This window comes from Treponema socranskii subsp. buccale (assembly GCF_024181585.1).
Classification (GTDB): Bacteria; Spirochaetota; Spirochaetia; order Treponematales; family Treponemataceae; genus Treponema_D; species Treponema_D buccale.
The window spans coordinates 1,671,926-1,787,268 of sequence record NZ_CP054258.1 but is presented as its reverse complement, the minus strand read 5'-3'; the positions used below and the strand labels follow the sequence as shown (position 1 = coordinate 1,787,268).

General features: G+C 47.5%; 110 protein-coding genes, 1 tRNA gene, 2 pseudogenes and 1 CRISPR repeat array (2 of these 114 running past the window's edge). Of the genes and pseudogenes, 87 read left to right on the top strand and 26 right to left on the bottom strand.

Annotated features, from left to right (window positions below):
- From HRI97_RS08130 to HRI97_RS08105, 6 genes are all read left to right on the top strand, one after another.
- On the top strand, positions 1 to 181 hold the end of the coding sequence (locus HRI97_RS08130) for a sugar ABC transporter ATP-binding protein (protein WP_253724988.1). Its footprint begins 1,316 nt before the window's first position; the window shows 181 of its 1,497 coding nt (coding positions 1,317-1,497); its start codon lies off the left edge, out of view; its stop codon occupies positions 179 to 181.
- Positions 182 to 1,186 carry an ABC transporter permease gene (locus HRI97_RS08125; RefSeq protein ID WP_253724987.1) on the top strand — a complete coding sequence of 335 codons (1,005 nt, stop codon included), beginning with the start codon at positions 182 to 184 and terminating at the stop codon, positions 1,184 to 1,186.
- 5 nt (positions 1,187 to 1,191) lie between these two features.
- Entirely contained in the window at positions 1,192 to 2,193 is a 1,002-nt protein-coding gene (locus HRI97_RS08120) for an ABC transporter permease (protein WP_253724986.1), read from the top strand.
- A 76-nt stretch (positions 2,194 to 2,269) separates the two neighbouring features.
- Positions 2,270 to 3,346, top strand: coding sequence for a substrate-binding domain-containing protein (locus tag HRI97_RS08115; RefSeq protein WP_180486556.1), 1,077 nt, complete (start codon positions 2,270 to 2,272; stop codon positions 3,344 to 3,346).
- 149 nt (positions 3,347 to 3,495) lie between these two features.
- Entirely contained in the window at positions 3,496 to 4,380 is an 885-nt protein-coding gene (lsrF, locus tag HRI97_RS08110) for a 3-hydroxy-5-phosphonooxypentane-2,4-dione thiolase (RefSeq protein WP_253724985.1), read from the top strand.
- Positions 4,381 to 4,577: 197 nt separating this feature from the next.
- Complete coding sequence (locus HRI97_RS08105; RefSeq protein ID WP_253724984.1) at positions 4,578 to 5,513, top strand: AEC family transporter; 936 nt, start codon at positions 4,578 to 4,580, stop codon at positions 5,511 to 5,513.
- A 163-nt stretch (positions 5,514 to 5,676) separates the two neighbouring features.
- Here HRI97_RS08105 and rpsD read toward each other — a convergent pair whose 3' ends face one another.
- Positions 5,677 to 6,291, bottom strand: coding sequence for a 30S ribosomal protein S4 (rpsD, locus tag HRI97_RS08100; RefSeq protein ID WP_180486553.1), 615 nt, complete (start codon positions 6,289 to 6,291; stop codon positions 5,677 to 5,679).
- Between the two features lie 515 nt (positions 6,292 to 6,806).
- On the opposite strand from rpsD, the gene HRI97_RS08095 reads away from it, so the two are divergent.
- The 4 genes from HRI97_RS08095 to HRI97_RS08080 are packed head-to-tail and all read left to right on the top strand — an operon-like array spanning position 6,807 to position 12,258.
- Positions 6,807 to 7,493 (top strand): LolA family protein, encoded by a 687-nt coding sequence (locus HRI97_RS08095; protein WP_180486552.1) that lies wholly within the window; start codon positions 6,807 to 6,809, stop codon positions 7,491 to 7,493.
- A gap of 13 nt (positions 7,494 to 7,506) precedes the next feature.
- Positions 7,507 to 8,598, top strand: coding sequence for a helix-turn-helix domain-containing protein (locus HRI97_RS08090; protein WP_253724983.1), 1,092 nt, complete (start codon positions 7,507 to 7,509; stop codon positions 8,596 to 8,598).
- The gene (gene rimO / locus HRI97_RS08085) at positions 8,585 to 10,105 is read left to right on the top strand and encodes a 30S ribosomal protein S12 methylthiotransferase RimO (RefSeq protein ID WP_253724982.1); all 1,521 of its coding nucleotides are present in this window, start codon (positions 8,585 to 8,587) and stop codon (positions 10,103 to 10,105) included. Before HRI97_RS08090 ends, rimO begins: the two co-directional genes overlap by 14 nt.
- Positions 10,102 to 12,258 (top strand): ATP-dependent helicase, encoded by a 2,157-nt coding sequence (locus HRI97_RS08080; RefSeq protein ID WP_253724981.1) that lies wholly within the window; start codon positions 10,102 to 10,104, stop codon positions 12,256 to 12,258. Before rimO ends, HRI97_RS08080 begins: the two co-directional genes overlap by 4 nt.
- A 44-nt stretch (positions 12,259 to 12,302) precedes the next feature.
- Here HRI97_RS08080 and HRI97_RS08075 read toward each other — a convergent pair whose 3' ends face one another.
- Genes HRI97_RS08075 through HRI97_RS08055 form a run of 5 tightly spaced genes read right to left on the bottom strand, consistent with a single transcriptional unit; the run spans position 12,303 to position 19,105 of the window.
- Positions 12,303 to 13,595, bottom strand: a complete 1,293-nt coding sequence (locus HRI97_RS08075; RefSeq protein ID WP_253724980.1) for a nucleotidyl cyclase domain-containing protein — start codon at positions 13,593 to 13,595, stop codon at positions 12,303 to 12,305.
- Complete coding sequence (locus HRI97_RS08070) at positions 13,585 to 15,183, bottom strand: 6-hydroxymethylpterin diphosphokinase MptE-like protein (protein WP_253724979.1); 1,599 nt, start codon at positions 15,181 to 15,183, stop codon at positions 13,585 to 13,587. The genes HRI97_RS08075 and HRI97_RS08070 overlap by 11 nt, the downstream gene beginning before the upstream one ends.
- Positions 15,180 to 16,700, bottom strand: coding sequence for a 6-hydroxymethylpterin diphosphokinase MptE-like protein (locus tag HRI97_RS08065; protein ID WP_253724978.1), 1,521 nt, complete (start codon positions 16,698 to 16,700; stop codon positions 15,180 to 15,182). Before HRI97_RS08065 ends, HRI97_RS08070 begins: the two co-directional genes overlap by 4 nt.
- The gene (locus HRI97_RS08060; protein ID WP_253724977.1) at positions 16,663 to 17,550 is read right to left on the bottom strand and encodes a hypothetical protein; all 888 of its coding nucleotides are present in this window, start codon (positions 17,548 to 17,550) and stop codon (positions 16,663 to 16,665) included. Before HRI97_RS08060 ends, HRI97_RS08065 begins: the two co-directional genes overlap by 38 nt.
- Before the next feature lies 1 nt (position 17,551).
- Positions 17,552 to 19,105: a hypothetical protein gene (locus tag HRI97_RS08055; protein WP_253724976.1), complete on the bottom strand. Its 1,554-nt coding sequence runs from the start codon at positions 19,103 to 19,105 to the stop codon at positions 17,552 to 17,554.
- A 165-nt stretch (positions 19,106 to 19,270) separates the two neighbouring features.
- Between HRI97_RS08055 and HRI97_RS08050 the strand changes: the two genes are divergently transcribed.
- Together HRI97_RS08050 and HRI97_RS08045 are read left to right on the top strand one after the other, a co-directional pair.
- Positions 19,271 to 19,825, top strand: coding sequence for an FtsB family cell division protein (locus HRI97_RS08050; protein ID WP_253724975.1), 555 nt, complete (start codon positions 19,271 to 19,273; stop codon positions 19,823 to 19,825).
- Complete coding sequence (locus HRI97_RS08045) at positions 19,822 to 20,385, top strand: L-threonylcarbamoyladenylate synthase (protein WP_253724974.1); 564 nt, start codon at positions 19,822 to 19,824, stop codon at positions 20,383 to 20,385. Before HRI97_RS08050 ends, HRI97_RS08045 begins: the two co-directional genes overlap by 4 nt.
- Before the next feature lie 45 nt (positions 20,386 to 20,430).
- Here HRI97_RS08045 and HRI97_RS08040 read toward each other — a convergent pair whose 3' ends face one another.
- Both HRI97_RS08040 and HRI97_RS08035 read right to left on the bottom strand, forming a co-directional pair.
- Entirely contained in the window at positions 20,431 to 21,801 is a 1,371-nt protein-coding gene (locus tag HRI97_RS08040; protein WP_253724973.1) for an alpha-amylase family glycosyl hydrolase, read from the bottom strand.
- Between the two features lie 15 nt (positions 21,802 to 21,816).
- Positions 21,817 to 22,395, bottom strand: coding sequence for a TetR/AcrR family transcriptional regulator (locus tag HRI97_RS08035; RefSeq protein WP_253724972.1), 579 nt, complete (start codon positions 22,393 to 22,395; stop codon positions 21,817 to 21,819).
- 177 nt (positions 22,396 to 22,572) lie between these two features.
- Between HRI97_RS08035 and HRI97_RS08030 the strand changes: the two genes are divergently transcribed.
- From HRI97_RS08030 to HRI97_RS08010, 5 genes are all read left to right on the top strand, one after another.
- Positions 22,573 to 23,679, top strand: coding sequence for an adenine-specific methyltransferase EcoRI family protein (locus tag HRI97_RS08030; RefSeq protein WP_253724971.1), 1,107 nt, complete (start codon positions 22,573 to 22,575; stop codon positions 23,677 to 23,679).
- Positions 23,680 to 23,686: 7 nt separating this feature from the next.
- Positions 23,687 to 23,869 (top strand): adenine-specific methyltransferase EcoRI family protein, encoded by a 183-nt coding sequence (locus HRI97_RS08025; RefSeq protein WP_253724970.1) that lies wholly within the window; start codon positions 23,687 to 23,689, stop codon positions 23,867 to 23,869.
- Positions 23,870 to 23,876: 7 nt separating this feature from the next.
- Complete coding sequence (locus HRI97_RS08020; protein ID WP_253724969.1) at positions 23,877 to 24,173, top strand: adenine-specific methyltransferase EcoRI family protein; 297 nt, start codon at positions 23,877 to 23,879, stop codon at positions 24,171 to 24,173.
- Between the two features lie 113 nt (positions 24,174 to 24,286).
- Positions 24,287 to 25,450, top strand: a complete 1,164-nt coding sequence (locus tag HRI97_RS08015; RefSeq protein ID WP_253724968.1) for an HNH endonuclease family protein — start codon at positions 24,287 to 24,289, stop codon at positions 25,448 to 25,450.
- Between the two features lie 141 nt (positions 25,451 to 25,591).
- The gene (locus HRI97_RS08010; protein ID WP_253724967.1) at positions 25,592 to 25,969 is read left to right on the top strand and encodes an arsenate reductase family protein; all 378 of its coding nucleotides are present in this window, start codon (positions 25,592 to 25,594) and stop codon (positions 25,967 to 25,969) included.
- A 67-nt stretch (positions 25,970 to 26,036) separates the two neighbouring features.
- Here HRI97_RS08010 and HRI97_RS08005 read toward each other — a convergent pair whose 3' ends face one another.
- Both HRI97_RS08005 and smpB read right to left on the bottom strand, forming a co-directional pair.
- On the bottom strand, positions 26,037 to 26,906 hold the full coding sequence (locus HRI97_RS08005; protein WP_253724966.1) for a TP0183 family DNA metabolism protein: 870 nt from the start codon (positions 26,904 to 26,906) through the stop codon (positions 26,037 to 26,039).
- Positions 26,906 to 27,370 carry an SsrA-binding protein SmpB gene (gene smpB, locus HRI97_RS08000; protein ID WP_253724965.1) on the bottom strand — a complete coding sequence of 155 codons (465 nt, stop codon included), beginning with the start codon at positions 27,368 to 27,370 and terminating at the stop codon, positions 26,906 to 26,908. Before smpB ends, HRI97_RS08005 begins: the two co-directional genes overlap by 1 nt.
- A gap of 336 nt (positions 27,371 to 27,706) precedes the next feature.
- On the opposite strand from smpB, the gene lepB reads away from it, so the two are divergent.
- Entirely contained in the window at positions 27,707 to 28,402 is a 696-nt protein-coding gene (lepB, locus tag HRI97_RS07995; protein ID WP_253724964.1) for a signal peptidase I, read from the top strand.
- Positions 28,403 to 28,412: 10 nt separating this feature from the next.
- Positions 28,413 to 29,642, top strand: a complete 1,230-nt coding sequence (gene hemW / locus HRI97_RS07990; protein ID WP_253724963.1) for a radical SAM family heme chaperone HemW — start codon at positions 28,413 to 28,415, stop codon at positions 29,640 to 29,642.
- A gap of 375 nt (positions 29,643 to 30,017) precedes the next feature.
- Positions 30,018 to 31,830: direct repeats of the CRISPR family, unit length 36 nt; unit sequence GTTGTGGTTTGATTTCTATTTTTGATGTAAAATAAT.
- Between the two features lie 148 nt (positions 31,831 to 31,978).
- On the opposite strand, the gene cas2 is transcribed toward hemW, so the two are convergent.
- From cas2 to cas9, 3 genes are all read right to left on the bottom strand, one after another.
- Positions 31,979 to 32,284 (bottom strand): CRISPR-associated endonuclease Cas2, encoded by a 306-nt coding sequence (gene cas2, locus HRI97_RS07985; RefSeq protein ID WP_301338914.1) that lies wholly within the window; start codon positions 32,282 to 32,284, stop codon positions 31,979 to 31,981.
- Positions 32,285 to 32,318: 34 nt separating this feature from the next.
- Complete coding sequence (cas1, locus tag HRI97_RS07980; RefSeq protein ID WP_253724961.1) at positions 32,319 to 33,209, bottom strand: type II CRISPR-associated endonuclease Cas1; 891 nt, start codon at positions 33,207 to 33,209, stop codon at positions 32,319 to 32,321.
- Positions 33,210 to 33,285: 76 nt separating this feature from the next.
- Complete coding sequence (gene cas9 / locus HRI97_RS07975) at positions 33,286 to 37,080, bottom strand: type II CRISPR RNA-guided endonuclease Cas9 (protein WP_253724960.1); 3,795 nt, start codon at positions 37,078 to 37,080, stop codon at positions 33,286 to 33,288.
- 235 nt (positions 37,081 to 37,315) lie between these two features.
- Here cas9 and HRI97_RS12700 point away from each other — a divergent pair, with 235 nt between their 5' ends.
- Complete coding sequence (locus tag HRI97_RS12700; protein ID WP_436411276.1) at positions 37,316 to 37,504, top strand: hypothetical protein; 189 nt, start codon at positions 37,316 to 37,318, stop codon at positions 37,502 to 37,504.
- Positions 37,505 to 37,526: 22 nt separating this feature from the next.
- Here the strand turns inward: HRI97_RS12700 and HRI97_RS07970 are convergent, their stop codons facing one another.
- Both HRI97_RS07970 and HRI97_RS07965 read right to left on the bottom strand, forming a co-directional pair.
- Complete coding sequence (locus tag HRI97_RS07970) at positions 37,527 to 38,924, bottom strand: sensor histidine kinase (protein WP_253724959.1); 1,398 nt, start codon at positions 38,922 to 38,924, stop codon at positions 37,527 to 37,529.
- On the bottom strand, positions 38,921 to 39,679 hold the full coding sequence (locus tag HRI97_RS07965; RefSeq protein WP_385971851.1) for a response regulator transcription factor: 759 nt from the start codon (positions 39,677 to 39,679) through the stop codon (positions 38,921 to 38,923). Before HRI97_RS07965 ends, HRI97_RS07970 begins: the two co-directional genes overlap by 4 nt.
- A 326-nt stretch (positions 39,680 to 40,005) precedes the next feature.
- Here HRI97_RS07965 and HRI97_RS07960 point away from each other — a divergent pair, with 326 nt between their 5' ends.
- From HRI97_RS07960 to HRI97_RS07810, 31 genes are all read left to right on the top strand, one after another.
- Positions 40,006 to 40,203: a flagellar FlbD family protein gene (locus HRI97_RS07960; RefSeq protein WP_021331023.1), complete on the top strand. Its 198-nt coding sequence runs from the start codon at positions 40,006 to 40,008 to the stop codon at positions 40,201 to 40,203.
- A 6-nt stretch (positions 40,204 to 40,209) separates the two neighbouring features.
- Entirely contained in the window at positions 40,210 to 40,992 is a 783-nt protein-coding gene (locus HRI97_RS07955) for a motility protein A (RefSeq protein WP_253724958.1), read from the top strand.
- Between the two features lie 2 nt (positions 40,993 to 40,994).
- Positions 40,995 to 41,723, top strand: a complete 729-nt coding sequence (gene motB, locus HRI97_RS07950) for a flagellar motor protein MotB (RefSeq protein WP_180486532.1) — start codon at positions 40,995 to 40,997, stop codon at positions 41,721 to 41,723.
- Positions 41,724 to 41,786: 63 nt separating this feature from the next.
- Positions 41,787 to 42,332 carry a flagellar basal body-associated FliL family protein gene (locus tag HRI97_RS07945; protein WP_253724957.1) on the top strand — a complete coding sequence of 182 codons (546 nt, stop codon included), beginning with the start codon at positions 41,787 to 41,789 and terminating at the stop codon, positions 42,330 to 42,332.
- Positions 42,333 to 42,357: 25 nt separating this feature from the next.
- Entirely contained in the window at positions 42,358 to 43,395 is a 1,038-nt protein-coding gene (gene fliM / locus HRI97_RS07940) for a flagellar motor switch protein FliM (protein WP_180486530.1), read from the top strand.
- Positions 43,388 to 44,506 (top strand): flagellar motor switch protein FliN, encoded by a 1,119-nt coding sequence (gene fliN / locus HRI97_RS07935; protein ID WP_253724956.1) that lies wholly within the window; start codon positions 43,388 to 43,390, stop codon positions 44,504 to 44,506. Before fliM ends, fliN begins: the two co-directional genes overlap by 8 nt.
- 12 nt (positions 44,507 to 44,518) lie before the next feature.
- Positions 44,519 to 45,169: a flagellar biosynthetic protein FliO gene (locus HRI97_RS07930; protein ID WP_180486528.1), complete on the top strand. Its 651-nt coding sequence runs from the start codon at positions 44,519 to 44,521 to the stop codon at positions 45,167 to 45,169.
- 43 nt (positions 45,170 to 45,212) lie between these two features.
- The gene (gene fliP, locus HRI97_RS07925) at positions 45,213 to 46,106 is read left to right on the top strand and encodes a flagellar type III secretion system pore protein FliP (RefSeq protein WP_253724955.1); all 894 of its coding nucleotides are present in this window, start codon (positions 45,213 to 45,215) and stop codon (positions 46,104 to 46,106) included.
- A 40-nt stretch (positions 46,107 to 46,146) separates the two neighbouring features.
- Positions 46,147 to 46,416 (top strand): flagellar biosynthesis protein FliQ, encoded by a 270-nt coding sequence (gene fliQ, locus HRI97_RS07920; RefSeq protein ID WP_180486526.1) that lies wholly within the window; start codon positions 46,147 to 46,149, stop codon positions 46,414 to 46,416.
- Between the two features lie 17 nt (positions 46,417 to 46,433).
- Entirely contained in the window at positions 46,434 to 47,231 is a 798-nt protein-coding gene (fliR, locus tag HRI97_RS07915) for a flagellar biosynthetic protein FliR (protein WP_253724954.1), read from the top strand.
- Between the two features lie 5 nt (positions 47,232 to 47,236).
- Positions 47,237 to 48,349, top strand: a complete 1,113-nt coding sequence (flhB, locus tag HRI97_RS07910; protein ID WP_366794539.1) for a flagellar biosynthesis protein FlhB — start codon at positions 47,237 to 47,239, stop codon at positions 48,347 to 48,349.
- Between the two features lie 17 nt (positions 48,350 to 48,366).
- The gene (locus HRI97_RS07905) at positions 48,367 to 50,541 is read left to right on the top strand and encodes a flagellar biosynthesis protein FlhA (protein ID WP_180486523.1); all 2,175 of its coding nucleotides are present in this window, start codon (positions 48,367 to 48,369) and stop codon (positions 50,539 to 50,541) included.
- Complete coding sequence (locus HRI97_RS07900) at positions 50,534 to 51,790, top strand: flagellar biosynthesis protein FlhF (RefSeq protein ID WP_253724952.1); 1,257 nt, start codon at positions 50,534 to 50,536, stop codon at positions 51,788 to 51,790. The genes HRI97_RS07905 and HRI97_RS07900 overlap by 8 nt, the downstream gene beginning before the upstream one ends.
- Positions 51,791 to 51,793: 3 nt before the next feature.
- On the top strand, positions 51,794 to 52,681 hold the full coding sequence (locus HRI97_RS07895) for a MinD/ParA family protein (protein ID WP_180486521.1): 888 nt from the start codon (positions 51,794 to 51,796) through the stop codon (positions 52,679 to 52,681).
- A 165-nt stretch (positions 52,682 to 52,846) separates the two neighbouring features.
- Positions 52,847 to 53,575 (top strand): hypothetical protein, encoded by a 729-nt coding sequence (locus HRI97_RS07890; protein WP_253724951.1) that lies wholly within the window; start codon positions 52,847 to 52,849, stop codon positions 53,573 to 53,575.
- Between the two features lie 14 nt (positions 53,576 to 53,589).
- Positions 53,590 to 54,378, top strand: coding sequence for an RNA polymerase sigma factor WhiG (gene whiG, locus HRI97_RS07885; protein WP_016520307.1), 789 nt, complete (start codon positions 53,590 to 53,592; stop codon positions 54,376 to 54,378).
- Entirely contained in the window at positions 54,378 to 56,342 is a 1,965-nt protein-coding gene (locus tag HRI97_RS07880) for a FapA family protein (RefSeq protein WP_253724950.1), read from the top strand. Before whiG ends, HRI97_RS07880 begins: the two co-directional genes overlap by 1 nt.
- On the top strand, positions 56,323 to 56,658 hold the full coding sequence (locus HRI97_RS07875) for a hypothetical protein (protein WP_180486518.1): 336 nt from the start codon (positions 56,323 to 56,325) through the stop codon (positions 56,656 to 56,658). Before HRI97_RS07880 ends, HRI97_RS07875 begins: the two co-directional genes overlap by 20 nt.
- A gap of 2 nt (positions 56,659 to 56,660) precedes the next feature.
- Complete coding sequence (locus tag HRI97_RS07870) at positions 56,661 to 57,335, top strand: hypothetical protein (protein ID WP_253724949.1); 675 nt, start codon at positions 56,661 to 56,663, stop codon at positions 57,333 to 57,335.
- 60 nt (positions 57,336 to 57,395) lie between these two features.
- Entirely contained in the window at positions 57,396 to 58,457 is a 1,062-nt protein-coding gene (locus HRI97_RS07865; RefSeq protein ID WP_253724948.1) for an aldose epimerase family protein, read from the top strand.
- Between the two features lie 129 nt (positions 58,458 to 58,586).
- Positions 58,587 to 59,210, top strand: coding sequence for a V-type ATP synthase subunit E (locus HRI97_RS07860; protein ID WP_253724947.1), 624 nt, complete (start codon positions 58,587 to 58,589; stop codon positions 59,208 to 59,210).
- Positions 59,207 to 59,743: a DUF2764 domain-containing protein gene (locus HRI97_RS07855; protein ID WP_253724946.1), complete on the top strand. Its 537-nt coding sequence runs from the start codon at positions 59,207 to 59,209 to the stop codon at positions 59,741 to 59,743. The genes HRI97_RS07860 and HRI97_RS07855 overlap by 4 nt, the downstream gene beginning before the upstream one ends.
- On the top strand, positions 59,740 to 61,509 hold the full coding sequence (locus tag HRI97_RS07850) for a V-type ATP synthase subunit A (protein ID WP_253724945.1): 1,770 nt from the start codon (positions 59,740 to 59,742) through the stop codon (positions 61,507 to 61,509). Before HRI97_RS07855 ends, HRI97_RS07850 begins: the two co-directional genes overlap by 4 nt.
- Position 61,510: 1 nt before the next feature.
- Positions 61,511 to 62,809 carry a V-type ATP synthase subunit B gene (locus tag HRI97_RS07845; RefSeq protein ID WP_180486512.1) on the top strand — a complete coding sequence of 433 codons (1,299 nt, stop codon included), beginning with the start codon at positions 61,511 to 61,513 and terminating at the stop codon, positions 62,807 to 62,809.
- Between the two features lie 3 nt (positions 62,810 to 62,812).
- On the top strand, positions 62,813 to 63,415 hold the full coding sequence (locus HRI97_RS07840; RefSeq protein ID WP_253724944.1) for a V-type ATP synthase subunit D: 603 nt from the start codon (positions 62,813 to 62,815) through the stop codon (positions 63,413 to 63,415).
- Positions 63,412 to 65,304, top strand: coding sequence for a V-type ATP synthase subunit I (locus HRI97_RS07835; RefSeq protein WP_253724943.1), 1,893 nt, complete (start codon positions 63,412 to 63,414; stop codon positions 65,302 to 65,304). Before HRI97_RS07840 ends, HRI97_RS07835 begins: the two co-directional genes overlap by 4 nt.
- 17 nt (positions 65,305 to 65,321) lie before the next feature.
- A complete protein-coding gene (locus HRI97_RS07830; protein WP_021331352.1) occupies positions 65,322 to 65,747 on the top strand; it encodes an ATP synthase subunit C-like protein in 426 nt (141 codons plus the stop codon).
- A gap of 21 nt (positions 65,748 to 65,768) precedes the next feature.
- Entirely contained in the window at positions 65,769 to 66,854 is a 1,086-nt protein-coding gene (ispG, locus tag HRI97_RS07825) for a flavodoxin-dependent (E)-4-hydroxy-3-methylbut-2-enyl-diphosphate synthase (protein ID WP_253724942.1), read from the top strand.
- Positions 66,855 to 66,951: 97 nt separating this feature from the next.
- Positions 66,952 to 68,061, top strand: coding sequence for a hypothetical protein (locus tag HRI97_RS07820; protein ID WP_253724941.1), 1,110 nt, complete (start codon positions 66,952 to 66,954; stop codon positions 68,059 to 68,061).
- 133 nt (positions 68,062 to 68,194) lie between these two features.
- Positions 68,195 to 69,151: an alpha/beta hydrolase gene (locus HRI97_RS07815; protein WP_253724940.1), complete on the top strand. Its 957-nt coding sequence runs from the start codon at positions 68,195 to 68,197 to the stop codon at positions 69,149 to 69,151.
- 4 nt (positions 69,152 to 69,155) lie between these two features.
- Complete coding sequence (locus tag HRI97_RS07810) at positions 69,156 to 69,701, top strand: TIGR01440 family protein (RefSeq protein WP_253724939.1); 546 nt, start codon at positions 69,156 to 69,158, stop codon at positions 69,699 to 69,701.
- Positions 69,702 to 69,720: 19 nt separating this feature from the next.
- Here the strand turns inward: HRI97_RS07810 and rd are convergent, their stop codons facing one another.
- The gene (gene rd / locus HRI97_RS07805; RefSeq protein ID WP_180486505.1) at positions 69,721 to 69,879 is read right to left on the bottom strand and encodes a rubredoxin; all 159 of its coding nucleotides are present in this window, start codon (positions 69,877 to 69,879) and stop codon (positions 69,721 to 69,723) included.
- 234 nt (positions 69,880 to 70,113) lie between these two features.
- Here rd and HRI97_RS07800 point away from each other — a divergent pair, with 234 nt between their 5' ends.
- The 5 genes from HRI97_RS07800 (at position 70,114) to HRI97_RS07780 (ending at position 75,071) form a co-directional block, all read left to right on the top strand.
- The gene (locus HRI97_RS07800; protein WP_253724938.1) at positions 70,114 to 71,118 is read left to right on the top strand and encodes a LacI family DNA-binding transcriptional regulator; all 1,005 of its coding nucleotides are present in this window, start codon (positions 70,114 to 70,116) and stop codon (positions 71,116 to 71,118) included.
- Between the two features lie 78 nt (positions 71,119 to 71,196).
- Positions 71,197 to 71,592 carry a D-ribose pyranase gene (rbsD, locus tag HRI97_RS07795; protein WP_253724937.1) on the top strand — a complete coding sequence of 132 codons (396 nt, stop codon included), beginning with the start codon at positions 71,197 to 71,199 and terminating at the stop codon, positions 71,590 to 71,592.
- A gap of 24 nt (positions 71,593 to 71,616) precedes the next feature.
- The gene (locus tag HRI97_RS07790) at positions 71,617 to 73,116 is read left to right on the top strand and encodes a sugar ABC transporter ATP-binding protein (protein WP_253724936.1); all 1,500 of its coding nucleotides are present in this window, start codon (positions 71,617 to 71,619) and stop codon (positions 73,114 to 73,116) included.
- Entirely contained in the window at positions 73,109 to 74,047 is a 939-nt protein-coding gene (locus HRI97_RS07785; RefSeq protein ID WP_253724935.1) for an ABC transporter permease, read from the top strand. Before HRI97_RS07790 ends, HRI97_RS07785 begins: the two co-directional genes overlap by 8 nt.
- Before the next feature lie 148 nt (positions 74,048 to 74,195).
- Positions 74,196 to 75,071 (top strand): substrate-binding domain-containing protein, encoded by an 876-nt coding sequence (locus tag HRI97_RS07780; protein WP_253724934.1) that lies wholly within the window; start codon positions 74,196 to 74,198, stop codon positions 75,069 to 75,071.
- A 79-nt stretch (positions 75,072 to 75,150) separates the two neighbouring features.
- Here HRI97_RS07780 and HRI97_RS07775 read toward each other — a convergent pair.
- Positions 75,151 to 75,224 (bottom strand) — tRNA-Pro (locus HRI97_RS07775).
- 138 nt (positions 75,225 to 75,362) lie between these two features.
- On the opposite strand from HRI97_RS07775, the gene HRI97_RS07770 reads away from it, so the two are divergent.
- Entirely contained in the window at positions 75,363 to 76,733 is a 1,371-nt protein-coding gene (locus HRI97_RS07770; RefSeq protein WP_253724933.1) for a DUF2130 domain-containing protein, read from the top strand.
- A gap of 173 nt (positions 76,734 to 76,906) precedes the next feature.
- On the top strand, positions 76,907 to 77,470 hold the full coding sequence (locus HRI97_RS07765) for a hypothetical protein (protein WP_180486502.1): 564 nt from the start codon (positions 76,907 to 76,909) through the stop codon (positions 77,468 to 77,470).
- On the opposite strand, the gene HRI97_RS07760 is transcribed toward HRI97_RS07765, so the two are convergent.
- A complete protein-coding gene (locus HRI97_RS07760; protein WP_253724932.1) occupies positions 77,467 to 78,558 on the bottom strand; it encodes a 23S rRNA (adenine(2030)-N(6))-methyltransferase RlmJ in 1,092 nt (363 codons plus the stop codon). The two genes, HRI97_RS07765 and HRI97_RS07760, sit on opposite strands and share 4 nt — an antisense overlap.
- 1 nt (position 78,559) lies before the next feature.
- Positions 78,560 to 80,509, bottom strand: coding sequence for an NAD(+) synthase (locus HRI97_RS07755; protein ID WP_253724931.1), 1,950 nt, complete (start codon positions 80,507 to 80,509; stop codon positions 78,560 to 78,562).
- Positions 80,510 to 80,591: 82 nt separating this feature from the next.
- Between HRI97_RS07755 and HRI97_RS07750 the strand changes: the two genes are divergently transcribed.
- The 3 genes from HRI97_RS07750 to HRI97_RS07740 all read left to right on the top strand — a co-directional run bounded on the left by HRI97_RS07750 (position 80,592) and on the right by HRI97_RS07740 (position 82,944).
- Positions 80,592 to 81,125, top strand: coding sequence for a hypothetical protein (locus tag HRI97_RS07750; RefSeq protein WP_253727310.1), 534 nt, complete (start codon positions 80,592 to 80,594; stop codon positions 81,123 to 81,125).
- Between the two features lie 84 nt (positions 81,126 to 81,209).
- The gene (locus HRI97_RS07745) at positions 81,210 to 81,398 is read left to right on the top strand and encodes a hypothetical protein (RefSeq protein WP_253724930.1); all 189 of its coding nucleotides are present in this window, start codon (positions 81,210 to 81,212) and stop codon (positions 81,396 to 81,398) included.
- 112 nt (positions 81,399 to 81,510) lie between these two features.
- The gene (locus tag HRI97_RS07740; RefSeq protein ID WP_253724929.1) at positions 81,511 to 82,944 is read left to right on the top strand and encodes a hypothetical protein; all 1,434 of its coding nucleotides are present in this window, start codon (positions 81,511 to 81,513) and stop codon (positions 82,942 to 82,944) included.
- A gap of 42 nt (positions 82,945 to 82,986) precedes the next feature.
- Here the strand turns inward: HRI97_RS07740 and HRI97_RS07735 are convergent, their stop codons facing one another.
- The 4 genes from HRI97_RS07735 to HRI97_RS07720 are packed head-to-tail and all read right to left on the bottom strand — an operon-like array spanning position 82,987 to position 86,478.
- Positions 82,987 to 84,150, bottom strand: coding sequence for a DNA adenine methylase (locus tag HRI97_RS07735; protein ID WP_253724928.1), 1,164 nt, complete (start codon positions 84,148 to 84,150; stop codon positions 82,987 to 82,989).
- Positions 84,134 to 84,871, bottom strand: coding sequence for a DNA-methyltransferase (locus tag HRI97_RS07730; protein WP_253724927.1), 738 nt, complete (start codon positions 84,869 to 84,871; stop codon positions 84,134 to 84,136). The genes HRI97_RS07735 and HRI97_RS07730 overlap by 17 nt, the downstream gene beginning before the upstream one ends.
- Positions 84,864 to 85,673, bottom strand: a complete 810-nt coding sequence (locus HRI97_RS07725; RefSeq protein ID WP_253724926.1) for a TdeIII family type II restriction endonuclease — start codon at positions 85,671 to 85,673, stop codon at positions 84,864 to 84,866. Before HRI97_RS07725 ends, HRI97_RS07730 begins: the two co-directional genes overlap by 8 nt.
- Positions 85,674 to 85,704: 31 nt before the next feature.
- Positions 85,705 to 86,478: a protein NO VEIN domain-containing protein gene (locus tag HRI97_RS07720; RefSeq protein ID WP_253724925.1), complete on the bottom strand. Its 774-nt coding sequence runs from the start codon at positions 86,476 to 86,478 to the stop codon at positions 85,705 to 85,707.
- Positions 86,479 to 86,878: 400 nt separating this feature from the next.
- Between HRI97_RS07720 and secG the strand changes: the two genes are divergently transcribed.
- The 14 genes from secG (at position 86,879) to map (ending at position 98,927) form a co-directional block, all read left to right on the top strand.
- Entirely contained in the window at positions 86,879 to 87,259 is a 381-nt protein-coding gene (gene secG / locus HRI97_RS07715) for a preprotein translocase subunit SecG (protein ID WP_253724924.1), read from the top strand.
- Between the two features lie 17 nt (positions 87,260 to 87,276).
- Positions 87,277 to 87,741, top strand: coding sequence for a PTS sugar transporter subunit IIA (locus HRI97_RS07710; protein WP_253724923.1), 465 nt, complete (start codon positions 87,277 to 87,279; stop codon positions 87,739 to 87,741).
- Between the two features lie 3 nt (positions 87,742 to 87,744).
- A complete protein-coding gene (locus HRI97_RS07705; RefSeq protein ID WP_180485741.1) occupies positions 87,745 to 88,056 on the top strand; it encodes a hypothetical protein in 312 nt (103 codons plus the stop codon).
- Between the two features lie 11 nt (positions 88,057 to 88,067).
- Complete coding sequence (locus tag HRI97_RS07700; RefSeq protein ID WP_253724922.1) at positions 88,068 to 89,093, top strand: V0D/AC39 family V-type ATPase subunit; 1,026 nt, start codon at positions 88,068 to 88,070, stop codon at positions 89,091 to 89,093.
- Between the two features lie 29 nt (positions 89,094 to 89,122).
- Entirely contained in the window at positions 89,123 to 91,114 is a 1,992-nt protein-coding gene (locus HRI97_RS07695) for a V-type ATP synthase subunit I (RefSeq protein ID WP_180485745.1), read from the top strand.
- Positions 91,115 to 91,256: 142 nt separating this feature from the next.
- On the top strand, positions 91,257 to 91,583 hold the full coding sequence (locus HRI97_RS07690; protein ID WP_180485747.1) for an ATP synthase subunit C: 327 nt from the start codon (positions 91,257 to 91,259) through the stop codon (positions 91,581 to 91,583).
- Positions 91,584 to 91,598: 15 nt separating this feature from the next.
- The gene (locus tag HRI97_RS07685) at positions 91,599 to 91,931 is read left to right on the top strand and encodes a V-type ATP synthase subunit F (RefSeq protein WP_016519702.1); all 333 of its coding nucleotides are present in this window, start codon (positions 91,599 to 91,601) and stop codon (positions 91,929 to 91,931) included.
- A 12-nt stretch (positions 91,932 to 91,943) separates the two neighbouring features.
- Complete coding sequence (locus HRI97_RS07680; RefSeq protein ID WP_253724921.1) at positions 91,944 to 92,579, top strand: hypothetical protein; 636 nt, start codon at positions 91,944 to 91,946, stop codon at positions 92,577 to 92,579.
- Positions 92,576 to 94,366 (top strand): V-type ATP synthase subunit A, encoded by a 1,791-nt coding sequence (locus HRI97_RS07675; protein WP_253724920.1) that lies wholly within the window; start codon positions 92,576 to 92,578, stop codon positions 94,364 to 94,366. Before HRI97_RS07680 ends, HRI97_RS07675 begins: the two co-directional genes overlap by 4 nt.
- Positions 94,363 to 95,784: a V-type ATP synthase subunit B gene (locus HRI97_RS07670; protein WP_253724919.1), complete on the top strand. Its 1,422-nt coding sequence runs from the start codon at positions 94,363 to 94,365 to the stop codon at positions 95,782 to 95,784. Before HRI97_RS07675 ends, HRI97_RS07670 begins: the two co-directional genes overlap by 4 nt.
- Positions 95,785 to 95,787: 3 nt before the next feature.
- Positions 95,788 to 96,408: a V-type ATP synthase subunit D gene (locus tag HRI97_RS07665; RefSeq protein WP_253724918.1), complete on the top strand. Its 621-nt coding sequence runs from the start codon at positions 95,788 to 95,790 to the stop codon at positions 96,406 to 96,408.
- Positions 96,409 to 96,645: 237 nt separating this feature from the next.
- Positions 96,646 to 97,152: a universal stress protein gene (locus HRI97_RS07660; protein WP_180485762.1), complete on the top strand. Its 507-nt coding sequence runs from the start codon at positions 96,646 to 96,648 to the stop codon at positions 97,150 to 97,152.
- 12 nt (positions 97,153 to 97,164) lie between these two features.
- Positions 97,165 to 97,944 carry a J domain-containing protein gene (locus tag HRI97_RS07655; RefSeq protein ID WP_253724917.1) on the top strand — a complete coding sequence of 260 codons (780 nt, stop codon included), beginning with the start codon at positions 97,165 to 97,167 and terminating at the stop codon, positions 97,942 to 97,944.
- Positions 97,945 to 98,171: 227 nt separating this feature from the next.
- Positions 98,172 to 98,927: a type I methionyl aminopeptidase gene (map, locus tag HRI97_RS07650; RefSeq protein WP_253724916.1), complete on the top strand. Its 756-nt coding sequence runs from the start codon at positions 98,172 to 98,174 to the stop codon at positions 98,925 to 98,927.
- A 52-nt stretch (positions 98,928 to 98,979) separates the two neighbouring features.
- On the opposite strand, the pseudogene HRI97_RS12640 reads toward map, so the two are convergent.
- Positions 98,980 to 99,168 (bottom strand): annotated as a pseudogene (locus HRI97_RS12640) (type II toxin-antitoxin system death-on-curing family toxin); the annotation flags it as partial.
- Positions 99,169 to 99,252: 84 nt separating this feature from the next.
- On the opposite strand from HRI97_RS12640, the gene HRI97_RS07645 reads away from it, so the two are divergent.
- The 6 genes from HRI97_RS07645 (at position 99,253) to HRI97_RS07620 (ending at position 106,013) form a co-directional block, all read left to right on the top strand.
- Positions 99,253 to 99,522 carry a hypothetical protein gene (locus HRI97_RS07645; protein WP_253724915.1) on the top strand — a complete coding sequence of 90 codons (270 nt, stop codon included), beginning with the start codon at positions 99,253 to 99,255 and terminating at the stop codon, positions 99,520 to 99,522.
- A complete protein-coding gene (locus tag HRI97_RS07640; RefSeq protein WP_205075876.1) occupies positions 99,485 to 99,841 on the top strand; it encodes a helix-turn-helix transcriptional regulator in 357 nt (118 codons plus the stop codon). The genes HRI97_RS07645 and HRI97_RS07640 overlap by 38 nt, the downstream gene beginning before the upstream one ends.
- A gap of 35 nt (positions 99,842 to 99,876) precedes the next feature.
- Positions 99,877 to 100,095 (top strand): hypothetical protein, encoded by a 219-nt coding sequence (locus HRI97_RS07635; protein ID WP_253724914.1) that lies wholly within the window; start codon positions 99,877 to 99,879, stop codon positions 100,093 to 100,095.
- Positions 100,096 to 101,829: 1,734 nt separating this feature from the next.
- A complete protein-coding gene (locus HRI97_RS07630; protein WP_253724913.1) occupies positions 101,830 to 103,143 on the top strand; it encodes a radical SAM/SPASM domain-containing protein in 1,314 nt (437 codons plus the stop codon).
- 4 nt (positions 103,144 to 103,147) lie between these two features.
- The gene (locus HRI97_RS07625; protein ID WP_253724912.1) at positions 103,148 to 103,867 is read left to right on the top strand and encodes a class I SAM-dependent methyltransferase; all 720 of its coding nucleotides are present in this window, start codon (positions 103,148 to 103,150) and stop codon (positions 103,865 to 103,867) included.
- Positions 103,860 to 106,013 carry an excinuclease ABC subunit UvrA gene (locus HRI97_RS07620; protein WP_253724911.1) on the top strand — a complete coding sequence of 718 codons (2,154 nt, stop codon included), beginning with the start codon at positions 103,860 to 103,862 and terminating at the stop codon, positions 106,011 to 106,013. Before HRI97_RS07625 ends, HRI97_RS07620 begins: the two co-directional genes overlap by 8 nt.
- Before the next feature lie 41 nt (positions 106,014 to 106,054).
- On the opposite strand, the pseudogene tnpA reads toward HRI97_RS07620, so the two are convergent.
- Positions 106,055 to 106,347: pseudogene (gene tnpA, locus HRI97_RS07615) on the bottom strand (IS200/IS605 family transposase); the annotation flags it as partial.
- A 191-nt stretch (positions 106,348 to 106,538) separates the two neighbouring features.
- Here tnpA and HRI97_RS07610 point away from each other — a divergent pair.
- Positions 106,539 to 108,017 carry a Do family serine endopeptidase gene (locus tag HRI97_RS07610; RefSeq protein WP_253724909.1) on the top strand — a complete coding sequence of 493 codons (1,479 nt, stop codon included), beginning with the start codon at positions 106,539 to 106,541 and terminating at the stop codon, positions 108,015 to 108,017.
- 144 nt (positions 108,018 to 108,161) lie between these two features.
- Positions 108,162 to 108,824: a hypothetical protein gene (locus HRI97_RS07605; protein WP_253724908.1), complete on the top strand. Its 663-nt coding sequence runs from the start codon at positions 108,162 to 108,164 to the stop codon at positions 108,822 to 108,824.
- A gap of 515 nt (positions 108,825 to 109,339) precedes the next feature.
- Here the strand turns inward: HRI97_RS07605 and HRI97_RS07600 are convergent.
- Positions 109,340 to 110,371, bottom strand: coding sequence for a class II fructose-bisphosphate aldolase (locus HRI97_RS07600; protein WP_180485775.1), 1,032 nt, complete (start codon positions 110,369 to 110,371; stop codon positions 109,340 to 109,342).
- Positions 110,372 to 110,664: 293 nt separating this feature from the next.
- Between HRI97_RS07600 and HRI97_RS07595 the strand changes: the two genes are divergently transcribed.
- The 4 genes from HRI97_RS07595 to aspT all read left to right on the top strand — a co-directional run.
- Positions 110,665 to 111,459 (top strand): protein-ADP-ribose hydrolase, encoded by a 795-nt coding sequence (locus tag HRI97_RS07595; RefSeq protein WP_253724906.1) that lies wholly within the window; start codon positions 110,665 to 110,667, stop codon positions 111,457 to 111,459.
- 16 nt (positions 111,460 to 111,475) lie between these two features.
- Positions 111,476 to 112,018 (top strand): GNAT family N-acetyltransferase, encoded by a 543-nt coding sequence (locus HRI97_RS07590; protein WP_253724904.1) that lies wholly within the window; start codon positions 111,476 to 111,478, stop codon positions 112,016 to 112,018.
- Positions 112,019 to 112,410: 392 nt separating this feature from the next.
- Positions 112,411 to 114,009, top strand: coding sequence for a bifunctional aspartate transaminase/aspartate 4-decarboxylase (locus HRI97_RS07585; protein WP_253724902.1), 1,599 nt, complete (start codon positions 112,411 to 112,413; stop codon positions 114,007 to 114,009).
- Between the two features lie 17 nt (positions 114,010 to 114,026).
- Positions 114,027 to 115,343 carry the 5' portion of an aspartate-alanine antiporter gene (gene aspT, locus HRI97_RS07580; RefSeq protein WP_253724900.1) on the top strand. It continues 417 nt past the right edge of the window, so only the first 1,317 of its 1,734 coding nucleotides appear in the window; it begins with the start codon at positions 114,027 to 114,029; its stop codon lies beyond the right edge, outside the window.

Here is a 115,343-nt window from a genome sequence, read left to right as displayed (position 1 = left end):
GAAAAAAACGGGCATCGCGATTTTGCTCATCAGTTCGGATATGGAAGAGATCATCGCGATGAGCGACCGCGTCGTCACGATGTACCGCGGCAGGATCAATCACGAATTTGCAAAAAACGAAATCAACGAAGATGCGCTTATGGCGGCATCGTTCGGCGTGGAAACGGAAAAGGTGGGATAAATGCGGCGTATATCTTTTAATCGATTTTTCAAAATGAGAAGCCTTTCTTCGCTCATCGTCGTGATCGTGCTGTTTTTATTGGTCGGTATCGTCAATCACGATTTTCTTGCCGCGCGAAATCTTATGCAGACGGTCAATTCGAGCGTCGTGTTCGCTTTGTTGTCGATCGGCATCGCATTCGTGTTGATCATTGGTGAAATCGACGTGTCGGTCGGCGCGGTTATGGGACTTGCTTCCGCAGTGAGCGCGAGCTTGATCCGAGACGGTGCTCCGTGGGCGCTCGCGATTTTCGCCGCCGTCGCTATCGGCATCGTGTGCGGTCTTATAAACGGCTGGGGACTCGTCTACCTCGGCATTCCTTCCATTATTATGACGCTCGGCGTAAACGGCATCGTACGCGGACTCATCTATGTGTATACCGGCGGCAAGTGGGTCGAAAACGTTCCGTTTGCGTATAAAGCGCTGAGTCAGGCGACGCTCGGCGGCATCACGTGGTTTTATCTTATAACGCTTGCGATTGCGATCGGAGGTTCGGCGCTCTTGCGCCGCGTTTCTTTAGGACGCAATTTTTATGCGGTCGGCGACAACGTCGGAGGAGCCGAGCTCATCGGCATTCCGGTAAAGCGGACGAAGATAAGCGCGTTCGTGCTGTGTTCGCTTTTCGCATCGGTTGCCGGATGCATCTATGTGAGCCGCATCGGTTTCGTAACGCCGATTGCCGGAAACGGCTACGAGATGAAAGCTATCGCGGCCTGCGTGCTCGGCGGCATCAGCCTTTCGGGCGGCGTCGGCTCTCTGTTCGGCGCATCCATCGGAGCGATCATCATGGCGTCGATCGACCGTATCCTCGTATTTTTGAAATTTTCTTCCGATTACGACAGCACGATTACGGGCATCCTGCTTATAACGATCGTTACGGTAGACGGTCTTTTGGAACATCATTCGATCGAAAAAGCGCGCAAAGCGCGGCTTTTGGCAAAGACGGCGGAAGAGGGGAGCAGATAATTTTTATGGAAAAGAAACGATTTACTTTTACAAACGAACTGCTGCTCATCGCCGTCATCGCGTGCGAAATCGTTTTGTTCGGCATCTTGAATCCGCGCTTTTTGCGCCCGATGGTATTGCTCGGTTCGATCAACGATTTCATTTCGATATGCATCATTTCGCTTTTCGTAACGATGGTCATCATCGCAGGCGGTATGGATATTCAAGCCGGTTCCATCGTCGGGCTTACGTCGATCGTCATCGGCGTTATCTTTCAAAGCGGCGTGAACGTGTATGTCGCCTGCCTCATTGCGGTCGTCGCAGGTGCGCTGTGCGGTCTTTTGAGCGGCTTTATCATCGCCTATGCGCGGGTCCCGCCCATGGTTGTCACGCTCGGAGGTTCGTTTTTGTATTCGGGTTTGGCGATTTCGATCACGCGCATTGCAAAAGTCGAACTCTATAAAGGCATCAGCGGTTTTCCTGCCGCGTTTACGGCCTTTACGCAGTTCCGCTTTTTCGGCATCATTCCGTCGCAGATACTGCTCTTTATCGCGATCGCGTTTATCGCCTATTTTATTCTGCACCGCACGAAGTACGGCCGCTATGTGTACCTCTGCGGCATCAATCCGAACGCCGCGGAATTTTCCGGCATCAATACGAAGTTTATCGTGATGACGACATACGCGCTTTCCGGTATCGGTGCCGCGATTGCGGGTATCGTGCTGACGTCCTACCTCGGTACGGCGAAAGCCGATTTCGGCAAAGAGCTTACGCTTCCGATCATTACGGCTGTCGTACTCGGCGGGACGGCGATCACCGGAGGCACGGGCACGATTTTAGGGACGGCGCTGTCGGCGCTCGTCATCGGCATCATGCGCTTCGGTTTATCCATGGCGGGATTGAACACGCAGTACCTCGACATACCCGTCGGCATACTGCTGCTCATCATTGTCGCATCCCGAGGTCTTTCCGCGCAGGGCTTTTCTCTGAAACGCATTGCCGGAAAATTCACTGCTGCGCGAAAATAATTTTTCGAAAATAAATCTTTTCGGAAAATTATTAATAAATAAAACTGACTGACGACGAAAATATCAGGAGGTAATCATGAAAAAACTTTTGTCGATTATGTTGGCGGCGCTTTTGGTCGGCTCTTTGGCATTTGCCACGGGAGCGAACGAAGGCGGTAACGGTTCGAAAAAAAACGTTGTTGTCGTATTCATTCCGAAAATCAGCGGCAACGCTTTTTTTGAAGTGGCAAACGAAGGCGCGCAAAAGCTCGCAAAGCAGGTCGGCTTTACCGTAAAGTATGACGGCAGCCCCGATGCGGCGGTTGCGAATCAGGTCAATATCATCAACAATGCGATTCAGCAGGGTGCGGACGCGATTTCGATTTCGACCGTCGATGCGGCCGGCGTCGATCAGGCGCTGAAAGCCGCGCGCAAGGCCGGACTCGCCGTTATGACGTGGGACTCCGATTCCAATCCCGACGCACGCTCTCTTATGACGAGTCAGGGCACACCCGATATCCTCGGTAAAATGCTCGTCGACATGGGCGTCGCTTCTTTGAAAGAAAGAGGCAAAAACCCCGATTCGGATGCGATCAAATACTGCTGGCACTATTCGCAGGCGACGGTTACGGATCAAAACTCGTGGCACGTAGCAGGCGAAAAATACATCCGCCAAAAGTATCCGAAATGGGTCAACGTCGCTCCCGCCAATTACTATTCGAATCAGGATGCCGAGCGCGCAATCACCGTCGGCGAAGCGGTTCTTTCCGCGCACAAAGACATCGATTTGATCATCTGCAACGATTCGACCGCTCTTCCGGGACAGTGCCAGGCCGCGCAAAACCTCGGTCTCAATCAAAAGAACGTGACGATCACCGGCTTTGCGACACCGAACGCGATTAAAGATTACTGCCGCGCAGGCATCCTCACCCGCTGGGGTTTGTGGGACTGCGGTATCCAAGGCGCGATTTCCTGCTACCTCGCGTACTGGGCGGCGACCGGCCACAGCATGAAAGTCGGCGATACGATCGATATCCCGACGATCGGTACCGTAAAAGTCGAACCGAACACCGTGCTCGATCCGAAAGCCTACACGGCAAGCGATTCCGGTGTCGTGCTTCTTCCGGAGCGCGCCGTATTTACAAAAGAAAATATGGACAAGTATAATTTCTAATGAGGAAATTATAACGCGTAATAAAACCGGCGCATGATTCGTTTCGTGTGCCGGCTTTCGGCGATTTTGGGGAAGTTCTGAAAACTGCGGTTTTCAGAGGTAACTTTGCCCGTTATTGCTATCGATATTAATAATTTTAGGAATACAGTATGGCAGATTTAGACGGTTTGAAAGTCGCTCACAATTATCACACGGATGTCCGTTTTGCCGTTGACGGATCCTTTTATGTAAAAGGAGCGGGAAACCTCGACTGGGGTATGAAAAAACACTTGTCGAATATTTTCAATCCCAAAAGCGGCAATACCGTGATGTTCGCATTCGACCACGGTTATTTTATGGGTTCCGTTTCGGGTCTCGAACGCCTCGACCTTTTAATTCCGCTTCTCAACAATCACGTCGACGTTCTCATGGCGACGAGGGGCGCACTGCGTACCTGCGTACGCCCGGATTGCAAAAAAGCGATCGCGCTCCGCGTGTCTTCCGGCTCGTCCATGGTGCAGGAAGATTTGAGTCACGAAGTCGTTGCGGTCGATATCGAAGATGCGATCAGAATGAACGCGGACTGCGTCGCCGTTCAAACCTTTATCGGTGCCGACGGTCAGCTTGAAAGCATCGACAACCTTTCCAAGACGATAAACGCTGCGATGCGCTACAGCATACCGACGCTCGGTGTCGTTGCGGTCGGAAAGAATATGGAGCGGACGGGAAAATATTTTAAACTCGCGACGCGTATCGTTGCGGAACTCGGCGCAAATATCGTAAAGACGTATTATTGCGAAGAGTTTGACGAAATTGCCGCGGCCTGTCCCGTGCCGATCGTCGTTGCCGGCGGTAAAAAGCTTCCCGAAAAAGAAGCGCTTGAAATGGCGTACCGCGCGATGCGGGACGGTGCTCGCGGACTCGATATGGGTCGAAATATTTTCCAGAGCGCGCATCCGGCTGCGATGGCCGATGCGATCGGAAAAATCGTTCACAAAAAATTCACCGACAAAGAAGCGTTCGAATTCTATACCGAACAGATCAATAAAAAATAAGCGAAAGATTTTGTAGGGGCTGTCCAAAAACTTCTGCTTTTGGACAGCTTCCTTGATTTTAGATGCGATGTTTAAAATTAAGTCATTACAATACAAAGACTTAATTTTAAACTCGACGGGCTGTCGAAAAAGTAACCGACTTTTGAGACAGCCCCTTTTTATGTGTGTTTAATTGATAATTGTTATTGATAATTATTATGGAAAAACTTTTAGGAATATCGGAAGTCGCGCTTCCCGTCATCGTCATGATCGCTGTAGGGATGTGGGCGCGAAAGACGAAATTTTTAAGCGACGGCGGCGTCGAAGAAATCAAATCGCTCATCGTAAAAGTATGTCTTCCCGCAGTGCTTTTTGCGGCCTTTTACAATATGCGCTTTACGTGGAAAGAAGCGCTCACGCTCGGCGTCTTTGCGCTGATGAACCTCGCGGCTTTCGGTCTCGGAATCCTTATGTGCGCTCTTTTAAAAATTAAAACGCCCGTTGCGCCGTTTATGTGTGCGACGATAGAGGGCGGTTCGATAGGCTATGCGCTTTTTATGTTGCTTTTCGGACAAAGCGAGCTGTACCACTTTGCGCTCTTCGATGCGGGAGGCGCCGTTACTCAGTGGGCGGTCATCATTACGATTTTGCAGCTTCGCACAAAAGGAAAGCTCCGTGCTTCGGAACTAGGAAAATCGCTTGCGACTCCGGTGAATATTGCGATCCTTGCAGGCATACTCTGCTCCGTAAGCGGTTTCGGGCCGTATCTTTCATCGACGCGAGCAGGGAGTATTTTCGAAGGCGTTTTGCACTTTGTCGGTGCTCCCGTCGGACCGGTTATCATCATGACGGTAGGTTACGGCCTTGCCTTTTCGAATATCGAATGGAGCGATACGCTGAAAACCGTTTTTGCGCGTATGCTCGTCTTTGCACTTTTTATGGGCGGTATCGTCTATTATATTGTCGGCCGGATGTACCCGTCCGATCCGCTGTATCGCTTCGGTGCCGTCCTGTATTTTATCATGCCGCCGACGTATGCGTACGGTGTATTTGTAAACGGAAAAGATGAAAGCGCTTTTTTGAGCGCGTATTTGGCGCTCTATACGCTCATTACGATTTTCGGCTATATCGCCCTTGCGTCTTTTGTCGTGTAAGTTTTTTTTGAAAGCTCGAAGTTAAAACGAAACGCGCTGTTTCAGCGTTTCGTTTTAACATTCCGCATTTTTCGATTTTGAAAAAATACGGAACGTTTTGACGTTGTTGCCGCTTCCGCTTTTCAAAAGCGCGGAACGGACGCCGTTCGTCGGAAGATATGTATCAGCGGGAATAGAATTCTATAACGTACTGAATATTGCCGACCGGCTGGATATCGCCTGCTGCAGGGAGAGCCGTAACGGTTGCCGAAAGTTTTTCTTCGTCGACGGTAAGCCAGCTTCCGCGATTGCCTTGCGAAGTAACCAGATTGTGCCGGATAAGATTTTGGATACCTTTTTTTTCTTTCGATGTGATAACGTCTTTTGCTTTAATCCGCATGGACGGGACATTCGCCGGTTTTCCGTTGACGTAAAAATAGCAGTGCGAAACCATCTGCCGCGCCTGCGCACGGCTTACCGCAAAACCCATTCTGAAAACGGTGTTATCGAAGCGCTGTTCCAGCAATGAAAGCATATTGTCGCTGGTGATGCCTTCCATACGCTGCGCGCGCGCAAACATATTTCTGAACTGCCTTTCCGATATGCCGTATGCGAGACGGAACTTTTGTTTTTCTTTTAACTGTTCGCCGTATACGGATGTTTTGCCGCGCTGTTTTGCTCCGCGTTCTTTGCCCGGAGCGTTCGGCCGTTTGGTCAACAGCTTACTGTATTTCGGATTGCCGAAAATATTGGTACCGAGTCTTCTGACTATTTTACCCTTAGGGTGTTTTACCGACATACTAACCTCTTTAATTAGCGATATTCAATTGTGCCGATTCCGGCAGGATGTTGTTGTTTTTATGCAATTATAGGAAATGAATTTGCATAAAAAGCAGGGAGTCGCCGTACAAAAAAGTAGCCGCGTTTTTTGACGCCGTACTCCGACAATGTGCGTTATTATGTATTGAAGCGCTTTTTTTGTCAAGCGCGCGTGCCTGCCAAGCCAGGGCTTACGCATGAGAATCTATATTCCTCAAAAAATAACCATTACCGTAAAAAATCGGCTGCACTCCCGGCAGCAGCCCTGCCGTTCGCCGCGGCAGACCGTGATTGGAATCGGACTGCGCGAACTTTTTTACCAAAAAGTTCGCTTGCCATCGGTCTGAGCGGCTCGGCGGCATTGCCGCTGCCTCGCGTTCCGCCTTTTTTATTTTATATTATGTCTCTTTTCTGTGTATACATTTTTCATGCGTAATCCCTGCTGTCAAGCGCGCGTGCCTTGACCTTATGATTTATCTCGATTAAAATATATCTATGTTAAATAAAAAATACGCTTCTCTTTGTTCGGCCGCGTTTTTTTCGATATGTTTTTGTGCATCCGTTTTTGCGCAGACGATTACGACGGCCGGCGATTATTTTAAAACCGTTTCCGATTTTTACGCGACCATACACGACTACGAAGCGGATATGGATATATCCATGGGGAGCAGGCAGATGAAAGCCCGCGTGTCGTTCAAACGACCCGACTTGCTCCGCATCGATTTTTCGAAGCCCGCCGAGCAGGTCGTATTGTTTAACGGCGATCTTCTCACGATCTATCTTCCCGGCTCTTCCGCCGTACTCCAGCAGCCGGTGCAGTCTTCGAGCGCGGGCGGCGCATCGCTTGCGACTTCACAGGGGCTTTCGCTTATGAGCCGCTACTACACGATCAAATACGAAACGGGGCAGGATCCCGTTGCGCTCGACGATGCATCCGACGAGCGGGTTATAAAGCTCGTACTTGACCGGCGCAATACGACCGAAGCGTTCCGTTCGATCAGAATCGCCGTCAACGCGGAGACGAAACTTATCAGACGGATTTCCGCAACGACTCCGCAGGGCACGGAATACGTGTTTACTTTTTCCGATTATAAATTGAATCAGGGTATTCCCGATCAGCGTTTTATCTACGATCCGCCTTCATCGGCAAACGTGTATAATAATTTTCTTCTCTCCGAATGAGGCGGGCGTTCTTATGGAAAGTTACGGCACGATTTTAAAACGCTCGCGCGAAGAAAAAAATATCGACAGAGATACGGCTGCCCGCGAAACGTCGATAACGGTCGAATGTATCAGGGGTTTGGAAGAGGAAGACACATCCGTGTTTCCCGGCGAACCCTATATGGTGGGGTTTTTGCGCAATTACGCCGAATACCTCGGCGTAAGTCCCGACACGGTCATGTCGCTCTACCGAAGCAAAGCCATTCAGGAATCTCCCGTTCCTGACGGTCTCTTTGTCAAACACAAATCGTCTTTTTTTATACCGATCGTCGTCGGCGTCGGCATTTTCGTCGTCGTATGTATCGCTTCCGTTTTAATAATTTCCAAATTTTTTCACACGAATAAAAACGGCAGTGTCGTAGTCGCCCGGGGTATGGAATCGAAAACCTACGAACTCACCGATAAGCCGCTTGAAAAGCGGCTGTTCCGCGGCGATAAAATCGTCTATCCGTCGGAAAAAGGGAAGATCATCCTTACCGTAAGCGATACGCTTACGTCGTTCGGCTTGGATACGCCGGTCGGTACGCTTCGCACGGATTTGGCCGAAGAAGCGGAGCTCGATGTCGACGGAGACGCAAAGGGCGATATCATCGTCTACGTTTCCGATATCTCATCGACCGATGCGTCTCGCGGAGCGGAAGTGCGTATGCTCGTGCGCCGTCACGACAGCGATACGCTTGCGATCGATGAAATCGCTGCAGAGGACGTTTCGCAAAATCCGCTCTCCCCGCAAAAACATCCGCAGTCCGTCATTTTCGAAGACAATCGCGCTTATCCCTTTACGGTCAACGTGAGTTTTCGCGGCCCGTGCGAATTCCGCTATAGGGTCGATCGAAAGCGCTCGAATGAAAATTATTTTACGAACGGAGACGTCGTTATGATGACGGCGAACAACGGCGTGCGCGTGTGGATGTCGAACGGCAATACCGTAAAATTTACCGTCATCGCCGATACGAAAAACTACGATCTCGAAATCGGCAAAGCGGGGCAAGTGCTCGTCGAAGATATCAAATGGGTGCGCGATTCGGAAGGCAAATACAGATTGGTGGTCGTTGAGCTTGACTGAATTTTTTATCGACGAACACGGCTGTGCGAAAAATCAAGTCGACGGTGAAATCATCATTTCGCGTTTGACCGCTCTCGGTTTTCGGCAAACATTCGACGCGTCGAAAGCACAGATCATCATTGTCAATTCGTGCGGTTTTATCAATCCCGCCAAAAAAGAATCGATCGATGCGCTTCTCCGCGCGAAAAAAAATTATCCCGATGCGAAAGTGCTGCTTGCAGGATGCCTTGCCGAACGTTATGCGGACGTGTTAAAAGATTCTCTTCCCGAAGCGGACGGCATTTTCGGAAACGGCGATCTTTCGAAAATCGATTCCGTCGTGCGCTCTCTTCTTGCGGGAAAGCGCCCCGTCGTCACGGCGGAGCAGCGCGGCATATCGTGCGGAAAACGGACGATGCTGCTTTCGTATCGCAATTCCGTATACGTAAAGATTACGGAAGGCTGCAGCAACCGCTGTACTTTTTGCGCGATTCCGATCATCCGCGGCTCGGTGCGGAGCCGAAGCGCGGACGATATCGTCGATGAAATTAAAACGCTGCTCTTGCTCGGCGTATATGAAATCAATCTTATCGGACAGGATTTGGCAGCCTACGGTACGGGAGACGGGGACGATGTTTTCGGTACGGGGCGCTTTCCGCTCCCGTGCATAGGGGAAGACGGCGTCAACGAAGGTACTGAAAAACTTTCGGCGCTCGCCCGTTTGTTGAAAAAAATCTCCGCCGTCAAAGGCCGCTTTATCGTGCGCCTCCTCTACATTCATCCCGATCACTTCAACCGCGATATCTTTCCCGTCATGCAAAAGGATCCGCGCATCGTTCCGTATTTCGATATCCCGTTTCAATCCGGCGACGACGAAATTATTAAAGCGATGAATCGGAAGTGTACGGCAAAAGAATACGTGCGCCTCGTGCGCGATATCCGATCTTCGTTTCCCGCGGCGGCGATCAGGACGACTTTTTTGACGGGCTTTCCGGGAGAGACGGAGGAAGCTTTCCGCTCCACGCAGCGCTTTCTTTCCGATATACAAAGCGATTGGTCGGGCTGCTTTACCTACAGCCGCGAAGAAGATACGGCCTCCTACGCTATGAAGGGCAGGGTGCCTCAAAAGACAGCGCTTGAGCGGAAGCGTGTGCTTGAAGCGCTCCAAAGCGAAATCACCGAAGACCGTTTGAAGCTGCGGTGCGGAAAAGAATACGATGTACTCATAGAAGAAGTCGTCGCAGGCGAAGAAGGCCTTGCGATAGGACGCGCATGGTTCCAAGCGCCCGACGTCGACGGTTCGTTCGTCGTCCGCTACGACAGGGACGATGAGGCTGAACGGAGCGCCGTGCAATGCGGAAACGTCGTGCGCGTTTTTGCCGACGGCGTGAGCGGCGTCGATATCGATTCTCGTCTCGCCTCGAATTTAATAATAAATAAAAAACGGTCTCGCGCATCAGGCGGAACGGCAGTCTCTTCGCCGCTTTTATATGCGAGCGATTTTTACGATGCGGGAGAGGGCCGATGACCGACGCGCGGACGGATCTTTCGTACATGGAAACGCTCAACCCCGAACAGCGAGAGGCGGTCGAACATTCGGCCGGTCCGCTTTTGATTCTCGCAGGAGCCGGAAGCGGAAAGACGCGCGTCATCACGACAAAGATCGCCTACCTCATCGCCGAAAAAAAAATCCCGCCCGAATCCATACTCGCGGTAACCTTTACGAAAAAAGCCGCGAACGAAATGCGCTCGCGCGCGATCGCCCTCGACGACAGAGCGCGCTTTGCGGAAATACGCACGTTTCACTCGTTCGGCGCGTGGTTTTTGCGCCGCTATGCCGCTATCGCAAATCTTTCTCCCTCGTTTACCGTGTACGACGACGACGATGCAGCCACTCTCGTGATGAAAGCCGTTCCGTCGCTCAGGCGCCGGCAGGCAGAACTCGCCGCACATAGAATTTCGCTCGCAAAGGATTACTGCCTTACGCCGGACGACGATTTATCCGCCGTCGATTCGACAGGAGAGCTGTCGGCGATCTACCGCGCGTATGAACAAAGGCTTTCAGAAACAGGAAACGCCGATTTCGGCGATTTAATAATGAAGCCGGTGCGGGTGATGGAAGAAAATCTCGCCGTGCGCGAGCAGATGCGTTTCCGTTTCCGCGTCATCATGGTCGACGAATATCAGGATTCGAACGTCGCCCAGTTTAAGCTTTTGCAGACGCTTTCGGGTACGGCAGAAGGAAGCGGTACGTACGTGTGTGTCGTCGGAGACGACGACCAGTCGATTTACCGTTTCCGCGGTGCCGAAGTACAAAACATTTTGACGTTCCGCAAAAAATTCCCCGGCACGAAAATTATTAAACTCGTGCGCAATTACCGCTCGACGGGAAAAATTCTTGCCGCCGCGGACGCCGTCGTAAAAAACAACGAAGACCGCATCGGAAAAACGCTTAAAGCCGAGCGAGGGGCGGGAAAGGCGCCCGTGCTCGTGTATTTGCCCGATCAGGATGCGGAAGCGAAATTTTGCGCAGAGCTCATCGAAAAAGCGCATGCGGAAAAAGAGACTCCTTACGGCGATTGGGCGATTTTATACCGTACGAACGCGCAGTCGCTCGGATTTGAAAACGAATTTTTACGCCGGCGGATACCCTACGCCGTCGTCGGTTCTTTGAAATTCTACGAGCGGGAAGAAATTAAAGACACGCTCGCATTTTTATCGCTTGCCGCGAACGAGCGCGACGAAATCGCATTTCGCAGAATAGTCAATAAACCTTCGCGCGGTGTGGGAGAAAAAACGCAGGAGGCGATCGTTTCATACGCCCGCGAAAAATCGATCGGTTTTGTAGAAGCGGCAAAAGCCTGCGCTGATGATGCCGGGAAAAAAGCGAAAGAAGGCATCCGCGAGTTTTGCGGTGCGTACGACGGCATTATTAAATCGTTTTCGGAAGCCGAGCGGCTTTCGCACTTTGTTGGAAAAATACTCGACGCGTCGGGCCTGCTCGAATATCACCGTACGCAGGATGAAATATCGGGTACGCAGCGCGCGGCGAATATGCAGGAACTCATGAACAGCGCGTCGCTGTATGCGTGTACGAAAGACGGGCTTTTGCAGTTTCTCGATTCGATCACGCTCGACCGTTCGCTCGAAACGGGCGATGACGGAAAGGGAGATGCCGTAACGCTCATCACGCTGCACAACACGAAGGGGCTTGAGTTTCCGCGGGTAGTCATCACGGGATTGGAAAACGGTATCTTTCCGCGTGGCGATAAAACGGGAAGCGAACTCGAAGAAGAACGCCGCCTTTTTTACGTCGGCGTAACGCGGGCGCAAAACGAACTCTATGTTACCTCCTGTGCCCGCCGCCGCCTGTACGGGCGTACGGAGTTTATGGAGCCGAGCGTTTTTCTCGAAGAGGCGGAAAGCGCGTTTCGTGTAATTGGAGAAAGGCCGCAAAAATCTGATCTGCAAAGCGGCCGCTCTGAAGCGGCAAACGGGCTTTCGGAAAAATGGAAGCGGGGCTGCCGAGTTTATCACGACGACTGGGGGTACGGACAAATCGTTTCGTCGGATACGAGCGACGACGGAGAATTCGTTATTGCGGTTCAATTTGAAAGCGGTGCAAAAAAACGTTTTATGCCCGAATATCAATCGCATTCTTTGATGCTTGTGCGCGATTGATCCGTAATCGGCATCTTTGAAAAATTCGGTTTTCGGAAAACCCTCTAATCGTTTTCGGCGATAAATTTACGGTATTTGTCGGCGTCCGCTCTGAATGCGACGATCGGAGAAGTTTCGTCGGCCTCCGCATTTTCGAGCGCTTCGCGTGCTTCCTGAATAAGTCGCTTTCCGGGAAGCATTCGCATCGATCGGGATGAAATGCCGACGGCACACTTGGGCTCCATGTTTTCGCCCTTAATAATTTTAATAATATCTTCGCGCAGCGAAGATGCGATTTCAAGCGCTCCGTCAACGTTCGTATTGATTTTGATTATGGCAAAACCGTCGTTCATGTATTCGAAAAGCATATCATTCGATTGAAAGCGTTCGAAAAGGTACGCGCATATTCTTTTCGATGCGTTTGAAGCAAACGAAAGATTCGGAATGCGGACTATAAAAAGCGATACGTCCTGTTCGGAAGAAGCCGCCCGTACCAATTCTCGATCGAGTTTCTCTTCAAGGTTTTGTTCCGAATGGAAGCCGGTCAGCGGCGAAAACTTGTCCGTAATATCGTTTTGCATTTCGCCTTCATTTTCCCAAAAAGGCGTTTCGGGCGGAACGTATTCGCTTTCGATATCCCGTACGTCGTTTTCAAATTCTCCGTAAGATATTTTTTGTACGCTTTTTTCGGTATCGCTTTGAGTTTCGCTCTGCGGTACGGTATTGCCGTCGGAAGAAAATTTGCCGTCGAAGGGCAAATCGTCTTCAAAGGGGAGATCCGTATTTTCAGCTGTCGTTTCGGAAAACGCCGCGCCGGTTTTTTCTTCGATGGCATCTGCAGGTGACGAAACGGAATATTTGGAATTTGCAAACTCAAGATAAAGTATTAGGATCAAAGTGAGGACGGTAAGTGCAAGGATAACGACGAATGAAAAGCGCGCATAATAAAAAACGGAAGAAGGGCGGATCAGGTACATCGATGCGGTGAGAATGTACGTGTCTCCTCCCGTTCGGAAACTGCTCGAATGTATTTCCGAAAGTCGGGAAGGGCGTATTGCCGAACTTTCGGCGTTTTCGGGGTATACGAATATAATCTTCGATGCGCTTTTTAATATGATAAAGGCGTAGTCGCCGTAATTGCCGCACGCTTTCGAAAATGCGTCTCGGAAGTCGGGCGACGAAGCGTCGTAGCGTAAAAGTGCGTTTCGTGCCGAAGATGCCAACCTGTCGAATTCGCGTCCGGTACGTTCTCTTCCCGTTGCGTATTCACAGCCGAGTTTATAGAAAAGAAAGATAATCACCGCGGCAAACACGGAGACGATGACGATCGAATAGACGGTAATGCTTTTACGTTTCATAGTGTCGAGTATATCTCAGAATCTCGGCGTATGCAAGTTTCAAAAGTTCGGGAAATACAGCGCGTGAATTTTCATTTTTTAACCGCGCCGAAATGTCGATGCCGCGATGCTCTCCGCTGAAGTTTTTATTTTTTCGAAGCGAAGCGACTGCGGGAAAAAACGAAGCGATTACCGGAGAAAAATCGGGATACGAGAGTTTTTTTTCGCAATCTGAAAAATCTTTTTTGAAAAAGGAAATAAACGACGGCATATCGAAAGAGGGGCAAAAGCGAAGCGGCGGATAGACTTTTTCGGAAACTGCGCGATATAAAAAGCCGTCGGAGTCGATATCGGTACACGTTTCGAAAAGGACGGATTCGAACGTTTTGCGGTATGCGTCGAGCGTTGCGCTCGTACGCCGTTTTCCGTTTTGAAAAAGTTCGGTGCGGAACATAAGCGCGTCGAACGCCGTTTCCATAGGCTCCGTGCGGCAGGAAAACGAATTGTACAGCGCGTCGAAATAGGTGCCTTTCATGTACGGTTTTTCCGAATACGAAAAGTCCGCGCCGCACACTTCGATTTTCGAAAATCCCGCTTTCAGCGCAAAGTCGAGAGCGGCAATCGTTACCGTTCCCGCACCCGTACGGATGAACGGAAATGCCGTACCGGTTTTACGTTCCGAAAAGAGCGATGCGTAAAACGAAAGCGGGTGTCCGGTTTGAACGAACGCGATTTTTCCTCCCGATTTTTTAATAAAACGGATCGCGCTCGGGTTTGCGCATAAGTCGAAAATAAAAAGCGTACCTTCCGTTCGCACGTCCGAAAAAAAATGCTGTGCCGATAAAAGCTGTCCGTCGATCGATACGACGGCGTCGCATAGTATGCCGCGTTCTGTAAAACTTTTGTAAGCGGTATCCGTCGCAATGATGTAAAGCTCATCTCTTTTTTTTTCAATGAGCGAAACGGCAGTGTCGAGGGAAGGACCGGCAGCCGCGATCAAAGCCGTTTTTCCGCCGGGCGCGGCAAACGACGTATCGTTCTGCACGCTGCGTGCCGGAGCGGATTGTGCGCCGATCTGAGCCAAGTTCGCCATGATATTACGCTGCCAGATTTTTCCGAAGTGCGCTTGCGCCGAATAATCTGCGGCAATCGCCCGTGCCGCGCTCGTCGTCTGCATTCGAAACGCTTCGATGCCGATTTTATTTTCGCTTGCCCACGCGGGCGTTTCGATTATCGAAAAAGAGCCGTAAAAAGCAGGCACATAAAACCGGAGTATCGTGTCGGAAATTTTTTCCGTCGGAACGATACGGACGGTTTCGTCGCCGGATAAATTATTAAAAACGGGAATCTTCATCAGAAAATCGATATCGCTTTGAGAATTTTCCGCAGCGAGAATAAAGGAGCGGGGAAATCGTTTTTTGAGCGCGCGGATAAAGTAGCCGCCTCCCGCACCCGCGACGATAAAAAAGCCCGCTTCATCCATACGCGCGGCATATTGTTCGGCTTCTTTTTCGGGATCGTAGCGGGAGTGCATGCTTTTTCCGTTTTGAAAAAGCGGAACCGGACTTCCGTTTTTTGCCGGTATAATCGACGAAAAAAGCGATGTCATGAAAGGAGCCTCTCAATTTTTTTTAAAAGTTCATCGCTTTTTTTTTCAAGCGTTTTCGCTTTGCGCCCTTTTTCTTCGCCGTCCGTTTCCCGCTTCCATGAAATATATTCCGCAGGAAAAAATTCGTGAAGCCATTCGTCGCTTCGCCCGTGGCGCTTTGCAAAGTCGAGGGCGGATTTTTGTACGTCTTTTTTTTGTGCAAGCGCTTCATCCGCGATGCGCGGCAATGTTCCGTTCGGTGAAAGCGATTTTTCGAAAAAATCGAAATCGACGTCGCCGATTGCGCCGAGCGTATTTGAAAAACGGTATTCGTGCGCGAGACGGTAGACGTTTCGGGTTTTCTTTTCGGGAAGCGCTTGAAACCATTTCCGGTAAAGCCTGAGCGCGCCGGATGTAAAGCGCGAAATCGAAGCTCTCGTTTCTTTGGGAAATGTTTTTACGTCAAAAATTTCCGCGCGGAGGTCGAGTTCGTTCGGTTCGGCGTGCTGTAAGCCGGGGGCGGGCGCCAGATCGAGACCGCAGAAAAAAATCGGACCGTCCGTTATCGCTTTTGCAAAGGAAAGCGCGCTTCCGCTTACCGTACCGTTTCTTTCGATTTTTACTGAGGGAATACCGCAGGATTTAAAAAGTTTTGACGCGAAGCCGTCGCCGTATGAAAGGGGAACGATATCGTTTTGTGATAAAATAGTTCCGCCGCAGGCCGCTTCTTCTGCGAGCGCAAGCGGTATGCCCGAAACGAAAGCGAGCCGAGTCAAGTGCGCCTTTGCATAAAATCCTCCGTCGGTTGAAAAGCAGAGGTCGGGGACAATGTCGTGTGCGTTCAAAACCGAAAGAGCCGAAGAGACGGCAATGAGAAAATAATATTTTCGAAAGCGGGCGAGGAGGGGAAGCGCGTTCGTAAGGCTCGGTCCCGAAGCTGCGACGACGAGGGGAGCATTTCCTTTTATAAGGGTCTTTACCCGTTCGATGTGTTTGCAGATAAAAAATGCGTTCAGTATCCAGCGCGAAGAAAAAGCGCTCCGTGTAAAAAGGACGTCGCGTCCCTTATCGACGGCATTTTTTATTTCCCGCCAAACGGCTTCGTCTTTTCGGGGAAATGCGCGTGCGGAAGGATGCCATGATGCAAAGAGCGAGTTGCATAAACCTTCTTCGCCGAGAGAGGCAAAAAGATTTTCCGAAAGCTCGTCCTCTTTTTTTGCCGCATTGAATACGATATCCCATCGTTTATCCGATTCGGAAAAATCTTCACTGTAGCGGACGGCGCACAGCCTTGCGGACGGAAATCGCTTACGGAGAAAAGTTTCGCAATAGGATAATGCCGGTTCGGTTACGATTATATATTCGGGATAAAAAGATGCGCCGAGGGATGCGGCAAATCGCTCGCCTTCTTTTTCAGGGTCGTATGATGAATGAAGGGATGTGCCGTTTGCGCTGCACGAAATGCTGCCGTTTTTTGCCGTAAAAAAACAAATACCCAAATTAACCTTCGACGGCAAAGCGTTCGATTTCTTCCGCATTGCGCGCGCTTCCGGCTTTGATGAGCATGAGAGCAGCGGCGGCGTCGGAAAGGAAGGGAGAGAGAAAACGGCTTATGTGAAACTGCAAAACGGCTTCGTCGAAATCGTCGTGAGAAAAAAGGACGATATGCAGCTCTCCGTTTTTTCCTTGTACGCACATATTCGGAGCGGCGAACGAATGTGCAAGCATATCGGATATTTCGCCGCAGATAACATTGAACAGTCTCTCTTTGACGGCATCGCTTTTCGACGAAACCGAAACGAGCGTGCGGTTTATCGCGATTTTCGTCGAAAGCAAAAAGAACAGCGCGCTGTTATCGTTCGGAAAACAAGATGCGCCTGAAAAAATTGCATTGCCGTTTTTTAAGCGGCCGCCGTGTCCGCGGTTTTTAATAAATTCTTCAAGGGCGATTTTTATCGTTTCGGACGGAGGAGAAGAGTTTTCACCGATAAAATCGGCTTTCATAAAAACGGCATCGGATGAAAGACGAAAAAAATGGACGGAGGAGAGACGTTCTTTTGTGCGCGGGGAAAAGAGCTGGTAAAATGCCGCAAGGTTACCGAGCGGGTTTGAAAAAGTTTTTATCGATGTATCGACTCCTATCGTTCCGTTCCAAAAATCGGGAGATGAAACGGAAAGCGCGATGCTTTGAGCGTCGAGACCGGTGCATGCGCTTGCGGCAAAAGAGCCGTCCGTTATTTCAAAAAGCGATCCGTGCAAAATACCGAAATCACGGCACAGATCCGAAAAGGAAACGTAAGAGGGGGTTTGCATACGGGGAGCGGCACGGGACAAAAGTCCCGAAGCCTTTTTCGACTGTCCGCCCGATACGCGGTTGAGCAAACCCATGTTATGACAATCCCAAATCCGAAAAAAGTTTCTTATATGTCGCGAATTGTTCGGAGCGCGCGAATTCGACGATTTTTTCTTCGGGTAAATCTTCGAGCAGCTGATCCATGTACAAAAGGACGGATTTGATTTCTTCGGTCAAGTTTGCAGGCAGACTCGAAGAAGTGTTTTGTGAAGCTGTTTTTAGCGCAGGTTTTGCCGCAGTCGATTCGGCGTCGGTAAAAGCGGCGTTGTGCGATGAGGTATCTTCGGCGGGCACATCCGTTTTGAAAAAATCATCCGTTTCGGAAGTCGAATCGGTTTTGGAAAATTTATCGGTGATATCGGCTTTATGATCGTTGCCGGATGAATTCGGTTCGCTTTGCGAAGCGGGAGCGACATCGCGCAAAATATCGTCGACGCTCGGAATGGAAATATCTTCGAGCGGTTCCGCATCCGAAAGATCTTCGAGTTCGGCTTCTTCGGGCAGCTCTTCAAGTTCCTCTTCTTCGCCGGGCGCGATCGGCAATTCACCTGCCGTATCGGTTTTTGTTTCCTGCACAAAAAAATCGTCGGTCGATTTGTTTTTTTCGGAAATATCGGGAACGACGGAAGTATCTTCGGTTTGCGTGCCATCGACAATTTTGTTTTCTTCTGCAAGTTCGTCGACTTTGCTTTCGTTATTTAAAAAATCGGCGCTGCTCATGATATTGTCGAGTTCGTCGCCCGAAAGCGAAATCGTTTCATCTTCATCCAAATTGTTGAAAAATCCTCCGGCTTGCACTTCGGCTGCCGGAGTGCCCCCGCGCGATTTCAATTCGGCGAATTGCGTTTTCAGCGAGGAGATTTCGTTTTTCAATCCGGAAAGATCTTCGACGATTTGCCGCAGGAGATCGTTGCTTTCCGTACGCGGAGCTGCAATATTGTCCATGAGCGATTTCGCTTCTTCGTCGAAACTGTCGGGTACGACACTTTGCGTTTGTGCCGAAGAAAGAGCGCCGTCGTCGGGAGCAACGGAAAGATCGTAATCGATATGAGCCGATTCCGTTTTTGCAGGAGAGATGCTTCCGCCCGATTCGGTATCGGAAGGCGCTTCGTCGTTGCTGAAATCGACTCCGAAATCGGAAAGGTCGACGTCTTCGGTGACGGAAGCTTCCGCCGGTGCGGAAGTTTCCGCTGTGCTGAACGTCGTGTCGATCGATTCGGGAAGTTCGGGGAGAACGGAAGCATCTTCGATTTCGGAAGATACGGGAAAAGATATCGAATCGTTTTGCGTTTCTTCCGCAGCGCCGAAAAAATCGGGCGCGGTGTCAGCGCTCGCGCCGAGCGTGTCATCGGGGACGGGAGGTTCCGAAAAACCGTTGTCGAGAAAATCCTCGATGGAAACGTCTTCGACGGCAGATGCATCGCTTTGCGCTTGCTCATTTACGGATGAATTTATTTCGGAAAAATCGGGCAAATCGACGTCGAAATTAAAATCGTCGATGCTTTCGGATTTTTGAGAGTCGGATTCCGGAGATTTTTTTACCCAGACACCGTAACTGTCGAGTTCGTTTTTGTTATCGGTATTTGCCATATCATTCCCCTCAGTATGCAGAGATACATAGTCTATCCGTTATAGTATCGGCATAAAAGCTTCAAAAAAACAGTACGTCGCCGGGAAAATTCCCGCTATACTATCGTAACAGTATAGCATATATTTTCGTTTCAGAAAATAGGGCGCTCGGCCGATAAGAAAAATATGACACGCACAAAAATCCTTTCGGCCGTTTTTATCGGTACCCTCGTATATGTACTCCTTTCGTTTTTTGCGGGCAGAGACGGCATCATCGTATACAATCGGCTGCAAAAACAAAAACGCGCGATAAGCAGGCAGACGGCACTCATCCAAAAAATAAATGAAGAACTGTTACTGGAACGCACGGCGCTCGAAAAAGATAAAGACGTTATCGCCGCCTATGCGCGTAAGCTCGATTACGTGAGCGAGGGGGAAAAGCTCGTTAAAATAACCGGACTTAAGCCCTACGAAGCGCCGCTGTATGATACGGGAACCGTCGTTCGGCGCGAGCCGATAGCGTTTATGAGCGAGCGGACATGCAAAGCATGCGGCATCGCGTTTTTTGCGCTTACGTTCGTACTTTTGGCGCTTACCGGCGGAAGCGGAGAAGTTATGGCGCGGCGAAAAAAAGTGCAAGTCTTAGCGGAAGAAAAACGGATTTCTTCTGCAATGCGGAAAACCGCTTCCGATGCTGCGGGCAAAATGCGCATAGCGACTTTCGGCGGCGGTACTCGGTGATATTGCACAAAACCGACGAAAAAGCGGCTTCCCTGTGCGTTGATTTTTTAAAGCGCGGAAAGATCCTTATCCTTCCGACGGACACCGTGTACGGTTTTTCGGGCATCGTCGAAAGCGGTAAAAAAATATTCCGAACCGAAGAAAAAATACGGGCGATAAAGGGCAGGGACGAAGGAAAGCCTTTTATCCGCCTCATCGCACACCCCGATGAAATACGCCGTTATGCAAAGGACGCCGTACCCGCCTCTCTCCTTGCAAAGTGGCCGGGCGCGCTCACGATCATCGTAAACGACGGAACGGGGGGCACTGCCGCGTACCGCTGTCCCGGAGATGCGTGGCTGAGAGCTGTCATCGCACAAAGCGGTCCCGTCTATTCGACGAGCGTCAATAAAAGCGGAAAACCCGTACTCGAAAAAATAAGCGACATTATCGAAACGTTTGAAGACGATGTCGATTTAATAATTTCATCGGGCGATACGTCGGGCGCCCTTCCGTCGACCATCGTCGATATAAGTTCGGGTACCCTCCGCGTGCTGCGTCAAGGAGCCGTGCAGGTGTAATGCACGGAATGATTTTCGGATAAATTTAACAAAATGATTTTCCGATCATTCGTTTTTGCGCAATATCAGTATTGAACACGGAGCCGTTTGCAGTTCTTTCAAATCATCGGAATGACAGATCCTTCCGTCCGTCAGATTTTCATATTCGCCCTCCGGAATGGAATGTAAAAAAACACAGGCCTGCGCAAAATCCGAATTTACGATGATCAGGATTTTTTCTTCGGAACATTCGCGCCAAAAGCCGAATTGCCGGTTTGCAATAAACTCCTGCCGGTACGAACCGCGCTGCAAAGCGGGACGGCTCCGTCGTATTTTCGAAAATGTTTCAATGGACGTACGGATAAAGCCCGCGTCAAAACCCGGCTGCGTAAAATCCGGAAGCTGAGCGAAAGGCGGAAGCGGAGGGCGCAGTTCGTAATCGCAGTCGACTTTCCGCATTCCCCGTATACCGTATTCGCTGCCGTAGTAGACGGACGGGATGCCGGGAATCGTAAAGAGCAGCCCGTATAGCAGATGCAGGTGCCGCTCCGGAGAGGTGAGCGCACTGACCGCTCGATTTACGTCGTGGTTGTCCACGAAATTGTACAATGCGATGTCTTTATACATACCGCTTTCGGCGTTATATTCTCTGTTCAAATTATACGAAAGCTCATACATATTCCGATCGTTCAAACATGACCAAAGCGATTTGTACATCTGATAGTTCGTTACCGAATCGAGCCGGCCGTTTTGCGCCCATTCGGAATAGTCGCCGTGCACGACTTCGCCCATGAGCCAAAAATCGCTCTTTATACTTCGACAAAAGGAAGCCAGCGCATCGAGGAAGGTTTTGCTCAGCACATCCGCCGCATCGAGGCGCAGGCCGTCTATTGCGAATTCTTCGATCCACATTTTTACCGCGCCGAAAAGATGCTCCCGTACGGCGTCGTTATCGACATTCAGTTTTACCAAATCCTTGCAGCCCGCCCAGCCTTCATATTCAAAGCAGTCCCCCTCGGCACTCCGCCGGGAAAAATCAATATTGACATACCAATCTTTGTAAGGGCTGTATTGCCCTTTTTGCCGAATATCCTTAAAGGCAAAAAAATCCCGCCCCGTATGATTGAATACCGCATCGAGCACCACGGCGAATCCCTTTTCATGACACAGGCTGCAAAAGCGTTTGAAGCGCTCGTTATTCCCCAACCGACGATCCACGTGATAATAATCGACCGTATCGTATCCGTGCGCGCTCGACTCAAAAATCGGCCCGATGAGGAGCGCATTACAGCCCAAGGATCGAATCCTGTCCAACTGCTCCGAAAGTTTTTCAAAAAAATCCCCTGCGGGGCACGCAAAATCATTCCGCTTCGGGCAATTCCCCATACCCAGTGCATAGATATGATAAAAAATTTTATCCGAAAATAAATTTGACATATACATCTCCCGGCATCAGTTTGCTACGCCGTAGACAAAGCCGTGTACGATGCGGTAAATCGTTTGATCGTCTCCGGACAATTTTTGATGTACGCATAAAAGCGAAACCGAAATAACGTTGTTGTGGTACAGTATGGAATACAGTTTTTCTTTTCCGCGCATATTGCCGAACTCGTGCGCGGATTTAATAAAAAATTCCGAAAACACCGAATCGAAGCGTTTTTTTAACGGCGCATAGACCGCTTCGGTTTCCGCATTGCCGGGCGCGTTTAAAAGCACGCTGTGCAGATTAAAAAAATCGGGATACGCAAGCGCAAAATCGATTGTCGCGGCCAGGATGCGTGTCAGACTTTTAAGAAAATCGTGTTCGTACGCTGCGGCATGTTCGAGCTTTTGCAAAAGCTCCGCACCCTTTGAATCCGCTATCGCCTGCAAAAGTCCCTGCTTGCTTTTGAAAAAATAATATAAGGTCGGCTTTGTAATATTTGCGTTTTCGCAAATTTCCTGCACGCCGACTCCTTCGTACCCCTTTTGTGAAAAAAGGCGTATTGCCGTGTTGAGAATTGCATCTCTGCTGTTATCGTTTATTGTCATATTTATATACCGTTCAGTATATAAATATACCGATCGGTATATGGATTGTCAATTGTGGGCGATCGGATGGACTTGAAGAACGCGTGAAATAATCATTGAACAATAGTGCAAAATATGCTCTAATGGCGAAAAGCTGTTCCGCATGCCGGATTAGATATTTTCGCGGAAAAATCGATTATGGCAAACGAAAATTTACACAATGCGAAGATCGCAAAAAACGATGAGTTTTATACACAATATGCCGACATTCAAAAAGAGGTGAACGCGTATATCGAGTATGATCCCGACGTATTTAAAAACAAAACGATTCTTCTTCCGTGCGACGATCCCGAATGGAGCAACTTTACCAAATTCTTCGCACAAAACTTTGCGGCATTCGGATTGAAAAAACTCATCAGCACGAGTTATGCCGTTGAAAGCAAAAAAATACCGGGCGATTGGCAGCCGACATTATTTGAAACGGAAAATCCTTTATTCGATGCGAGTAAAACCAAAGTGAAGGGGAAAATTTTTACCCTTACCGCCGATGAAAACAAAGACGGCAAAATCGATATAGACGATTTACAATGGTCGTACATGAAAGGAGACGGTGACTTCAGAAGCGATGAAGTAAAAAAGCTGCGGGAGGAGGCGGATATTATCATCACCAATCCGCCCTTTTCTCTGTTTCGTGAATTTTTGGCATGGATCGTTGAAGCAGATAAAAATTTTTTGATTATTGCAAATATGAATGCGATTACCTACAAGGAAGTTTTTCCGTTAATAAAAAATAATAAAATTTGGCTTGGCAACGGTTTTAATCATGGTAATGCATATTTTAAGATAATGGCAGCTGATCCTAAAAATTATGCGAACGGTGTATATGATGAGCAAACAGGATTGGTAAAATTTCGTAATGTGTGTTGGTTCACCAATCTCGATCACGGTCGCCGCCACCAGCCGCTCAGCCTTATGACGATGGCCGACAATATTAAATTCAGCAAGCACAAAGAAGTTAGAGGGATCGGTTATAAAAAATACGATAATTACGATGCGATCGAAGTCCCTTTTACCGATGCGATCCCGAGCGACTATTTCGAAGATATGGGCGTACCTATTTCATATCTCGATAAATATTGTCCCGAACAATTTGAAATTGTAAAATTCCGTAAAGGGAACGACGGTAAGGATTTGACATATACGACGGATGTTGGCACGTCTGTTGCAGAGAGAGAGAGAGAGAGAGAGAGAGAGAGAGAGAGAGTTACCCCGTACTTCCGCATCATCATCAGGAGGAAGATGTAACGGCGTTATGGGAGTCCCCATCAGCTTCCTCGACAAATACTGCCCGGAACAGTTCGAAATCTTGTGGACAACAGACAGAGGTAGAGACGGATATTTGGACGAATTCAAAAAACCGCATGAAAGATACGATGCGCCGGTCATCAACGGACAAGGACTCTATAAGCGCATTTTCATCAAACACAAGATGTAACGGCATAATGGGCGTGCCGATCAGTTTTTTAGATAAGTATTGTCCGGAGCAATTTGATATCCTTGGAGCAACACAAAGAGGGTGTCACGATGCAGTTCCGGATACAAAAAAATATGACGATTATTGGGAATGCAAACCCAATGGCGAGAGAACGGGTTCATCCGGCGGAAAGACGAATGAAAATGCCAATTTGCTCCAAAATGACGGAAAAAAGAATTATTTCATCAATTCGGAAGGAAGAATTATTCAGTCTGCTTATCAAAGAATCTTTATCCGACACAAACAGCGAACATATCAAAATTAAACAATAACATTGCATTTTTGTCGCTTTTATATCATAGTAATAATGGGCACCTCGAAAAAATCGTTGAGGAAGTCCGCCGTTTTATCTCAATTTAAGAATCGTGGAGGCGCGCTATGAAAACAACATTGAGAACGGATATAACGATAAAAGATATTTGCGAAGGTTTCGTTTACAACGAACTCGAAGGGAAGGGGTTGTTCGGGCTTGCAGGAAAACTTACCATTCAGCCGGAATACCAACGCAACTATATTTATGCGGACGGGAAAAAAGATGTTGCCGTTATCGAGTCCGTAATAAAAGGTTATCCGCTCGGCTTGATTTATTTTAATAAAACTTCTGATGGACAGTTTGAAGTCCTTGACGGGCAGCAGCGGATTACCAGTATCGGTCGATTTCTTTGCAATAAGTTTGCGTTCAAAGACGTACATGGAATGGAGCAATACTTCAGGGATTTGGCCGCCGATCTGCAAAATACAATTCGTAAAACAAAGCTGCTTATTTACGAATGCGAAGGAAGCGAAACGGAAATAAAAGAATGGTTCAGAACGATCAATATTGCCGGCATTCCGTTAAACGAACAGGAACTTTTAAATGCCATTTATTCCGGTTCGTTTGTGACCAAAGCAAAAGAAGTATTCAGCAACAGCCGAAATGCATGTATTCAAAAATGGAGCGCATATATTTCCGGTTCCGTAAATCGGCAGGACTTTTTGCACACTGCGCTTGACTGGGTGAGCAAGGGCAAGATTTCCGATTATATGGCGCGTCATCGTCATGATAAAAATATTACGGAGATGGAAACATATTTTAACTCCGTGATCGATTGGATAGACGGCGTTTTTATCGATGTCGAAAAAGAAATGTGCGGACTTGAATGGGGACGGCTTTACGAGACGTATGTGAAAAAATCATATGATCCTCAGAAAATTTCTCAACGCTTACACGAATTATACGCCGACTTTTATGTAAAAAATAAAAAAGGTATTTACGAATATTTGTTGGGCGGCGAAACCGATAAAAAGCTGCTCGACGTGAGGATTTTTGACGAACCGACAAAAAAGTCGGTATATGCAAAACAAACCGCCGCCGCTGAGAAAAAAGGCGTTTCAAACTGTCCGCTCTGTGCGTTGGAAAACTCCGGTAATAAAACAAAAATTTGGAAATTGGACGAGATGGATGCCGACCATGTTTCCGCGTGGAGCAAGGGCGGCGCAACCAACAGCGCAAATTGCCAAATGCTCTGCAAGACGCATAATCGGGCGAAAGGAAACAAGTAGTTTCTGATATATTTTATCACAGCTGTGATTTTTTTATGTCGATAACTTATTAAAAGTGCCGCATATTAAATTTAACGAAAGCCGCAAAAACGCAAGTTTTTTCGGTGCTGCCGATACGATAAAAAATTAGAGGAGACGGCGATGATTTTTATTTATTATCCCAAATGCACTACGTGCCTCAAAGCGAAAAAATGGCTAGACGATCATCACATCGATTATATCGGGCGGCATATCAAAGAAGATAATCCGTCTGCAGTCGAGTTGAAAAAATGGCACGGACAAAGCGGTCTGCCGCTTAAAAAATTTTTTAATACGAGCGGTTTGCTGTATAAATCTTTGCATCTTAAAGAAAAGCTTCCCGGCATGACAGAAGAGGAAATGTATCGCCTTTTATCGTCGGACGGTATGCTTGTTAAACGGCCGCTCGTTATCGCTCAAAATAAAATACTCGTCGGATTTAAAGAAAAAGAATGGGTTGATATCCTGTGCGCTGCACGGACTGGAAAAGAGCGGCGCTGAAAAGCGTATGTTTGGTTAAAGTCGCCGCCTGCAATACCAGCGATAAAGCAGCCCGCCAACCTATCGTTCACTTTCGTTTCCACTCGATCCGTACTTTGCCCGAGACGATGCCGCCCTTCGATTCTACGAGCGTCGTTTTTATGCCCGACAGCGTCGAACCGTTTTGTACGGTGAGTTTCCACGTGAGGGGCGGTGCGTCCGTCGCTGCGAGGAGGGCGGCTTCGCGCGGCAGTTCGGGAAAAAACGATGCGTTCGATTTTCCCGCCTGCGTTACGGTTACTTCTTTTCCCGTAACCGAAACGGAAATATTCATCGTTGCGCCGTTTTTGTAGATGATAAAACCGCGTCCGCCCCGAAGAATGACGATTTTATCGATATACTCTTCGCCGCCCCACGTTCCCGCGATCGAGTCGGTCGAGAGAGCAGGGCTCCGATTATCGGGTATATTCGTGTCGTTCGTCCGATCGGCTTCTTTCGGACTTCGATTATTCAAAAGGCTTTCGAATATCGACCGCAGAGAGGCTTTCGATTCCATGAGGATTTTATAATATGAGTCGTAGGTTTGGGTGTACGAATGGATATCCTTCGTCCGCATGTCGGCGACGCAGATCGTGCAGTCCCATTTTCCGCCGGCCGGATCTTTTTTGCCGATGAGCGCGTAAAACGCAAGGGGAGCAGCGGCTTTTGAAAAGTCGGGGGCACCCTGCGCTTTGTACGCTTCGGCAAAACCGCTTTGCCGTCTGTCGGTAACCGAAATGCCCGGCAATTCGCCGAGCTGCGTGAGGTAGAGGGTTTCCGTCATTTGAATCATATTGGCGTCGGCATCGGAAGATATGACGCCGAAAAAATCGACAGAGCGGGAAGGTTGGCTTTGAGCTCCGAATGCGGCAAGCGATACGACGAAGGCCGCCGCCGCACGGCGAAAGGCTTTTTTCATCAGCCGTTTATCTCCCTGCGGAACTCTCGCGCGGCTTCCCGGTCCATGTCCCGAGCGCGGATCGTATCGCGCTTATCGTACTGCTTTTTGCCTTTGCAGACGCCGAGCTTTACTTTGACGCGGCCGCCTTTCAAATAAAATTCGAGCGGAACGAGTGTATAGCCTTTTTCTTCGGTTTTCCGCACAAGCCGCTTTATCTCGTCTTTGTGCAGCAAAAGCCGCTTCGGCCGATCGGGAGAAGGGGTAAATGCCGACGAATAGGAATATTCGGAGATGTGCAGATTTTGTACCCACACTTCGCCTCCTTTGATTTCCGCAAAGCCGTCGGGAAACGAAAGATTGCCCGCTTTTATCGATTTGACTTCCGAACCGCGCAGTTCTATTCCGCATTCGATCGAGTCTTCGATAAAATAATTGAAACGGGCTTTTCTGTTTTCCGCGATAATCTTTTTTCCGTCAGCCATACCTTTTCCATTATATGAAATCGTCGCAAAGGTTTCAATTCTGCAGCCGGGACAAGGGCACCGGAAATATATACAAAAATTGTATACAGATAAATAAAAAAGGCGGAACGCGAGGCAGCGGAACTGCCGCCGAGCCGCTCAGACCGATGGCAAGCAAACTATTTTGATAAAAAAGTTTGCGCAGTCCGATTCCGATCACGGTCTGCCGCGGTGAACGGCAGAGCCGCTGCCGGGAGTGCAGCCTTTTTACTACTGCTGTCTGTTTTTATAAAATATATTTCCGGTACATTTGTCCTATATATTGTAAACTCGCGGCGTTTGTGTTATGTTACACGCATGAAGCAAAAGCTGTACGACTATTCTTTCGATGTAAAAAAGCAGCGCCGGCGCACGATTGTTTCGGTGATTCTTTTTTTTCTGATCGTCTTTGCGGGTGTTTCGCTCGTACGCAGTTTTGCGCTTTTTACCGTCCGCTCCCGCTCGGTTTCCATGCAGCCCGATATCCCTTCCGATTCGTGTACCGTATTTACGCCGATTGTGAAAAATCTTTTGCGCGGAGATGTCGTTATGCTTAAATCCCGCCGCACATCTTCTCCGTCCGCTTTCGTGACGGCTGCCGACGCGGTAGTGAGATTTTTTACCGCACAGCAGTATTCGCTTTTCGGTAACGATACGGCAAGCGAACAACCCGAAATCCGCCGCGTCGTCGCTTTGCCCGGCGACACCGTCTATATGAAAGGCTACGTCGTCTTTGTGCGGCCTGCGGGGGACAGCCATTTTCTTACCGAATTCGAACGAGCCGAAAAGTCCTATAACGTGCGCATCGTTTCCGTGCCATCCGATTGGGACAGCGCGATCGGCGTGAGCGGCAGCTTTGAAGCGCGCACGCTCGGAAGCGGCGAATACTTCGTGCTCGGCGACAACCGCACGAGCGCCCTCGATTCACGCCTGTGGGGTGCGGTGCGCATTGACGACATAAAAGCGAAAGGGCTCGCCGTGTATTTTCCGTTTGCGAAATTCCGTCTTTTGTAGAGCAGTGGGTGTGTCTTTTCCGCTGTACGTGCACATTCCGTTTTGCACTTCGAAATGCTCCTACTGCGATTTTTTCAGCGTACCCTGCGCAAAAAAAATCGACGACGAATATATCGATGCCGTTTTGAACGAAGCGGTATGTACGGCGTCGCTTTGGGATATCGATTCGTGGAAGACGATCTATGTCGGAGGCGGGACGCCGAGTCTGCTTTCCGAAAAGCAAATCGACCGTCTCTTTTCGGGATTGTTAAAAATGTCCCGCAAGGCGCCGCTTGAAGTGACGATGGAAGCGAACCCGTCCGACGTAACGGAAAGCTTCCTCGATGCGGCGTCCGCTTCGGGCGTAACGCGTATTTCGTGCGGCATTCAATCGTTCAGCGACACTTCTCTTTGCCGCGTGCGGAGACGGAGCCGCGCGAGCGATGTGTACCGCGCACTTTCGCTTTTTGAAAAAAAACGGCCGCACGCGCTGTCGGTCGATATGATCGCCCGTCTTCCCGAAGAAACCGATGCATCGTTCGCTTCGGGTTTGAAAACGCTCCTCTCGTATGCGCCCGATCACATTTCACTTTATTCGCTCACCGTCGAAGAAGGTACGCCTCTTTGTTCGGAAATCGAAAGCGGGAAAATCCTGCACGACATCGATGCGTCGGATGCGCTTTGGATTTCGGGGTGCGACTTTTTGTGCGGCGCGGGATACGAACAGTATGAAGTGTCGAATTTTTGCCGCAGGGGATGTGAGTGCCTGCACAATCTCGCCTATTGGAATCTCGAAAGCTATGCCGGCATCGGCGCGGGCGCGACGGGAACTTTTTACCGAAAGGATGTGTCGGCGAGATTTACGAATACGCGCGATATCGGATCCTATGTGCGCTTTTGGGAAAGCAAAAAAATCGATGCGGTGCGCTCCCGCATCTTTTTTTCGGATGATTTCCGCACGGTACAAGTGCGTGCGGAGCGGGAACGTAAATTCGCTGAGCTCCCTTTTTCCGTCGAATATATAGATAAAAAAACGGAAGCTTTTGAATTTTTTATGATGGGACTTCGGATGACGCGCGGCATCTGCCGTGAAACGTACGAAGCGCGATTCGGCGCTTTTCCCGAAAAGGCTGAAGCGCTCTTTACAGCGTGGGAAGGGCGGGGCTTGGCTTTACAGCGGAAAAAAAACGGTGCGCACTTTTATGCGCTCACAAAAGAAGGGCTTTTGTTTCTCAATGAATTTTTGGAAGCGCTTTTGTAAGACGGCTGAACGGAGGATTTTGAGTATCATACGGGGAGCTTTTTAGGTGATTATAAAAAAAATAAAAAATTTAAATAATGAAACTTTTATCGCCACTATACAAGAAAATATAAAAACAAATTCTTCTGTACCCTGTATATAAAAGCATGGGAAGACAGCGATGTTTTTTTTTGATTTATGCAATGATGATTTCGGTATCGCAGTGAATCAGGTTAACTTGTTTAATGATAAAAAATAAAGTGGAAAAATTAATAATAAACAAATATTGTTGTCTATAGTAATTATATAGAATTAAAATTTTTTTCTTCAAAAAATAAAAATAATGACTACGGGAGTTTATATTATGTGACGTCTTCAATTGATGGAAATGCATTAGTTGTGGTTTAATTTCTATTTTTGATGTAAAATAATCATCTGCCGTTTCAGGAACCGTAAAATCAAGTTGTGGTTTGATTTCTATTTTTGATGTAAAATAATAGCCAAGCCAAATACCGCACGACACAGGCGGTTGTAGTTTGATTTCTATTTTTGATGTAAAATAATTAAAACGATCAAAACGTTGACGAAGCTGATGTTGTGGTTTGATTTCTATTTTTGATGTAAAATAATACATAGGCGGTAAAGGTATAATAACCTTTTGTTGTGGTTTGATTTCTATTTTTGATGTAAAATAATGACGATGCGTTACATCGCCATATTCACCTAGTTGTGGTTTGATTTCTATTTTTGATGTAAAATAATAGTATGGAAAAAGAATTTGGTAGTGTACTGTTGTGGTTTGATTTCTATTTTTGATGTAAAATAATCGCAAGCGCGATAACGACAACCGTTTTCCGTTGTGGTTTGATTTCTATTTTTGATGTAAAATAATCCAATGGGTGGCGGAGACAATAAGCGGCAGTTGTGGTTTGATTTCTATTTTTGATGTAAAATAATGAGGTGATAAAAAATGAAAGCGCTTGTGTAGTTGTGGTTTGATTTCTATTTTTGATGTAAAATAATTCAGCAGCACAAAGTTCACGAACGGCAAAAGTTGTGGTTTGATTTCTATTTTTGATGTAAAATAATAAAAGAGGTGAGTAAGAAAGTTGCGAACTAGTTGTGGTTTGATTTCTATTTTTGATGTAAAATAATTTTTCCGCCGTCTTTCCCCAGATCGTAACGGTTGTGGTTTGATTTCTATTTTTGATGTAAAATAATAAAATGACTATAAGTATATATGGCAGAACTGTTGTGGTTTGATTTCTATTTTTGATGTAAAATAATTTTGTGCGCGTCGTAGGCAAACCCGCCTCTGTTGTGGTTTGATTTCTATTTTTGATGTAAAATAATCAATAGAGAGAGCGCAAAACACAACAGCAAGTTGTGGTTTGATTTCTATTTTTGATGTAAAATAATACGTTACCAACACCGACTGCCCAGTCTATCGTTGTGGTTTGATTTCTATTTTTGATGTAAAATAATGTGCGTAAGGTACATAAGCCTAGTGCTACGGTTGTGGTTTGATTTCTATTTTTGATGTAAAATAATTAAACAGGCAAACACTTGTTTACCGCGCAAGTTGTGGTTTGATTTCTATTTTTGATGTAAAATAATGGATTTACACTTTGTACGTCAGCTTGAATAGTTGTGGTTTGATTTCTATTTTTGATGTAAAATAATTGTAATAAACTAGACGCACCAATAGGCGTCGTTGTGGTTTGATTTCTATTTTTGATGTAAAATAATACAACTTCTCAGACGGATCATAAGAATAAAGTTGTGGTTTGATTTCTATTTTTGATGTAAAATAATCAAAAGCGGTTTTACCTGTATTTCACCAAAGTTGTGGTTTGATTTCTATTTTTGATGTAAAATAATGTTACAAATGACGACTGCAAACCACGTTTGTTGTGGTTTGATTTCTATTTTTGATGTAAAATAATGACAAAAAAGTATTTAACTTCTTGTTCATAGTTGTGGTTTGATTTCTATTTTTGATGTAAAATAATCCGTTTTCGTAGTAGGCGAAGTCCGGGACAGTTGTGGTTTGATTTCTATTTTTGATGTAAAATAATTCTTACCGACGGTAAGTCGGGCAACGTTACGTTGTGGTTTGATTTCTATTTTTGATGTAAAATAATCATACAGTTCGTGCCTACGCAACAAACAAGTTGTGGTTTGATTTCTATTTTTGATGTAAAATAATATGAGTTGTATAAGACCATATTATGCAAAGATTTAGATTGGTTTGCAGTGTAAAAAAAATAGAGAAAAGTTATCTTTTTTTTATATCTTTCTTTGTTTTTTTACTTGCTGCCCATTCTTTTTATCTGTAACTTTTTCAAGTTTGACTATTAAAACAATTGGAGTTGTTGCGGTGCTTTTTCTTTCTTTTGGGGGCTTTCGCCTATAAATGTCAAAATTTCACTGAACTGTTTGTCAGTAAATTTCAAAATGCTTACAGTTCCTTCTCTCGGGAGCCATTTTTTTATTCTATTTTCATGGACTTCGCACGATTCTCTACTCCCGCAACATCTTTTGTAAACGCTGAATTGCATCATTTCAAAACCGTCTTCCAACAGGTTTTTTCTGAATTCGCTCGCTCGTTTGCGTTGAGGCTTTGTGTTTGTCGGTAAATCAAACATACAGAAAATCCACATTATCTTATAGGCGTTTATCCGGTCAAAACTCATATCATACAAAATTCGGAAGTTTCAACTTTTCAGATTCGTTTGAAAGGGCGTCCGCGAGCGATGCGCTTGTCATTGAAAGGGCGACCATCATCGGTCTTGTCAAGTTTTCCATTTTTACGTCGCGCGTAAGGACTTGTAAAATCCTCTTTTTGAATTCCAGCCCAAGTTCTTTCTCATCTGGATTTGTCGAGATGTATTCTATGACTGCATCATCGATAAAAGGTCTGTAAGGCTCCATCAAATCATCCGCAAGGCAATATGCATTATATTTGTTGTGATGATGAATTCCCAAAGTAGGAAGAAGGCCTGAACCGATCAACGCGCGTGCCGTTGCGGCTCTCAAAATTGCATATCCGTAATTTAAATAATTGTTTGGAAAATCTCCAAAACGATTTCGGCACCATTTCTTTCCAAAAAGATTGTCCCAATAAAATTTTGCAGCCTGGCTTTCCATGTTCGTCGGGTCGCCGCTTTTTACACATTTTGAAAAATTAACAAGCCTTGTAAAATCCAAATCGTATTTTTTAAGAACAAGTCCCTGATTTTTTATCTTAAATTCCACAATCTGCTTCCAGCATTTCTTTTTAACAGGAAGTTTCGCGTTTATCTGGGCGGAAAAAAGTTGCGACTGGGTCTCATTGCAATCAAGCGGCATAGTCATTGAAAAGGGCAGGTGCTTTTCATTGCAAAAAATAAGCGCGCAATTATTGTCAGTAAGCTCATTTATCAAAGGAATTGTCAGTGTAACGAGTGCGTTTTCCACAATCACAAAACCTATGTCTTCGATGGGAACAAGTGTTTCTTCTTGAGTTTCTTTACTGAAAATGACAAGCTGCTTGTGCCTTACGCTTAAACAAACAGCATGCGAGAAAAACAGTGTTCGTTTAACCATACTTTAACTATCGGACGAAAAACTCGATATGTTCAGTTTTATTCTTGTGCGAAAAGTTACATCTTTTACCAAACTCTTACTTTCGTATGATTTCTCCTATAGGCGAAACGGCAAAGTCCTGCCCCTCAACAAGTCCCTTAAAATTTGATGTTAGATACATAAGACATTCAGTCCCTGCATTCAAATCTTTTTTATCATTTTCACCTTTCATATATTTCCAAGGTCTTGCACTTATAATGTGCACTAGTTTTATTTGAATATTATTCCCTGAAGTTGCAAGCCCGGCAATCCTGTACAGGCGTTTCCAAAGTTTTTCTTTAGACAAGGCGAACACGTCTTCCTGAATATCGTTTTGCAGGATCACGATTTTTCCGGGCTTTAGAATCTTGTACAATTTCAAATTGATGCCTTTTTTCTCTTTAAAATCAGGATAGAGTTCAGTCTTGTTCTGTCTACTTTTTACAGCGTCAAGCAGATTGCAAATTTTGTAGTCTGAAACATCCTTTCCTTTTTCGTCTTTTCCTCTGTAAATTGCAAGAAGATAGTTTTCGTCGTTTACAACATAATAATTTTGCTTGTAGTCTTTCGGATTTTTTGAAATCACATTGTGGTGCTCTTTCAAAGTGATCGGCGAAGTCGGCTGTGCCTTTATCCTAATCCGTTTTACAAAAACATTTCTTCCGTCTTTTTTAAACGGCAACAGGATTCCATTTGTTTGAATTTCTTGGAGCGTTTGTATTCCATTTAAAAGATTTTTCTCAAAAGTCTCTCTTATTCCCTTGTCGATGATTTTTTCAGCGCTCTTTTCATCCAATGTTGAAACCAGGACACGCTGCACGAATATCATCTCGGATTTTCCGCCCTTTTCCGGAACGGTTTTTATGCGGCCATAGAAAGTGTCCTTGTGCAAAGAACCTCGCGCTGTCGCTCCCTGGACAAAGACAGGTTTTCCGTTTTTCAAAACAGGCTTTCCATCCCGATTTCTCATAATTCTTTTTGACTGCCTCAAGGAGTTTTCGTCTGAAAAATATTTCGGGATTATATATTGAACGGCGTTCAGAACATCGGCGTCAAATGTCGCCCATGGTTTTGAAAATTTCAGATGCTTCCCGTCAGGACTGTTTTTGATTGTCTCGGACAGCAGATTGAATTTTCCTCGGTTTACGCATGCAATTGTCAAAGCGTCAACTGTGTGGTGCATATGGTTTGAGCGGTCTTTTACCTCATTTCGCTCCATCAAGCCCCACTGCCTTTTGAATGTGTCTGTCATAGAACCTTTTACAGGCTGAACATAGCTAAAAATACTCTTCAAATACGAAAGAGAAAATTTTGTGATGATTCTAGTGTCGTTGAGCTGGCTGTGCTTAAAACCTGAAGTAACTTCTGTCGCCGAAAAACGCCTTAATTTTCCTTTGTAATAGTCAAGCTCGTACTCTGCCTTATGTTTTTTTACGATTCTTGAATCTTTGGCGGTAGGTTCTTCGTATGAGCCTCCGAGTTTTGTACTGCGCTCAATTATTTTCAGGCAGTTGTCGATTTTATCTTCATAAAATTTTTTGAACCGCTTGTTTATTTCTTCAAAATTCGGCAATTCCGAAGGAAGTTTTTGCTTTTTTATGTTTCGGTTGAATTCACTGTCGCAAAGTGTAAGGTTTTCAAGGGAATCGTCATAAGACAGGCTTCTTGGGATTGTGTGCTCAAAGTCGAATTTAGGAAGCGGACCGAATAAGTCTGTAAAACTTATATGCTTTCCCGTGTAAGGACATGTTTCATTTTGTTCTTTCCAGAGTCTGAATTTTTTGACATCCGATTCCGTCGGAACGACTTTAAAGCCGGCCTCGTTGCAAAGTTCTTCTATTTTCTTTCTGGCATCCGCATTATTTTTTTCGCTGTCTTTTGCAAACTCTGCGAGAGCTTTCCGCCGGTTCTTGTCATTTACGTCGTTTGCAAGTTCCACATTTATTTTTGTTGAACTGTCTATTTTTCCTGTTTTTATAAGATAATTTACAAGTTTCCGGAGTTGGTGCAACGCCCTCATCACAACAGGATTTTTGACGCTTTGCGAGCGAGGAGAGGCAAGATATATTTTTCCATCGTCGGCTTGAACCGGCGATTCAAAATTGTAATCCGTGTCGCTTGGGTGATAAAGTTTTCCCTTTATAGTAAATCCTTTTTGATTGAGATAGTCCAAAATCAAGTCGTCAGTGCGATAAAGCTGATATTTGTAGTCGTTTGGATTTTTTCCGACGGCGATTTTCAAATTGTCTTCAACTTTTTCAGAAACTTGCAAAATTATATCTTTACGTTTTTCTTCGTCATATTCATTCCACTTTTTCTTTCCAAACAAGTCCTGTGCGGAATTTTCCACAACCGATTTGTCCCATTCTTCAAATCTGAAATCATTGTCTTTATCTTTGAACGCAGACTCAAGACAGCGATTTGCAAGAACGATAATATCGTTTTTGTCTTTTAGCGTCCCGATTATATTTTTTACAGAATTTTCGATTTCCTCTTCGTTTTGTAAAAATGCGTCTTGCCCAATCATTGTCGGTATGTTTGCAAGAAAAACCGCAGTCGAATAGATGTAGCCTTTCCGCAAAAACGGATTTATCTTTCGGATTGCCTTAAGGCTTAAATTCGCATATCCCTGCTGAATTCTGATTGTGCAGAATCTTCTTGCCGTTTCATCGCTCAAAAAGAGTTTTTCCTTTGCGAATTCAAGCAGTTTTTCTTCGTCGTCGAAATCAAAAAGGACATGCCAGATGTCGTTCATGTCGTATTGTCCGATTTTCTTGTCTTTCCAGCTTTCATCGGAAGAATCGTCGCCAAAAATATTTTTTAATCCTGCGCAAACAGGACAGCCAGAAACGTTAGTCTCTTTTCTGTAGTTAAACTTCCAGAATTCGTTTTTGCCTTTTAATTTCTTTTCGATGTCAGCGAACTGAAACGTCGGTTTTGAAATTCTGAAGAAAAGCGGTTTTATCATTTCTTTTTCTTCGTCTGTAAGGAATTCAAAATCGCTGTTTTCATCTTCCCTTGAATTTTTTGCGAGTTTTATTGAATTGATGAACGAGAGCATTCTGAATTCTTCAAACTCAAAATGAGAGATTGGAGAGCGGCTCTTGTTCGGCTCGAATGTGCATTTTCCCACAAGAAATTTTTGAGATTTCAGTTTTCTCTGGAAGAAAATTGCCCTGTATAAATCGCTTTTTAATTCCGATGAAAAACCTTGAACTTCACAGATTTTATTGAATTCTTTCTCGTAGTGCTCTTTTCTAGATGTGTATTTTCCTCGCACTTTTTCACCGGATTGCTTTAATTCGTAAAAATATTGACCGAGCGTCTTGTCACCCATAAGTGAGGAAAGTTCGTCTATGCTTTTTGAGACTTCTCCTTCCGACGCTTTTGTAGTCTCTTTTCTGTTGCTTAAAAATCCACGCCGTTGAGCAATGTGATACAATGAACGCCCGATTTCATACGGTTCCGCTTTTTGCTCCACGCATTTTTTTCTGAGAAAATATGGCTCCCAGTTTTTTAGTTCGTCCGTTCTATACCAGTTTAAAAAATCTTTTGAAGTCGGATATATTTTTTGTCTTCGCCATTTTTCAAGTTCTTCGATAGTTAGCGGACACATTTTATTTTTGATGAGGACTTTTAATGTCTCGTATTTTCTAAGTTTTCTTCTGAATTTTAATCTTCTTGCAAGACGAAAACTCGTCCTCTCCGCCGCTTTGGAGCTTTCGTTTCCTTTTTCTTTTTTTACGCCTTCAGGAAAAATGTAAACTCCGCAGTCTTCAATTTTGCCTGCTGCTTCGTCAACAATTCCCCAGCCAATCGAATTTGTTCCTATGTCAAGTCCAAGTGTTTTCATAAAATTTGTAAAATCCTCAATAATAAAAAAATTGTGCTTGCAAAAAATCGCAGGCAATGTTATACTGAACGCAGAAATCAAATCACAATAAGGCTAAATGCCGAAGTCATTTGACTACAGTCCCGCATCTTGTGGGACTTTTTTATTATATCACAGGAATTTATTTTCGGGGATATTTATTTAAAAGACTTTGCTCTAATTTGCAAAATAAGGAGAACTCGAAAACACGCCCGATCTGCAGGAAATCGTCCTCTCCCAAGAGCTTTCGTGTCCGGTAACGCTGCGCTTTGAAATCAAATCGGTGTATAAAGGCGACAAATACGACGACACGTGCGTATCGCTCATCTATCCGCTTACGTCGGATTGCATCCTCGCGCAGCATTCCCGCCGCGAGCGAAAGCGGCGAATGAGTCCGGCTTGCTGATGAGCTGCAAAGTCGACGCTCTCTACGAAAAACAGTGAGTGCCCCTCTCCGCTTTTTTCGGAATCGTTATCGTAAACGTCGAACCTTTGCCCGCTTCCGATGCGACGCCGATCGTCCAGCCGTGCGTGTCGACGATGCTCTTTACGACGGAAAGCCCGATCCCCATGCCTTCTTCCCTGCGCGAATCGGTTGCGCGGTAAAACATATCGAATATGTGATCGAGGTCTTTTTTCGCTATACCGATTCCCGTGTCGCTGACACTCACGATACATGCGTCATCCGTCTCCGTCGCTGAAATTGCGATTGTATCTCCTTCTTTCGAATAGCGTATCGCATTGCTCAAAAGATTTTCGAGCGCGCGGGAAAAAAGCTGCCTGTCCATCGGCACTTTGCATTCGGGAGAGAGGGCGATCGCCGACTTTATTTTACGTTTGAAAACCGCTCCGGTCATTTCGGCGCTTTTTACAAATTCGGAAACGACTGTAAAGACGCTTTCGGGAACGAGCTTTTGCCGCCAATCCGCACTGTCGAGTTTTACAAAATTGATGAGCGTATCGATCATGCTTTCGAGCCGGTTCGTCTTCGTTGCGATTATTTCAAGCGATTTTTTTATTTCGTTTTTATCGGTGATGACGTCGTCCGAAATCGCTTCGGTGTAACCTTTGATGACGGCGACGGGCGTGCGGAGGTCGTGGCTGATTCCCATGATAAATCGCGTGCGCCGCTCGTGCGCGTCGAGGAGGGCGCTTCGCATCTTTTCAAGATTTTCGGTCAGCGAAATGATTTCGTTGCTCTTCGCTTTCGACTGTTTCGCGTCGTCGGTGATCGGAACGCTTAAATCTCCGTCTGCGATCTTTTGTGTGCGCTGTTCGAGAATCGTGATCGACGTAAATATGTCGCCCGAAATTTTTGCGATGATGATGAGTACGAGGACTGCAAAGCACAGCAAAATACCGACCAGATAATTGACGTAATCCATGCCGTGCCTGTCGCGTTTGTTGAATTTATCGACGCGGGTTAAAATGACGATCGTATCGTTTCGCCCGGAAAAACGAAAACTCGTAAATTGATAAAAATACGTATCGCTCGTCGAAGAGGCGAAGCCCCACAGCGCGAGCGGAGAGAGAGATGTGCCCGCTTTGAGTTCGGCGATCGATGAGATCAAAATATCGGCCGATCCTGAAAGCGAAAAAACGGCGACTTCCATGTCGGGCGGCAGGCGGCGGATATAATCGTGGAGCTTACTCCATTCGCGTACCGAAAGTTTGAACGTATCGCTTTTGCGCAGCTCTTTGTAATCGTGGATGAGCGCGCGTACCGGAGACGTAAAATAGTGATACGACGGAATAAAAAGCGCGCAGCATATCGGAATGACGATGATCGCCGCGAGAAGGATATGGAATTGGCGCCTGATCGTCATGCGTCTTTTTTCGCTCCCTGCCTGAAGGCGATCGATTCTTTCGAAAAGCAATAGCCGAGTCCGAACACCGTTTTAATAAATTCCGGATTCGACGGATCCTTTTCGATTTTTTTGCGAAGCCGCTGGATGTACACTGCGACGGCGGTTATGTCGCCGTACTGCGCTTTCCACACGTCCGCGTAGATTTTTTCAGGCGAAAGCGTTTCCCCCGCATGTTTGACGAGGTATTCGAGAACGGCGTACTCTTTTGCCGACAGGGCGATTTTTTGAGCGCCTTCTTTGAGTACGCAGCTGTTTAAAAGGAGCGTATACGGCCCGAACGAAATCGTCTCTTCTGCAGCGGCTTCTGTTGCCGCCTGTCTCCTGAGGTTTGCCTGAACGCGCGCGACGAGAACGCGCGGAGAAAAAGGCTTTGTGACGAATTCGTCCGCTCCGAAGCCGAGCGTTTTTATGATGTCTTCGTCGGCGTCGCGCGCGGAGACGATGACGACGGGTATCGTCGTTTTGTATTCGGCGCGGAATTTTTTGAGGAATTCGAAACCGCTCATGCCGGGAAGATTCAAATCGAGGATGACGAGGTCGGGCGCCGTGTCCGATTTCAGTTTTTCGAGCGCATCTTCCGCCGTACCGAACGATAATGCGTCCATGCCCGCTTTTGACAGATACATCGCGATGAGATTGGCAATTTCGGAAACATCTTCTATAATAAAAATACGGGCGCCCATAAGCTTTCCTTTCAAGTTCGACTGCGGCATACACGGCGAGTTTGCAGAGCAAACTCGGTAGTGAGCGCAGCGAACGAAGTTCTCGCCGAAAGCACAGTTTTATTTAGAAATGCTTTCAAAACTCGGCATTCGACCTTTTAATAATTTAATATAAAACGGAAAAACGCGCAACGGAAACGCGTGACCTCACGCGGTAATAACAGTTTTTTATGCTCAAAAAACGGAAAATTATCCGTAAACAAGTATATCGGCTTAGCCGATAATGAAATGACGCGATTTTTTTATTCGACGAAGGGGCAGTCTGCCGATTCGTTGAAATACTTGACGGCTCGAAGCAATCGGAGCATTATATAACGATGATCGAAGTGATGCGTTTAAACGGAAAAAAGTATTGGATCAATCCGCACATGATCGAAAGCATGGAAGAAAATCCCGATTTGACGCTTGCGATGCTGTCGGGCAGAAAAATCGTCGTAAAAGACAAACCCGAAGATATCATCGAAAAGATCATAGCCTATCGAAAAAAGATCGGCATCAATACGCAAGAGGTGTGAGGAATTATGGATATAGCGACAATAATCGGAATCATCGGCGGCGGCGCGTGTATCATGGTGTCGGTTATCTTTTCCGGCGGTTCGTTGAGAGGCGTGTTCGACGTACCTTCCGTCTTTATGACGATAGGCGGTTCGTATTTTTCTCTGTGGCTCTGCGCTCCGATTTCCCGATGTATCGGCATCTTCCGCATCATGGCCCGCGCCTTTAGAATTTACGATTTCGGCGAAAAACAGATCATCCAAAATATGGTCGCGCTTTCCGAAAAAGCGAGGCGTGAAGGCATCCTCGCCCTCGAAGACGGCCTCGACGATATCGAAGATACCTTTATGCGTAACGGTCTTCGCCTTGTCGTCGACGGTACGGACGGGCAGGTCATCCGTTCGATTATGGAAAACGAAATGAACCAATGCGAAGCACGCCACATGACGTGGATAAGTCTCGTAAATCAGTGGGCGGGTCTTGCGCCGGGCTTCGGTATGATGGGAACCGTCGTCGGTCTTATCGGCATGTTGCGCAACATGGAAGATAAATCGGCTATCGGCCCGAACATGGCGGTCGCTCTTATCACGACGCTCTACGGTTCTTTGATGGCGAACTGGATCATCGGCCCTATCGCGCAAAAGCTCATCGGTCACAACGCCGCTGAAATGCGGACGAAAGAGATGGTCATCGAAGGCGTGCTTGCGATTCAGGCGGGAGAAAACCCGCGTATCATGGCGCAAAAGCTGCTCACGTACCTCGACCCCGTCGCGCGGCACGCGATCGAAGCCGACGTTTTGAAGGATTGAGTATGGCGCGGAAAAGCAAACAGCCCGAAAAGCCGTCAACCGCGTGGCAAACGACTTACGGCGATATGATCACGCTCATGCTCTGTTTTTTCGTCATGCTGTACAATCCGACGGAAGTCGATATCACGCAGCTTGCGACGATCACGCAGGCGCTCCAAATGCGCGAAACGGAAACGACGGCGGGCGGCTTGGCGCTTTCGACGGGACGGCTTGCGGATTTGGGAAACAATATCAATTCGCTTCCGGCGATGGAAAAAGGCCGCTCGCTTGCAAACGCGCGAAAAAAAGCGGTAAGCCTTTTTGCACCCGACGTCAAATCGAACAGGATAACGATAACGAGCGACGAGCGGGGGCTCGTCATCACGCTCGCATCCGACAGTTTTTTCGCCGAAGGAAGCGCTGCGCTCGACATCGACGAAACGCGCGAAACGCTCTTGCGCCTTTCCGAGTTTTTTAGGGATCCCGAACTGAAAGCGAGGAGATTCCGCATCGAAGGTCACACCGACGATACGCCCGTTTCTTCGTCTTCCCCGTATGCAAGCAACTGGGAGCTTTCGGCCGCCCGTGCGATGAACGTGCTTCACTACCTTGCAGACTTCGGCGTAGACGAGCGGCGGTTTTCGATAGCGGGCTATGCGGATACGCGTCCGATGTTTTCGAACGATACGCCCGAAGGCAGAGCCTACAACCGGCGGGTCGATATAATTATCCTAGACGAAGGACACTTTTGATGGTACAATATATAATTAAATATTCCTTAGAATGTAAACCGTGCGTTTGTATAGGTGGGGATCATGGCAGACAACGATATTAATTTCGACGAAAGCGCGTCCGACGGCGGAAGCGGTGCGAAAGGAAAAGGAATCGGCGGACTTGTTCCCGGATTATTAAAATGGATACTCATAGCGCTCGGCGCGGTGATCCTCATCGTCGTCGTCGTGTTCGTTACGGTGCGTGTCGTTTCGAGCAATACGTCGGCGCAGACGGCGATCCCGATGAGCGACGAATACCATGCGCAGCGGGAAGTGCTCGACTGGTACTCATCGCTCGGAGCCATCAGAACGAGAACGAGCGACGACGTCCCTGCGAGCGTCGTCGTCAACGTGTTCCTCGGTTATAAAAAAGACGACAGGGTTGCGGCGACGGAAATAACCGAACGGAGGGTTGAACTCACCGATTATTTGCGCCGATATTTTACACAGAAGACGATCGACGAGTTGAAGCCGCAAAACGAACAGAAATTGAAAATAGAATTGCGCAATGCGATCAACGACGAAATTTTAAGCGGTTCGAAGATCCGCGACGTTTCGTTTCAACAGCTCGATGTCATCGAGCAATAGTACGGCGGTTTGATTAGGAAAAAGCATGAACGAAGTTCTGTCACAGGATGAAATAGATCAGCTGCTCACCGCGATAAGTTCGGGCGATTCCGACACCGACGATTTTAAGCCGGTCAGCGATACGCGTAAAATCAAGATTTACGATTTTAAGCGTCCCGACAAATTTTCGAAAGAACAGCTGCGCACCGTGTCGAACATGCACGAAACCTTTGCGCGTTTGACGACGACGAGTCTTTCCGCTCAGCTGCGGAGCCTCGTGCACGTTCACGTCGCTTCCGTCGATCAGCTTACGTATGAAGAGTTTATACGATCCATTCCGACGCCGACGACGCTTGCCGTCGTCAATATGGATCCGCTGAAAGGAAATGCGGTGCTCGAAATCGATCCGACGATCACGTTTTGCATGATCGATCGCCTGTTCGGCGGCCGCGGTTCGACAACCGGAAATAAAAACCGCGATCTGACCGATATCGAACAGTCGGTTATGGAAGGCATCATCGTACGCATCCTCGCGAATATGCGGGAAGCGTGGACGCAGGTTATCGATTTGCGCCCCCGGCTCGGACAGATCGAAACGAATCCGCAGTTTGCGCAGATCGTGCCTCCTTCGGAAATGGTCGTTCTCGTTACCCTTGAAATGAAAGTCGGCGAAGAAGAAGGCATGATGAATTTCTGCATTCCGTATTTGACGATCGAGCCGATCATTTCAAAGCTGTCCTCTCAATTTTGGTTCAGTTCGGTGCGCAGAAGTTCGACGACGCAGTACCTCGGAACGCTGAAAGAAAAACTTTCGTCGGTTGAAATGGACGTCGTCGCCGAAGTCGGCTCCATCGATTTGCCGATACGCGAAGTGCTCTCTCTCCGTGCCGGAGATGTCGTGCGCCTGTCGAATATCCGTGTCGGCGATCCGCTTACGCTCAGCGTGGGCAACAGAAAGAAATTCTATTGCCAGCCGGGCGTTGTCGGAAAAAAGATGGCGGTGCAGATAACCGGTAAATTGGAAGATATTTCGGCGGATGATTTTGAAGAACTTTCTGTAGAAGGAGATGATTCGTATGAGTGATGGTGCAATATCGCAGGATGAGATTGATGCTCTGCTTTCGGGTGTGTCCGTAGACGGCCTCAATTCATCCGGCAGAGTCGGAGGAATGCCTTCCGTACAGCTGGATACCGCCGTTCTGCAGAAATTTGCGGATGAACTCAAAACGCCGTTCGCAGAAAATCTCAACAAAATGACCGGTGCGAATTTTTCGGCCGATACTCCCGTCGTCGAGCAGCTCGACCGCGACCGCCTCTTGGCAAAGCTGCCGGAAGTCGTCGTCAATGTTCTCGCCGACTTTTCGAGCGGATTGGTCGGTGATCACCTGTACATACTCGCACCCGAGTTTGCGCAAAAGATCGTCGGTCTTATGAATAAAGAGGATAACGCGGACATCGACGATATGGCGCTTTCCGTTATCGCCGAAACCGTGTCGACGCACACGAACGATGAAATCCAAGCCCTCGAAAAGACGGGCAAGATTTCCGGGATTTCGTGCAATCCGCCCACTGCGCGCAACGATCCGAAAGCGATGATACGAGTTCCGCAAAATCAATTCGTCCTTTTCAATTATCCTCTTTCGCTCGACGGGCAGGGCTATACATTGTGGGAAGCGGTCGGAGCGACGGCCGCAGAACAGATGATCAGAGCGCTCGGAAGCGGAACTTCGGCTCCCGAGATGAATACGGGCGGAACGCTCAGCGCCGCCGACATCGCATCCGTCGGAACGATGGCATCTCCCGGTATGAATATGGGACAGGGTATGAACATGGGACAGTCGATGCCCATGATGGGGCAGATGGGAAGCGGCATTCCGAACGTACAGTCGCTGCAGTACCCGATGCTCCAAGGCAATATGGCCGGGAGCGGCGAACAGGGCAATATCGGTCTTATCATGGACGTGTACATGGAGATGACCGTAGAGCTCGGCCGCACGAAAAAACAGATAAAAGACATTCTCGGCATGGGAGAAGGTACGATCATAGAGCTCGACAAACTTGCCGGTGAGCCGGTCGATATCCTTGTCAATCATAAGCCGATCGCAAAGGGCGAAGTCGTCGTCATCGACGAAAACTTCGGTGTGCGCGTTACCGAAATCCTGTCTTCGATCGAGAGGGTGACGGAACTGCACTGATACTTTTACAGGGTGGGGGAACAGTTGCAATACTCGAAATTATTAAAAACGGCGGCGTTTTCGTTTTTGCTCGTCGCCGTATCTTTTCCGCCGTACGCGCAAGCACAGGTGACCGAAGATACGCGCATCGAGCGGACTGAAACTGCTGCCGTCGACGAATCGTCTCTTCCGATAGCCGATCCCGCGCTTTCATCCGCCGCAGCAGAGCGGCCCGCATCGACGCTTTGGCTTTTTATCCGCATGATCCTTGTCCTCGCCGTCGTCGTCGCCTGCGTGTACGCGGTCGTCTACCTCATGAAGCGCAGCATGAATAAAGATGTCGGAGAAGGCGATCAATTTTTGCGCGTCGTCTCTTCCGTATCGATCGCGCCCGGAAAATCGGTGCACGTCGTTTCGCTCCTCGACGATAAAGCGTATTTGATCGGCGTTACCGACAACGCGGTCAACCTCATCGGTGAAGTTACCGACAAAGAGACGATCCACGCGATGAACCTCTATGCGGATACTCGTCAAAACGTAAAGAGGCCGCGGAATTTCGGCGATATCCTTTCGATCTTTATGCCGCAGGGAACAAAAAAAGGCGAAAGCGTTTTCAGCGGCGACGGCGATAAAGCGCGCGATATGCTGCGAACGCAGAGACGCCGCCTCGATTCGGAAAAGTGATATGAGTGAGTCATCTATTTGTGCCGGGAAAAAAACGTATCGAATGCGGGTGGGCTATGGCGAGCGTTATCGTAGGCCGCCTATTTGTGCCGGAAAAAAAACACATCGAATACGGGCGAAGCGCATCGTTCGTATTCTGGTCGTCCTTGCTCTCTTTTTATGCGGCACAGCTCTTTCCGCTCAGCAGAATAATAATTTTCCCGAAGGATCGGCGAGGGGTACGACGGAGATGAATCGCAATGTGCGGAATCCTGTCGTGCCGAACGTCGATATAAGGGTTACGCAGCCTCAAACGGGCAGGGAAGTCGCGTTTTCGGTACAAGTGCTCCTTTTGCTTACGGTGCTCACGCTTGCGCCGAGCATTTTGATTTTGACGACGTGCTTTTTGCGTTTTTCGATCGTCCTCGATTTTATTAAACGCGCGCTTTCTCTGCAGCAAGTGCCGCCGACCGCCGTGCTCAACGGAATCGCGTTTTTTATGACGCTTTTTGTCATGTGGCCGACTTTTACGAGGGTGTACGACAATTCGTTCCGTCCGCTTTCGAGCGGAGAGATCGGCGTCGAAGAGGCGTACCGCGAAGCCGAAGCTCCGATGCGCATTTTTATGTATACGCAGATGGCCGAAGATACGAGCTCCATTTCCCTTTTTATGTCTATGGCGAGGATGGATCGGCCGAATACGCTCGCCGACGTTCCGACGCATATCCTCGTGCCCGCTTACATTTTGCACGAGCTTACCGTCGCGTTTAAAATCGGTGTGCTGCTTTACATTCCGTTTATCATTATCGATATGGTCGTCGCGAGTATCCTCATGTCGATGGGCATGATGATGCTGCCGCCGGTACAGATTTCGATGCCGTTCAAACTGATGCTCTTCGTCCTCGTCGACGGATGGGGGCTTTTGACGCAGCAGCTTTTCGTTTCCGTTTTGCGCTGAAAAAATCGGTGATTCGATTTTAGGAGGATGATAAAAAGCGATGTCGATAGGACAGCTTGTCAATTTAATTCGCGGCGGCGTATTTGAAATTTTTATCCTCGCAGCTCCCGTACTCGGCGCCGCTCTCCTCGTCGGGCTCGTCGTTGCGATCTTTCAAGCGACGACGTCGATTCAGGAACAGACGCTGACGTTTTTGCCGAAAGTTTTGACGATCCTTGCGATGCTGGCGCTCCTTGGAGGCTGGATGTTTACGCATCTCAGAAATTACACGGTTTCTCTTTTTAATCTCATACCGCTCATGGCGCGCTAGAGATAAGGACGAAAGCGGTGATCGATCGTATCGTAAGTCATGCGCCGATATTTTTGCTCATTGCCGTCCGCTGTTTTGCGCTTTTGATGACGCTGCCGCTCTTTTCGATGCGCTCGGTGCCGAGGGCGGCGAAGATAGCGCTTGCAGGCTATATGGCATACGCCCTCATTCCGCACGTCGATTTTTCATCCTACGCTCCGTATATTTCCTCGAGCGGTCTTTTCGATTTGTCGTATGCGTTTTTACTTGCGGGAGAAGCGATGATCGGACTCATCATCGGTTTTTTTATCACGATCCTCTTTGCCGCATTCAGCACTGCAGGTCAGTTTTTTGCGTTTCAAATGGGCTTGAGCGCATCCGAAGTCTACGACGCGCTCGCGCAAGTCGAAAACCCGCTCATGGGGCAGTATTTGAATCTCGTCGCGATGCTGCTTTTTTTGCAGAGCAAGTGGTTTCAAAAACTGTTTTTGCGAGGACTCGTTTCAAGCTTTGCGTCGATGAACGTATTTGCCCTCCTCGAAGCGAAAGAACGCATCGTGCGATTTTTGGTCGGAAGCCTCACCGAGCTTTTCGCTTCTTCGCTCGTCATCGCGCTTCCGCTTATGGGCACGCTTTTGCTTATCAATATCTGTATGGGAATCCTCGCGCGGGCCGCTCCTCAGATGAATCTTTTGTCCGAAGGGTTCGCGCTGCTTTTGCTTACGTCTTTTTTCGTCATCACGGCGCTCATGCCCCAGCTGTGCGATTTTTTCGAACGCTCGTTTAACGCAGGCATCACGTCTCTTATCGCGCTTTTTTCGGGAGGCGCTTCGTGAACGATATGCTTCCCGTACCGCCGTATCTGTATATCGACCTTCAGTGGTTCGCCGCGGAAGACGAAGGCAGAACCGAAGAGCCGTCGGAATACAAGCTTGAAAAAGCGAGGCGGGAGGGCCGCGTCGCAAAAAGCGCCGAACTCAACAGCGCCTTCGTCATGCTTTTGTGCGTCGTGCTCCTCATCGTCTTTGCGCCTTCGATGTTGAAAGAATGTACCGGGATTTTCCGTTACTATTTTTCGCGCTGCGCTTCATCGAGCGTAAACGATCCCGCGATCGCGCGCGTATTTTATTATTTTTTTTTGCGCCTCGTGCTGCCGATCGGCATCATCGGTATTGTCGGCGGCATTGCGGGAAATATCATTCAAAACCGCAGCTTTATCTTTACGACGAAGACGATCGAACCGAAGTTTCAAAAAATCGTTCCGAACTTCGTTCAGTATTTCCGCAACACGCTTTTTTCGCTGCGCGGACTTTTCAACGTCGCGAAATCGCTCGGTAAAGTAACCGTCATTTCGATACTCGCTTTTATGCTGCTCCGTCGAGACGTTCCGATTCTCATGCTCGAAATTCAAAACGGGAACATCGGCATGGCGATCCGTCACATCGGTATCATGAGCGCCGAAATTTTAATAATGGCGAGCATCGTATTTCTCGTCATCGCCATTCCCGATTATTTTGTGCAGCGGCGCGAATTTATGGAACAGATGAAGATGACGAAACAGGAAGTAAAAGAGGAATATAAAGAATTCGAAGGCGACCCCGAAGTAAAAAACAGGCTGCAGCAGGCCGAGCGCGCCATCCTGCAGCAAAACATGCCGCAGGCCGTCAGGGAATCCGATGTCGTCATTACGAACCCGACGCACTTCGCCGTCGCGTTGAAATACGATGCGGCTTCAGGCTACGAAGCGCCGCGCGTTACCGCGAAGGGCGAAGACGAAGTCGCATTTTCCATGCGCAGGATAGCCGAAGAAAACGACGTGCCCGTTGTGGAAAACCGCCCCGTCGCGCGCGGTCTCTATGCAAACACGAATGTTGGTGATATAATACCGGAAGAATATTTTAGAATTATTGCCGATATCTATGCTCATGTTATGAATTTGCATAAACGGCTTTAGTAGGCGGGTGGGGACTGATGCCTGATGAAGCGAGACGAATTTCAAACGAAAGCATTTTAAATTTTTTGCAGCGCAATATCGTCGGCGTCGCAGTCGTCGTCGTTGCGCTCTTTCTCGTCATACCCATGCCTCGCATCCTCATCGATTTTTCGATGGCGCTCAATATCGCGTTTTCGATCGTCGTCCTGCTCATCGTCATGTATACGCCGCGCGCGACGAATTTCGTAACGTTCCCGCGCGTGCTTTTGTTTATGACGCTTTTCGGGCTCGGCATCAATATCTCTTCGACGCGTCTCATCCTCGCAAACCCCGTAAACCCCGCGGGGCTTTCGAAAAGTCAAAGCGTCATGGTGCAGGCTTTTGCGAACATCGTCACCGGCGGGGGGACGGGTGCGACGCCTGTCGTCATCGGCTTTGTGATTTTTATTATTTTGATCGTTGTGCAGGTCGTCGTCATCACAAAAGGGGCCACGCGCGTATCGGAAGTCGCCGCGCGGTTTTCCCTCGATTCGATGAGTACGAAAAAATTCGATATCGGCAATCGTCTCAACAGCGGTATCATAACGGAAGAAGAAGCGCAAAAAGAACAGGAAGCCCTCGATCGCTCGGTCGATTTTTATTCGACGATGGACGGTGCTTCGAAATTCGTTTCGGGCAACGTTAAAGCCGGCATCTTTATCACGGCGATAAACATCTTCGGCGGATTTGCCGTCGGTATGGCGATCAATCGCATGTCGGCGGGAGACGCTCTTTTATCCTATGCGAAACTCACGATCGGTGACGGTCTTATGTCGCAGATCCCTTCTCTCATGCTTTCGTTTGCGACCGGTCTCATCGTTACGGGAAGCAGCACGGACGAGGCCTTCGACAAACAGCTTTCGAAAAACTTTACGATCGACGGACACATCTACGAAATCGTAGGAGCGGCTCTCGCGTTTATGGGTATCGCGTTTATCGGAAACGGCGCGGGAGCGACGGTGCTTTTGATTTTGCTCGGAGCATTTTTCTTTTTTATGGGGTACCGTATTGCAGCTTCTCAAGTGCGCGAAAAAGCGCAGGCCGCCGCCGCTACGGCAAAAGAAAAGACGGGCGGCGCAAGTCCCTCGGATGCTGCGGCGATCGCTCCGCTCGATACGCTGTCGCTCGAACTCGGCTATGCGCTCATCCCGCTCGTCGACAAAGAAAAAGGCGCGGAACTTCTCGAACGGATTACGCGCATACGGCACGAAGCCGCTCTCGATATGGGACTCATCGTTCCGCCGATCCGCATCGTCGACAATATGACGCTCGATCCGAACGAATACAGTTTTAAAATCCGCGGTATCGAAGCGGGGAGGAGCACGATCAGGCTCGGTTACTATATGTGCATGAATACCGGTACGGTAACCGAAGAAATGCAGGGAGAAAAAACGAAAGACCCCGCTTTCGGCATGAACGCGATTTGGCTGCCGGAAGAAAAACGGGCGGAAGCCGAGCGGAACGGCTATACCGTCGTCGATCCTCCGACGATCATCGCGACGCATTTGACGGAAATCATCAAAGCGCATGCGGCGGAGATCATCGGACGGCAGGAAGTGTCGAGGATCATCAACAATATCAAAGAGACGAATCCGGTCGTCGTCGACGAAGTGCTCAACAGCGAAAAATGCAAATTCACCTACGGCGATATCGAAAAAGTGTTGAAGATGCTTTTGCAGGAGCGCGTGTCGATACGCAACATCGTCGTCATCCTCGAAACGCTTGCGAACTTCGGGCCTATCACGCACAACGCGTGGGATCTTACGGAAAAAGTGCGCGAAGCGCTCGGACTCCAGATATGCAAACAGTACGCCGACGAAGACAATACGCTTCGCGTTATGAGTTTGTCGCAGGAGCTGTCGCAGCTCCTGCTCGATCACACGGCAAAGAGTGCGGGTACGGAGCCCTTCGTCGCCCTCGATCCGGTCGATTTGCGGATATGGGAGCGCGCGATACACGGCGGCTATAACGCGATTCGAAGCAAGGGTTGGCTTCCGATCGTTATGTGTTCGTCTATGGTACGCCGCCTCGTGTGGAATATGACGAATCGCGAAATGCCCGACATCATCGTTATTTCCGACAGAGAGATAATCGCCGCCGGCAGAAGCATAAAAGTCGAAGTGCTCGGGGAAATCGCAGAAGATAAAGCAGGAGTGACGATACAGAATGTATAGCGCAGAAAGACGGGACATGCCCGTATTGAAGATGACGGGACGGACGCTCGACGAATGCAAAGCGAAGCTGTTTGAAAAATTCAATAACGAGTATACGATCTGCGGAAAACGCACGATGCTCAAAGGCGGATTTTTCGGCATCGGGCAAAAAGAAGTCGTCGAAGTTTCTTATACGGTAGACCGCGAAGACGACGTGTCAAAAAACGCGGCCGCACATACGACGAGGCTTTCATCCGGGGACGGAACGGATGCGCTTGAAGCGGCCGCCGCGTTCAATAAAACCAAAGACGACCTTTTACGCGCGGCTCAGATGACGGCTTTCAATACCGCACTGAATGCCCGTATGACGCAAATGGAGGAGAATTTTTCGAAGCAGCTGAAAAGTATTTCTTTCGCCGCTTCGGAAAAACATCCGTCGATCAAAAAAATCGAAAGCCTTTTGGAAGAAAACGAATTTACGTTTTCATACATCAATGAGATAACGGAAAAACTGCAATCGAATTTTACGCTCGATGCGCTCGACGATTTTAAAGCCGTAGAACGCAAAGTAGTCGATTGGATCGGCAAGACGATTTCGATCGCGCCGGAAAAAATCCAGCGCCCGCCCCACGTCGTCGTCATCGTAGGCCCTACGGGAGTCGGCAAGACGACGACGCTCGTAAAGCTTGCGACGAAGATGGTGAGCGAAGCGAAGAGAGAGGAGCGCAGGATTCCGTCGTTCGCGTTTATCACGACCGACACGATGCGCGTCGGAGCTTACGAACAGCTCGCTTCGTACAGCACGATCTTTGAAACGGAACTCGAAAAAGCGGAAACGGTCGAAGACTTGAAAAAACTCTACGATGAAAAGCGCGAAAACCTCGACGCGATCTTTATCGACACGAGCGGCTACAGTCCGAACGATACCGAAAACATCGGCAAGATGAAAGCCGTTCTCGACGTGCGCGGCATGAAACCCGACATACACCTCGCCGTCGCCGCTTCTACAAAAGCAACGGATCTGGCGAACATCATGCAAAATTACGAGCAGTTCGGGTATAATTCCGTCATCGTGACGAAGTGCGACGAATCGAAGCAATACGGAAACGTCATCAGCGTGCTCCATGAAAAAAACAAAAAGATTTCATATATCGCCGACGGACAAAAAGTCGTACGGGACATCCATCGTGCGGACGTCGTTCAGTTTCTCATCAGGCTTTCGGGCTTCGATGTCGATCGCGTGCATATTGAAGATGAATTTGGAGAATAAAATATGGAAGAACAGGCAGAAGGTTTGCGTGAATTGATGAAAGAGGGCGCTCAAGGGAAAAAGAGGACGTCTTCGGCAAAAGATGCGCACAAAACGCGCATCCTCGCGATCACGAGCGGCAAAGGCGGCGTCGGTAAATCGAATATAGCCGTAAACATGGCCATAGCCTACGCTCAGACCGGTAAGCGCGTTATCCTGATCGACGGGGATCTCGGTATGGCGAACATCAACGTGCTGCTCAATCAAGTGCCGCCGTACAATCTCATGCACGTCATCGACAAAAAAAAGACGATGAAGGAGATCATCCTCGACACCGAATTCAATATCAAATTCATTGCGGGCGCAAACGGTCTTTCGAAGATCGCAAACCTCTCCGTCAAAGAGCTCGAGGATTTTGCAAAACAGTTCGCTTCTCTCGGTTCCGCCGATATCATCATCATCGACACGGGAGCGGGCATCACGAACAACGTTTTGCAGTTCGTCGCCGCCGCCGATGAAGTGTACGTCGTTACGACACCCGAACCGACGGCGATCACCGACGCGTACGGCATCATTAAAATCATCACGACGGAAATCGTCGAGCATCCGGTCAACTTAAAGCTGCTCGTAAACCGCGCGCATTCTGCGGACGAAGGCAAGCGCATCTCCGAACGCATCATCACGATCGTGAGCCAGTTTTTGAATTATAAAGTCGATTACATCGGCTTCGTGTACGACGATCCTGTCGTGCAGGCTTCAGTCATTCGGCAAAAACCGTTTATCGTTATCAATCCGACGTCGAAGCCCGCAATGTGCATCAAGCACATCATCGGCCGCATCGAAAAAACGGAACCGATGGAAAGTGAAGGCGTATCGAATTTTTTGAAAAAGTTTTTGCGCAGAAAGCATTGAACATGCAGCTTTGAAACGGAGAATGTACGGCACGCGGCGGGCATTCTCCGACTGTGTTGCGGGTACGAGAGCGCGTGCGGAAAATCAGCGGTGCGGCCGCGAAGCGGCATTGTATTTTTATTATTATGAGAATATAATAAGTAATAAAAGTTTTTAGGGGGTGTGGTGAAGCAGGTTCGGTTTATCGCAGGTTTTGCTCTCGCAGGCTTTCTCATCTCTTTTTTCTTCGGCTTTTTTTCTCGCGGCGGTATCGGACGTATATTGCTCTACGCTTTTATCTTTGCCGCGGTGTTTGCCCTCGTGGGATTTGCCGTGCGGTTTATCGGTACGACGTTTTTACGTATCGACGCATCGGCGGGAGGTGAGGGAGATGTGCAGCGCGAAACGACGGGAAACAATGTCGATATCGTCGTGCAGGACGAAGATCTTCCGACGGAAGAGGGGTCTCCCGAATTCGATGTCGGCGGAAACCGTCAGATGCTGAACAAAGAAGATTATTCGGACGGAGAAAAAGAAAATCGTGCTGCCGCTTCTTCGGGCGAAAGCATCGATACGATCCATGCGGCGGACGGCGGCGCTTCGTCGGACGATCGGACGGAACAGTCGGATGACGGTTTTGTTCCCGTAGGGCTGCATGAGAGTGCCGGGACGCTTTCCGGAAAAGAAGCGGGAGTCGATTCCGACGACGGTTTTTCGCTCAAAGACGATACGCTCGACGATTTGCCCGACATTGAAGATTTGACTCCGTCCGGAGAAATCGTCGAAGATACCGCTTTTTCCGCAGCGTCGGACAAAACGAAAAAATCCGATAAGGCGAGTAAATACAGTGAAAAGGATACGACGCTTATGGCGAAGGCGATAAGCACTGCGCTGGCAAAGGATAACGAAACTTAATAAAGGTGCATAGTATGGCAGATCCGGTAAACGACGAAAAAGAAGAAGACAGACTCTGGGAAGAATACCGAAAGACGAAATCGCAGGCACTGCGCGACGCGTTTATACGGCAGTATATGCCGCTTGTAAAATACGTTGCCGGGAAGGTGTCCGTCGGTATGCCCGGCAGTGTCGAATTCGACGATCTCGTCGGTTTCGGGCAATTCGGTCTGCTCGACGCGATCGAAAAATACGATCCGTCGAAAAACGTCAAATTTAAAACATACGCCGTCACCCGAATTCGCGGCGCCATCTTCGACGAGCTCAGACAGATCGATTGGGTGCCGCGTTCCGTTCGGCAAAAATCTCGTGAAATAGAAGATGCGATCAATACGCTCGAAGCGCGGCTCGGACGGACGGCGAGCGATGCGGAAATCGCGGAATCGCTCGGCGTAAGCGAAGACGATTATCACCGCATCATCATGAAAGTGTCGGGAACGAGCGTCCTCTCTTTGAGCGATGTATGGCACGGCGGGGACGATTCTGCAAACACGTCGATCGGAGACAGCATCGAATCTCCGTCGAGCATGAACCCCGATGCGATCGTCGAACGCGAAGAGATTAAAAGAGTTATCGTGCAGGCCATCAACGAATTGCCGGAAAAAGAAAAGATGGTCATCGTTTTGTATTATCATGAAGATTTGACGTTTAAAGAAATCGGGCAAGTGCTCAACGTAAGCGAATCGCGCATTTCCCAGCTGCATACGAAAGCGAATCTCAGAATGCGCGCGAAGTTGACGAATCTCAGGAAAGGAATCATGTGATGGTATCGCTCGAGAAAATACGTGCGGATATGCAGCATCTCTTGGAACGCGACAAGCAGCTGCACAATGTCGACGTCCATGCCGAAAGCATCGATGAAGCGCTCGCCGATGCCGCCGTTCAGCTCGACACGAAAGCCGCCGATCTCGAATACGAAGTCGTCGAAAAGGGAAGCAGCGGTTTTCTCGGTTTCGGAAAAAAGCCGTGGCGGCTTCGTATCTATGAAAATCCGAATGCCCTTCACGCAAAACGGAAGTCGGCAAAGGACGACCTTTTCGGAGCGGATGAAGAATCGACCGAACAAAAAGTAATCGACAGAGACGGCGCGTATTATGTCCGTCACTTCGGCGACAGAATCATGCTCAAAGTGCTGCTTCCTTCGGGAACGGGAAAAGCCGTCGACGGCAAAGACGTGATGCAGGCGCTTATGCGGCCGGACACGGTTTCCGTGGAAGACGACCTTGTAAAAAAATATATCAAACAGGGTACGGCCGGTCACTATAAAGAAGTCGGCACGTACAAACACATAGCCGCCGGAGACGCGAGCGTTTCGGTGAGCATTTCAAGCGACGAAATGAAAGCGGAAATCGTCGTATCGGCTCCTTCGATGAGCGGCGCCGACGTTTCCTATTCGATGATCGAGCGGGCGCTTCGCGCTCAGGGTGTCGTCACCGGTTTTGAAGAAGATAAAATCGAAGCGTTTGTCGACGATCCCGTCTACGAAACTCCGTACGAAGTCGCTGCAGGCACTCCCGCACAGGACGGGAGGGATGCATACATCGCGTACGATTTCGAAACGGATCCGAAAAAGCTGCGCGCGACGGAGTCTGCGACGGGGCAGGTCGATTTTAAAGAGTTGAACCTCATACAAAACGTCATCAAAGGCGGACGCCTTGCACAAAAAATTCCCGCAGAAAAGGGAAAGCCCGGCAAAACGCTCTTGGGGCGCTATACCGAAGCGAAAAACGGAAAGGATATACCGATTCCGCTCGGACAAAACGTTTCGCTCGCTTCCGACGGTATGACGGTCATTGCCGATACCGACGGTCAGGTTATGCTCTTTGCAGGGAAGATTACGGTGGAGCCCGTACTCCAGCTTATGAGCGTCAACATCAAAACGGGAAACATCAAATTTCTCGGTTCCGTCATCATCCGCGGGAACGTCGAAGACGGCTTTAACGTCGACGCATCGGGCAATATCGAAGTCGGCGGTACGGTCGGCAACTGTAAAATCAATGCGGGCGGCAATATCATCGTGCAGCAGGGCGTATTCGGCAAAAACGGCGGCACGCTGAAAAGCAAAAAATCGCTGTGGGCGAAATTCATACAGGCGGCGAAAGTCGAAGTCGACGAGTCGGTCATCGTGACCGACAGCATTATGAATTCGGAAGTCATGGCGATGAAGAACATCGTTTTGACCGGGAAAAAAGCGCAGATTATGGGCGGGCACTTGTTTGCGACGGAAGAGATTTCCGCAAAGAGCATCGGCTCTCCGGGAGGGGGAGCGGAAACGATACTCGAAGTGGGATTCGATCCGAGAGCGAAGCAGCGCCTCGACAGCTTACAGGAAAAACAGGGAGCGCTCGTCAAAGAGCTTGAAAATATCGAACTCGATATTTCGACGCTCGAAAATCAAAAAAAGATACGCCGATCGCTCCCGAAAGAAAAAGAAGATAATCTCAATAAACTCAAAGAGCGTAAAGCGCAGATCGATTCCGAATCGGCGGAGATGACCGAAGAGATTCAAAAACTGCAGGGGCACTTGCGTGAATTGAAAGCGGTCGGAAAAGTGAAAGCGTCGGGAACGGTGTACGCGGGAGTGAAGATCTACGTGCGCGACGTGCTCGACGAAGTGCACAACGAAGTGTCGGGCGTAACGTTCTATTTCGAAAACAATTTTGTCAAGCGCGGTAAATACGAAGCCGCATCTAAAATAAAGGGTCCCGATGGCTATACAACCAATTGATTTACAGACGATGTATTCTCAAATGGCGAATATCGCGCAGAATGCCGCGCAAGCCCAGGACGGCGGCAGGCTTGCCGAAGCGATGCAGCAGCAAAATATCGTGCGCGAGAATTTGGAAGAAGTCGATCGCGTCTCCCGTCCCGCATCCGACGAATCGGAAGCCGAATCGCGCGCCGTAAAAAACGACGGCGCATCCTCTTCTCGCGGTGAGAGTGAAGAGAGGGGCAAGGGCGGAGGGCGCGAAAAAAAAGACGAAGGGCGTGAGCGCGCCGTACGGGAATCCTATATCGGTCAGCACATAGATATTACGAGGTAAGCGTGCCGGCAGTATTATTTGCGATCGTTGCAATCAATATCGCTTTGTGGATCGTCTTTACAGTCCGCTTTAAGCGCCTCTTTTCGGCCGACGACGTCATCGAAAAAACGAAAGCCGAAATGGACAATATGATCCGCGACATCAACAACAACACCGTCCGCGCGATCGATATCATCGACGACAGAACAAAGCGGTTGAAACGCCTCATCGAAGAAGCCGATAAAAGAATTGCGCTTGCTCAAAGCGAAGAAGCGAAAAAAAAATCGTTGTCCGCTCTCCGCGATACGCTTGAAAAAAAGACGGTTCCCGAAACCTCCCGACGCGCCGCGAATACTTACAAAAAAAATGCTCCCCGTTCCCGTCCCGCCCCCGACGCATCCTATACCGTAACGGGAGAAGGGGAGGCGCTCACGGAAACACAGCATTCGCTTTTCGACGACAAGCAGGAAGAAGTGCACACAAAGGCCGAGATGAACGTGATGGGCGACGGAACGTCGTATGCGAAAGTGCCGGTTATAAAACCCGACGTGTATTTTTCGGATACGCCCGTGGTACCGAAAAAGAATTTTACGAAGCAAGTGCTCGAAATGTCGGAAATGGGACTTACGATCGAACAAATCGCAAAACAACTTTCGTGTTCGAAAACCGAAGTGCAGATGATACTCGATATGCAATAAGACATCTCTAAAAACGCGGTCGGATTTTAGAAGCGTTCAAAAATTTTTATGGGGGAAGATATGAAAACAACGGTGCAAAATTTCGGAGTGCTTTCCGACGGAACAAAGGTTTCGCTTTTTACCGTCAAAAATAAACACATGTCCTTTTCCGTTACGGATTACGGCTGCAGAATTACGAGTATCGTGCTGCGCGATTCGGACGGCAGCGAAACCGACGTCGTACTCGGTTATTCGACGCTCGAAGGCTATATTTACGATACGAGCTATTTCGGCGCTTTTGTCGGGCGTTTTGCAAACAGAATTAAAAATGCTTCATTTTCGCTTGACGGTAAACGCTGTACGCTCGATAAAAACGACGGACGCAATATGCTGCACGGAGGTTTTGACGGCTGGGACAAAAAAGTGTGGAAAGCGAAAACCGTTTCGACCGAAAGAGGCGCGGGAGTCGAGTTTACGCGCGTTTCAAAAGACGGCGAGCAGGGCTTTCCCGGAACTATGCGCGTAAAAGTGCGCTACATCCTCGACGAAAAAGATAATCTTACGTGCCGTTATACGGCATCGAGCGATAAAGCCTGTCCCGTAAACCTCACCAATCATTCGTATTTTAATCTTGCGGGGAAAGGTACGATCGAAAATCATGTTTTAAAACTCGATTGTCCTTCTTATCTTGAAACTACGAGCGCTTTGATTCCGACCGGAAAAATTCTTTCCGTAAAGGATAGCGCTTACGATTTTTTAAAAGAAAAGCGCATCGGCCGCGATATCAAAAAAACGGGGACGGGTTACGACGACTGCTTTGTCACGAGAGTCTACGACGGAAAAAACGGAAGCTCCGGAGTTCCCGAATCGGCTGAAAAAATCATCCGAGTTGCACAATTGTGTGATCCCGAATCCGGCAGGACGATGACGGTCGATACGAATGCGGAAGGCATACAGCTTTATACCGGCAATATGCTGAAAGCCGTGCGCGGCAAAAACGGGCGCATCTACGGCAAGCACGCAGCGCTCTGCCTTGAAACCGAGTGCTTCCCCGCGTCTCCGAACATCGCGCACTTTCCGTCCTGCGTTTTGCTTCCCGGAAAAAAATACGAATCGATTACCGTATACGGATTTCACCGGTAGAAAAGCCGCAATCGAGGCATGTCGAAAATATTACATGTCCTCGATAAGCCGCAATCGAGGCATTGTATTAAATTGTGTTTGGCGTTATGATTGCATTATCGTTTATTTTACCGAGACAGCGAGGGTTGTATGGATGTCCAGTTGCAGGAATTGATCGACAAAATAAAAAAAGACGGAGTGGCGAGCGCGGAAGCTTCTGCGGCCGAGATACTCGCCGACGCCGAAAAAAAAGCGCGAGCCGTCGTTTCCGATGCGGAGCAAAAAGCCGAAGGCATCATCAAAAATGCGAAAGCCGAAACCGGGCGCATGGAAAAAGCGAGCGAAGACGCGATCGCGCAGGCGGGACGCAATATGATTTTGTCGTTCCGTGATTCCCTTATCGCCGAGCTCGACAGAATTATTAAGACGGAAACGGCGAAAGCGTATTCGAAAGAGCTGCTCGTAAATCTTATCCCCGAAACGGTAAAAGCGTGGACGAAACACGCCGATGCGGAAGAGCTTTCCGTTTTGCTTTCCGAAAAGGATTTGAAAGAACTCGAATCGGCTCTTACGTCCGCGCTCAAAGACGAAATCGCAAAGGGGCTCGTGCTCAAAAGCGATAAAACGCTCGCGGCCGGTTTCAGGATCGGAGTTAAAGACGGCAGGGCATTTTACGATTATTCTTCGGATTCCCTTGCCGAATTGTTCGCAGCCTACGTCAATCCGCGCACTGCAGCCATCTTAAAAGGCGCCGTTCAAGGGACAAACGAGTGAAGCAATATTATCTCGTTTCGCAGCTGCCCGACATTTCAAACGCCGAGCGCGCTCTTGCGATAACGGAAAGCTATTACCGCGATCTGTGTTCGCGCTTCCTTTCGAAAGCGGAAGTCGAAGTCTTAAACGCTCTTTCGCTCGTTCCGCCGAGAGAGCCGGAACCGACCGGTTCGGAATTTCTCGATGCGTGGTACGACAGGGAGCGGAGTCTCCGTTTTGCGCTCGCGCAAGTCCGCGCGCAAAAGATGAAGCGCGACGCACCGCAAGTGCCGCCGTCGTGTACGGCCGACATCATGCAGGCAGCCCGTACCGCAGTCGGTATGGACAGTCCTCTTTCCGCAGAAAAGTTTTTATACGAATACCGCACCGGAGTGCTCGACAATCTTCGTCCTTTGGATATCTTTTCCGTCGATGCCGTCTACGAGTACGGCATACGGCTTTTGCTCACTGCGCGCATGAAAAAATTCAACAAAGAAGCGGGTACTCTGGCATACCGCACTATGTACGATTCTATACTGGGAGAAACAATATGACGGGTACTAAAGCGAAAGTAGTCGGCGTCAACGGCAATATGGTTTCGATAGCCTTTGACGGCAACATTTCGATGAACGAAGTCGGCTACGTAAACGTCGAAGGCAAACGGCTCAAAGGCGAAGTCATCCGTATACGCGGCGACGGCGCTCAAATGCAGATTTACGAAATGACGAACGGCATACGTTCGGGCGATACCGTCGAATTCGACGGCGACCTTTTGTGCGCCGAACTCGGTCCCGGTTTGCTCGGTCAAGTGTACGACGGTTTGCAAAATCCGCTGCCGCTCGTCGCGGAACAGGCGGGCTTTTTTCTCGAGCGGGGCGTCTACGTCGACCCTCTTTCCAAAGCGACGAAGTGGGATTTTACGCCGTCGGCAAAAGTCGGCGATGTTGTATACCGCGGAGATGCCGTCGGCTCGGTTCCCGAAGGCCCCTTTACGCATAAAATTCTCGTACCCTTCGATATGTACGGCTCTTATACCGTAAAGAAAATCGTACCTGCGGGATCGTACACGATTCAAGATGAAATCGCAGTCCTCGAAGACGAAAAGGGCGAGACGCATACGATTACGATGACGTTCAAGTGGCCGGTAAAACGCGCCGTCGACTGCTATGCCGAACGCCTCGCGCCGTCTGACGCGATGGTTACGAAAATACGTCTCATCGATACGTTTTTTCCCGTTGCGCTCGGCGGAACCTATTGCATACCCGGCCCCTTCGGCGCGGGTAAAACGGTTATCCAGCATACGACGAGCCGCAACGCCGAAGTCGATATCGTCATCATCGCAGCCTGCGGCGAGCGTGCGGGCGAAGTCGTCGAAACGATCAAAGATTTTCCGAAGCTCATCGATCCGCGTACCGGAGAATCGCTCATGAAGCGGACGATCATCATCTGCAATACGTCGTCCATGCCCGTCGCCTCTCGCGAAGCGTCCGTCTATACGAGCGTTACGCTTGCCGAATACTATCGCCAGATGGGTCTCAACGTGCTTTTGCTTGCCGATTCCACTTCTCGCTGGGCGCAGGCTCTGCGCGAAATGAGCGGCCGCCTCGAAGAGATTCCGGGCGAAGAAGCGTTTCCCGCCTACCTCGAATCCTATATCGCAGCCTTTTACGAACGCGCCGGTATCGTGCGCCTGCGCGACGGCAAAACGGGTTCGGTTACTATCGGCGGTACGGTTTCTCCCGCCGGCGGCAACTTCGACGAACCGGTTACGCAGGCGACGCTCAAAGTCGTCGGCGCTTTTCACGGACTCGCGCGCGAGCGGAGCGATGCCCGAAAATACCCCGCGATCGACCCGCTCAATTCGTGGTCGAAATACAAAAGCGTTATCCGCGAAGACCGGGTCGATTTCGCACGCGCTCTCTTCAGAAGCGGACAGGAAGTCAATCAGATGATGAAAGTCGTCGGTGAAGAGGGAACGACGACCGAAGATTATATCGAATACCTCAAAAGCGATTTTCTCGATTCGGTGTATTTTCAGCAAAACTCTTTCGACGAAGTCGACAATTCGGTCAGCGTCGAACGCCAAACCTATACGCTTGAAAAAGTGCTTCGCATCCTCGGATCCGATTTCGATTTGAAGACGAAAGACGATGCGCGCTCTTATTTCAATTCTCTGCGCCAGCTCTTTATCGACTGGAACTATTCGACGTGGAAGGACGACTCGTTTACCGATATCGAAAAAAAGATCGACGAACTCTACGCGCAAAAAAACGGCAAACTGCAAAAAGAAGCGGCGGCACTGCTCAAGGACGGTGAATGATATGAATAAAATATATTCGCGAATCGAATCGATCACCGGCAACGTCATCACGGTAAAAGCCGACAACGTCCGCTACGGAGAACTCGCGGAAATCGAAACGAGATTCGGAAAATCGCTTGCGGAAGTCAATAAAATCGACGGAGAAGTCGTGTCGCTGCAGGTTTTCGCCGGCGGCCGCGGCATTTCTACGGGCGATCATGTTAAATTTCTCGGACACCGGATGGAAGTGAGTTTCAGTGAAAATCTGCTCGGCCGCATTTTCAACGGCTCCGCATCTCCCCGCGACGCGGGACCTGCTCTTACGGACAACCTCGTAACGATAGGCGGGCCTTCGGTCAATCCTTCCAAGCGCATTATGGCAAACCGCATGATCCGCACGGGTATCCCGATGATCGACATGTTCAATACGCTCGTCGTTTCGCAAAAGCTGCCGATATTCAGCATTTCGGGAGAACCGTACAACCAGTTGCTCGCGCGCATTGCGATGCAGGCGGAAGTCGACGTCATCGTGCTCGGCGGTATGGGCTTAAAGTACGACGATTACCTGTACTTTAAAAACACGCTCGAAAACGGCGGAGCGATGAGCCGCACCGTTATGTTTATCCACACGGCCGCCGATCCGACGGTCGAATGCATGAAAGTGCCCGATTTGAGCCTTGCCGTCGCCGAACAGTTTGCGCTGCAGGGCAAAGACGTGCTCGTCCTTTTGACCGATATGACGAACTTCGCCGACGCGATGAAAGAGATCGCTATCACGCAGGAACAGGTTCCGTCGAACCGCGGTTATCCCGGCGACTTGTACAGTCAGCTCGCTTCCCGCTACGAAAAAGCCGTCGACTTCGAAGGCGCGGGGTCGGTAACCGTCCTCGCCGTGACGACGATGCCCGGAGACGACGTAACGCATCCCGTGCCCGACAATACGGGCTATATCACCGAAGGGCAGTATTATCTCAAGGGCGGCCGCATCGAACCGTTCGGAAGTCTTTCGCGCTTAAAGCAGAACGTCAACGGAAAGACGAGGGACGATCATCGCGCTCTCATGGACGGCATGATACGCCTGTATTCTTCGTATAAAGATACGCTTGAAAAAAAATCGATGGGCTTTATGATGAGCGCGTGGGACAACAAGCTCATCAAATACGGCAAAGAATTCGAAGACGAAATGATGGATCTGTCGAAAAACATATCGCTCGAAGACGCCCTCGATTCGGGCTGGAAGATTCTCGCCGACTGTTTCGACAAAGAGGAAACGGGTATAAAAACGGGACTGCTCGATAAGTATTGGCCGAAAAGGGATTAACGTATGGCGAAGATCAAGCTGACGAAAAACGAGCAAAAGATTCAAAAAGATGCGCTGAAAATGTATCAGCGCTATCTTCCGACACTTACGCTCAAAAAGCAGCAGCTCCAAACCGAAATTCGCGCCATCGACATAAAAGCGCGTGAAGTGCGCGATGCGCGTAAAGCGCTCGAAAAGGAATTCGACGAATGGATCGCCGTGTTCGCCGATGCCGAATCCTTCGGACGCGATACGGTGCGCGTAAGCAATATACGAAAAGGCACGGGCAATATCGCGGGCGTGAAGATTCCGATTTACGAAGGCGCCGATTTTACGAGAGCCGAGTACGATCTCTACGAAACGCCCGTGTGGATCGATATGGCGGCCGATCGCATGGAAAGAGCGCTCGAACTCGATTTGGAAGCGGAAGTGCTCGACGAACAGGTGCGCCTCCTTTCGAAAGAGCTTCGCACGACGACGCAGCGCGTCAACCTTTTCGAAAAAGTGAAGATTCCCGAAGCGAAAGAAAATATCAGAAAGATATCCGTGTTCCTCGGCGATGAAAGAGTCGCCGCAGTCGTGCGCAGTAAGATATCGAAGCGGAAACTGGAGGCTGAAGCGAAATGATCGTAGCGATGAAAAAAGTTTCCGTCGTCATTCTCGAAAAAGAAAAAAAAGACGCGCTCGAAAAATTGCGTAAGCTCGGCGTCATGCACTTGGAAAGCCTTGAAGGTGAAAGCGAAAAGCTTTCCGCTTTGAAAGAAAGTTTTTCATGCGCGCAAAACGCATACGCGATCCTTTCCGAGATAAAAGCGCCGAAAACATCCCGCGCCGAAAACCTCGATGAAGCCGGAGTCGCCGAAAAAAGCAAAACGGTTACATCTCTTTTCGACGAAAAAAAATCGCTCATCGATGCGCTCGGCGCCGACACCGTCGAACTCGAACGCTTTGCAAAGTGGGGCAGTGTCGATCCGGACGATTTCGCTTATCTTTCCGAAAAAGGAATAGCGCTTTCGATGTACGAAATGCCGGCCGATTTATACACCGCTTTGGACGATTCCATCGATACGGTGCTCGTCAATACCGGAAAGCGCGATGTACGATTTTTGCTTATCGGAAAAGAGCGGCCTGAAAATCTTCCGCCCGAAGCCTTTGAAGTGCCGCTTCCGAAAATCGCTACGGAAAAACTTTCCGAGCAAATCGAAGGCAATATAAAACGCATCCGTGAAATCGAAACCGAACTTGCGGCACAGGCGGTGTATGGACGACAGATCGATTCGTATGCGAAAAAGCTCGCAAAAGAGATCGAATTCGAAAACGTGTATGCGGGTATGGGAAAAGAAAACGAAGGCAAAGAGAGCGATCTCGCGTGGCTTTCAGGCTATGTTCCGTCCGACGGCTTTTCCGCTTTGGAAGAGGCGGCGAAACAAAACGGCTGGGCGCTTTCTTCGAGCGAAGTCGAAGAGACCGATGATCCGCCGACAAAGCTTAAAAACAATCCGCTCGTAAGCATCATCTATCCGCTCACCGATTTTCTCGGCACCGTTCCGGGCTACCGCGAATTCGATATTTCCGGATGGTTTTTGTTTTTCTTTACGATCTTTTTCGGCATGATTTTCGGCGACGCGGGTTACGGACTCATTATGCTCGCTCTTGCGCTCGCCGTAACGGTCAAATCGAAGGCTGCAGGCAAAAAAACGAATCCGATGATGAGTCTCCTTGCGCTCCTTTCTTTTTCGACGGTCGTGTGGGGAACGCTTACGTGTACGTGGTTCGGCATTGCCGCCGACAAGCTTCCCTCATGGCTCACTTCTCTTTCGATTCCGCCGATTTCTTCGGCATACGCTTCCCGCTACGACGGCGTGCACAGTCTCCTTACGACCGATCAAAATCTGCAAGTGTTTTGCTTTACGCTCGCGCTCGTGCAGCTGACGGTCGCTCACATCAAGTGCTTTATAAACGACATACGCTCTCCGAAGTGCATAGGAGACTTGGGTTCCATGCTCATGCTGTGGGGTATGTTTTACATCGTGCTCATGCTCGTCATCAGCGGGGAAATCTTTTCGCTCGATAAAGTCGTGTACGGTATTCCCGTCGGCCGCGTTTCGCTCGCGCTCGTCGGAGGCGGCTTTTTGATGAGCTTCGTGTTTTCGAATTACGACGGCAGTGTCGGAAGGGCGGTGCTCGAAAGCTGTAAAAACATCATTTCGGTAGTGCTCGGTGTCGTAAACGTATTTTCGGATATCGTGTCGTATATCCGCCTGTGGGCGGTCGCTTTGGCCGGCAGCGCGATTTCGAGTACGGTCAACACGATGGCGGGTCCGCTTTTGGGACACGCGATTTTCTTTGTCGCCGCACTCGTCCTGCTCGTAACGGGGCACGGACTTAACGTCGCATTGAACGTGCTTTCGGTTATCGTTCATGGCGTGCGTTTGAATACGCTTGAATTTTCAAGCCACCTCGGTATGTCGTGGTCGGGATATAAATATGAGCCGTTCAGAGAAGCGGCGTTATAGGAATAATAGGAGTTGTTATGAATTTGGGAATGCTTGGTGCAGGTGTCGTGATGGGGCTCGCCGCTATCGGAAGCGCGTTCGGAATCGGTATCGCAGGTCAAGGCGCGATCGGTGCATGGAAACGCTGTTACGTAAACAATAAGCCCGCGCCTTTTATCCTCACCGTCTTTGCAGGCGCACCTCTGACGCAGACGATTTACGGATTTCTTTTGACGAGGAGCATCCTCGATTCGGGTCAAAATCCGCTGTTTTTACTCGGACTCGGCGTTGCCGCAGGACTTGCGATGGGCGCGTCTGCCGTCGCTCAGGGACAGGCGGGAGCAGCCGGTTCGGATGCGCTCGGGGAAACGGGCAAAGGCTTTGCGAGCTATATCATGGTCGTCGGTCTTTGCGAAACCGTCGCTCTCTTTGTCATGGCTTTCGGCATCGGTTTTTGCCGATAAGCGTTCTTTCAAAAAGCGCGCATGACGAAAAAAGTCTATCTCGGCGGAAACGGTAAAACGGAGCGCATTGCCGTCGGCGGCGGAGAGCCCGTTTCGGTACAGACGATGTGGAAAAAATCCATCGTCGGTTTGGACGCCGATTCGGAAAAGCGCGAAGCGCTCGTAGAAGAAATACACGCACTCAAAGGGATAGGCTGCGATATCGTGCGTTTTGCCGTTCCCGATATGGAAAGCGCGCGCGCACTCTGCGCGATAGCCGCCGAATGCACGGTACCTCTCGTCGCCGATATTCACTTCGACTACCGGCTCGCCCTCGAATGTCTTCGCGGCAACGTCGCCGCGATCCGCATCAACCCCGGCAATATCGGTTCTCGTGAAAACGTCGAAAAGGTCGTCGCTTCGTGCCGCGAAAAAAACGCCGCGATCAGAATCGGCGTCAATACGGGAAGTTTTCCGAAAGACCTTGCGGCGAAAGTTGAAGCGGGTTCCATGTCGAGAGCGGAAGCGCTTTCCGAAACGGCATCGCGCGAAGCCGCCGTATTCGACGAACTCGGTTTTACGCAGTTTGTCGTCAGCATGAAAGCGTCTTCGGTAAGTGAAACGATCGAAGCGAACGAAGTATTTGCAAAAAAATACGATATACCCCTTCACATCGGAGTGACGGAAGCGGGACCGCTCATCACCGGCATCGTAAAGAGCACGCTCGCTTTCGGCGCCCTGCTTTCAAAAGGCATCGGAGATACGATCCGCGTAAGCCTTTCCTCATCCCCCGAAAACGAAGTGATAGCCGGCCGCGAAATACTTGTAGAATGCGGAAAAAGAGAGGGCGGCGTAAAGCTCATTTCCTGTCCGAGGTGCGGGAGGATCGGATTCGACGTGCACGCCTTTGTCGAAAAATGGCAAAGAGAACTTTTATCGCTCGATAAAAACATAAGCGTCGCTGTTATGGGCTGCGTCGTAAACGGACCGGGAGAGGGAAAACACGCGGACTTGGGGATAGCGGGGTCGGGCAATAAAGTCGTCATATTTAAAAAAGGAAAAATAGTGCGAACCGTCGACGCAAAAGATGCCGATAAAGTATTCAGAGAAGAATTGAACACGCTGTAAAACGTATCGATTGTACCGACTGAGCGGTCGTTAAACGAAGCACGCTATTTCAGTGTTTCGTTTAACCGTTTTTCTCAATTCCGGAACCGGTTGACTTATGAAAAAGATTATTATTTTTTCCGTATTGCTCATGACGTATTCGGCGCTCGGCGCGCAAGTGCGTCCTAAAAAACCGCGTGATCTTGCAGGCGATATAAAACTGCTTCGTCGCGCTCTCATCGAATTCGATAACGGAAACTACGGAGAAGCGCTCCGTCTTGCAAACGACGCGAAAACAGCCCGGCGCGAGATCGTCGCATGGGAAGCCGATACGCTCTCTTATGCTTTAAAACCGCGCGAAGTGCAAAAGGCGAACGGCGTACTTTCCGACGTGCTTGCAGTTCTCAAAAAGCGTGAAGACTACGACGCCGTTGAAATCGTCGAGCGCTATATCGGGAAAAATACAAGCGCGTTTTTTCATAATTCCGTGCCCGCCCTCGTCTCCTACGTTTCGACGCGCTTTTCTCTTCCCGAAGCCGATCGCCTTATCGGCCGCGTCTACGCTTTGGAAGGCGAATACGCGCTCGCAAAACAATATCTCATTAACGCGTGGCAGAACGGCGCGCTTCTCGACGTGCCGGACGAACGCTACGATATTTTGTACGAGCTTTCCGACATCGCGCTTATCGAAAAAGATTTCGACGGCTATGAAAAAGATTTGCTTCTTATCGTAAGCGGTGACAGTTTATTAAAAAACGAAAGCTTTGAAAAAGCGCTTATGCGTATCGTGCAAGACAGGGAAGCGGGAGCGATGGAAAAATTTTTTACGCTTTTCAGGTCGGAAGATTATACGGCACTTAAAGCATATTTCAAACTCGCATCGTACTACGACGAGCGCGGTTTTTCCGATAAAGCGCTGAAAGCCTTCGCGCTCGGAACTCTTACTGCTTTTACGAAAATGTACAATACCGTAAAAGCGCGGGATCCCGAATTCGAATATCAAAACCTCGGTCGTCTTTTTACGGAAATCAGGCGTTTTCCCGACATCGTCGATTGGGCGTCGGATCGGCAGGTTTGGAAAGGGTTTTCTGATTTTGCCGGCTGCGTGCGGAAAGCGGGAAACGAACGATTTGCGTTCGACCTCTATGCGGCGCTTGCAAACTCCGCCCCCGACGATTATTGGAAAAAAAATGCCGCTTTTGTACTTTCCGATACTTTTAACCATTAATCGAAGTGCGGAATTTCGGAAGCTCTTTTTTTTAGAAAATACGCTTTTCTCTCGGTTTTCGAAAGTATTTTCCATGATGCGGAAAACGAAAAGAGGTGGTGCGGCGATTGCGTAAAAACGGTATACTCGCACTATGCGTATGGTCATTATCGCTTTCAGTATCTGCGCGGCTTTGTTCGCCGTCCTGACGCTGCTCGTGTACGCTTTTCTCTTCCGTCCGACGGTTGTCAGGCGAAAGAAAAGGGCGCCTGAAATTTTTGAAGATGTGCCCGCTCTCGCGCCGTACCTTGCGGAGCTCCACAGCGCCGTCGATTCGTTTCATCGCATGGAAAAGGAAAACGTTTGTATCACATCCTGTGACGGCATCGAACTTGCCGCATGGTACGTGCGTGCGGAAGGTGCACAGGGAACCGTTGTCTGTATGCACGGCTATCACGGAAGTCCGATGAGCGATTTTTCGCTTGCCGTACAGTTTTTTCATGAACGGGGATGGAACGTTTTGCTGCCGCACGAAAGAGCGCACGGGGAAAGCGGCGGCAACTGTCTCACGTTCGGCATAAAAGAGCGCTTCGACTGCCGCGATTGGGCGGCGGCGATCGATAAAAAAAACGGAGGGGCGCTCCCGATCATACTCTACGGCGTTTCGATGGGAGCTTCTACGGTGCTCATGGCATCAAGCACGGGGCTTTCCGAAAACGTTAAATGTATCATCGCCGACTGCGGCTATACTTCGCCTCGTGATGAAATCGCGCACGTACTGAAAGCATCGTATCACCTCCCGCTTTTTCCGACTCTCGCGATTTCCGATATGCTCGCCCGCTCGATCGCGGATTTCAGCTTGAGCGAATATTCGACGCTCGATGCGCTTGCCGAAAATAAAATCCCCGTGCTTTTTGTCCACGGAGATGCGGACACTTTCGTGCCGTTGTATATGTCGGAAAAAAATTACGAAGCGTGCAAAGCACCGAAAGAACTGCTCATTATTAAAGGTTCTCCTCACGCGGTTAACTACGCGCTCGGCAGAAAGGGATACGAAAAAAAGATAATCGAATTTATGGACAAGTACGCCGTAAAAAAAGTACAAGGATAAAAAGATGACTATGAGTCGAATTATCGAAGATGTAAAAAATGCCGTCAATCAATTGCTTTCAGCGGCAGAGCTGAAAGAAGGAAACATCCTCGTCGTCGGATGTTCTTCGAGCGAAATTCTCGGAAGCAAAATCGGAACGGCTTCGAACGAAGAGGCGGGAAGGGAAGTCTTTAAAGCGATATACGATATCGTTCGGCCGAGCGGCATATTCCTTGCAGCGCAGTGCTGCGAACATTTGAACCGTGCGCTCGTCATCGAAGAAGCCTGTTTGGAAAAATACGATTATGAGAGGGTTTCCGTCGTTCCGTGGATTCACGCCGGCGGCTCGTTTGCGTCGGCGGCGTACCGTCTGTTTGAAAAGCCCGCCGTTACCGAGCATATAAAAGCCGATGCCGGAATCGACATCGGCGATACGCTTATCGGCATGCATTTGCGCGATGTGGCCGTTCCCGTCCGCATCGGACAAAAAAGCATCGGAGAAGCGCACATCGTATGCGCGCGCACCCGTCCGCGTCTTATCGGCGGCGAGCGGGCACGCTATACCCTGTAACGGCGATTTTCGCCTCGATTTATTTTTTTTGAAACGAATCTTTTCCAGCGCCGCACAACGGGCATACCCAATCGTCGGGGATGTCTTCCCACTTCGTGCCCGGCGCTATGCCGCCGTCGGGATCGCCTTTTTCCGGGTCGTATACGTACCCGCATACGGTGCATTCGTATTTGTCCATAGCTACGCTCCTCAGATTGCGTTGTACCGCATCTTTGTAAAATTCTTGCAGATTGCTCTGCAATACTTATACTATATCGATATATTTTAAAATCGTCAAATAAAATCGTCGCCGACAAGAGTGTCGGAGGTTGGAAAAGATAACGTTGTACGACGAATGCCTGTCGCCGAATGCGTGCCGATCGACTGTATCTTATCTTGTAAAAATAAAAATTATGAGGTAAATTCCTATGCGATGAATCCTACGATCTATGAAGTAGCAAAGCGTGCCGGAGTTTCTACTGCGACGGTCTCTCACGTGTTTAACAATACGCGTTATGTGAGCGACGATTTGCGGTCAAAAGTGGCGATGGCGGTACGGGAACTGAATTATAAGCCGAATGTCGCCGCACGGAGACTGCGGGGCGGGGCATCAAAATCGTTGGGGCTTATCGTGCCCGACTGTACGAATACTTTTTTTGCTGAAATCGCGCGCGCCGTAGACAGAGTTTGTTTTTCATTGGGCTACAATATAATTTTGTGCAATACGGACAACAACGCCGCGCAGCAGTCGTATTACATCGATATGCTGATTTCCAAACAAGTTGACGGAGTTATATTTATATCGAGCAACGGGGCGGGCGGCGATATTCGAAAATGCGAAACGGCTTCGGTTCCTGCGGTTATCGTCGACCGCGATGTGCATCACGGTTCGGCCGACAATATAATCGTAAACAATGAAAAGGGCGGTTACGATGCTGCGTCCTATTTGATCGGACTCGGATTTACGAAGATCGGCTGCATAACGGGACCCGCGGGAATTTCTTCGAGTATGCAGCGTACGGCGGGTTTTAAGAGGGCGCTTGAAGAAAACGGTATTGCATTCGATGAGAAGTTCGTATGCGGCGGCGACTTTCATTACAGCGGAGGAAGGGATGCATTTTTACACTTGCATCTTCTTTCGGAAATGCCGCAGGCGGTGTTCGCGTGCAACGATATGATGGCGATCGGATTTATTCATACCGCCGCTGCATACGGCGTACGCGTTCCCGACGATATTTCCGTCATAGGATTCGACAATACGGAACTTTCCGCCGTCGTATCGCCGACGCTGACGACGATTGCGCAGCCTATAGAAGAAATTGCCGAGATTGCGACCGAACGTCTGCTGCAAAAGGTTGAAAACTCAAGCCGCGATATAAAAAAAATTATTCTTGAACCGCATTTGATAATCCGCGAATCGTGTAAAAGAATTTTCTAAAAAATTTGACAACTTTTGTTGTTCATGCTATCATTTAATGTAGTTAATCGATTACGTAATCGATTAACTGAGGCGGATATGAAAAAATCAGGGATTTTGAACAGCGATATCTCCAGGGTATTGTCCTATATGCGGCATACCGACACAATCTGCATAAGCGACTGCGGGCTTCCGTGCCCCGACGAAACGGAATTGATCGACGTTTCGCTTGAAAAAGGTGTGCCGGATTTTGTTCGGGTTCTTAAAGCCGTCGTAAACGATATGAGAGTCGAAAGGATTTTTTTAGCGGAAGAGATACGCGCAAAAAATCCTGCCGTGCTCAAAGAAATTCAAACGCTTTTGCCCGGTGTCAGGACGGATTTTATGCCGCATGAAGAATTCAAAAAAAAACTTTTATCGTGCAAGGCTGTCGTGCGGAGCGGGGAAGCGAGCCCGTATGCGAATATCATCGTACAATCGGCTTGTATATTTTAGGCGGGCGGCGGAAGGGGCGTGCAGATGCATATCGTAATGCAGGGCATAAAAAAGCATTTCGGAAACGCTCTTGTTCTTGATAATGCCGAATTTTCCCTTATGTCCGGCGAAGTTCACGCCCTTATGGGAGAAAACGGTGCCGGAAAATCGACGTTGATGAAGATACTCACCGGCGTCCATACGAAAGATGCGGGTGTACTGTATATCGACGGCAAAGAAGTTTCGTTTGCGAATCCCAAAGAGGCGGAAAAAGCGGGAATAAGTTTTGTCTATCAGGAACTCAATACTTTTCCCGATATGAACATCGAAGAAAATATATTTTTGGGGCGTGAAATATTCGGAAAATTCGGCGTGCTTGACAAAAAAGCGATGAGACGGCAAACGCAGCGCGTTTTGGACACTTTGGGAGTCGAACTTAATCCGCTTACGCCGCTCGCTTCGCTTTCCGTAGGTCAAAGACAGATCGTCGAAATCGCGAAAGCGTTGCTGGGAAATGCAAAAGTTATCATTCTCGACGAACCGACGGCGGCGCTGACGGAAACTGAAGTCGAAAAGCTTTTTTCGGTTATCCGCATATTGAAAGACAAGGGCGTAGCTTTTGTGTACATCTCTCACCGCATGGACGAAATATTCAAAATTTGCGATAGGATTACCGTCATGCGCGACGGCACATACGCCGGTACGGTGCCCGCTGAGGGGACAACTCCGGATGCGCTCATACGGATGATGATCGGCCGGCCGCTGGGGAATCTGTTTCAAAAAAAGAATATCCCGTTCGGTAAAACCCGCCTTGCAGTTCGTTCGCTTTCAAAAAAAGATATGTTTTCCGATATTTCGTTTGAAGTCAGGGCGGGCGAAATTCTCGGAATTGCGGGGCTCATGGGTGCGGGGCGGTCGGAGATTATGAAGACGATCTTCGGAAGTTACCGTGCGGACGGCGGCAAAATTTTTATCGACGGAGAAGAAGTGCCGCTGAAAAATCACTGTCCTGCAAAAGCGATTGAACTGGGAATGGCGTTTATCACGGAAGACAGAAAAGACGAAGGGTTGATGCTGGAAAATTCGATCACCTGCAATCTCGATCTGCCGAATTTTCCGACTATAACGAATTTTCGTATTTTTTTAAACCGCAAAAAAGAAACGCAGCTCAGCGAAGAAGCGATTCGGAATTTCGGCATAAAGTGTACCGGCGGCGAGCATATATGCGGAAATCTCAGCGGCGGTAACCAGCAAAAGGTCGTCTTTGCACAGTGGCTGTATACGAAGCCGAAAATTCTTTTACTCGACGAACCCACGCGCGGCGTCGATGTCGGCGCAAAGCAGGAAATTTATTCGATAATCACAAAACTCGCGGAGGGCGGCGCTGCCGTCGTCATGGTTTCTTCCGAATTGCCGGAAGTTTTAGGCATGAGCGATAGGATTTTAGTCATACACGACGGAAAAGCTGCCGGCCTGCTTGAACGCCGCGATGCCGCACAAGATAAGATAATGACGCTTGCGACAGGAGGCTCGCTGCATGATTGACTTTCGAGAGACGGCGAAAAAATTTGAGGATTACGGCGCGCAGATCGCGCTGTTGCTCCTTGTTATTGCCGTGTGTATAATCAGTCCGGAATTCCGTTCCGTCGGCAATGTACTTTCTCTGTTGCGGCAGTCTGCGATAAACGGACTCATTGCATTCGGAATGACCTGCGTAATCCTTACCGGCGGAATAGATTTATCCGTCGGTTCGACGCTGTGTCTTTCGGCGATATTGTGTGCGGGAATGATCAAGGGAGGATTTTCCGCACCGCTTGCGATGCTTACAGCGCTTGCGATCGGAATCGTACTCGGAATACTGAACGGTATTATGATCGTAAAGGGAAGGCTCCAGCCGTTTATTGCGACGTTGGTTTCAATGACCGCATACCGCGGCGCGACGATGATTTTCAGTAAAGGCCGTCCGATTTCCGCTTTGGGAAGCAGCCGTCTTTTGGAAGGGCTGGGCAAAGGAAGCTTCGTCGGTATTCCTATTCCCGTAATAATCCTCTTTGTTTTATTTGCGGGATTTTATTTTATGCTCCATGCAACGGTTCTCGGACGAAAGATTTACGCTATAGGAAGCAACAGTAAAGCGGCGGCTCTTGCAGGGGTTGCAATAGGCAGAACGAAGATGATCGTATACGGTCTTTCGGGATTGATGGCGTCGCTTGCGGGATTGATAATCGTTTCGCGGCTCGGAAGCGCGCAGCCTACGATGGGGCAGGGCTACGAACTTGATGCGATCGCCGCCGTCGCGTTGGGCGGAACGAGTATGAGCGGCGGACGCGGGAGGATATTGGGGACAATTACGGGCGCGCTGATTATCGCGACGCTCAACAACAGCATGAATATACTCGGCATTTCCGCATACTATCAGCAAGTTGCAAAAGCTGCAGTTATTCTGCTCGCCGTCCTGTCCGATCGTAAACGCTGATTCGCAGGGCGGAAATTCGGCAGGCAGATTGTCGTTCGGGTTTGGATTTTTTTCTAAACGGTGTGAACGCTTTGCAACTTGCGCGGACGATTAGATCGTACGTACATGGTAAAGCGGGAATTTGTTTTATCTCATATCAGGAGGTTGTATGAAAAAGGTGTTGGGTCTTATTGCGCTTTCCGCGTTATTGCTGGGAGGCTGCGCAAAACAGCAGGCTAAAAATACGGTGGGGCTTGCCGTATCGACACAGAACAATCCGTTTTTCGTGACGCTCGTAGAAGGAGCAAAGCAGGAAGCTGCGGGGCAGGGGATCGAGCTGACGGTCGTGGATGCGGGCGATGACGTTGTAAAACAAGCGAGCGATATCGAAGACCTCGTGTCGAAAAAAGTTCGCGTGATTATCGTCAATCCCGTAGACTCTTCCGCGATCGCACCGGCCGTTGCCGCCGCAAAAAAAGCCGGAATTGCCGTGATTTCGGTAGACCGCGCGGTTATCGGCGAAAGCGTAGCCTGTCAGATCGCATCGGACAATGTCGCAGGAGCGAAGATGGCGGGGGAATATCTTTTACAACTCACCGGATCGGATGCGGATATCGCGGAACTTCAGGGAATTCCGGGTTCTTCCGCCGCAATCGACAGAGGTAAAGGTTTCCACGAAGCCGTTGACGGAAAGGCGAACGTCGTTGCAAGCCTTACGGCGAATTTTAATCGCGTAGAGGGAATGTCCGTGACCGAAAATATTTTGCAGGGAAATCCGAATATAAAAGGTATTTTCGCGCATAACGATGAGATGGCGCTCGGTGCGCTTGAAGCTGCGGCGGCCGCCGGAAAAAATATCGTTATCGTAGGATTCGATGCGACCGACGATGCCCTTGCCGCCGTAAAAGACGGCCGCATGGCGGCGACGGTCGCTCAGCTTCCTGCTGAAATGGGAAAGACCGCCGTACAGACGGCGCTCAAGCTCATGCGCGGAGAAAGCGTTGATGCGTCGATCCCCGTTACGGTAACCCTTATAACAAAGTAAAAAAGCGTTTAACAAAATCGGGTTAATAAAAATGAGGCGGAATCGGAAATTTATTAAAATCTCGATTCCGCCTTTTTTGTCGGGCTACCGGAATTCGAATCCGGGACCCCAAGTCCCCCAGACTTGTACGCTAACCAGCTGCGCTATAGCCCGAAACGTACCGGTAAAACCGATACGATTATCTACTATATCGAAAAAAATCGAAGCGGTCAACTCTTTTGACGCGATTCGCTTTTGAATATATACTTATATTTGCGTATTGTCTGTGTGCGGTTTTACGGGAGGCGGACAGTGAAAAAGATTCGCGTAACGGTTGAAAGCAAAAATAAATTGGTTTTGGATGAAGACGCGCAAAAGGGTGATTTTATCGATCTTTCGGATATAAATTCGGTCGATACGAGTTCGCTTGAAGCCGCTCTTTCGAAAGGAGCCGATAAAATATACCTCGAAAAACTCAAGCAGGCGAAAGTCGAATTCGAACTCGAAAGACAAAAAGAAAAAGCCGATTTGCAAGCGCAAATTGAAAAGGTGAGGACGCAGTCGGTTTCGGATTCGCAAAAAGAGCGGCACGAATTGGAGATCGCGTTAAATAAACAAATTGCCGATTTACAGATGAAGCTTTCATCGTTCGAAGAAGCAAAAAAATCGGCGATAACCGAAATCACTGCGAAAAAGGATTCGGAAATCGCCGAGCTGAAACAAAAAATTGCGAGCAGCGAATCGCAAAATCAATTAAAGATCGAAAAGGTTGAAAACGAAAAAACTCTCGCGCTTCAAAAATTATCGAATGAACTTGAAAAAGCGAATGATAAAGCAAAACTGAAAGAAGACGGCATGAAGCAGACTTTTGAAGCTCAGCTGAAAGATAAAGACGAACAGATTGCGTATTATAAAGATTTGAAAGCGAAGCTTTCGACGAAGATGATCGGAGAAACGCTCGAAGCGCATTGCAAAAATTCTTTCGAACAATATCTCCGTCCCGTCATGCCCGGCGCTTATTTTGAAAAAGACAACGCGGTGTCGAAATCGTCCGGATCGAAAGGCGATTTTATTTTCCGCGATTCTGCGGACGGTTTTGAATACATATCGATCATGTTCGAGATGAAAAATGAAGCCGATGAAACTGCGACAAAGCACACGAACGAAGCGTTTTTTAAAGAGCTCGATAAGGACAGAAAAGAAAAAAAATGCGAATATGCGGTTCTCGTGTCATTGCTTGAAAAAGATAACGATCTGTATAATAACGGCATCGTTGACGTTTCGCACAAGTTTGAAAAAATGTATGTGATCCGGCCTCAGTTTTTTATCCCGCTCATAACGCTCTTGTGCAACGCGGCGAAGCATTCGTTGGAATATCAAAAACAGCTTCAGACAGCAAAAAATCAATCGCTCGATATCACTCATTTTGAAGATCAGCTGACGGAGTTTAAAGACAGCTTCGGCAGAAATTACCGTTTGGCAAGCGAAAAATTCAAAACCGCAATCGAAGAGATCGATAAATCGATAGCGCATTTGAATAAAATTAAAGATGCGCTGATCGGCAGCGAAAATAACCTGCGCCTCGCAAACGACAAAGCCGACGATCTGTCGATAAAAAAGCTCACAAAAGGAAATCCGACGATGATCGCAAAGTTCGATGAACTGAAAAAGAAAAATCAATAGATCGCTTCGGCAGGGATCAGGCGAAAGGCGGGGCTGCATACTCCGAGGAAATTTACAACGTCGTAGAGGCGGACGGCGAGCGGCATATTTGACCCGCTCGATAAAAACTGTTATGATTTTCGAAAGCTCTTTCGGAAGTTACCGCTTCCTGAAAAAAAATTATGGAGGAATCTATGAAAAAGAAATTGACTGCTCTTTTTGCAGCTGCACTTTTATCCGCAAGCGCGGGAGTGTTTGCGACGGGGGTCGGCCCGCAGCTGAACTTCGATCCTGTTGCCGCGCCTCGCATTACGCCGCCTGTATGGGGGCTTGCATGTTCCGCAAAGTTCGACGACATTCCGCTCTATTTTGCGGGCGCTCTCAACATTATAGCCCCGTATACTTACGTAAAATCGGACGACACCCCCGTTGTGACCGCGCGGCTCGGTCTTCAGCTTACCGCCGACTATTGGTTTATGAATCCCGAAATCATAGGATTGTGGCATTGGTTTTGGGGTCTCGGAGGAACTATAAGAACGGATTTCAGCGTTAACGGGAAAAACTTTTATTTGTCGACCGGTCCGCGAGCCGTTGCCGGTATGAACTGGTTTTTTGCCGACGGCTTTTTGGAGCTCTACGTGCAGCAGGCGATTCAGCCCGAGCTGCAGTTTGCGTTCGGAGAGGACGGCAGTGCGAACGGCGTGTTCGGTGTTCCCGTGTACTTTCCGAGCAGCGTCGGTTTGCGCTTTTGGTTTTAATAATTATTAATTTCGTATGAACCCGTGTTGTTCTTGCCGAGTGTTTCGGCAAGATACGGAAGTACGACTGCGAGTTCGTCGTCTATCTTCCACGGAGGATTGACGACGAGCATACCGCTTCCGTAGAGGCGCGGCGGTTCGGAATGATTTACGTCTTTCAATGCCGATTCCCTGTGCGAGTTTTCGGTGTTTACGCATAGCTCCGCATCGAGTATGCCTCTTTCCGTTTTCCATCCTTTTATTCCGGCGATTATTTTTTGCTTCATCGCATCCCGTTCGATTTTTTTTACCGCGACGAGCGGATACCAAAGTGCAAGCGTCGCACCTGCCCAGCGTTTATGCGTTTCGATAAGCGCGTTTGCCGTCCGCTCCCAGTCGGACGCATCTTCATAACTCGGATCGCAAAACACTATGCCGCGCTTCGTTTTCGGCGGCGTGAGCGCGCGGAGCGCTTCGAATCCGTCCCGATGATGGATGTGCACCGCAGGCGCGTTTTCGGCATTTGCGGCGTTTAAGCGCATATTGCGCTGCAGCGCGCCGATTTCATCAGGGTGCAGTTCGGAGAGTATGAGACAGTCTTTTGCCCGCATAAAAGCGCGCTCGATTTCCGGAGAGCCCGGATAAAAGCCCGCATCGAGGCAGACTTTTGCAAAGAGAAGATATTTTTGAAAATCGATAAAATCGCTTCGGCACTCTCTCGAACGTAATTCCCGTAAAACCGACTCGGATGATTTATGCGACGGCTGCGAATCGTCACGCGATATTGCGGATGACTCCGGGACAGGCTGCCCGCGATCGGAGGACTGTGCTTCCACGTATCGAGCCGCTTCGTCGGACGATTTGCCGGGCAGCCGCGCTTCCTTTGCGTGCGGAATCGATTCGAGCAATTTTAAAATTCCGCTTTGCGCGTCGAGCGTTTTCAGTGCACGCTCGTCATTCAAATCGTAGCGCGCGGATCCTGCGTGCGTGTCGATGACGGTATACGGCGTTTCTTTTGCGTTAAAGCGTTCGAGCAGCATGACGAGGAGCGTGTGCTTGAAAACGTCAGCGTGATTTCCCGCGTGAAAAGCGTGCCGGTAGCTCAGCATATTATTTCAGCGAATCGATTTCCGTAAGCCATAGGGCGGCGCTTGCGTCGCTCGGCATACGCCAGTCGCTCCGCGGGGAGAGACTTATCGAGCCGACTTTTGCGCCGTCGGGCATGCACGAACGCTTAAACTGCTGCGAAAAAAAGCGTTTATAAAATATGCGGAGCGTGCGGAGTTTTTCTTCGTGCGTGTACGGGAGAGAGGCTTTGTCCGCGAGAAATAAAATTTTTGCGGGCGAAAAACCGAAGCGCAGCATATAGTACAAAAAGAAATCGTGGAGTTCGTAGGGACCGAGTATGTCTTCGGTTTTTTGCGAAACCTTGCCCCGTTCGGAAGGAAGCAGTTCGGGACTCACCGGAGTAGCGAGGATATCGTTTAAGACAGACGAAAGATTTTTATTGTCCGTACTGTCCGCGCAAAATCGCACCAATCGACGGACGAGGGTTTTCGGAACCGAAGCATTGACGCCGTACATGGACATATGGTCTCCGTTGTATGTACACCAGCCGAGCGCGAGTTCCGACAGATCGCCCGTGCCGACGACGATGCCGTTTATCTTGTTCGCGATATCCATGAGCACTTGCGTGCGCTCCCGCGCCTGCGCGTTTTCGTACGCGGCATCGCGTATACTTTCATCCTGACCGATGTCGCGGAAGTGGACGCGCACCGCTTCGGCGATGTTGATCTCCGTGAGGGCGACTCCCGTTTCCTTTGCGAGTGCGCATGCGTTTCGGTAAGTCCTGTCGCTCGTGCCGAAGCAGGGCATCGTAATCGCGTGAATCCCGCTCGCATTTAAACCGCAAAGACCGAATGCACGGACGGTGACGAGGAGGGCGAGCGTCGAATCGAGTCCGCCCGAAAGACCGATCACGGCATTTTTTATGCCCGTGTGGCGCATCCGTTTTGCAAGCCCTTCGGCCTGTACGGTAAGTATGTCGTTCCACCGTTCGCTTTGCCCGCTTTCGTCGTTCGGAACAAAAGGCGAAGCATCGATCGTTCGGAAAAGCGGCGCTTTTTCGGAAAAAGTTTTTGCGCGTGACAAAAGGTCGACGGAAACTTTTCGGTACGGCCGCGTATTTGCGTTTGCCGCAGCGTCCGAAAACGTCGTCTCTCTTCGCCGCTCCGAAGCGAGCCGCTCGATATCGATATCGGCAAAACAAATTGTATCGTCGAACGATTTCGATTCGGCGATGATTTCTCCGTTTTCGGCGATGATCTTGTGAGAAGCGAATACGGCGTCCTGCGTCGATTCCCCGTGTCCCGCATCGGCATAGACATAGGCGCACAGCGTACGTGTCGACTGACTTTTGACGAGGAGCCTGCGGTATTCGGCTTTGCCGACCGTTTCCGACGTCGCCGAAAGATTTGCGATAATCGCGGCGCCCGAAAGCGCGTGGTATGAAGAGGGCGGTACGGGCGCCCGAAGGTCTTCGCCTATTTCCAAAGCGATTGCACAGCGTTCGTCGTCCGCATCCGAGATAATGATATCGCATCCGAACGGAACGGCCGGATGTGCTTTCGAAAAATATACCGTTTCGGCATCGATATTTTTTTTCGGCGAAAACCATCTCCGTTCGGAATATTCTCCGCTGTTCGGAAGATAAGTTTTCGGCACGAGCGCGAGGATTTTTCCGGCAAAGATAAAAGCCGCACAGTTGTACAGCAATCGGCCGGATGCGAATGGAAGACCGACTGCGATGAGAATCGGAAGGGAAGCCGTCTTTTTTGCGATGCGCTCCGTTTCGCGGATCGCCGCCTCTTGGAGCGTCGTTTGCAAAAAGAGATCGCCGCACGAATATGACGTTACGGCGAGTTCGGGAAATACGATGAGAGATGCGCCCTGTGCATCCGCTTTTTTGCATGCGTCTATGATGCGATTTGCATTTGCCGTGCAGTCCGCAACGACGGTTTCGGGACTCGCCGCCGCCGTACGAAAAAATCCGTAATTCATACGCACAGTGTAGCACCCGAAAGCTAAAAGCGCAATGCGGCTGGAAAAAGAGAGCGCCCGTTATTATAATAAAAAAGTGAATATGAGAATACGAGAAAAATGGGGATATTTTATTGTAACTCTGCCGACATTGTCGATCATGTGTCTCGGTGGAATGTATCACAATGACTTGATTTTTTCAGTTGGTTGTATTTTATGGATTATCAATGGAATATTCGCTTCTCGGCTCTATAATCTTATTTTCTATGATGCAAATACAACGTGCGGCTTTTATGCGGGGAAAGCTGCGCTTGAAAACGGGTTTGATCCGAAAGCTCAGAATGGAATAATATGGGATCCGAATAATTATAAAATTTCTGATATCTACAAAATGTATCCAAATAATAGAACGCCGAAACCGGAAGCGGGAACTGCCGGATTTGTGTTTTATACCAATAAGCGCGGAACATACAGCAGATATATGGAATTCTACGATTACCGATACGGAGGTGAGACCTATACGCGATATGAATTTTTTATGGATTCAATCGGCAATAAAGACAGAATATTTATTGAAGAAGCAAAAATAAGCGATGGAAAACCATATAAACGTTTCGTGCCTCTGGAACCGTTTTAAGAGGGCGGATTGTATACTACGTAATATTAATAATTATTAATAATTTAAGGAAATTTCCAATAAAATATTGATTCAGGAAATAATATGAAAGCGCTGATGAACTATATTGAAATGAATATCATACCGGCGGCATTGATTTTTATATTGTTTGTAATAGTAAAGGATGAAAAGGCTTATAAAAGAATCAAAGAAAAAAACATCGCCATTTACATTGCGATAATTTGTTATTGTATTTCGTTACTTGTCGGATTTATAAAGTTTTTGCGAGCTTGATCGTATTACTGAAACGACATATTGACAATCCCTTTTTTTGTATACTATACCGTAATCATGGATTGGAAAAAATTATTCGATGATGAAATATTGCATCGAGGTTTGGAGTATTATGAACAAGATGGAAAATGCTGCTTTTAAAAATGATAAAAATAAGACGGCGAGCAGTAATGAATCCTGTGCGGCTTTTTCGATAAAAGAACTTGTTGACAATACCGATAGTGAGGATATCAGGGCGTTTTTGATCGATGTGCTGACAGACGATCCGATGCTTTTGCAGCAATTTAAATTAAAAATGCGCTGCGGAATTTCAAGCGATGATTTGAAAATATATAAACAGGCAATCGACAGAATTTGTATATGCCATGCCGACAAATACGGATATATTTCATATTATGACTCTCGCGGATTTTATAACGAACTGTCGGAATTTTTGCAAAAAACGATTACGGAAATCATTGACAACAAAGAATATATCAATGCGCTTCAGCTGATACGGTACGTGTTTATAGCATTAGGAAATATCGCGATAGACGATTCGAACGGTACGCTCGGAGCATTGGCCTGCGATTGTATTACACTGTTGCAGACGATTTTGGAAAGGTGCGATCCGGAAGTAAAAAAAATACTGTATGAGGAATGTAAAAGCTTGGTTGTGAGCGATGATACGCTCGACTATTTACAGGATTATATTGAAGAGCTGCTTTTTTCCGATTTTTCCGAAGAGGAATTTTTACAGGATAAACTGGTATTTTCAGCGGTCCAAGTTGAAGCCTTTTTGCATCCCGAAGAAAATTGCATCAATGAATACGCTGCAAAAACGTGGGCAAAATATCATCTGCAGGTTATGAGACAGCTTAAATTTTCGCAAGAAGCTGTTGATGAATATTGTAAAAAATATATCGATTTGAGCGACATCCGAAAATATTATGTAGACGAATGTATACGAATGAAGCGATATGAAGAAGCGATTCAGCTGCTGGAAGAAGGAAAACTTGTCGATACAGGCTACCGCGGTCTGATACTGGCGTATAGCGAAAAATTAAAAGAAATATATGCGAAAACGGGGCAGCGCGAAAAGTATAAAGATGAGTTATGGCGTATTGTATTGGAATATGATCCCGGAGATATCGATACCTATAAAGAATTAAAAACATATTACACTGTCGATGAATGGGAAGAAAAACGGGAAATCATTTTCAAACAAAAAGATATTCATCGCATTGATCACTTATATGCATACGACGGATTATATGATCGGCTTTTGAAATTGGCGTTGGAAGCACAGGGGATTTATTATATTCTCGAATACGAAGATCTTATAAAAGATTTGGCGCCTGAAAAAATTCTGAAGCGATATGAAGAGGTCGTACGGAAAAAGGCCGCATATACTTCGGATCGGGGTGTCTATCAGGAGATAGCCGATTTCTTAAAAAGAATGAAGCGCTATCCGGGCGGCAAAGACATGGTTCAAACGCTTATCGCGGAATTCCGCAGCGCCTATCGGCGGCGCCCTGCAATGATGCAGGAATTGAATAGAGTGTGAGGGTATTATGGGTGTGTTGATAAAACAGGCAGTTATAGTTCATTATGCAAACAATTTGCCTTGTTTATCATTATAATTCATAATTATAAGATGCTCTGCTTTCTTATCGTTTCTATTCATAAAACTTACAGTGTAAGTTTTATCAAATTGTTTTATATTTAACCCTTTGTTTTCATATAAAGATAAAATATATGGAGTTGCCTTAATAATCATCATCCATCTTGCCTTACACTTGGTGTACAAATAATTTGCAAGTCTGACTTGGTCTGCTCTTGTAAAATTATTTTGCGCATAAGTGCTAAATTCAGAATCGTATGGCGGGTCTAAAAAGATAAAATCGTTTTCTTGAGGTACATTTTTTCTGAAAAAATCTTCAAAATCCAAATTCTCAATTATTGTATGCGCAAATTTATTTAATACTTTTTCAGATTGATAATAATTAAATTTACTATTTAAGGTTTTTGAATTATAACTTGTACCACCATAAGGCACATTAAATTCTCCAGCGTTATTATATCTGAACATTCCGCTGTATGTATAATTACGAATAAAAAGAAAAATTGCAGTGTATAGTTCTTTATTCTTTTGAATTCCCTTGTCATTGTATAAATTTCTAAAGTACATATACAGTGCACTCATAAAAGCTGTTTCGATATTCGCTTTTACATCTTCATCAGGCAAAACCCATTTTTCAGTTTCTATTTTTTTCATTCTTTGAAATTTCCTTGTAAGATTTACTTTAACTTCTGAGATGAATATATTTTTATTCATAGTAAAAAAGTCCGGTAAATTATTTAAAATATTTTGCTCATTTTCTTTTACAAAATTTTCAATTCTGTTTTTTAATTCTTTAACATCAATCTCATTATTTCTAAAACTGATAAAAAAAGATTCTAAATTTGTAGAATTTGCATAACTTAAAGTGTCTTTCCATGCGGTTTCAATTCCATTAGCCCAGCTATAAAATGTAGAATCATTTTTTGAGATAAATTGATAGAGATTTATTAATTCATTTGATTTATCATTGATGAAAAAATTGTTTGCATTAAACGCCATAAATACTGAACCTCCACCAACAAAAGGCTCGTAATAATTATTTATTTTCGTTGGAGCATTAGAAAAAATAAACTCTAATTCTTTCTCTTTTCCACCAGGCCACTTAATCAATGGCTTTAATGAAGTTTCTTGATTATAAATTTGGCACATCTTTTTTATACTCCATTATTCGTTTTTTTCCAGCTTGAAAATAATTTTCATCCAATTCAAAACCTATAAACTTCCTATTTAGTTCGAGTGCAGCAACTCCTGTTGAGCCAACTCCCATGAATGGATCAAATACAATATCGTTTTCATTGCTTGCTATAGTTACCATTTTTTTTAGTATAAACACTGGCTTTTGAGCAGGGTGTTTCGGTTTTTTTAATCTTTCGGGAGCCATACAAATTGGACTTTCTAGAAAATTGTGCATTTCTTTTTGGGAAATAAAATTCCATGTATGTCGTTTATTCCAACAACAAAAAATCATTTCACAACTGTTTAAGAAACCTGCCTTAAAAATTTTAGGAGCCGGATTCGTTTTATGCCAAATTATAAAATTACTTGTATCGAATCTATGGTCAAGACAATTATACCAACGTCCTAATTGATTGTAGGAAGTAAAAATAAAAAGATTTCCAGTTGGTTTTAAGACTCTTAAAAAATCTTCAACCCAATCTTCTGGATTAAAATCAATCCAATCCCAATCCGCAACATCGTTGTTCATCGGGGTACGACCTGGCAAAGGAATATTACCAGTGGAGTGTTTGCCAATGTTATATGGTGGGTCAGTCAAGAGAAAGTCTATGCTTTTATCTGGAACTTGTTTTATGAGTTTCTTGCTGTTACCTTTTTTTAGATAACAGTGCCAATCCCTTTTTAAATTAAGCATTTGGCAGATAGACCTTTTTAATTTTGTTTAATGCATCAATTATGAAATGAGCATTTTTCTTGTACTCATCTAAAATAATTTCATAACCTTTATCGGTTTTGCAAACCATATTCCAAAAGTCGCAACCAATTTTTAATTCTTCTTCACTAAAAAATTGTAAAACACGACTCTGTTTCCAAGGTTTATCTTCGCCATAGCGATTATAAGCGGTTGCAAAATAAATTTTTACTTTTTCTTCACTACCTAAACTATTTGCAAGAATACAATACTGTTCAAGCAATGCCTCTTTTTCGGAACGAGCCTTTTTGTTATCTAAATCTCCCCCGATTTTTAATTCGATGAGATAATGCATGCCTGTTTCTTCGTCTATTAAGTAATAATCGCTTTCATGTCTTTTATTTATGATGTCGTTAGTAGTTTTCTTGGTTATACCGCTGTAATCTGAAAGCAAAGGTTTTTTTGCATGTCTCTTGTATTCTTCTAGGATATCTGCAATATATTCAGTTTGCTCTTTGTAAATATTGCCCTCTACATGCTGTGAAACTCTATAATGTAATGTAGCAATGTTTATTGCCATCTTTTCAAGCATATTTCCAAGAGAAGAATCTAATGAACGTGACAAAGCTGAATAATATTGAATATCTGCACCTAATATGGCAATAAACACGTTGTGTATTTTCATGTTTATTGTACCTTCATCATCTTTGTATTCAGATATATGTCTATCTGAAAAGCCTGATGCATAACTTTCAACATGGCTTTTTACAATTGCCCTAATGGCTCTCTCATTATCGACTGTCATAAATACCTCCCATTATATTATTTATTTTATATTATTTTGGCGTTACAATAAATGAGATAGGATCAAAGTTGTAATTTTTAAATAATTCTTTGGCAGAGATTATCTTTGTTTGACCATGACGGGTTTCTTTGATGAAATTATAGACTCTATATATATAAGCATTATTATTTATATTTTCCTCGAAAAATAATCTTTCATTTTTACTCATATAAAATGGAGTTTCGCATGAGCCTTTTGTTGTTTTCACTTCGATGAAAATGGTTTCTCCATTCTCATTAACAGAACAGATATCGTAACCAAATCCGTCACCTTGTTTTTCACTCAAATGGATTACTTTGTCTAATGAAGCTATATCAAATTCTTTTACTTTAAAGATTTCTGAATGGAAGACAAACTCTTCTCCTAAATGGCCTAAAAGACTACGCCTTTCATTTTGAAGTTCCCAATTAATTTTTTTATAAATATATCTTTGCTGAGCCTTTTTCTGGCGTTGTTGTATTTCAGTTTTTGATATTTTTTGTTCTTTTCCAGCTAATCCAGTAACTGCAAAGAAATGTGCAGGTTTATAGTTTTTATCGACAATAAAACCCTCAGAATAGATTTTTACTAATTCACTTTGATGAGCAACAATATTTCCTATTCTTTGCGTTATAAGGATTTCATTACGTGTTTCTGATAGTATTTTATCATCATCATCATAGTCCAAGACTTCATCAAGATGCTGCTTTATCTCGGATGTAGTCATTTCACCATATAATTCAATAAGAGGTTTTATAGCTACTCTAATTTCCGCTTCTGTATGCACAACAAATATTATCACATATAATATAAAAATAATCAAATAAAACGAAAGGATACCGGGGCTGTCCAAAAACTTCAGTTTTTGGACAGCTTCCTTGATGTACTATGCGACGTTTAAAATTAAGTCATTACAATATAAAGACTTAATTTTAAACTCGACAGGCTGTCGAGAAAGTAACCGACTTTTGAGACAGCCCCCTCTCTTTCTTTGGTGGTATGCATGCCTTTTGTACTGACTCACAAAACCCTAACAGCCCGAAACGACAAGTTCCAAAATTACTCGAGATTCCCCAAAACAGCCCAAATCTCCGATTGACCAAAGTACACAATTAGGTTAATATATCAGAACTATCGATATCGTTCTCTTCGCTTTCTGCGGGGATTTGTTTACGGGAGTATATAAAATGGGTGCTATTCGTATAATTCTGCTCGTCGCATTTATCATTGCGTGCGCGTTGCTTATCCTTATCATTCTCGTACAGGATGACGGTTCGAGCGGCATGGGCGGTCTTTTGGGCGGCCGCGGAACGACGGCATTCGGTTCTCATTCTGCAAATATTCTGACGAGGACGACTTTCGTGCTCGTCGTGCTCTTTTTCGTGTTTGCGTTGGCGCTCGCGCTGCTGAACAAGCGGCCGCGTCTCGAACAAAATCTCGCTCCTTCCGAAACCGTACAACCGGGCGCGTCTCCTGCCGAAACACAGTCCAACGATTGGTGGAAGACATCCGATGCTCAAGGTGCGGCGGACAATGCCGGAAGTGCGGCGGTCGAACCGCAGCAGTGATCAGGAGGCGATAATCGATGTTAAGTCATTTACTCACCCCTGCGAATATCAAAGCCGATTTGGAAAGCGCGGAAAAAGACGAAGTATTTGAAGAGATGATCGAAATGATCGTTGCGTCCCAGCCGTCCGTCGATCGGCAGGATGCGCTGAACGCGCTCATGCTCAGGGAAGCGCAGCAGACTACCGGTATCATTCCCGGCATCGCCGTTCCCCACGCGCAATGCGCTTCGGTGCACGGTACGGCTTTGGCGCTGGGCTTGAGCCGCACCGGCGTCGAATACGATTCACTCGACGGCAGCCCCGTAAACTTTATCATCATGATGCTCTTTGCCGAGGGCGATACGGAATCGCACCTCCAGACGATGAAGGATGTCGCGAATCTTTTGCAGGCACCCGATTTTTTAAAAACGATTATGGAAAAAAAGACGCCGCAGGAAATATTCGACGCCGTATGTAATTTTGAAATGTCGTTGCAGGGGTAGTCTATGGCCGAAAGCGAAGTCAATGTTATCAATCATCTGCTTGACGTGGAAAAACGCGCATCGAGCATGACGTCCGACGCACAGGCGGAAGCCGATAAGCGCATCGCCGCATATCGCGCCGAAGCGGAAAGCGATTATAAAAAACAACACGACGAAATTTCGGCACAATTCGAAAGCGATTATCAAGCGCAGACGAAAGCGATCGACGAAAAACACGCGGAAGAGATCGCCGCATATCGATCCGAAATTCAAAACACGACACAGGATACCGGAGCTTTTAACAAGCTGCTCGATACGCTGCTTGCCGTACACTGACGGGTGTGCGTATGGAATACTCCGGTGCTGCTTCGTATGTAAACGCCAAAGCTGCGGGAATGCTCCGAAAGGCCTTTGTCGGCGAAAGAGCTTCGGCGCTGTTTGCCGTAAAGACGCTTCCCGAATTATGGACGCTCGTGTTCGGCACGGAAGTACCGCTCATCCCGCAGACGCTGCTCGGCCAAAAATTGGAAGAGGAAGCCGAAGACCGCTTTTTGGCGCAGTATATTTCGCTCGTCGAAATGTACGATAGGCCTCACGCCATCCTCACCGAACTCCTGTATTTTTACGTCGTCGAGAATTTAAAGACGATAAGCGCGGCGCTGTGCTTAAAAGAAGAAAAGATGCCGCACCTTTGTGCACTCGGCTCATACGGCGTGCTCGATTATAAAGCGTGGCCGGATATCGCTTCGATCACGAAGGGAACACCCTTTGCGTGGTGTGATTCCGTGCCCGATATTCACGAACAGCACGTCGTCAATGCAAAGCTCGACAGTCAATACGTCAAGCTCATGTGGCGGTGCGTAAACGAAGTGCGCGGGGAAATTAAAAAGCCCGTCGTCGATTTTTTTACGCATTACTATGTTATGCAAAACATCGTGTGGGCGCTCCGTTTGAAAGTGTACTACGATATGAAAAAGGACGAGATATTGACGCACCTTGCGTACGCGGACGACCGGCATGAAGCATCCGATCCGCTTGCCGCTCCTGCGATCGCGATTCTCGACAAAGCGGTCGACACCTACGCCGATTGGAAGGACTGGCAGTATGCGCCGCTGCTCAATCCCCACGAAGAGGGGGCGGTGTGGAAGCTCGATCCGCGCTGGATGGAAGATGCGTGCAAAGCCGACATAAACCGCCGCGCCGAGCGTCTCTTCCATCGATATCCGCTGACCGATGTCGTGCTTATTTCGTGGTTTAAGATAAAGCAGCACGAATGCGATATCATCCGGACGGCGGCGGAAAGCATCCGCCTCAATGTCGGCGCGGAAGAGGCGATGAAGATTGCGGGAGTGGCGGCGAATGCCCGATCATAATATTGCAGCAAAAAGCGAGAAGGTAAAATATGGCACGAACGACTGAAATGAGGCTCATAGAGCTTATGACGCTCCGACAGGATATTTCGAAAGTGATCGAATATCTCGGCAAAAAGGGTAACTTTCAGTTTCAGACAAAGCTGCAGGGAGGAGACGCCGCCTCTTCCGAAAGTTTTAAAAACGCGGATAAAGAATTTTTCGACAATCTCCAGCGCGCCCGCATCTTTCTCGCCGTCCCCGACAGAACGGACGACGGGCGATCGTGCAGTGCGCCTTCCGACGCGGACAGGGACGACGCTGCAAAACTGCTCGCCTCCGTCGACGATTTGAAGCGGCGCGTTACCGGAAGCATCGAAGAAGCCAAGCGGGTCGACGACGCGTACAAAGAAGCGCTCGCGTTTTCGAACTTGAAAGCGTCGTATTCGGAGCTCGAACATCTTTCGTTTCTTTCGCTGAGAATCGGAAAAATCGATCCGACGCTGTTCGAAGCGCTCAAAGATGCGGTCGGGGAGCGGGCTGTCGTCATTCCGCTCGGCAACGACAATTCTCGCATCCTCGCGGCGTCTTCGAAAAAGGGGCGCTTTGCCCTCGACACGGAATTGAAAAAATTTAATTTCGTCAATATGGAAATTCCCCAGGATTTTAAAGGTATCCCCGACGATGTGCTTGCCGGCCTCAAAAACGAAAAAATCGTCGCTGCGCAAAAAGTTGCCGAAATGGAAAAAGAGCGCAGCAATTTCGCCGAAACGCACCGCGAAAAACTGCTCGCGCTCCTCGGCTCGTTTTCGATCGGTATGCAGATTCAGGACGTCGAATCGAAGCTGCAGTCGACCGAACTCGTATACCGATTGACCGGTTGGATTTCAGCAAGGGACAGCGACGCGATGATGAAAGAGCTCGACCAGCTCACGGAGGGGCGGATCGCGATCCGCGAATATCTGCCGTCCGAAGTGCCGTCGGTCATAAACGGAAAAGAGCAGGTGCCGGTCGAAGTGCATCACCGGAAATTCGTCAAAGGTTTCGAGCGCATGCTTTTCAGCTACGGCGCGCCCGTCTACGGTACGATCGATCCGACACCCTTCGTCGCGCTCTTTTTTACGCTTTTGTTCGGCATTATGTTCGGAGATTTCGGACAGGGCTTCGTCATCTTCGTACTCGGTATTTTGCTCGAAAAACGGATTTTACGCATCGGCACGTACAACAGATCCGCGCCCGTCTTTATCGCAGTCGGAGCGAGCAGTATGATCATGGGACTTTTGACGGGCGAGTTTTTTACGAACGAAACGCTGCTCGAGCCTTTTGCGTATTGGGTGACGGGATTGTTCGGAAAGCCGCACGCGCCCATCGTAAAGCTCATGCCGTCGGGAACCGATACGTCGGCGATGTTTGCGATGTTCGGCGTCGCGATCGCCGTCGGCTTTCTCATCAATACGATCGGTTTGATAATCAATATTACGAATAAATTCATCGTGCGAAAACCCGGCCGCGCGCTTTTCGGAAAGACGGGGCTTGCCGGCGCGTGCTTTTTTTGGTACATCGTCGCGCTCGTCGTGCGCGTTTTGTTTTTCCATCAAACGGCGTCGCGCTTCGACTTTATCGCGATCGGCGTGTTCATGTTCTTTGCCGCATTCGGAGAGCCCTTTGAGCGCCTCGTCGACGGAGAGCGTCCCATCGCCGAAAACGGTATCGGTGCGCTCGTCATTTCGGGCGTCGTCGAACTCATCGAAGTGATTTCGACCTATCTTTCGAATTCGGTGAGCTTTTTGCGCGTCGGCGCGTTTGCGCTCGCGCATGCGGTGCTCGCGTTCGTCATTTCGATGCTCGCCGACATGATCGGCTCTCCGGGCGGTATCATCGTAACGGTGCTCGGAAACGCACTCGTCATCGTGCTCGAAGGTATGATCGTCGCGATCCAAGTCGTGCGTCTGCAGTACTACGAATTCTTTTCAAAGTTTTTCAATGAAACGGGTGTCGAGTTTTCGCCGTTTTGCTTTACGTATAAACAGGGCGCCGCGCAATAGGGTGCCTCATGAGTTTGCGTTGCAGACTCGAATATAGAGCGTGCGCTTGTCGGAACGTCGGAGTACAGCTCCGCGCTTCGAAGAGTGCGCAGGATCAAAAAACTTTTTCGGATGCTGATAATGTCCGAAAACGGGAGTTTCTATGTATAAAAAACTTATCGCGGTTGCCGTTCTTTCGGCAATGTTTTCGGTCGGAGCGCTTTTCGCGCAGTCTTCAAATGAAACGCAGAGCGCACCTGCTGTGGAATCGAAAGCTTCCGTGAGCGGCGGTATCCGCTACATCGCTGCGGCTCTTGCGGTCGGCATCGCGTGCATCGGCGGCGGTATGGCCGTCGGTAAAATCGGAGCGGCGGCTATGGGCGCGATGAGCGAAAACGCGAACCTTTCGGGAAAAGCGCTTCCTTTCGTCGGTCTTGCCGAAGGTATTTGCCTCTGGGGCTTTTTGATCGGATTCCTTATCATCAACTGATCGAGGATCATCGATTTGAACTATTTTGTGATCGGTGAACGCGAAATGGTTCTCGCATTCCGACTTGTCGGCGTCGACGGCGCAATAGCCGAAACGCGGCAGGAAGTGCTGGAATCGTTTAACCGCGTTACCGGCAGGGGCGGTCCCGTATCCGTTCCCGTTGAAAAGATTCCCCGCGTCCTCATTCTCACGGAAAGCGCCGCCTCGTATATTCAAGACGAAGAACTCGAATGGCAAAAGACGGCCGACTATCCGCTTATCGTAGAGATACCCGGTCTCGAAGGCCATTTGAGCGGGCGCAAAACGCTTACCGAAGCGATCGGGGAAGCAATCGGCGTAAAAATTTAAAGGATTGTTGTTATGGAAGAATTACGCTCGACCGAAGTTCTCGACAAAGAAATCGAAACGGACGCACGGAAAAAAGCGGAACGTATTTTGGCAAAAGCCGACAGCGACGGAAAAGCGCTCGTCGCCGATGTCGCGCGCCGCGTCGAAACATTAAAAGAAGAAAAAACCGCCGAATATCAAAAAAAGACGGAAAGCTATCAAGCCGACAGAGACGCCGTCGTCCCGCTTGAAAAAGAGCGTTTTCTCGTTTCGTTTATCGAAGGCGCGATTGTCAAAGCGATCGATTCGTACCTCGACGCGCTGGGGGAGGAAAAGCGTATCGCGCTCGCCGTACGCCGATGGAACGCGTATAAGGCGGTTGTCGCTTCGCAAAAAGTGAACGCGCTCGTGTTCGGCTTCGATGCCGCGCGCGCGGAAGCTGCTTTGAAAAAAGCAGGCGTGCCGCTTGTATCCTGTACCTCTGTCGCGTACGAAAAGAGCGGCGACGAAGGAATCGACGGTTTGACATTTAAAGAGGGCATCATCCTCGAAACGGAAGATACAACGATCCGCTGCCGTCTGACGCTTTCGCAAATTGTCGGCGAGCTTGAAACGGAACACCGCGCGGAACTCGCCAAAGCTCTGTTCGGCGGGAGGTTTAATTCATGACTGTTGAAGGGAAAATTACGCGCATCTCCGGCCCCATCGTTTTTGCCGAGGGGCTCGACGAATGCGGATTATACGATGTCGTCGATGTCGGTGAAAAAAAACTCATCGGCGAAATCATCAGGCAAAATACAGGCAAAGCAACCGTTCAGGTTTACGAAGACGACACAGGTATGCGCGTCGGTGAAAAGATCGTAAGCTACGGACGTCCGCTGTCGCTCAGGCTCGGGCCGGGTCTTGTCGGCACGATTTACGACGGCATCCAGCGCCCGCTCGAATCGATGTACGAAGACGGGACTGCGTTTTTGCTTCCGGGTCAGCGCACCGAACCGCTCGACACGAAAAAGACCTGGCACTTCGATGCCGGAAAAACTTCCGACGGAAAAACGATCGGGGAGGGCTCTCCGATAGCGCCGGGATCCGCGCTCGGGACGGTGCAGGAAACGCCGTCCGTTTTGCATACGATTATGGTGCCGCCCTATATCCGCGGGCGCGTGCTTAAAACATTTAAAGGAAGCTGCGATTGTACCGTCGACGACGTCATTGCGACGACGGAATTGGACGAAGAGATAAAACTTTCGCAGTATTGGCCGGTTCGCACTCCGCGTCCCTATACCGATAAGCTTACGGTATCCCAGCCCCTCGTTACGGGGCTCCGCGTTATCGACGTGTTTTTCCCGCTGTCGAAGGGCGGTACGGCTGCTATCCCCGGCGGCTTCGGTACGGGCAAAACGATGACGCAGCATGCCATTGCAAAGTGGTGCGACGCGGATCTCATCGTCTACATCGGCTGCGGAGAGCGCGGAAACGAAATGACCGACGTTCTCACCGAATTCCCCGAAATCGTCGATCCGCGGACGGGACGTTCCATTATGGAACGCACGATCCTCATCGCAAATACGTCGAATATGCCCGTTGCCGCGCGCGAAGTGTCGCTGTATTCGGGCATCACGCTCGCCGAATATTACCGCGATATGGGTATGGCGGTCGCGATCATGGCCGATTCGACGAGCCGCTGGGCGGAAGCGCTCCGCGAGCTTTCCGGCCGCATGGAAGAGATGCCTGCCGAAGAAGGCTTTCCCGCCTACCTCCCGACGCGACTTGCAAGTTTTTACGAGCGGGCGGGACGCATCAATTCGCTGTGCGGGAGGGAAGGATCTGTTTCCGTTATCGGCGCGGTTTCTCCTCCGGGAGGCGATTTTTCCGAGCCCGTCACTCAGCACACAAAGCGATTTATCCGCTGCTTTTGGGCGCTCGATCGGGATTTGGCAAACGCGCGCCATTATCCGGCTATCGGCTGGATCGATTCGTATTCCGAATATGCCGACGAAGTGAAGGGCTGGTGGGAACGCCACAACCCCGAGTGGTCGTCGGTGCGCACCGGAGCGCTCGATCTTTTAAAACGGGAACAGCACCTGCAGCAAATCGTGCGCCTCATCGGTCCCGACGCGCTTCCCGACGCCGACCGCCTCGTGCTTTCGGTTGCGGAAATGATTAAAAACGGATTTTTGCAGCAGGATCAATTCGACGAAATCGACGCGTACTGCGTTTCGAAAAAACAGATTGCAATCCTCGTGCTCATTATGGACTATTATTCGGAGGCGCTTGCGCTCGTAAAAAGCGGCGCACCCCTGGTCAAATTGACGGGGCTGCCGGTACGCGAAGAGATCATGCGCATCAAGTCGAAGTACACGAACGACGAAGCCGATAAAATTCAGGACGTAAAAGTGCACCTTGAAAATCAGCTCGACGAATTGAGACGGCTCTATCGAAGGACAGGCAGCGTATGAAAGGAATAGAATACCGCGGAATGACGTCGGTCGACGGTCCTATCGTCATCGTCCGCCGAACCGAAAATATTTTTTACCTCGAAACGGTGTGCGTGCGGGACAGAAACGGAAACAAGCGTATCGGGCGCGTCATGGATCTTTCCGAAGACGCGGCGGTCGTTCAGATTTTCGGCAATACGACCGGCCTCGACCTCGATGCGACGACCTACGAATTCCTCGACACGCCGCTCGAACTGCGCGTCGGTGAAGGTTTGCTCGGACGCATCTTCAACGGCTTAGGCGATCCTATCGACGGATACCCCCCCATCGTATCGTCGGAACTCGTCAATATAAACGGAAACCCGATCAATCCCTATGCGCGTATCTACCCGCGCGATTTTATCCAAACGGGTATTTCGGCGATCGACGGCATGAACTCGCTCGTGCGCGGACAAAAGCTTCCGATTTTCAGCGGCAACGGTTTACCGCACAATAAGCTCGCCGCGCAGATTATCCGTCAGGCAAAGCTCCGCTCGAGCGACGAACAGTTCGTCATGGTCTTTGCCGGCATGGGAATCAAATACGATATCGCGCGCTTTTTTACCGACACCTTTGAAGAATCGGGCGTCCTTTCGAAAGTCGTCATGTTTCAGTCGCTTGCCGACGCTCCGTCCATCGAACGCATCATCACGCCGAGGTGTGCGCTTACGGCGGCGGAATACCTCGCGTTCAAAAAAGGCATGCACGTTCTCGTCGTGCTCACCGATATGACGAATTACTGCGAAGCGCTCCGCGAAATCTCGACGACGCGTGGCGAAGTACCCGGCCGCAAAGGGTATCCCGGCTACCTCTATTCCGATCTCGCGGAACTTTACGAACGGGCGGGGCGCATCAAGGGCTCGGCCGGTTCGATCACGCAGATTCCGATTTTGACGATGCCGAACGACGACATATCGCATCCTATTCCCGACTTGACCGGCTATATCACCGAAGGGCAGATCGTTCTCGACAGAGAGCTTTCGCAAAAAGGATTGTATCCGCCCGTCGCGGGGCTTCCGAGCCTTTCACGCCTCATGAAAGACGGTATCGGAGTTGCAAAGGACGGCAGGGTCATGACGCGGGAAGATCACGCGAACGTTTCGAGCCAGCTTTTCGCTTCGTATTCGAAAGTAAAGTCGGTGCGGAACCTCGCGGCGATTATCGGCGACGAAGAGCTTTCGCCGCTCGACCGCGAGTACCTCAAGTTCGGCGATAAATTCGAAAACGAATTTTTGATGCAGGGCGAATACGAAAACCGCACGATAGAACAGACGCTCGACTTGGGCTGGAAGATTTTGGCGACGCTGCCGCGCGAAGAGCTCTACCGCATCAAACCGGAATATATCGAAAAGTATATGCCGAAAAGCGAAGACGAAAGCGGAGATGCGGAGCGGAACTAGCCTATGGCAAAACTGAATATTGCGCCGACAAAATCGAATCTCCTCGCCATGAAAGAGCAGCTTGCCGTGTCCAAAAACGGCTACGATCTCTTGGAACAAAAGCGTGAAATCCTCGTCATGGAACTCATGCACATGGTCGAAAACGTCAAGCTCCTCGAGCACGACATCGACAAAGTGATCGACGAAGCGTATCCCGCGTTTCGGAAAATGCTTGCGAGCATGGGAAGCGATCAAGTCGAGCGCATATCGCACGGCGTGCACTACGATTTTGTCATACACGAAAAGCAGGAAACGCTCGGCGGCATGTCGTTCAAATCGCTCGATGTCGAACTGCCGAAAAAAGAATTGTTTTATTCGTTTATGGGCACTTCATCCGACAGCGATAAAGCGATGGATCTCTTTTTTCGGCTGCTCGCGCTTTTGACGAAAATGGCGTCGATCCGCACGATCGTATGGCGGCTCGCGGGCGAAGTGAAAAAAACGCAGCGGCGGGTCAACGCGCTCGACAAAATGATCATCCCGCAGACGAGCGAAACGAAAAAATATATCGAAAGCGTACTTGAAGAGCGTGATCGTGAAAATATCTTTACGCTCAAAGCGCTTAAAAACCGCAACAGGCGATAGCCGATAGTCGATGGAGGTAGGATACAAAGCGGCGTCTGAAACAGCGCCGCCGCTTTGTATCTCGAGTTTGCGTATAAATTTGTCGGGGATGCAAAATTTATTGTTTTGTCCGGGATCGGATGAATAGATACTGTTGTATTCCCGCAAACTCGATTATTTACGAGTGCGCATCTGCGCACGGCTAAAAACTTTTTCGGAAGCCTATGCTTCCTGCAAAAGTTTTTATGGAGGTATGCAATGAGTAAACCGCTTTTCAGCCGTATTCTTGTCGCCGTCAACGGATCCGAAGCTTCTATTCACGCTGCAATGTACGGCATCATTATGGCAAAGACCTATCACCTCGATCTGAAGTTTATATACGTCGTCGATACCGCGACGATCAAGCGCCTGACGCTGTCGAAATTTTTTGCAAGCGACGAGCGTAAGATATATGAAGAGAATCTCATCGCCGACGGAAAAAAATATCTCGCATATACCGGAGATTTGGCAAAGTCGAAAGGCGTTACCGCCGAAACGGAACTGCTCAACGGATCCGTATGGGCGGAGATCGTCAAAGCGGCCGACGACTACAACGCGGACTTTATCCTCCTCGGCGGAAAAATACGTGACGTATCGTATACGCCTTCAGGCTCAAACCGAAGCGATGTCGTTTCTCTCGACCAAAGCCAAACGATCGCCGCCGCGAAGTGTTCCGTCATCGTCGTCAAGCAAAAAGACATAGAGCAATTATTTAAAATCGCATAAGGGTACGGCCGCTTGGAAAACTGCTACGAAATCCTCGGCGTAGCGCACGATGCGTCGGCGTCGGAGATAAAACGCGCGTTCAGACAAAAAGCGAAAGAGTATCATCCCGATACGGCGAAAAAAAGCGATGCCGAAACGACCGCCCTGTTCCGCCGTCTTGTGCAAGCCTACGACATCCTTTCCGATGCGAGACAGCGTTCCATATTTGACAATTCTTTTTTCAGCCGCTATCATATACGAAAAGCCCGCACAAATTCGTTCGATTATCATGCGTGGCTTTCGGAACGCAGTGACGATGAAAGCAGGGCAAAGCTCATATTTTGGGATTTGATGCATCACCGCGAAGACGAAGCCGTTTCGGAATTCAAACACATGATGACTTCTCGTCCGAGCTTTAATCTTGAAAGATGGTTTTCGCGCGAAGACTTTATGGATTACGGCTACATCCTTGCCGAAGAGCTTACGGTGCGCGGCGAATTTTACGATGCGTTTTTGCTGCTCGAGCGGATTATTAAAATGGAATACAAGAGCGATTATTTCAGGCTCTTTTTTCCGGAGGTGATTTCGTTTGCGCTCCATATTTTAAAAAGCAATATCGAGGGAAATACGAGCGACGAGCTTGCCCTCGACGCGTGGGAGCGGGCTCTCGATCTTAAGTTTTCGGCGGCGGACGATTCGTTTTTTTTGAAAAAGATGGCGAAAGCTTATCTCAGGCTCGGCGATCGTCACACGGCGGACATCTGCTTTGAAGAGAGCGAACGATTGATAAAAAAGGATCAATTTCGAGTTTAATAAAACTTGAAATTTTCCGACCATTTGTTATGATAACTGAATGGCGAGTTTTGAAAATAAATAAAACTTGTGTGGAAGCGAGGTTCCGACTGCGTGCCGTTTCGAGCGTTTGGCTTACGGAAGCCTGCCCTAAAAGCTCGACCGCGGCTAAGCGGGCGGGTTCTCGCTGACAGCACAGCGTTATTAGTTAATGCTTTCAAAACTTGCCATTCGAACACGAGGTGTTTATGATACGGTTAAAGAATGACGATGAAATCGCAGGTATCAGAAAATCCTGTCACCTGCTTGCGGATATGTTCAACGAAATCCTCCCGCGCGTAAAAGCGGGTATGTCGACGAAGGATGTCGACGATATGTGCAAGCATTTTATGCTGTCCCATCACGGTAAACCCGCGTGGTACCGCGAAAACTTTCCCGGAGCCGTGTGCGTCAGCATCAATGAAGAGGTCATACACGGCGTTCCATCAACGAAAAAAATAATCCACGACGGTGATTTGGTTTCGATCGACGCGGGAATCGATTTGGACGGTTTTATCAGCGATTCGACGCACACGGTGCAGGTCGGAAACGTCCGTCCCGAATGGAAAGCGCTCGACGACGTAACGAGGGAATGCCTTGCCGCGGGGATCGCCGCCTGCGTCGTCGGAAACAGGATCCACGATATTTCAAACGCTGTCAACGATATCGCCGTGAGTCACAACTACGGCGTTGTCTACGAATACTGCGGTCACGGCGTCGGTCTCGACGTGCACGAAGATCCGTCGATCCCGAATTGCCCCTCGGGGCCGAATCCGCGCATTCAGGCGGGTATGGTGCTCGCAATCGAACCGATGATCAATCTCGGAACGGCGGACGTCGTGACGGCGGATAACGGCTGGACTGTGCTGACCGCCGACGGAAAAGCGTCCGCGCACGAAGAGCACACCGTCGCGGTTTTCAAAGACCGTACGGAAATACTTACCGCGCTCGATTATGCCGGGTGACGGTAAATGAAACGGCGCAAGGCTTGACCTTGCGCCTGCTTTGAACTTCTTGTTAGGCGATTCTACTTTTTACAAACGGATGATTTTGAATAAGCGAATAACATAACTGGGCAGCTTTGTCTAAAATTTCGGGATAAAGATCGTTTCCCCCGAATGTTTGAAAAGGTGATTTCAATGTAGAGTCTAAAAGATTCTCATCGCGGACACTATCCAGTCCGCCTGTTTTTTCGATAAGAGAACTATGAAGCTTTAAGGACTTGCTCCTAAGACTTGCTCATACTTGACAAACAAACCAATATATGGTTACAATGTATAAGGCGGATAGATGTACAGGGTAATACAAAAAAAGAAAATACTGAAAGCGGTTTTGAAAATGCCGGAACGAGAACAGGAATTGTTTTCATACTTGTTGGAAGATCTGCAGGAAACCGGCCCGATACAAAAAGGCTGGCCGAATTTCAGTATGCTTGGAAAAAACAAATACCACTGCCATTTATCATATCATTGGGTTGCCTGTTGGAAGGAAACGATCAAAGGAATCGAACTGGAGGTATATTATGCAGGTAGTCGTGAAAACGCCCCCTATAAAAATTGAAGGTGATATACCGCAAGACTTACTCACGTTTGTAAAAAAACGTTATCCTCATGCTACGGTTGAAGAAGATGATGACGAAGCATATGTGGAAATAACGGAAACCGACTGGTATAAAAATATTGTAAAGGATCGGACACCGCAAAAGACGTTGAAGCTGTTTCGCTATCGCGATAATCTGACCCAGGCGGCTTTAGCAAAAAAATTGGGGATCCCTGCACAACACGTTTCCGGAATGGAAACCGGCCATAGAACGATAAGTCCTCGTATGGCTCGGAAACTCGGCGAAATATTCGGTACGAAGTATCAAAATTTTTTATAAACAAGAAGGCATGATATGAAAAAGATGATGATCGGATGATGCTTATTGCAGCGCTCAGTCTGTTTGCCGGCTGCAGCAACAGTGCTTCAGGCAGTGATGACGCTGAAGTCGATTATGCGGCACGACTGCTCGGTACGTGGTACACGCCGGGCTACGATGGCGGTCAATATATTCCCGTCACTGATGAAATACGTACTCCTTCCCTTATAAATATAAAGCAAAAGTTACATTTACCAGAACAGAGTATGTTGTAGAAATAGACTATGAAGATTCTTCCGATGTAAAAAACCGAACGCCGCTTTACGACAGCCGGCTTTTTATTGTCGTTATTGCTGATTATACGAACAATTTCGCGTTTCCGTATAGACGGGGATCGTTATCTTTTTGTTCTGCCGTTGTGCGTATAATTCAACTCCAGATTATCTGTATGTGCAAACATCACAACGGTTTTATCGAGCGCTACTCTTGCTTCGGCATCGATATTTTGAGGCTTTACGCTCACAGTATCATTGCCACGTATAGATAGGCAGGGACAATAGTACCATGCGCATGATTCGAATTCTTTCGCATTGATGACTTTACCGTCGAGTGACGGATCGCGTTTTTTTGAAAAACAACCCCTTTGCGTCCCGTTTTCTCCGTTATCGCTCCATATCAACGTATATTTATACTTGCTGTACGGTCAGAGCGATGAAGAAGTATTTTCATCTATCTTGTCAACAGTAAAACCCTTGTAACCGAGAATGACATACTCACTACAGTTATGGTGAGAACCGCTTCTCGTCCTCAAACAGTCTGCTTTCTTGTATTCCTTACTCTAGTATTTTTCCTTATTATTTTTAAGGGGGGGGGATAGAGATGCCTATAAAATAAACAGGGCTTACGCATGAGAATCTATATTCCCCAAAAAATAACCATTACCGTAAAAAAATCGGCTACACTCCCGGCAGCAGCCCTGCCGTTCGCCGCGGCAGACCGTGATTGGAATCGGACTGCGCGAACTTTTTTGCCAAAAAGTTCGCTTGCCATCGGTCAGAGCGGCTCGGCGGCAGTACCGCTGCCTCGCGTTTCGCCTTTTTTATTTTATATTATGTCTCTTTTCTGTGTATACATTTTTCATGCGTAATCCCTGATAAAATAAAATAAAATTATTGACAGTAACATATATCCGTGATATAATACCACTATCTTATTTAAATAATTATCAAATGGAAAATAAATAGGTGTTTAGTAAAGTAAAAGAAAACAGAGCTTTAGCACAAAATGATCAAAAATCTAATTCTATGATTATTGTTGTATAAAGGGATGCGTACAGAATAACACATAAACGCCAAGATTGCTGGAACTTCATAAACTATAATGAAAATCAAAGGAGGAAAAAAACTATGTTCAAGAAGGTAAAGAAAATTATACTTTCTAAAAAGGATGCGAAAGCTAATGCCGTTATCGTTGTTTGTCAAAGAAGTCAGTGCAGAACAACACTTAAACGTCAAGATTGCTAATGAAGTATAAAAAAAATCCCAAGATATTTGGGATTTTTTTTATTAGAAGGTATGATAAAAAAGGTAACCGAACAAGCGGTAATGTGATAAGCTGAAGCGATTCAGCGGGTGCCAGGCAACAGCTCGACATATTTAGTTGAGGTCATGACCTCAGCAGAGTACAAGACTATAGGCTTTGCTGTGAAAATCGGGGTCGAGTCAACCAACAACACAAGGTTTTTCAAGAATTAGGTAGAGAAATCTGGTCAGAAGTAACGGTGATCAATACCTTGAAGTTCAAGGTACTAACGAATGGACCAAGAAAATCGACAAGCATGATATTTCTACAATTTCAAAGTTTCTTTCAAAAGATATGTTTCTTGAAAGCCATATCTGCAACAAGGAAACGGAAAACTGAGGCGGCTACTTTTGCTGAACAGGCTATTGTTACCATGAATTAAATAGCTTAGAAAGTCATCTTGTTCGTTGACTTTTTACGGAGAAGATATGCCAACAGAATACGATTTAGAAAATGGCATTTCTCTACCAGAGAAATTATTAGATAAGCCCGTGGATGGGTATCATATAATACTAGCACCTGATAACCCGAATTGGATTGTTCTGAATGATAAAGAATATAAGATGTTTCATTGGCTGCAAGAAGGAGCCTCCATAAGATTTGCATTGGAAAACTACTATATAGAGTATTGCCCGAATGAGGATGAATGCCTGAAAATCATGAAAAAGCTCCTCGAGCAAATTGATGATGTTGATTTTAGAGGTAATTCTGTTACAAATAAGGAAGAAGCAATAGAGAATATTACCAAAACAGTTCATATAGGAACAACCAATGGTTGCAATATGCATTGTCCACACTGTTATATGGCTGCTGGGACACAGCCACTTAAGACTGTAGATTTACAAAAAACGATTCAATTGATTTCTGAATTGCACGATTTCTATGGAGAACTTGAAGTCGTAGTTTCTGGAGGAGAGCCGCTTACATATACAAATATTGAATCCCTTCTGAAAGGCATACAAGAGAACCATGTTATACTTTTTACAAACGGTTCTTTGATATCAGAAAGAAACATTGATCTTATATGTGAATGTTGTGATGAAATTCAGATTAGTTTTGAAGCTGTCAGTAAAGAGTATTATGCTCCAATAAGGGGTGAGCAGAATTATGAGAATGCTCTTCATGCTATAGATCTTCTAAAAAGTCGTGGAAAAAGAATAGTACTAGCAACGACGATTCTTCCAAACACTTTGATTGATATTGAGAATAATTTAATCGGTTTTATAAAACATCTGGAATATGATAACCTTGAAGTCAGGTTAAGTGACGAAATAGAAATGGCGGGTAATGCACTTTTCATGGATATGTCTGGTTTTGATAAAAAATATTCAAGAGAGCTTGTTATTAAGCTAGTAAAGAAACTTAAGAATCTTGGATATTTAGTACAATCTTCTGATATTAGAAATATACGATTCACAAACTGTGGAATAGGTAGCAGTGTTTTAATTAATTATGATGGTAGAATTTATCCATGTCATAAAATTTCGTCATATTATTTTGAAGCTGGAATAAGTGCTAATGATATCATAAGAGAATTCAACAAGATAAATGTGGAAACATCAAATGATAAAATTTCTAAATGTCGATTTTGTGAACTTCGATATATATGCTCTGGCGGGTGTCGAATAGATAATTTGAATACCACGGGTAGTATGATTGAACCTATTTGTGATGATATATATAAAGAACGACAGTATCGTAGGTTGCTAAACGATTATAGAATGTATCGAGAAAACAGGTGACTATATGGGAAATATAGAAAGTTATTCTGTGCATAGCATCGTAAAATATTATGAAAAACTTTCACAAAATGGACTGTTTAATTACGAGAAAGATATTCTCTCAAAATATTTTATAATTCCAGGAAAAATTCTTGATATCGGATGTGGTACGGGAAGAACTACAATTGCTCTTAGCAAGCTAGGTTATGACGTGATAGGGATAGATTACTCTTCAAAAATGATTGAAGAAGCAAAGAAAATGGCATCTTATATTAGATATTATGTACAAGACACAAGGGAATTATCATTTGATTCAGGATTATTCGATTATGCTCTGTTCTCATTTAATGGATTGATGTTACTTGAAACATACGCAGATCGAAAGAAAGCAACGCTAGAGATTTCCAGGGTTCTAAAATATAATGGATTGTTATTCTTTACCACTCCTTTTCTTGATAATAAAATTGAAAAGAAATATTGGGCAGAGAAAACTAGAGCGTTTAATAAACCTCTAGCACAATTCACTGATGAGGAGAGACTTATTTTAGGTGATTACGTTACAGATGAATGTAATGTGAAATTTCATTTACATATTCCTTTCATAAAAGAAATTATCGATTTAATGGACGAATGTGGTTATGAAATCATATACTCATGCAGAAGACTCGATGCGTTTTCAGAAGAACTACAAGAGAATGAATTAGATGATAATTATTTATGGGTTGTGAGGAAAACAGATGTATAGGTATAAGGGTATATCGACAAATAATTTAAAAAATATTTCAGTAGAATTCAATGATTATGAACTTATCTATATAGGCGGGGTAAGTGGAAGTGGTAAATCAAGTCTTGCTTTTGATACAATTGCTGCAATCAGTGAAAATGAATATGGAAGTCTTGTTAATGATAACAAAGTTTCTATCAAATATCGAATCAAAGACTATGGAAATGTTCTAGTAGCTGCAACATTAAAACAACTAAATTTTAATGTAAACCCTAGGTCAATAGTGCTGACCTATTTTGGATTGTATGAACATATGTCAAATATACTTAGTTATTGTACATCACTAACTTCAGACAAGTTTTCACTTAATGGGCCATGCAGATGCAGGAAATGTAATGGTATAGGCTATATAAAAATGATTGATGAGCTTCTGGTAGTGGATCCTGAGAAGACTTTGAAGGAAGTACCTTTTAGATGTTGGAATGCTTCTTATTCCGACTTCTTCACTCAGTTATTGTATAACTTCTGTAAAGAGAAAGGAATTGATGAGAAGAAGAGATTTTATGAATTGAATAAGGAAACGCAAAAAATGCTTTTGCATTCAAAAGGAGATGAAAAATATAAAATTACTTTTACTGTTAATGGGAGAAAGCGAACAAAGACTTCTGAATATATTGGCCCCATGCTTGGTATGGAATTGGGGAAAAAGGATATGTTCGGGTTAAATCAGGATAAATATTCAAAACAGCGTATCTGCCCAGTTTGTAATGGTAGCAGACTTATGGATTCCATCAACCATATAATCATTTTTGATAGAATAAATGTGGGTTTTATGCTTACAGAGAATATGGATGATATAGAAAAAATTCTAGAGAAGTTCAAATCGAGCATAAAGGAATCTGTGATAAAAACTTCTTGTAATTATATCTTAAAATTCATAAAAACTTGTAAAAGGTTAAATGTCTCTTATTTAAATTTCTCCCGTGGAATTAATACTTTGTCAGGTGGTGAATTACAGAGGCTGAGGATAGTTCATCTTTTGCTAGGAAGATTGAAAAATCTTCTTGTTGTTTTGGATGAACCAACAGGTTCATTGGATCAAAAGGAGGCAGATGCTCTTATTGAGATTATAAAAGAATTAAAAATAAATAATACTGTCATTGTTGTAGATCACAATGATAAATTAAGGAAAATTTCAGATCGTGCATATTTTCTTGGTCCCAAAAGTGGAATAAATGGAGGGCAGTTGATTACGGAAAAAGATTATATGAATATGCAGTCTGTATCTTATATAAAAGTAAAGTCAAAGTCAAAGAAAAAAATCAGTGTATCTTTGAAATCGGAATACGTAGATTATACCAATGAGCTTATATTTTATAAAGAAGCTTTGAATGGGTTATGCGGTTCATCAGGCATCGGAAAGAGTATAATACTAAGAGATATTTTGCCACATCAGCTGGATAGTTACAAGTATATTACTCAGAAACCAATAAAAGCTAACAGAACTTCTACTGTAGTTACTTATATGGAGATTCTTGATGAAGTGAGAATCTACTACGCTAAAAAAAATAAAAAAGATAAACAGATTTTTTCACTTTCCCAAGGTGGTGCATGTCCAAAATGCGGAGGGAAAGGCTGTTTTGTTATTGGCGATTTCTATGATGAAAAACTATATATAGATTGTGAGGAATGCAACGGTACGGGATATAGAGAATTGACTCTCAGTTATAATGTGAATGGCCTAAACATATATGAATTTCTTAACCAGAATATCAATCAAATTATTGAAAATGGAATGTCTATATCAAAAAAGTTTGATTATACAGTACAATTACTTGGAAAACTGGGGTTAGGCCATTTATCCTTGAATCAGAAGATTAGCTCATTATCAGGAGGAGAAAATCAAAGAATAAAACTTTCACAAGCACTAAAAAAGGGAAAAACAAAAATATTTGGATTAGATGAACCTTCGATGGGGCTTGGAAGAAAAGAAATGATAGATTTGATCTCAGTCATTTACGAAAACATTGAGAATTACGGTAAAACGTTCATTGTAATAGAACATAATACTGAGTTTCTAAATCTATGCCAATACGTGAATGAACTTGTTCGCGATAATAGGAAAGTAAAAGTTATACCTAGAAACGTCGGGCTGACCCAGTCATAAATTATGTGTAAATGGCATGGTTTGAAGGTAGATTTCCCTTGTCGAAGATCGTTTTTCTCCTGTTCACGGATATACTTCCGTATGACTTCTTCATCAAGTCCCACCGTCGAAACAAAATACCCTCGTGCCCACATATGCTGCCCGGTAAAGTACCTTTGTCGTTCTCCATACCGCCTTGCTCTATACAATGCACTTTTTCCCTTGATATATCCTATTACCTGTGCAACCGAATATTTCGGCAGTATCTCGATTAATATATGTATGTGATCGTTCAGCATATGGCTTTCAAAATTTTACTCTCCTTTTGTCCTGGCAAACGATGCAATTCTGCTAACAATTTTTCAAACTAACAAAATTTTATTAAGACTGCGGCGCTTTTTTGTAACACTTATCCTTCAATATGTATTATTTTAATAGTACGGGTGCCGAGATGAAAGTGTTTCATACTAAAATACTTTCGGCATTCGATTGATAAAAGAGCGGACTGCACCGATTGCGTGCGGCATCGCTCCGGAGGTTTTGATTATGAAAACATGGACAAAGAGGATAATCGGCATTTCGTGTGCGGCCGTTTTGGCGTTCGGTGCGATTTCGCTTTCGTGCAGAAAGACGCCGGTAAACGGAAGCGCGGACACGGCTTTTGCGGAAACGAGGACGACATCTCCCATACCCGCCGATTCTTTAAAGATGATTCAAGCGATGCAGGATGCGTTCCGCTCGATCAGCGATACGCTGCTTCCTTCGGTCGTGGAAATCGACGTGACGGAAACGAAAACGGTGCAGTCGAATCCGCTCGGAGATTTACCGTTTTTCTTTTTCGGTTTGCCGAATCAGGGCGGCGGAAGAGAGCGGCAGTATGAACAGCAGGGGCTCGGATCGGGCGTTATCGTGAGGCGCACGGGAAATACGCTCTACGTGCTTACGAACAATCACGTTGCCGGCGAGGCGACGAAGATTTCCGTAAAGCTCAACGACGGACGGCAGTTCGACGGCAAACTCGTCGGATCCGATTCGCGCATGGACGTCGCTCTCGTTTCGTTCGAATCGAGCGATAAATCGATTCCCGTCGCCTCTCTCGGTGATTCCGATGCGGTGCATACGGGCGATCTCTGCTTTGCGATGGGAGCACCTCTCGGCTACAATCAGTCGGTGACGCAGGGTATCATCAGTGCGACCGGCAGAAGCGGCAGCGATATCGGCAACATCAGCGATTTTATTCAAACCGATGCCGCGATCAATCAGGGAAACTCCGGCGGTCCGCTTATCAATATCTACGGGGAAGTGATCGGCATCAATACGTGGATCGCTTCTCAATCCGGCGGTTCGCAGGGACTCGGCTTTGCGATTCCGATCAACAATATCAAAAACGCGATCGACGACTTTATTTCGAACGGTAAATTGGCGTACGGCTGGCTCGGCGTTTCGCTCGTCGACATCTCTTCGGAATATAAGACGGCGCTCGGGGTTGCCGATAAAGAAGGCGCCTTCGCTTCGCAGATTTTCCGCGATTCGCCTGCGCAAAAGGGCGGCATTCAACCCGGAGATTATATCGTCTCTCTGAACGGAAAGAGCGTCAAAAGCGTCAACCAGCTTGTGCGCGATGTCGGCAGCTTAAAAGCCGGTTCTACGGTGTCTTTCGAAGTGCTTCGCGGCAAGCAGACGGTAAAACTTTCCGTCAAAATCGAAGCGCGGAGCGAAAACGTTTCGAGCGACAACAGCAAACTCTGGCCCGGCTTTATCGCGGTTCCGCTCACTGAAAAAACGAGGAGCGAGTTGAAGCTCGACAACAATAGAATACAGGGAGTTGCCGTTACGAGCGTGCTCGAAAAATCGCCTGCGGCTTCCCTTCGTCTGCAAAACGGAGACGTGATCACCGCCGTCAACGGCAAATCGATAAGTTCGATCGAAGAGTTTTACGCGGAGCTCGGCAAAGCCAAGCGCGGTGTCAACTTCGACGTGTATTCGAACGGCGGCACGATTACGACGGGAACGTATAAGTTTTAATAATGCCTCCTTCCTTCCCGCTTTTCGAGCGGGAAGGGTAGGACGGTTTCCGTCGATAATTTTCCGTCAATAATTTTCTTGACAGATTGTTTTTATCGAACTCATGCGGTTGCGCAATTTTTTTAAACGGTGTATGCTGTTCGTATGTATCTTTTTTTAATTATTTTTATGCCGGTATCGCTCGTATGGTATCTTATGCATGAAAAAGATAAAGCGGTGATTTCCGTTGCCGTAACCGGAGCTCTTTCGTCAATCGTGTTTTGCGCGTTCAAAGCTTTTTTTTCATTTTCATATCGTACACCGCGAGCGGGATTTTTCGTAAACTATGCATATATTCTGCTCGCCTATACGCTCATTCCCGTTGCCGCAGTCTATCTCATCTTTTTAGTTTTTTCAAAAGACGACGATGCTTTCCTTGCCAAGTCCTACTTTCCGCTTTTATGCGCGTTTTTTTCCGTGTACGTGCCGTATACGGTGCTTGCCGGCAGCCGTTCGGCCTATTCGGCGTTCGAGCTTTTTTGTAAGCCCGTACTTTATACGGCGATGCTTGCAGCGTCGGCCGTCTGCGTTTTTTTTCTGTATCGAACGGGAGCGGCGGGGAAAAAGCTTCGAACGTGGGCCGTTATGCTTATCGTCTCTCTCTTCATACCTGCCGCGATCGAAGCCGCGTGGTTTGTCGGCTTTCCGTTTTTCGTATGGCTGCCGTTCTTTGCCGTATACTTGTTTTTTTCAACCTGCGGCGCCGTCCGTTTTTGGTACGGAAAATTTCGGGAAGACAGCATTTCGATTTTTTTGCCGAACGGTTAAACGAGACGCTGAAATAGCGCGTCTCGTTTAACTTCGAATTTTTTTTGAAAACTCGCGGATGTACGTGTACGCGCTCGCGCACCAATGCGGCATTTTCGAAAATCGACATTTTCTGCAATGCCGCATTTTAAGGAAGGTTAAACGAGACGCTGAAATAGCGCGTCTCGTTTAACTTCGAGTTTTCTTGCAGAAAACTCGCTCTTATACGTGTGCGCGCACGCGCACCAATGCGGTATTTTCGGAAGTTGACACTTCCTGCAATGCCGCATTTTAAGGAAGGTTAAACGAGCCGCCTCGAAACTTCGCGCTTACGCGCTCGTTGCGAAGCTCGCGCACCAATTGCACATCTCCTAAATCTGAAGATTTACTCGCTGTGCAATTTTAAGGATGGTTTAAACGAAAAAAACGCGCAAAACGAGAGGGCTTTCTCTTATGTTTTGCGCGCCTTTTTTATAAAATTAATAATTTTTCCGCTTTTGAAAAACGAAGCGATTTTTTAACGACTCGGTTTCACATCATTTTGCGGCTTTGATCGCGTTCATCGCTTCGATCGCGTGTCCCGCGCTGCCGAGCACGTTTTTGTTTTTGTGTGCATACATCGCTTTCAGCTCGTCGCGTGCCGGCCCGAGATAGAGGCGCGGATCGAAGATTGTGGGATCTTCGGCGAGTACGCGTCTGACTGCTGCCGTCATTGCAAGCCGTCCGTCAGAATCGATATTGATTTTGCAGACGGCGGATTTTGCCGCTTTGCGCAGCTGCTCTTCGGGAATACCGACGGAATCGGGAATCTTGCCGCCGTATTTTTCAATTTCTTTTACGTACTGCACCGGAACGGACGACGCGCCGTGGAGCACGATCGGGAAACCGGGAAGCTTTTTTTCGATCGCTTCGAGTACGTCGAATGCGAGCGGCGGCGGAATTAAAACGCCGTCGGCAGTGCGCGTGCACTGTTCGGGCGTGAATTTGCATCTGCCGTGACTCGTGCCGATTGAAATGGCGAGGGAATCGACGCCCGTTTTGCCGACGAAATCCTGTACTTCTTCGGGCTTCGTGTAGTGGCTTTCGGCGGCGCTTACTTCATCTTCGACACCGGCCAATACGCCGAGCTCACCTTCGACGGTTACGTAGTCTTTCTGTGCGTGAGCGAAATCGCACACTTGCTTTGTCAATTTTACATTTTCGTCGTAGGGGAGTGCGGAACCGTCGATCATCACGGATGAAAATCCGCTTTCGATACAGTCTTTTGCAACTTCGAATGACGGACCGTGATCGAGGTGGAGCACGATCGGGATGTCGCAGCCGAGTTCGTGCGCGTATTCGACCGCGCCCGCTGCAAGGTGGCGGAGTATGTATTTGTCGGCGTATGCGCGAGCGCCTTTTGAAACCTGCAGAATAACGGGCGACCGGGTTTCAACGCAAGCTTGGATAATCGCCTGCAGCTGTTCCATATTGTTGAAATTGTATGCCGGAAGCGCATAGTGTCCGGCCATCGCCTGCTGGAACAGCACTTTCGTGTTGACCAGACCGATCTCTTTGTAACTGTGCATAGAAAACTCCTGTAAAGTTCCTGAAAAATCCGCTTTCGGGAAACTTTTTGTATACCGTCTCCATCAAGATGAAAGCGGTTTTTTGATATACGGATTTGCAACGCAAACCCCGGCTTGCAAAGCGGGTATTAGCCGTTAGAAGCCGTTGTCATATATGTCTGCATATATTGTAAACTTTTTTACTGTCGGTGACAAGCGACGGATTCGCCGCGCTGGCTTTAACTTCCGCCGCGTTTGCTTTAACTTCCGCCGCGTTTTTTGTTATAATCAATCGGATTACACAAGGAATATGTATGACACAAAATGAACGGCGCGTTTTTTTAATCGAATACCTTTTAAAGGAAAATCCCGGTTATCGCTCCGCGCGGATACCGGATGACGAGCGGGAACAAAAGAATTTGCTCCGTTCCCTCATGAACGTCCGTCCGCCGCAAGATACAAGTGAAGAATTTTTACGCATACAGGATGAGTATTTACGGAAAGCGATCCGGGAGGGTGGCATTACCGACCTTGCGCAGTTAAAGCCTCTTGCCGCACAAGGGAACGGAACTCTTTATCTGTGGCAGGGCGACATTACACGGCTCAAAGTCGATGCGATCGTAAACGCGGCAAACAGCGCTATGACCGGCTGCTGGCTGCCCTGCCACGCGTGCATCGACAACTGCATCCACACATTCGCAGGCGTGCAGTTGCGCGCGGTCTGTGCCGGCATCATGCAAAAACAGGGGCACGAAGAGCCGACGGGAAGCGCAAAAATCACGAGCGCGTTCAACCTGCCGTGCAAGTACGTGCTGCATACGGTGGGTCCTATTGTGCAGGGGCGATTACAAAAAAAACACGAAGAAGAGCTGGCGTCATGCTATCGTTCCTGTCTTGAACTCGCCGAGCAACATAAAGTGAGGAGCATCGCCTTTTGCTGTATTTCGACCGGCGTCTTTATGTTTCCGAATCGGCGTGCGGCGGAAATTGCGGTAGCAACCGTCCGAAAATACTTCGAGCAAACCGGAAGCGGGATGAAAGTCGTGTTTAACGTATTCAAAGACGAAGATTTTGCAATTTACAGCCTATATTTACAGCGGCCGAATTGACAAAAGGAACAGCCGGATGATTTTGGAAACAAAGAGATTGACGCTTCGTCCGTGGAGAGAATCGGATGCACAAGACCTGTTTTACTATGCAAGTCATCCCGACGTGGGACCGACAGCCGGATGGGCTGTCCATACGAGTGTTGAAAACAGCAGAACCGTCATCAGTAATATCCTCTCCGTACCGGAGTCATACGCGGTCGTGCTCAAAGAGACGGGACAGCCTGTAGGCAGTATCGGTTTAATGATCGGCAAGTTAAGCAATATCGGCCTTCCCGATACGGAAGGTGAAATAGGGTTTTGGATCGGCGTACCGTATTGGGGACAAGGACTTATTCCGGAGGCGGTTCGTGAGCTGATGCGGCACGGCTTCGAAGATTTGAAACTCGAAAAACTGTGGTGCGGATATTTTGACGGAAACGATAAATCGAAACGGGCGCAGGAAAAATGCGGCTTCCGATATCATCATACGAAAGAAAACGTTCCCTGTGCTTTAAAAGGGGTTCTGCGGACGGAGCACTTTACCTGTATATCGAAAGAAGCGTGGTTGTTACAGGAGTAAAAAACATAATAACAGTTTGCCGAACATTCAAACTATTGCCTGCAAAATGCCGGCCGCCGAACCCGCTTTTTGGATTCGGCCAACAACATACTCATCGATAAACGCGCGAAAAAAGAAGTGCAAACCGACGCGGACTTGATTGTGGAATTGAACGGTTGGAAGTCCGAAATTCGGATTTTATAAAATTATAAGAGGTTTATATGAACACAAAATATACATACAGACCCGTAAGATTTTATGTGTTGTGAGATAATACATATGTGACAAGAATATACAAAATGGCTTGCGAATGATATAATTAAATGATATAATTTAAATATAAAAGATGTTGATGGTTTTTTTGTATTGTGGTTAGAAAAACTTATGCAGTTAGAAGGAAAGGAGAAGTAAGGATGATTAAAAAGAGCTACGAAAGAGAACTGGAAAAACTTGGTGCATTTGAAATTAGCTTTGATATGTTGAAGCTGTCAGAAAAGAATGAGAAGCATTTGAAATTTTTAAATGCCGGAAGGGGAAATCCGAATTGGATTAATGCCTTGGGAAGATTAGCTTTTGCACGACTGATGGAATTCGGCGTGGCAGAAAGCAAAAGGACTCTGGACAAGGGAGACTTGGCGGGATATGTAGACTCCAAAGAAATTGCGGAAAGGTACAATGCATTTTTAAATCATGGCGATGAGGTGGATGTATTCCTGAAAAAAATCGTGGAGTATAGCGTAGACCATCTAGGATTAGATAAGGAAGCTTTGATTACGGAACTTACAAACGGAATTATCGGAAACAATTATCCGGTACCTAGCCGTTGTCTGGAGAATACGGAGTACATCATCAATGCATTTCTCCAAAGTATTCTGTACGGGAAGGCTGACTTAAGAAAGAAAACGAAGGTATTTCCGGTAGAAGGCGGTACGGCTGCAATCGTCTATATTTTTGATGCTTTAAAGCACAATGGCCTGCTCAATGAGGGGGACCGCATTGCCATTAACACGCCGGTGTTTACTCCATATATTCAGATTCCGAGACTGTCGAATTTCGATTTAGCGGAAATCAATCTTCTTGCAACGGAAGAAAATGACTGGCAAATTCCGGATTCAGAATTTGAAAAGCTTTTGGATCCTTCCATCAAGGCATTTTTTCTGGTAAATCCGTCTAATCCGGGTTCCCGCAGTCTTACAGATGAGACTTTGGAACAGTTAAGAAAAGTAGTTGAAAAGCGCCCTGACCTTATTATTATCACAGATGATGTATATGGAACCTTTGTCAATAACTTCCGTACGGTTTATTCCGTTTGCCCGAGAAACACTATTTTAGTATATTCGTATTCAAAGCTTTACGGGGTTACCGGATGGAGACTCGGCGTGATAGCAATAAATGAAGATAATGTTTTTGATGAACTGATTAAGAAGGTTCCGGATAAGAAGAAATGGGAGCTGGAAAGCGATTATTCGATTGTCACACTTAATCCTTCGGAAATGAGCTTTATTGACAGGATATGCGCGGACAGCAGATCCATCGGATTGTATCATACCGCCGGACTCTCCACTCCGCAGCAGATTATGATGGTCCTTTTGTCTATGACTCATTTGGTTCTTGAAAATGAAAAAGATCAGTATATTGAAGGCTGCAAAGAAATTGTGGCTATGCGCTACCACAATCTGATGTCTACCTTAGGCTTGCCGGAGGATAACAGTGACTTCAATGCTAAGTATTATTCATTGCTGGATATCTACCAACTTGCCGAGAAAAGTTATGATAAGGACTTCGCAACATGGCTTAGAAATCACTTTGAGGAAATCGATTTTCTTTTGCACCTGGCAAAGGAAGATGGTGTTGTGTTGATGGAAGGAGTTGGTTTTGGAGCAACTCCGGGTACAGTCAGAGTTTCTGAAGCAAACTTAGCGGACAATGATTATAAGAAAATAGCAAATCGTATCCTATCTCTTTTGAAGGAGTATTACGAAAAGTATGCAAAAGAGAAAAAGGATAAATAGGATAAGGGTGATTTCATATGAATATAGGATTAATCTCACATGAAGTGTTGGAAACAGCACAGCATATTACGATAACAGGTTTTTCTGATATAGCCCATTATTTGATTGCAAATCCGGTTATTTCCATTTTTATATGTCTTGCACTAGGGTATCTTATTGGAAAGCTAAAAATCAAATCCTTTACTATAGGTGCCACTGTAGGAACTTTGCTGGTAGGACTTCTCATATCCCTGGTATTTAAGGGGGTGGGAACCTATGAGATTGACGGAACTGTGAAGACAATCTTTTTCTCACTGTTTATTTTTGCTATCGGATATGAGGTTGGGCCTTCATTCTTTGCAAGTTTAAAAAGCTCCGGCCTTAAGATTATTATCCTATCCCTTTTCTTCGCCGTGGCAGCCTTTGTCGTTTCTATAGTTTTGTTTAAGGCTTTTGGTATCGGAGCGGGAGAAGCCGGCGGAATTTTGGCCGGTAGCCTTACACAGTCTGCAATCCTGGGAACAGCGGATTCCACGATGAAGGGAATGCTTTCAGGCACAGAACTGAAAACAGCGGAAAGTCAGATGGCAATTGCCTATGCTCTTACCTATGTTTTCGGAACCGTTGGGGTAGTGGTGTTTTTGAAAAACGGTGCAGCGAAGTTAATTGGTGTAAATCTGACAGATACTGTTAAGAAGAAAATCGATCAAACAAATTTCCATGAGTCTTCTTCGGAAAATACTGTTGTTGGAAATATCAAAGCACGTGCATTTTGCATAGAAAATGGTGCAGAATTTATTGGTAAAACAATAGGTTCGGTGGAAGAGCAGTACGGGGATGATCTTACAATAACGCAAATCATTCGAAAGGGTAAAAAGGTGAGCCTTGCGCCGGATGTGCAGCTCCTGGAAGGGGATACGGTTACGATTATCGGACTTCTTGATGCAGTATTGCATTTTGAAGCTCCGGGCATGAAGGAAACGGATGATTCGGAAGCCCTTAAGCTTGATGTGATAAAGCAGGAAATCGTTTTGACTAATCATTTCTCTCTGGATGTGATAAAGCATCTTTCAGAAAATGGAATCGTCATTTCAGAGAAGAAGAGAGACAACAATGTCCTTTCTGAAGATCAGGCGTTAAAAGCTCTCGACCACTTGACCTTGGTGGGACCGAAAGCCTTGATTACGAAGGTTGTAAAGAAACTTGGTTATGTGAAGGATACAGGTACCGAGACAGATGTATCCTTCATCAGCATGGGGCTTGTAGTCGGTTTATTAATCGGTGCAATCAGCTTCGTAGTATCCGGAATTCCGATTACACTCGGATCCGGCGGAGGTGCCTTGATTGGAGGGCTT

Bases quoted from the DNA above. Each gene is read 5' to 3' on its own strand.
- HRI97_RS07785 (WP_253724935.1), top strand. From the start codon at position 73,109: ATGATTGACTTTCGAGAGACGGCGAAAAAATTTGAGGATTACGGCGCG.
- HRI97_RS07625 (WP_253724912.1), top strand. From the start codon at position 103,148: ATGGGAAATATAGAAAGTTATTCTGTGCATAGCATCGTAAAATATTAT.
- HRI97_RS07755 (WP_253724931.1), bottom strand. From the start codon at position 80,509: ATGAATTACGGATTTTTTCGTACGGCGGCGGCGAGTCCCGAAACCGTC.
- rpsD (WP_180486553.1), bottom strand. From the start codon at position 6,291: ATGTCGGTAAAACACCCTAAGGGTAAAATAGTCAGAAGACTCGGTACC.
- HRI97_RS07725 (WP_253724926.1), bottom strand. From the start codon at position 85,673: ATGACAGTCGATAATGAGAGAGCCATTAGGGCAATTGTAAAAAGCCAT.
- HRI97_RS08015 (WP_253724968.1), top strand. From the start codon at position 24,287: ATGAAAACAACATTGAGAACGGATATAACGATAAAAGATATTTGCGAA.
- HRI97_RS07845 (WP_180486512.1), top strand. From the start codon at position 61,511: ATGAATAAAATATATTCGCGAATCGAATCGATCACCGGCAACGTCATC.
- HRI97_RS07905 (WP_180486523.1), top strand. From the start codon at position 48,367: ATGCCTGATGAAGCGAGACGAATTTCAAACGAAAGCATTTTAAATTTT.
- HRI97_RS08090 (WP_253724983.1), top strand. From the start codon at position 7,507: ATGGAAAGTTACGGCACGATTTTAAAACGCTCGCGCGAAGAAAAAAAT.
- HRI97_RS07750 (WP_253727310.1), top strand. From the start codon at position 80,592: ATGAGAATACGAGAAAAATGGGGATATTTTATTGTAACTCTGCCGACA.
- HRI97_RS07830 (WP_021331352.1), top strand. From the start codon at position 65,322: ATGAATTTGGGAATGCTTGGTGCAGGTGTCGTGATGGGGCTCGCCGCT.
- HRI97_RS07590 (WP_253724904.1), top strand. From the start codon at position 111,476: ATGATTTTGGAAACAAAGAGATTGACGCTTCGTCCGTGGAGAGAATCG.
- HRI97_RS08050 (WP_253724975.1), top strand. From the start codon at position 19,271: ATGACACGCACAAAAATCCTTTCGGCCGTTTTTATCGGTACCCTCGTA.
- HRI97_RS08040 (WP_253724973.1), bottom strand. From the start codon at position 21,801: ATGTCAAATTTATTTTCGGATAAAATTTTTTATCATATCTATGCACTG.
- HRI97_RS07815 (WP_253724940.1), top strand. From the start codon at position 68,195: ATGCGTATGGTCATTATCGCTTTCAGTATCTGCGCGGCTTTGTTCGCC.
- HRI97_RS07595 (WP_253724906.1), top strand. From the start codon at position 110,665: ATGACACAAAATGAACGGCGCGTTTTTTTAATCGAATACCTTTTAAAG.
- HRI97_RS07820 (WP_253724941.1), top strand. From the start codon at position 66,952: ATGAAAAAGATTATTATTTTTTCCGTATTGCTCATGACGTATTCGGCG.
- whiG (WP_016520307.1), top strand. From the start codon at position 53,590: ATGGCAGATCCGGTAAACGACGAAAAAGAAGAAGACAGACTCTGGGAA.
- HRI97_RS07600 (WP_180485775.1), bottom strand. From the start codon at position 110,371: ATGCACAGTTACAAAGAGATCGGTCTGGTCAACACGAAAGTGCTGTTC.
- HRI97_RS07965 (WP_385971851.1), bottom strand. From the start codon at position 39,679: ATGCCGCAGTCGAACTTGAAAGGAAAGCTTATGGGCGCCCGTATTTTT.
- HRI97_RS07620 (WP_253724911.1), top strand. From the start codon at position 103,860: ATGTATAGGTATAAGGGTATATCGACAAATAATTTAAAAAATATTTCA.
- HRI97_RS07895 (WP_180486521.1), top strand. From the start codon at position 51,794: ATGGAAGAACAGGCAGAAGGTTTGCGTGAATTGATGAAAGAGGGCGCT.
- HRI97_RS07960 (WP_021331023.1), top strand. From the start codon at position 40,006: ATGATCGAAGTGATGCGTTTAAACGGAAAAAAGTATTGGATCAATCCG.
- HRI97_RS07705 (WP_180485741.1), top strand. From the start codon at position 87,745: ATGGCCGAAAGCGAAGTCAATGTTATCAATCATCTGCTTGACGTGGAA.
- HRI97_RS07765 (WP_180486502.1), top strand. From the start codon at position 76,907: ATGAAAAAGAAATTGACTGCTCTTTTTGCAGCTGCACTTTTATCCGCA.
- HRI97_RS07860 (WP_253724947.1), top strand. From the start codon at position 58,587: ATGGATGTCCAGTTGCAGGAATTGATCGACAAAATAAAAAAAGACGGA.
- HRI97_RS07850 (WP_253724945.1), top strand. From the start codon at position 59,740: ATGACGGGTACTAAAGCGAAAGTAGTCGGCGTCAACGGCAATATGGTT.
- rd (WP_180486505.1), bottom strand. From the start codon at position 69,879: ATGGACAAATACGAATGCACCGTATGCGGGTACGTATACGACCCGGAA.
- HRI97_RS07695 (WP_180485745.1), top strand. From the start codon at position 89,123: ATGGCACGAACGACTGAAATGAGGCTCATAGAGCTTATGACGCTCCGA.
- HRI97_RS08010 (WP_253724967.1), top strand. From the start codon at position 25,592: ATGATTTTTATTTATTATCCCAAATGCACTACGTGCCTCAAAGCGAAA.
- HRI97_RS07710 (WP_253724923.1), top strand. From the start codon at position 87,277: ATGTTAAGTCATTTACTCACCCCTGCGAATATCAAAGCCGATTTGGAA.
- HRI97_RS07970 (WP_253724959.1), bottom strand. From the start codon at position 38,924: ATGACGATCAGGCGCCAATTCCATATCCTTCTCGCGGCGATCATCGTC.
- HRI97_RS07835 (WP_253724943.1), top strand. From the start codon at position 63,412: ATGATCGTAGCGATGAAAAAAGTTTCCGTCGTCATTCTCGAAAAAGAA.
- HRI97_RS07955 (WP_253724958.1), top strand. From the start codon at position 40,210: ATGGATATAGCGACAATAATCGGAATCATCGGCGGCGGCGCGTGTATC.
- HRI97_RS07945 (WP_253724957.1), top strand. From the start codon at position 41,787: ATGGCAGACAACGATATTAATTTCGACGAAAGCGCGTCCGACGGCGGA.
- HRI97_RS08055 (WP_253724976.1), bottom strand. From the start codon at position 19,105: ATGGCAAATACCGATAACAAAAACGAACTCGACAGTTACGGTGTCTGG.
- HRI97_RS08025 (WP_253724970.1), top strand. From the start codon at position 23,687: ATGGGAGTCCCCATCAGCTTCCTCGACAAATACTGCCCGGAACAGTTC.
- HRI97_RS07680 (WP_253724921.1), top strand. From the start codon at position 91,944: ATGGAAGAATTACGCTCGACCGAAGTTCTCGACAAAGAAATCGAAACG.
- secG (WP_253724924.1), top strand. From the start codon at position 86,879: ATGGGTGCTATTCGTATAATTCTGCTCGTCGCATTTATCATTGCGTGC.
- HRI97_RS08115 (WP_180486556.1), top strand. From the start codon at position 2,270: ATGAAAAAACTTTTGTCGATTATGTTGGCGGCGCTTTTGGTCGGCTCT.
- HRI97_RS07780 (WP_253724934.1), top strand. From the start codon at position 74,196: ATGAAAAAGGTGTTGGGTCTTATTGCGCTTTCCGCGTTATTGCTGGGA.
- rbsD (WP_253724937.1), top strand. From the start codon at position 71,197: ATGAAAAAATCAGGGATTTTGAACAGCGATATCTCCAGGGTATTGTCC.
- HRI97_RS07605 (WP_253724908.1), top strand. From the start codon at position 108,162: ATGTATCTTTTTTTAATTATTTTTATGCCGGTATCGCTCGTATGGTAT.
- HRI97_RS07610 (WP_253724909.1), top strand. From the start codon at position 106,539: ATGAAAACATGGACAAAGAGGATAATCGGCATTTCGTGTGCGGCCGTT.
- HRI97_RS07675 (WP_253724920.1), top strand. From the start codon at position 92,576: ATGACTGTTGAAGGGAAAATTACGCGCATCTCCGGCCCCATCGTTTTT.
- HRI97_RS07740 (WP_253724929.1), top strand. From the start codon at position 81,511: ATGAACAAGATGGAAAATGCTGCTTTTAAAAATGATAAAAATAAGACG.
- HRI97_RS07645 (WP_253724915.1), top strand. From the start codon at position 99,253: ATGTACAGGGTAATACAAAAAAAGAAAATACTGAAAGCGGTTTTGAAA.
- lepB (WP_253724964.1), top strand. From the start codon at position 27,707: ATGAAGCAAAAGCTGTACGACTATTCTTTCGATGTAAAAAAGCAGCGC.
- fliQ (WP_180486526.1), top strand. From the start codon at position 46,147: ATGTCGATAGGACAGCTTGTCAATTTAATTCGCGGCGGCGTATTTGAA.
- HRI97_RS07900 (WP_253724952.1), top strand. From the start codon at position 50,534: ATGTATAGCGCAGAAAGACGGGACATGCCCGTATTGAAGATGACGGGA.
- HRI97_RS07865 (WP_253724948.1), top strand. From the start codon at position 57,396: ATGAAAACAACGGTGCAAAATTTCGGAGTGCTTTCCGACGGAACAAAG.
- cas9 (WP_253724960.1), bottom strand. From the start codon at position 37,080: ATGAAAACACTTGGACTTGACATAGGAACAAATTCGATTGGCTGGGGA.
- HRI97_RS07660 (WP_180485762.1), top strand. From the start codon at position 96,646: ATGAGTAAACCGCTTTTCAGCCGTATTCTTGTCGCCGTCAACGGATCC.
- fliM (WP_180486530.1), top strand. From the start codon at position 42,358: ATGAACGAAGTTCTGTCACAGGATGAAATAGATCAGCTGCTCACCGCG.
- HRI97_RS07585 (WP_253724902.1), top strand. From the start codon at position 112,411: ATGATTAAAAAGAGCTACGAAAGAGAACTGGAAAAACTTGGTGCATTT.
- HRI97_RS08070 (WP_253724979.1), bottom strand. From the start codon at position 15,183: ATGACATCGCTTTTTTCGTCGATTATACCGGCAAAAAACGGAAGTCCG.
- HRI97_RS07800 (WP_253724938.1), top strand. From the start codon at position 70,114: ATGAATCCTACGATCTATGAAGTAGCAAAGCGTGCCGGAGTTTCTACT.
- HRI97_RS07880 (WP_253724950.1), top strand. From the start codon at position 54,378: ATGGTATCGCTCGAGAAAATACGTGCGGATATGCAGCATCTCTTGGAA.
- HRI97_RS07635 (WP_253724914.1), top strand. From the start codon at position 99,877: ATGATGCTTATTGCAGCGCTCAGTCTGTTTGCCGGCTGCAGCAACAGT.
- HRI97_RS07810 (WP_253724939.1), top strand. From the start codon at position 69,156: ATGACTATGAGTCGAATTATCGAAGATGTAAAAAATGCCGTCAATCAA.
- HRI97_RS07745 (WP_253724930.1), top strand. From the start codon at position 81,210: ATGAAAGCGCTGATGAACTATATTGAAATGAATATCATACCGGCGGCA.
- flhB (WP_366794539.1), top strand. From the start codon at position 47,237: ATGCTTCCCGTACCGCCGTATCTGTATATCGACCTTCAGTGGTTCGCC.
- HRI97_RS07840 (WP_253724944.1), top strand. From the start codon at position 62,813: ATGGCGAAGATCAAGCTGACGAAAAACGAGCAAAAGATTCAAAAAGAT.
- fliN (WP_253724956.1), top strand. From the start codon at position 43,388: ATGAGTGATGGTGCAATATCGCAGGATGAGATTGATGCTCTGCTTTCG.
- ispG (WP_253724942.1), top strand. From the start codon at position 65,769: ATGACGAAAAAAGTCTATCTCGGCGGAAACGGTAAAACGGAGCGCATT.
- HRI97_RS08105 (WP_253724984.1), top strand. From the start codon at position 4,578: ATGGAAAAACTTTTAGGAATATCGGAAGTCGCGCTTCCCGTCATCGTC.
- lsrF (WP_253724985.1), top strand. From the start codon at position 3,496: ATGGCAGATTTAGACGGTTTGAAAGTCGCTCACAATTATCACACGGAT.
- HRI97_RS07760 (WP_253724932.1), bottom strand. From the start codon at position 78,558: ATGCTGAGCTACCGGCACGCTTTTCACGCGGGAAATCACGCTGACGTT.
- HRI97_RS08125 (WP_253724987.1), top strand. From the start codon at position 182: ATGCGGCGTATATCTTTTAATCGATTTTTCAAAATGAGAAGCCTTTCT.
- map (WP_253724916.1), top strand. From the start codon at position 98,172: ATGATACGGTTAAAGAATGACGATGAAATCGCAGGTATCAGAAAATCC.
- HRI97_RS08035 (WP_253724972.1), bottom strand. From the start codon at position 22,395: ATGACAATAAACGATAACAGCAGAGATGCAATTCTCAACACGGCAATA.
- HRI97_RS08030 (WP_253724971.1), top strand. From the start codon at position 22,573: ATGGCAAACGAAAATTTACACAATGCGAAGATCGCAAAAAACGATGAG.
- HRI97_RS07700 (WP_253724922.1), top strand. From the start codon at position 88,068: ATGGAATACTCCGGTGCTGCTTCGTATGTAAACGCCAAAGCTGCGGGA.
- HRI97_RS08075 (WP_253724980.1), bottom strand. From the start codon at position 13,595: ATGAAACGTAAAAGCATTACCGTCTATTCGATCGTCATCGTCTCCGTG.
- HRI97_RS08065 (WP_253724978.1), bottom strand. From the start codon at position 16,700: ATGCGGAAGAAATCGAACGCTTTGCCGTCGAAGGTTAATTTGGGTATT.
- HRI97_RS07730 (WP_253724927.1), bottom strand. From the start codon at position 84,871: ATGCTTAATTTAAAAAGGGATTGGCACTGTTATCTAAAAAAAGGTAAC.
- HRI97_RS08005 (WP_253724966.1), bottom strand. From the start codon at position 26,906: ATGAAAAAAGCCTTTCGCCGTGCGGCGGCGGCCTTCGTCGTATCGCTT.
- HRI97_RS07665 (WP_253724918.1), top strand. From the start codon at position 95,788: ATGGCAAAACTGAATATTGCGCCGACAAAATCGAATCTCCTCGCCATG.
- fliP (WP_253724955.1), top strand. From the start codon at position 45,213: ATGCGGGTGGGCTATGGCGAGCGTTATCGTAGGCCGCCTATTTGTGCC.
- HRI97_RS07790 (WP_253724936.1), top strand. From the start codon at position 71,617: ATGCATATCGTAATGCAGGGCATAAAAAAGCATTTCGGAAACGCTCTT.
- HRI97_RS07735 (WP_253724928.1), bottom strand. From the start codon at position 84,150: ATGTGCCAAATTTATAATCAAGAAACTTCATTAAAGCCATTGATTAAG.
- motB (WP_180486532.1), top strand. From the start codon at position 40,995: ATGGCGCGGAAAAGCAAACAGCCCGAAAAGCCGTCAACCGCGTGGCAA.
- HRI97_RS08060 (WP_253724977.1), bottom strand. From the start codon at position 17,550: ATGGGTTTGCTCAACCGCGTATCGGGCGGACAGTCGAAAAAGGCTTCG.
- HRI97_RS07690 (WP_180485747.1), top strand. From the start codon at position 91,257: ATGTATAAAAAACTTATCGCGGTTGCCGTTCTTTCGGCAATGTTTTCG.
- HRI97_RS08020 (WP_253724969.1), top strand. From the start codon at position 23,877: ATGGGCGTGCCGATCAGTTTTTTAGATAAGTATTGTCCGGAGCAATTT.
- HRI97_RS08120 (WP_253724986.1), top strand. From the start codon at position 1,192: ATGGAAAAGAAACGATTTACTTTTACAAACGAACTGCTGCTCATCGCC.
- smpB (WP_253724965.1), bottom strand. From the start codon at position 27,370: ATGGCTGACGGAAAAAAGATTATCGCGGAAAACAGAAAAGCCCGTTTC.
- HRI97_RS08095 (WP_180486552.1), top strand. From the start codon at position 6,807: ATGTTAAATAAAAAATACGCTTCTCTTTGTTCGGCCGCGTTTTTTTCG.
- HRI97_RS07670 (WP_253724919.1), top strand. From the start codon at position 94,363: ATGAAAGGAATAGAATACCGCGGAATGACGTCGGTCGACGGTCCTATC.
- HRI97_RS07630 (WP_253724913.1), top strand. From the start codon at position 101,830: ATGCCAACAGAATACGATTTAGAAAATGGCATTTCTCTACCAGAGAAA.
- HRI97_RS07875 (WP_180486518.1), top strand. From the start codon at position 56,323: ATGGCTATACAACCAATTGATTTACAGACGATGTATTCTCAAATGGCG.
- cas1 (WP_253724961.1), bottom strand. From the start codon at position 33,209: ATGGTTAAACGAACACTGTTTTTCTCGCATGCTGTTTGTTTAAGCGTA.
- cas2 (WP_301338914.1), bottom strand. From the start codon at position 32,284: ATGTGGATTTTCTGTATGTTTGATTTACCGACAAACACAAAGCCTCAA.
- HRI97_RS07640 (WP_205075876.1), top strand. From the start codon at position 99,485: ATGCAGGTAGTCGTGAAAACGCCCCCTATAAAAATTGAAGGTGATATA.
- HRI97_RS08080 (WP_253724981.1), top strand. From the start codon at position 10,102: ATGACCGACGCGCGGACGGATCTTTCGTACATGGAAACGCTCAACCCC.